Annotated in this window: 114 protein-coding genes, 2 tRNA genes and 1 other RNA gene (2 of these 117 only partly in view); 62 read left to right on the plus strand and 55 right to left on the minus strand. The window is 70.4% G+C overall.

From position 1 onward, the window contains the following. The 6 genes from AB0J64_RS09065 to AB0J64_RS09090 form a co-directional block, all read left to right on the plus strand. A protein-coding gene (locus tag AB0J64_RS09065) for an alpha/beta hydrolase (protein ID WP_364023012.1) crosses the window boundary here: on the plus strand, positions 1-630 show its 3' portion. 171 nt of this gene lie to the left of the window's left edge; only the last 630 of its 801 coding nucleotides appear in the window; its start codon lies beyond the left edge, outside the window; it ends in the stop codon at positions 628-630. A 63-nt stretch (positions 631-693) separates the two neighbouring features. Next, positions 694-1,512 carry a patatin-like phospholipase family protein gene (locus AB0J64_RS09070; protein ID WP_364023015.1) on the plus strand — a complete coding sequence of 273 codons (819 nt, stop codon included), beginning with the start codon at positions 694-696 and terminating at the stop codon, positions 1,510-1,512. A gap of 33 nt (positions 1,513-1,545) precedes the next feature. Then, positions 1,546-2,340: a MerR family transcriptional regulator gene (locus AB0J64_RS09075; protein WP_364023018.1), complete on the plus strand. Its 795-nt coding sequence runs from the start codon at positions 1,546-1,548 to the stop codon at positions 2,338-2,340. Positions 2,341-2,343: 3 nt separating this feature from the next. Continuing rightward, the gene (locus AB0J64_RS09080; RefSeq protein ID WP_364023021.1) at positions 2,344-4,422 is read left to right on the plus strand and encodes a prolyl oligopeptidase family serine peptidase; all 2,079 of its coding nucleotides are present in this window, start codon (positions 2,344-2,346) and stop codon (positions 4,420-4,422) included. Between the two features lie 128 nt (positions 4,423-4,550). Beyond that, positions 4,551-5,054, plus strand: a complete 504-nt coding sequence (locus AB0J64_RS09085) for a sigma-70 family RNA polymerase sigma factor (RefSeq protein ID WP_364023024.1) — start codon at positions 4,551-4,553, stop codon at positions 5,052-5,054. A 10-nt stretch (positions 5,055-5,064) separates the two neighbouring features. Next, positions 5,065-6,219 carry a hypothetical protein gene (locus AB0J64_RS09090; RefSeq protein ID WP_364023027.1) on the plus strand — a complete coding sequence of 385 codons (1,155 nt, stop codon included), beginning with the start codon at positions 5,065-5,067 and terminating at the stop codon, positions 6,217-6,219. An 18-nt stretch (positions 6,220-6,237) separates the two neighbouring features. Here the strand turns inward: AB0J64_RS09090 and AB0J64_RS09095 are convergent, their stop codons facing one another. After that, positions 6,238-8,448: a polysaccharide lyase 8 family protein gene (locus tag AB0J64_RS09095; RefSeq protein ID WP_364023030.1), complete on the minus strand. Its 2,211-nt coding sequence runs from the start codon at positions 8,446-8,448 to the stop codon at positions 6,238-6,240. Positions 8,449-8,496: 48 nt separating this feature from the next. After that, the gene (locus tag AB0J64_RS09100) at positions 8,497-9,318 is read right to left on the minus strand and encodes an Lrp/AsnC family transcriptional regulator (protein ID WP_364023330.1); all 822 of its coding nucleotides are present in this window, start codon (positions 9,316-9,318) and stop codon (positions 8,497-8,499) included. A 63-nt stretch (positions 9,319-9,381) separates the two neighbouring features. Here AB0J64_RS09100 and AB0J64_RS09105 point away from each other — a divergent pair, with 63 nt between their 5' ends. Further along, entirely contained in the window at positions 9,382-10,749 is a 1,368-nt protein-coding gene (locus tag AB0J64_RS09105; RefSeq protein ID WP_364023033.1) for an MFS transporter, read from the plus strand. A 4-nt stretch (positions 10,750-10,753) separates the two neighbouring features. Here AB0J64_RS09105 and AB0J64_RS09110 read toward each other — a convergent pair whose 3' ends face one another. The 3 genes from AB0J64_RS09110 to AB0J64_RS09120 form a co-directional block, all read right to left on the minus strand. Next, positions 10,754-12,226, minus strand: a complete 1,473-nt coding sequence (locus AB0J64_RS09110) for a WGR domain-containing protein (RefSeq protein WP_364023035.1) — start codon at positions 12,224-12,226, stop codon at positions 10,754-10,756. 68 nt (positions 12,227-12,294) lie between these two features. Then, positions 12,295-13,629 carry a hypothetical protein gene (locus AB0J64_RS09115; RefSeq protein ID WP_364023038.1) on the minus strand — a complete coding sequence of 445 codons (1,335 nt, stop codon included), beginning with the start codon at positions 13,627-13,629 and terminating at the stop codon, positions 12,295-12,297. A 122-nt stretch (positions 13,630-13,751) separates the two neighbouring features. After that, the gene (locus AB0J64_RS09120; RefSeq protein WP_364023041.1) at positions 13,752-14,219 is read right to left on the minus strand and encodes an ATP-binding protein; all 468 of its coding nucleotides are present in this window, start codon (positions 14,217-14,219) and stop codon (positions 13,752-13,754) included. Between the two features lie 203 nt (positions 14,220-14,422). Here AB0J64_RS09120 and AB0J64_RS09125 point away from each other — a divergent pair, with 203 nt between their 5' ends. Then, the gene (locus AB0J64_RS09125; protein ID WP_364023044.1) at positions 14,423-14,605 is read left to right on the plus strand and encodes a hypothetical protein; all 183 of its coding nucleotides are present in this window, start codon (positions 14,423-14,425) and stop codon (positions 14,603-14,605) included. On the opposite strand, the gene AB0J64_RS09130 is transcribed toward AB0J64_RS09125, so the two are convergent. The 4 genes from AB0J64_RS09130 to AB0J64_RS09145 form a co-directional block, all read right to left on the minus strand. Beyond that, positions 14,598-16,889, minus strand: coding sequence for a xanthine dehydrogenase family protein molybdopterin-binding subunit (locus AB0J64_RS09130; RefSeq protein ID WP_364023047.1), 2,292 nt, complete (start codon positions 16,887-16,889; stop codon positions 14,598-14,600). The two genes, AB0J64_RS09125 and AB0J64_RS09130, sit on opposite strands and share 8 nt — an antisense overlap. A gap of 61 nt (positions 16,890-16,950) precedes the next feature. After that, entirely contained in the window at positions 16,951-18,399 is a 1,449-nt protein-coding gene (locus AB0J64_RS09135) for a multicopper oxidase family protein (RefSeq protein ID WP_364023050.1), read from the minus strand. Continuing rightward, on the minus strand, positions 18,396-18,785 hold the full coding sequence (locus AB0J64_RS09140) for a hypothetical protein (RefSeq protein ID WP_364023053.1): 390 nt from the start codon (positions 18,783-18,785) through the stop codon (positions 18,396-18,398). Before AB0J64_RS09140 ends, AB0J64_RS09135 begins: the two co-directional genes overlap by 4 nt. Beyond that, a complete protein-coding gene (locus tag AB0J64_RS09145) occupies positions 18,782-19,777 on the minus strand; it encodes a carboxymuconolactone decarboxylase family protein (protein WP_364023056.1) in 996 nt (331 codons plus the stop codon). Before AB0J64_RS09145 ends, AB0J64_RS09140 begins: the two co-directional genes overlap by 4 nt. A 195-nt stretch (positions 19,778-19,972) precedes the next feature. Between AB0J64_RS09145 and AB0J64_RS09150 the strand changes: the two genes are divergently transcribed. From AB0J64_RS09150 to AB0J64_RS09175, 6 genes are all read left to right on the plus strand, one after another. Continuing rightward, the gene (locus tag AB0J64_RS09150) at positions 19,973-21,130 is read left to right on the plus strand and encodes a sensor histidine kinase (RefSeq protein ID WP_364023059.1); all 1,158 of its coding nucleotides are present in this window, start codon (positions 19,973-19,975) and stop codon (positions 21,128-21,130) included. Next, positions 21,127-21,786, plus strand: a complete 660-nt coding sequence (locus AB0J64_RS09155; RefSeq protein ID WP_364023062.1) for a response regulator transcription factor — start codon at positions 21,127-21,129, stop codon at positions 21,784-21,786. The genes AB0J64_RS09150 and AB0J64_RS09155 overlap by 4 nt, the downstream gene beginning before the upstream one ends. A 26-nt stretch (positions 21,787-21,812) precedes the next feature. After that, positions 21,813-22,412, plus strand: coding sequence for a sulfite oxidase-like oxidoreductase (locus AB0J64_RS09160; RefSeq protein WP_364023064.1), 600 nt, complete (start codon positions 21,813-21,815; stop codon positions 22,410-22,412). Position 22,413: 1 nt separating this feature from the next. Beyond that, complete coding sequence (locus AB0J64_RS09165; protein WP_364023067.1) at positions 22,414-23,145, plus strand: ferredoxin reductase; 732 nt, start codon at positions 22,414-22,416, stop codon at positions 23,143-23,145. A gap of 27 nt (positions 23,146-23,172) precedes the next feature. Next, complete coding sequence (locus AB0J64_RS09170; protein WP_364023070.1) at positions 23,173-23,439, plus strand: DUF6510 family protein; 267 nt, start codon at positions 23,173-23,175, stop codon at positions 23,437-23,439. 123 nt (positions 23,440-23,562) lie between these two features. Beyond that, on the plus strand, positions 23,563-24,969 hold the full coding sequence (locus tag AB0J64_RS09175; RefSeq protein WP_364023073.1) for an LCP family protein: 1,407 nt from the start codon (positions 23,563-23,565) through the stop codon (positions 24,967-24,969). A gap of 69 nt (positions 24,970-25,038) precedes the next feature. On the opposite strand, the gene AB0J64_RS09180 is transcribed toward AB0J64_RS09175, so the two are convergent. Further along, on the minus strand, positions 25,039-25,548 hold the full coding sequence (locus AB0J64_RS09180) for a TetR family transcriptional regulator C-terminal domain-containing protein (protein ID WP_364023076.1): 510 nt from the start codon (positions 25,546-25,548) through the stop codon (positions 25,039-25,041). Positions 25,549-25,552: 4 nt separating this feature from the next. On the opposite strand from AB0J64_RS09180, the gene AB0J64_RS09185 reads away from it, so the two are divergent. Continuing rightward, positions 25,553-26,164, plus strand: a complete 612-nt coding sequence (locus tag AB0J64_RS09185; protein WP_364023079.1) for a cytochrome P450 — start codon at positions 25,553-25,555, stop codon at positions 26,162-26,164. Here the strand turns inward: AB0J64_RS09185 and AB0J64_RS09190 are convergent. Beyond that, positions 26,127-26,300 carry a DUF3073 domain-containing protein gene (locus tag AB0J64_RS09190; protein ID WP_364023082.1) on the minus strand — a complete coding sequence of 58 codons (174 nt, stop codon included), beginning with the start codon at positions 26,298-26,300 and terminating at the stop codon, positions 26,127-26,129. The genes AB0J64_RS09185 and AB0J64_RS09190 overlap by 38 nt on opposite strands. An 87-nt stretch (positions 26,301-26,387) precedes the next feature. On the opposite strand from AB0J64_RS09190, the gene AB0J64_RS09195 reads away from it, so the two are divergent. Further along, positions 26,388-26,720 carry a metalloregulator ArsR/SmtB family transcription factor gene (locus AB0J64_RS09195; protein WP_043615149.1) on the plus strand — a complete coding sequence of 111 codons (333 nt, stop codon included), beginning with the start codon at positions 26,388-26,390 and terminating at the stop codon, positions 26,718-26,720. On the opposite strand, the gene AB0J64_RS09200 is transcribed toward AB0J64_RS09195, so the two are convergent. Then, the gene (locus AB0J64_RS09200) at positions 26,713-27,267 is read right to left on the minus strand and encodes a hypothetical protein (protein WP_364023086.1); all 555 of its coding nucleotides are present in this window, start codon (positions 27,265-27,267) and stop codon (positions 26,713-26,715) included. The genes AB0J64_RS09195 and AB0J64_RS09200 overlap by 8 nt on opposite strands. A gap of 76 nt (positions 27,268-27,343) precedes the next feature. Here AB0J64_RS09200 and AB0J64_RS09205 point away from each other — a divergent pair, with 76 nt between their 5' ends. Genes AB0J64_RS09205 through AB0J64_RS09215 form a run of 3 tightly spaced genes read left to right on the plus strand, consistent with a single transcriptional unit; the run spans position 27,344 to position 29,711 of the window. Further along, positions 27,344-27,856, plus strand: a complete 513-nt coding sequence (locus tag AB0J64_RS09205; RefSeq protein WP_364023089.1) for a PadR family transcriptional regulator — start codon at positions 27,344-27,346, stop codon at positions 27,854-27,856. 10 nt (positions 27,857-27,866) lie between these two features. Continuing rightward, positions 27,867-28,745 carry a 1,4-dihydroxy-2-naphthoyl-CoA synthase gene (locus AB0J64_RS09210; protein WP_364023092.1) on the plus strand — a complete coding sequence of 293 codons (879 nt, stop codon included), beginning with the start codon at positions 27,867-27,869 and terminating at the stop codon, positions 28,743-28,745. A gap of 51 nt (positions 28,746-28,796) precedes the next feature. Beyond that, entirely contained in the window at positions 28,797-29,711 is a 915-nt protein-coding gene (locus AB0J64_RS09215) for an aminoglycoside phosphotransferase family protein (protein WP_364023095.1), read from the plus strand. Here the strand turns inward: AB0J64_RS09215 and AB0J64_RS09220 are convergent. Then, a complete protein-coding gene (locus tag AB0J64_RS09220) occupies positions 29,701-30,612 on the minus strand; it encodes an NADP-dependent oxidoreductase (protein WP_364023333.1) in 912 nt (303 codons plus the stop codon). The two genes, AB0J64_RS09215 and AB0J64_RS09220, sit on opposite strands and share 11 nt — an antisense overlap. 207 nt (positions 30,613-30,819) lie before the next feature. Between AB0J64_RS09220 and AB0J64_RS09225 the strand changes: the two genes are divergently transcribed. The 3 genes from AB0J64_RS09225 to AB0J64_RS09235 are packed head-to-tail and all read left to right on the plus strand — an operon-like array spanning position 30,820 to position 38,257. After that, a complete protein-coding gene (locus tag AB0J64_RS09225) occupies positions 30,820-31,311 on the plus strand; it encodes a hypothetical protein (protein WP_364023098.1) in 492 nt (163 codons plus the stop codon). Continuing rightward, a complete protein-coding gene (locus AB0J64_RS09230) occupies positions 31,311-33,404 on the plus strand; it encodes a flotillin family protein (RefSeq protein WP_364023101.1) in 2,094 nt (697 codons plus the stop codon). Before AB0J64_RS09225 ends, AB0J64_RS09230 begins: the two co-directional genes overlap by 1 nt. After that, a complete protein-coding gene (locus AB0J64_RS09235; protein ID WP_364023104.1) occupies positions 33,401-38,257 on the plus strand; it encodes a DNA repair ATPase in 4,857 nt (1,618 codons plus the stop codon). The genes AB0J64_RS09230 and AB0J64_RS09235 overlap by 4 nt, the downstream gene beginning before the upstream one ends. Positions 38,258-38,453: 196 nt before the next feature. On the opposite strand, the gene AB0J64_RS09240 is transcribed toward AB0J64_RS09235, so the two are convergent. Next, positions 38,454-38,873, minus strand: a complete 420-nt coding sequence (locus AB0J64_RS09240; protein WP_364023107.1) for a MarR family transcriptional regulator — start codon at positions 38,871-38,873, stop codon at positions 38,454-38,456. 101 nt (positions 38,874-38,974) lie between these two features. Between AB0J64_RS09240 and AB0J64_RS09245 the strand changes: the two genes are divergently transcribed. Continuing rightward, a complete protein-coding gene (locus AB0J64_RS09245) occupies positions 38,975-40,195 on the plus strand; it encodes an NAD(P)/FAD-dependent oxidoreductase (RefSeq protein WP_364023110.1) in 1,221 nt (406 codons plus the stop codon). Here the strand turns inward: AB0J64_RS09245 and AB0J64_RS09250 are convergent. Further along, on the minus strand, positions 40,157-41,035 hold the full coding sequence (locus tag AB0J64_RS09250) for a 4-hydroxy-tetrahydrodipicolinate synthase (RefSeq protein WP_363979008.1): 879 nt from the start codon (positions 41,033-41,035) through the stop codon (positions 40,157-40,159). The genes AB0J64_RS09245 and AB0J64_RS09250 overlap by 39 nt on opposite strands. A 71-nt stretch (positions 41,036-41,106) precedes the next feature. On the opposite strand from AB0J64_RS09250, the gene AB0J64_RS09255 reads away from it, so the two are divergent. Next, the gene (locus AB0J64_RS09255; protein ID WP_364023113.1) at positions 41,107-41,976 is read left to right on the plus strand and encodes a LysR family transcriptional regulator; all 870 of its coding nucleotides are present in this window, start codon (positions 41,107-41,109) and stop codon (positions 41,974-41,976) included. On the opposite strand, the gene AB0J64_RS09260 is transcribed toward AB0J64_RS09255, so the two are convergent. Further along, the gene (locus tag AB0J64_RS09260) at positions 41,957-42,553 is read right to left on the minus strand and encodes a TetR/AcrR family transcriptional regulator (RefSeq protein ID WP_364023116.1); all 597 of its coding nucleotides are present in this window, start codon (positions 42,551-42,553) and stop codon (positions 41,957-41,959) included. The two genes, AB0J64_RS09255 and AB0J64_RS09260, sit on opposite strands and share 20 nt — an antisense overlap. Positions 42,554-42,634: 81 nt before the next feature. On the opposite strand from AB0J64_RS09260, the gene AB0J64_RS09265 reads away from it, so the two are divergent. Beyond that, a complete protein-coding gene (locus AB0J64_RS09265) occupies positions 42,635-43,588 on the plus strand; it encodes a zinc-binding dehydrogenase (RefSeq protein WP_364023119.1) in 954 nt (317 codons plus the stop codon). A gap of 30 nt (positions 43,589-43,618) precedes the next feature. Here the strand turns inward: AB0J64_RS09265 and AB0J64_RS09270 are convergent, their stop codons facing one another. From AB0J64_RS09270 to AB0J64_RS09285, 4 genes are all read right to left on the minus strand, one after another. Then, positions 43,619-44,563, minus strand: a complete 945-nt coding sequence (locus AB0J64_RS09270; protein WP_364023122.1) for a serine hydrolase — start codon at positions 44,561-44,563, stop codon at positions 43,619-43,621. 61 nt (positions 44,564-44,624) lie between these two features. After that, positions 44,625-45,146: a flavoprotein gene (locus tag AB0J64_RS09275; RefSeq protein WP_364023125.1), complete on the minus strand. Its 522-nt coding sequence runs from the start codon at positions 45,144-45,146 to the stop codon at positions 44,625-44,627. 25 nt (positions 45,147-45,171) lie between these two features. Next, a complete protein-coding gene (locus AB0J64_RS09280; RefSeq protein WP_364023128.1) occupies positions 45,172-46,560 on the minus strand; it encodes an MFS transporter in 1,389 nt (462 codons plus the stop codon). Positions 46,561-46,617: 57 nt separating this feature from the next. Further along, a complete protein-coding gene (locus AB0J64_RS09285; protein WP_364023131.1) occupies positions 46,618-47,349 on the minus strand; it encodes a class I SAM-dependent methyltransferase in 732 nt (243 codons plus the stop codon). Positions 47,350-47,476: 127 nt separating this feature from the next. On the opposite strand from AB0J64_RS09285, the gene AB0J64_RS09290 reads away from it, so the two are divergent. Then, positions 47,477-48,835: an LCP family protein gene (locus AB0J64_RS09290; RefSeq protein ID WP_364023134.1), complete on the plus strand. Its 1,359-nt coding sequence runs from the start codon at positions 47,477-47,479 to the stop codon at positions 48,833-48,835. Here the strand turns inward: AB0J64_RS09290 and AB0J64_RS09295 are convergent. Next, positions 48,832-49,305, minus strand: a complete 474-nt coding sequence (locus tag AB0J64_RS09295; RefSeq protein ID WP_364023136.1) for a tetratricopeptide repeat protein — start codon at positions 49,303-49,305, stop codon at positions 48,832-48,834. The genes AB0J64_RS09290 and AB0J64_RS09295 overlap by 4 nt on opposite strands. A 67-nt stretch (positions 49,306-49,372) precedes the next feature. Here AB0J64_RS09295 and AB0J64_RS09300 point away from each other — a divergent pair, with 67 nt between their 5' ends. Beyond that, complete coding sequence (locus AB0J64_RS09300) at positions 49,373-50,302, plus strand: ATP-binding protein (RefSeq protein WP_364023139.1); 930 nt, start codon at positions 49,373-49,375, stop codon at positions 50,300-50,302. Positions 50,303-50,379: 77 nt separating this feature from the next. After that, positions 50,380-50,766, plus strand: a complete 387-nt coding sequence (locus tag AB0J64_RS09305; RefSeq protein WP_364023142.1) for an SCO5389 family protein — start codon at positions 50,380-50,382, stop codon at positions 50,764-50,766. A gap of 29 nt (positions 50,767-50,795) precedes the next feature. On the opposite strand, the gene AB0J64_RS09310 is transcribed toward AB0J64_RS09305, so the two are convergent. From AB0J64_RS09310 to AB0J64_RS09320, 3 genes are read right to left on the minus strand one after another with little or no spacing between them, the layout of a single operon-like run. Continuing rightward, positions 50,796-51,776, minus strand: coding sequence for an LLM class flavin-dependent oxidoreductase (locus AB0J64_RS09310; RefSeq protein WP_364023145.1), 981 nt, complete (start codon positions 51,774-51,776; stop codon positions 50,796-50,798). A 1-nt stretch (position 51,777) separates the two neighbouring features. Beyond that, the gene (locus AB0J64_RS09315; RefSeq protein WP_364023148.1) at positions 51,778-52,449 is read right to left on the minus strand and encodes a ribonuclease HII; all 672 of its coding nucleotides are present in this window, start codon (positions 52,447-52,449) and stop codon (positions 51,778-51,780) included. Between the two features lie 14 nt (positions 52,450-52,463). Further along, positions 52,464-53,423: a LysR family transcriptional regulator gene (locus AB0J64_RS09320; RefSeq protein WP_364023151.1), complete on the minus strand. Its 960-nt coding sequence runs from the start codon at positions 53,421-53,423 to the stop codon at positions 52,464-52,466. A gap of 79 nt (positions 53,424-53,502) precedes the next feature. Here AB0J64_RS09320 and AB0J64_RS09325 point away from each other — a divergent pair, with 79 nt between their 5' ends. The 3 genes from AB0J64_RS09325 to AB0J64_RS09335 all read left to right on the plus strand — a co-directional run bounded on the left by AB0J64_RS09325 (position 53,503) and on the right by AB0J64_RS09335 (position 58,859). Next, complete coding sequence (locus AB0J64_RS09325) at positions 53,503-54,789, plus strand: pyridoxal phosphate-dependent aminotransferase (RefSeq protein WP_364023154.1); 1,287 nt, start codon at positions 53,503-53,505, stop codon at positions 54,787-54,789. A 141-nt stretch (positions 54,790-54,930) separates the two neighbouring features. Continuing rightward, positions 54,931-55,575 carry a GNAT family protein gene (locus tag AB0J64_RS09330; protein WP_364023157.1) on the plus strand — a complete coding sequence of 215 codons (645 nt, stop codon included), beginning with the start codon at positions 54,931-54,933 and terminating at the stop codon, positions 55,573-55,575. A 254-nt stretch (positions 55,576-55,829) separates the two neighbouring features. After that, positions 55,830-58,859, plus strand: a complete 3,030-nt coding sequence (locus AB0J64_RS09335) for a BTAD domain-containing putative transcriptional regulator (protein ID WP_364023159.1) — start codon at positions 55,830-55,832, stop codon at positions 58,857-58,859. 261 nt (positions 58,860-59,120) lie between these two features. On the opposite strand, the gene AB0J64_RS09340 is transcribed toward AB0J64_RS09335, so the two are convergent. Continuing rightward, on the minus strand, positions 59,121-60,512 hold the full coding sequence (locus tag AB0J64_RS09340; RefSeq protein WP_364023161.1) for a methyltransferase: 1,392 nt from the start codon (positions 60,510-60,512) through the stop codon (positions 59,121-59,123). A gap of 151 nt (positions 60,513-60,663) precedes the next feature. Between AB0J64_RS09340 and AB0J64_RS09345 the strand changes: the two genes are divergently transcribed. Then, positions 60,664-61,023, plus strand: coding sequence for a hypothetical protein (locus AB0J64_RS09345; protein ID WP_364023163.1), 360 nt, complete (start codon positions 60,664-60,666; stop codon positions 61,021-61,023). Here the strand turns inward: AB0J64_RS09345 and AB0J64_RS09350 are convergent. Next, a complete protein-coding gene (locus AB0J64_RS09350) occupies positions 60,977-61,567 on the minus strand; it encodes a TetR/AcrR family transcriptional regulator (RefSeq protein WP_345000153.1) in 591 nt (196 codons plus the stop codon). The genes AB0J64_RS09345 and AB0J64_RS09350 overlap by 47 nt on opposite strands. Then, positions 61,564-62,079, minus strand: a complete 516-nt coding sequence (locus AB0J64_RS09355) for a GNAT family N-acetyltransferase (protein WP_364023166.1) — start codon at positions 62,077-62,079, stop codon at positions 61,564-61,566. Before AB0J64_RS09355 ends, AB0J64_RS09350 begins: the two co-directional genes overlap by 4 nt. A 58-nt stretch (positions 62,080-62,137) precedes the next feature. Here AB0J64_RS09355 and AB0J64_RS09360 point away from each other — a divergent pair, with 58 nt between their 5' ends. The 4 genes from AB0J64_RS09360 (at position 62,138) to AB0J64_RS09375 (ending at position 65,558) form a co-directional block, all read left to right on the plus strand. Next, a complete protein-coding gene (locus AB0J64_RS09360) occupies positions 62,138-62,617 on the plus strand; it encodes a helix-turn-helix domain-containing protein (RefSeq protein WP_364023168.1) in 480 nt (159 codons plus the stop codon). Between the two features lie 42 nt (positions 62,618-62,659). Next, entirely contained in the window at positions 62,660-63,445 is a 786-nt protein-coding gene (locus AB0J64_RS09365; protein ID WP_364023170.1) for an SURF1 family protein, read from the plus strand. 10 nt (positions 63,446-63,455) lie between these two features. Further along, positions 63,456-64,199 (plus strand): tyrosine-protein phosphatase, encoded by a 744-nt coding sequence (locus tag AB0J64_RS09370; protein WP_364023172.1) that lies wholly within the window; start codon positions 63,456-63,458, stop codon positions 64,197-64,199. Between the two features lie 162 nt (positions 64,200-64,361). Beyond that, positions 64,362-65,558, plus strand: coding sequence for an amidohydrolase family protein (locus AB0J64_RS09375; protein ID WP_364023175.1), 1,197 nt, complete (start codon positions 64,362-64,364; stop codon positions 65,556-65,558). On the opposite strand, the gene AB0J64_RS09380 is transcribed toward AB0J64_RS09375, so the two are convergent. From AB0J64_RS09380 to AB0J64_RS09395, 4 genes are all read right to left on the minus strand, one after another. Then, positions 65,555-65,908, minus strand: coding sequence for a YkvA family protein (locus tag AB0J64_RS09380; RefSeq protein ID WP_364023177.1), 354 nt, complete (start codon positions 65,906-65,908; stop codon positions 65,555-65,557). The genes AB0J64_RS09375 and AB0J64_RS09380 overlap by 4 nt on opposite strands. Before the next feature lie 65 nt (positions 65,909-65,973). Beyond that, the gene (locus AB0J64_RS09385; RefSeq protein ID WP_364023180.1) at positions 65,974-67,392 is read right to left on the minus strand and encodes an amidase; all 1,419 of its coding nucleotides are present in this window, start codon (positions 67,390-67,392) and stop codon (positions 65,974-65,976) included. A gap of 9 nt (positions 67,393-67,401) precedes the next feature. After that, positions 67,402-68,361 carry an LLM class F420-dependent oxidoreductase gene (locus tag AB0J64_RS09390; protein ID WP_364023183.1) on the minus strand — a complete coding sequence of 320 codons (960 nt, stop codon included), beginning with the start codon at positions 68,359-68,361 and terminating at the stop codon, positions 67,402-67,404. Positions 68,362-68,394: 33 nt separating this feature from the next. Then, positions 68,395-69,063 (minus strand): TetR family transcriptional regulator, encoded by a 669-nt coding sequence (locus AB0J64_RS09395; RefSeq protein WP_345000134.1) that lies wholly within the window; start codon positions 69,061-69,063, stop codon positions 68,395-68,397. A 360-nt stretch (positions 69,064-69,423) separates the two neighbouring features. On the opposite strand from AB0J64_RS09395, the gene AB0J64_RS09400 reads away from it, so the two are divergent. Further along, entirely contained in the window at positions 69,424-70,167 is a 744-nt protein-coding gene (locus tag AB0J64_RS09400) for a hypothetical protein (protein ID WP_364023186.1), read from the plus strand. Positions 70,168-70,305: 138 nt separating this feature from the next. On the opposite strand, the gene AB0J64_RS09405 is transcribed toward AB0J64_RS09400, so the two are convergent. The 5 genes from AB0J64_RS09405 to AB0J64_RS09425 form a co-directional block, all read right to left on the minus strand. Then, a complete protein-coding gene (locus AB0J64_RS09405) occupies positions 70,306-71,367 on the minus strand; it encodes an aspartate-semialdehyde dehydrogenase (protein ID WP_364023189.1) in 1,062 nt (353 codons plus the stop codon). Continuing rightward, entirely contained in the window at positions 71,364-72,638 is a 1,275-nt protein-coding gene (locus tag AB0J64_RS09410; protein ID WP_364023192.1) for an aspartate kinase, read from the minus strand. The genes AB0J64_RS09405 and AB0J64_RS09410 overlap by 4 nt, the downstream gene beginning before the upstream one ends. 84 nt (positions 72,639-72,722) lie before the next feature. Further along, complete coding sequence (locus AB0J64_RS09415; protein WP_364023195.1) at positions 72,723-73,253, minus strand: DUF5063 domain-containing protein; 531 nt, start codon at positions 73,251-73,253, stop codon at positions 72,723-72,725. Continuing rightward, the gene (gene recR / locus AB0J64_RS09420; protein ID WP_185069491.1) at positions 73,246-73,845 is read right to left on the minus strand and encodes a recombination mediator RecR; all 600 of its coding nucleotides are present in this window, start codon (positions 73,843-73,845) and stop codon (positions 73,246-73,248) included. The genes AB0J64_RS09415 and recR overlap by 8 nt, the downstream gene beginning before the upstream one ends. 2 nt (positions 73,846-73,847) lie before the next feature. Continuing rightward, positions 73,848-74,198: a YbaB/EbfC family nucleoid-associated protein gene (locus AB0J64_RS09425; protein ID WP_080044223.1), complete on the minus strand. Its 351-nt coding sequence runs from the start codon at positions 74,196-74,198 to the stop codon at positions 73,848-73,850. Positions 74,199-74,506: 308 nt separating this feature from the next. Between AB0J64_RS09425 and AB0J64_RS09430 the strand changes: the two genes are divergently transcribed. Continuing rightward, entirely contained in the window at positions 74,507-75,916 is a 1,410-nt protein-coding gene (locus tag AB0J64_RS09430; protein WP_364023198.1) for a GAF domain-containing protein, read from the plus strand. 207 nt (positions 75,917-76,123) lie between these two features. Here the strand turns inward: AB0J64_RS09430 and AB0J64_RS09435 are convergent, their stop codons facing one another. Together AB0J64_RS09435 and ffs are read right to left on the minus strand one after the other, a co-directional pair. Further along, entirely contained in the window at positions 76,124-78,556 is a 2,433-nt protein-coding gene (locus AB0J64_RS09435) for a DNA polymerase III subunit gamma and tau (RefSeq protein WP_364023201.1), read from the minus strand. Between the two features lie 30 nt (positions 78,557-78,586). Next, positions 78,587-78,682: signal recognition particle sRNA small type (gene ffs, locus AB0J64_RS09440), an RNA gene on the minus strand. An 86-nt stretch (positions 78,683-78,768) separates the two neighbouring features. Between ffs and AB0J64_RS09445 the strand changes: the two genes are divergently transcribed. After that, a tRNA-Ser gene (locus AB0J64_RS09445) sits at positions 78,769-78,853 on the plus strand. A 382-nt stretch (positions 78,854-79,235) separates the two neighbouring features. Here AB0J64_RS09445 and AB0J64_RS09450 read toward each other — a convergent pair. Further along, positions 79,236-79,880, minus strand: a complete 645-nt coding sequence (locus tag AB0J64_RS09450; RefSeq protein WP_364023204.1) for a response regulator transcription factor — start codon at positions 79,878-79,880, stop codon at positions 79,236-79,238. A gap of 3 nt (positions 79,881-79,883) precedes the next feature. After that, positions 79,884-81,059 carry a histidine kinase gene (locus AB0J64_RS09455; protein WP_364023207.1) on the minus strand — a complete coding sequence of 392 codons (1,176 nt, stop codon included), beginning with the start codon at positions 81,057-81,059 and terminating at the stop codon, positions 79,884-79,886. A gap of 111 nt (positions 81,060-81,170) precedes the next feature. Here AB0J64_RS09455 and AB0J64_RS09460 point away from each other — a divergent pair, with 111 nt between their 5' ends. From AB0J64_RS09460 to AB0J64_RS09470, 3 genes are read left to right on the plus strand one after another with little or no spacing between them, the layout of a single operon-like run. Next, positions 81,171-81,641, plus strand: coding sequence for a YceI family protein (locus AB0J64_RS09460; RefSeq protein WP_364023210.1), 471 nt, complete (start codon positions 81,171-81,173; stop codon positions 81,639-81,641). Then, positions 81,626-82,450 carry an ABC transporter ATP-binding protein gene (locus AB0J64_RS09465; protein WP_364023214.1) on the plus strand — a complete coding sequence of 275 codons (825 nt, stop codon included), beginning with the start codon at positions 81,626-81,628 and terminating at the stop codon, positions 82,448-82,450. The genes AB0J64_RS09460 and AB0J64_RS09465 overlap by 16 nt, the downstream gene beginning before the upstream one ends. Continuing rightward, positions 82,447-83,181, plus strand: a complete 735-nt coding sequence (locus tag AB0J64_RS09470) for an ABC transporter permease (protein WP_364023217.1) — start codon at positions 82,447-82,449, stop codon at positions 83,179-83,181. The genes AB0J64_RS09465 and AB0J64_RS09470 overlap by 4 nt, the downstream gene beginning before the upstream one ends. 196 nt (positions 83,182-83,377) lie before the next feature. On the opposite strand, the gene AB0J64_RS09475 is transcribed toward AB0J64_RS09470, so the two are convergent. Then, the gene (locus AB0J64_RS09475; protein WP_364023220.1) at positions 83,378-83,959 is read right to left on the minus strand and encodes a dienelactone hydrolase family protein; all 582 of its coding nucleotides are present in this window, start codon (positions 83,957-83,959) and stop codon (positions 83,378-83,380) included. Between the two features lie 58 nt (positions 83,960-84,017). On the opposite strand from AB0J64_RS09475, the gene AB0J64_RS09480 reads away from it, so the two are divergent. Beyond that, positions 84,018-84,599, plus strand: a complete 582-nt coding sequence (locus AB0J64_RS09480) for a winged helix-turn-helix domain-containing protein (protein ID WP_364023223.1) — start codon at positions 84,018-84,020, stop codon at positions 84,597-84,599. 29 nt (positions 84,600-84,628) lie between these two features. On the opposite strand, the gene AB0J64_RS09485 is transcribed toward AB0J64_RS09480, so the two are convergent. Then, positions 84,629-86,128 (minus strand): serine hydrolase domain-containing protein, encoded by a 1,500-nt coding sequence (locus AB0J64_RS09485; RefSeq protein WP_364023226.1) that lies wholly within the window; start codon positions 86,126-86,128, stop codon positions 84,629-84,631. 204 nt (positions 86,129-86,332) lie between these two features. Here AB0J64_RS09485 and AB0J64_RS09490 point away from each other — a divergent pair, with 204 nt between their 5' ends. Beyond that, complete coding sequence (locus AB0J64_RS09490; protein WP_364023229.1) at positions 86,333-87,394, plus strand: hypothetical protein; 1,062 nt, start codon at positions 86,333-86,335, stop codon at positions 87,392-87,394. Between the two features lie 20 nt (positions 87,395-87,414). Here AB0J64_RS09490 and AB0J64_RS09495 read toward each other — a convergent pair whose 3' ends face one another. Next, on the minus strand, positions 87,415-88,626 hold the full coding sequence (locus AB0J64_RS09495; protein ID WP_364023232.1) for a DUF6596 domain-containing protein: 1,212 nt from the start codon (positions 88,624-88,626) through the stop codon (positions 87,415-87,417). Further along, positions 88,623-88,994: a YciI family protein gene (locus AB0J64_RS09500; RefSeq protein ID WP_364023235.1), complete on the minus strand. Its 372-nt coding sequence runs from the start codon at positions 88,992-88,994 to the stop codon at positions 88,623-88,625. Before AB0J64_RS09500 ends, AB0J64_RS09495 begins: the two co-directional genes overlap by 4 nt. Positions 88,995-89,178: 184 nt before the next feature. Here AB0J64_RS09500 and AB0J64_RS09505 point away from each other — a divergent pair, with 184 nt between their 5' ends. Both AB0J64_RS09505 and AB0J64_RS09510 read left to right on the plus strand, forming a co-directional pair. Continuing rightward, complete coding sequence (locus AB0J64_RS09505; protein ID WP_364023238.1) at positions 89,179-90,672, plus strand: MFS transporter; 1,494 nt, start codon at positions 89,179-89,181, stop codon at positions 90,670-90,672. 11 nt (positions 90,673-90,683) lie between these two features. Further along, a complete protein-coding gene (locus AB0J64_RS09510; protein ID WP_364023241.1) occupies positions 90,684-91,322 on the plus strand; it encodes a pyridoxamine 5'-phosphate oxidase family protein in 639 nt (212 codons plus the stop codon). A gap of 14 nt (positions 91,323-91,336) precedes the next feature. Here the strand turns inward: AB0J64_RS09510 and AB0J64_RS09515 are convergent, their stop codons facing one another. Then, entirely contained in the window at positions 91,337-92,056 is a 720-nt protein-coding gene (locus tag AB0J64_RS09515) for a MarR family transcriptional regulator (RefSeq protein ID WP_364023243.1), read from the minus strand. A 236-nt stretch (positions 92,057-92,292) separates the two neighbouring features. Here AB0J64_RS09515 and AB0J64_RS09520 point away from each other — a divergent pair, with 236 nt between their 5' ends. Beyond that, a complete protein-coding gene (locus AB0J64_RS09520) occupies positions 92,293-93,453 on the plus strand; it encodes a serine hydrolase domain-containing protein (protein WP_364023246.1) in 1,161 nt (386 codons plus the stop codon). Positions 93,454-93,502: 49 nt separating this feature from the next. Here AB0J64_RS09520 and AB0J64_RS09525 read toward each other — a convergent pair whose 3' ends face one another. Continuing rightward, positions 93,503-94,144, minus strand: coding sequence for a LysE family translocator (locus tag AB0J64_RS09525; protein WP_364023249.1), 642 nt, complete (start codon positions 94,142-94,144; stop codon positions 93,503-93,505). Positions 94,145-94,233: 89 nt separating this feature from the next. Here AB0J64_RS09525 and AB0J64_RS09530 point away from each other — a divergent pair, with 89 nt between their 5' ends. From AB0J64_RS09530 to AB0J64_RS09540, 3 genes are read left to right on the plus strand one after another with little or no spacing between them, the layout of a single operon-like run. Then, positions 94,234-95,169, plus strand: a complete 936-nt coding sequence (locus AB0J64_RS09530) for a neutral zinc metallopeptidase (RefSeq protein WP_364023252.1) — start codon at positions 94,234-94,236, stop codon at positions 95,167-95,169. Between the two features lie 54 nt (positions 95,170-95,223). Next, on the plus strand, positions 95,224-96,075 hold the full coding sequence (locus AB0J64_RS09535) for a neutral zinc metallopeptidase (protein ID WP_364023255.1): 852 nt from the start codon (positions 95,224-95,226) through the stop codon (positions 96,073-96,075). A 48-nt stretch (positions 96,076-96,123) separates the two neighbouring features. Further along, positions 96,124-96,420, plus strand: a complete 297-nt coding sequence (locus AB0J64_RS09540; protein ID WP_195897211.1) for a type II toxin-antitoxin system VapB family antitoxin — start codon at positions 96,124-96,126, stop codon at positions 96,418-96,420. A 223-nt stretch (positions 96,421-96,643) separates the two neighbouring features. Here AB0J64_RS09540 and AB0J64_RS09545 read toward each other — a convergent pair whose 3' ends face one another. Further along, the gene (locus AB0J64_RS09545) at positions 96,644-96,973 is read right to left on the minus strand and encodes a hypothetical protein (protein WP_364023259.1); all 330 of its coding nucleotides are present in this window, start codon (positions 96,971-96,973) and stop codon (positions 96,644-96,646) included. Here AB0J64_RS09545 and AB0J64_RS09550 point away from each other — a divergent pair. Further along, complete coding sequence (locus AB0J64_RS09550) at positions 96,972-97,598, plus strand: sigma-70 family RNA polymerase sigma factor (protein WP_364023262.1); 627 nt, start codon at positions 96,972-96,974, stop codon at positions 97,596-97,598. The genes AB0J64_RS09545 and AB0J64_RS09550 overlap by 2 nt on opposite strands. A gap of 242 nt (positions 97,599-97,840) precedes the next feature. After that, a complete protein-coding gene (locus AB0J64_RS09555) occupies positions 97,841-98,536 on the plus strand; it encodes a hypothetical protein (protein WP_364023265.1) in 696 nt (231 codons plus the stop codon). Between the two features lie 27 nt (positions 98,537-98,563). On the opposite strand, the gene AB0J64_RS09560 is transcribed toward AB0J64_RS09555, so the two are convergent. Next, on the minus strand, positions 98,564-99,001 hold the full coding sequence (locus AB0J64_RS09560) for a MarR family winged helix-turn-helix transcriptional regulator (RefSeq protein ID WP_364023268.1): 438 nt from the start codon (positions 98,999-99,001) through the stop codon (positions 98,564-98,566). Between the two features lie 89 nt (positions 99,002-99,090). Between AB0J64_RS09560 and AB0J64_RS09565 the strand changes: the two genes are divergently transcribed. Both AB0J64_RS09565 and AB0J64_RS09570 read left to right on the plus strand, forming a co-directional pair. Continuing rightward, positions 99,091-100,017, plus strand: coding sequence for an NADP-dependent oxidoreductase (locus AB0J64_RS09565; protein WP_364023271.1), 927 nt, complete (start codon positions 99,091-99,093; stop codon positions 100,015-100,017). After that, on the plus strand, positions 100,014-100,628 hold the full coding sequence (locus tag AB0J64_RS09570; RefSeq protein WP_364023274.1) for a hypothetical protein: 615 nt from the start codon (positions 100,014-100,016) through the stop codon (positions 100,626-100,628). Before AB0J64_RS09565 ends, AB0J64_RS09570 begins: the two co-directional genes overlap by 4 nt. Positions 100,629-100,717: 89 nt before the next feature. Here the strand turns inward: AB0J64_RS09570 and AB0J64_RS09575 are convergent. The 4 genes from AB0J64_RS09575 to AB0J64_RS09590 all read right to left on the minus strand — a co-directional run bounded on the left by AB0J64_RS09575 (position 100,718) and on the right by AB0J64_RS09590 (position 102,332). Then, a tRNA-Ser gene (locus tag AB0J64_RS09575) sits at positions 100,718-100,807 on the minus strand. Positions 100,808-100,817: 10 nt separating this feature from the next. After that, positions 100,818-101,255, minus strand: a complete 438-nt coding sequence (gene tadA, locus AB0J64_RS09580) for a tRNA adenosine(34) deaminase TadA (protein WP_364023337.1) — start codon at positions 101,253-101,255, stop codon at positions 100,818-100,820. Between the two features lie 72 nt (positions 101,256-101,327). Continuing rightward, positions 101,328-101,804, minus strand: coding sequence for a tRNA adenosine deaminase-associated protein (locus AB0J64_RS09585; protein WP_364023277.1), 477 nt, complete (start codon positions 101,802-101,804; stop codon positions 101,328-101,330). Positions 101,805-101,822: 18 nt separating this feature from the next. After that, positions 101,823-102,332: a tRNA adenosine deaminase-associated protein gene (locus tag AB0J64_RS09590; RefSeq protein ID WP_364023280.1), complete on the minus strand. Its 510-nt coding sequence runs from the start codon at positions 102,330-102,332 to the stop codon at positions 101,823-101,825. Between the two features lie 188 nt (positions 102,333-102,520). Here AB0J64_RS09590 and upp point away from each other — a divergent pair, with 188 nt between their 5' ends. From upp to AB0J64_RS09625, 7 genes are all read left to right on the plus strand, one after another. After that, positions 102,521-103,159, plus strand: a complete 639-nt coding sequence (gene upp, locus AB0J64_RS09595) for a uracil phosphoribosyltransferase (RefSeq protein WP_344999802.1) — start codon at positions 102,521-102,523, stop codon at positions 103,157-103,159. Between the two features lie 121 nt (positions 103,160-103,280). Beyond that, positions 103,281-103,505, plus strand: coding sequence for a hypothetical protein (locus AB0J64_RS09600; RefSeq protein WP_345002236.1), 225 nt, complete (start codon positions 103,281-103,283; stop codon positions 103,503-103,505). Between the two features lie 72 nt (positions 103,506-103,577). Continuing rightward, complete coding sequence (locus tag AB0J64_RS09605; protein WP_344999800.1) at positions 103,578-103,760, plus strand: hypothetical protein; 183 nt, start codon at positions 103,578-103,580, stop codon at positions 103,758-103,760. Then, on the plus strand, positions 103,757-104,290 hold the full coding sequence (locus tag AB0J64_RS09610; RefSeq protein WP_344999798.1) for a PH domain-containing protein: 534 nt from the start codon (positions 103,757-103,759) through the stop codon (positions 104,288-104,290). The genes AB0J64_RS09605 and AB0J64_RS09610 overlap by 4 nt, the downstream gene beginning before the upstream one ends. 95 nt (positions 104,291-104,385) lie before the next feature. After that, a complete protein-coding gene (locus AB0J64_RS09615) occupies positions 104,386-105,729 on the plus strand; it encodes a helix-turn-helix domain-containing protein (RefSeq protein ID WP_364023285.1) in 1,344 nt (447 codons plus the stop codon). A 101-nt stretch (positions 105,730-105,830) separates the two neighbouring features. Next, entirely contained in the window at positions 105,831-106,505 is a 675-nt protein-coding gene (locus tag AB0J64_RS09620) for a FadR/GntR family transcriptional regulator (protein WP_364023288.1), read from the plus strand. A 108-nt stretch (positions 106,506-106,613) separates the two neighbouring features. Beyond that, positions 106,614-107,066 (plus strand): universal stress protein, encoded by a 453-nt coding sequence (locus AB0J64_RS09625; RefSeq protein ID WP_364023291.1) that lies wholly within the window; start codon positions 106,614-106,616, stop codon positions 107,064-107,066. 72 nt (positions 107,067-107,138) lie between these two features. Here the strand turns inward: AB0J64_RS09625 and soxR are convergent, their stop codons facing one another. Continuing rightward, a complete protein-coding gene (gene soxR / locus AB0J64_RS09630; RefSeq protein ID WP_364023294.1) occupies positions 107,139-107,690 on the minus strand; it encodes a redox-sensitive transcriptional activator SoxR in 552 nt (183 codons plus the stop codon). A 9-nt stretch (positions 107,691-107,699) separates the two neighbouring features. After that, positions 107,700-108,131 (minus strand): Lrp/AsnC family transcriptional regulator, encoded by a 432-nt coding sequence (locus tag AB0J64_RS09635; RefSeq protein ID WP_364023297.1) that lies wholly within the window; start codon positions 108,129-108,131, stop codon positions 107,700-107,702. A gap of 55 nt (positions 108,132-108,186) precedes the next feature. Between AB0J64_RS09635 and AB0J64_RS09640 the strand changes: the two genes are divergently transcribed. Continuing rightward, entirely contained in the window at positions 108,187-109,101 is a 915-nt protein-coding gene (locus tag AB0J64_RS09640) for an SMP-30/gluconolactonase/LRE family protein (protein WP_364023300.1), read from the plus strand. 2 nt (positions 109,102-109,103) lie between these two features. Here AB0J64_RS09640 and AB0J64_RS09645 read toward each other — a convergent pair whose 3' ends face one another. Further along, positions 109,104-109,581 carry the 3' portion of an ABC transporter permease gene (locus AB0J64_RS09645; RefSeq protein ID WP_364023303.1) on the minus strand. Its footprint extends 251 nt past the window's final position, so 478 of the gene's 729 nt are visible here — the last part of the coding sequence; its start codon lies off the right edge, out of view; it ends in the stop codon at positions 109,104-109,106.

Here is a 109,581-nt window from a genome sequence, read left to right on the forward strand (position 1 = left end):
GGCATCTCGGGCAGCGTGCTCGACGACCCCACGCAGGACTCCACCCCCGAGCTCCGCGCCGACGACGTGGCCGCGCTCATGGACGCCCTGGGCGCCGGCTCGGCCGACGTGTTCGGCAGCAGCGGCGGCGCGGTGACGGGGCTGGCTCTCGTGGCCCGCCACCCGCAGCGGGTCCGTACGCTCGTCGCGCACGAGCCGCCCCTGCTTGAGCTCCTTCCCGACGCGGCGGAGCAGCGCGCCGCGATCGACGACATCATCGAGACCTTCCACCGGGAGGGCATGGGCGCCGCCTACGCCAGGTTCATGGCCCAGGCCGGGTTCACCGGCGCCACCCAGGGGCCTCCCGTGCAGCCGTCGGAGCAGATGGTGGCCGACAGCAGGCGCTTCTTCGCCCACGAAATGCGCGGCACGACCCGCCACGTGCCCGACATCGCCGCGCTGAAGGCCGCCCCTGGCCGCATCGTGGTGGGCGTCGGCGCCGAGTCGGGCGGGACGACCCCGTACCGGACCTCCGAGGCGCTGGCCGGGCTGCTCGGCACCTCCCCTGCGGAGTTCCCCGGCGACCACGGCGGCTTCATCGGCCACCCGCAGGAGTTCGCGGAGGTCCTGCGGAAGGTGCTGAGCGGCTGAGCCCTCTCGGGAAGAGAGCCCGTGACCCGGGAGTTGGGAAAGACGGATCTCTTGGGAGGGCTGATGAGCAAGCGGGCACTGGTGCTGGGCGGCGGCGGGGTCGCCGGGATCGCGTGGATGACGGGCGTGCTGGCGGCGCTCGCCGACGGCGGTGTGGACGTCACGGGGGCCGACCGCGTCGTCGGCACGTCGGCGGGCTCGGCGGTGGCCGCCCAGGTCACCAGTGGGGTGCCGCTCCCCACGCTGCTCGAGCGGCAGATCGACCCCGCGCGGCAGACGCTTGAGCTGCCCAGCGGGATACGGATCGACGAGCTGTGGGCGAAGCTCCAGGAGATCTACGGGAGCACGTCCGACCCGGCCGAGATGCGACGGAAGATCGGCACGCTGGCGCTCGGCGCCGACACGATCAGCGAGGCCAGGCGGCGAGAGGTGATCGAGGCCCGGCTTCCGGTGCACGAGTGGCCGGACCGCGATCTGGTCATCGTGGCGGTGGAGGCGGCCAGCGGCGAGCCCAGGCTGTTCGGTCCCGGGTCCGAGGTGGGGCTGGTGGACGCGGTGGCGGCCAGCTGCGCGGTGCCCGGCGTATGGCCGTGCGTGACCATCGACGGGGTCCGGTACACGGACGGCGGCGTGCGTACGACCACCAACGCCGACCTCGCGGCCGGGTTCGACCGGGTGCTGGTGCTGGCGCCGATGCCCGACATCGGCGAGCCGGCCTGGGCCGGGCTGGACGGCAGGGTCGAGGTGATCGAGCCGGACGAGGCCTCGCTGGCCGCGTTCGGCACCGACCCGCTCGACCCGGAGGTCCGCACCCCCGGCGGCAAGGCCGGTTACGCCCAGGGCCGAGCCGCCGTCTCCCGCATCGCGGCCCTCTGGGCTTGAACCTCCCGTGGCGGGAGGTCCTACGGTCGGAGCGTGACCGCAGACAAGCGTCGATGGACCATCGGAGAACTGGCCAAGGCCACGGGGGTCACGGTCAGGACGCTCTACCACTACGACGAGATCGGTCTGGTCAGGGCCGGTGAGCGCACGGCCTCGGGGCACCGCCGCTACACCGAGGCCGACCTGCGCAGGCTCTACCGCGTGCGCGCGCTGCGCGGCCTCGGCCTGTCCCTGGACGAGGTCGCCGAGGTCCTGAGCGGGTCGGAGGACGACCTGACGACCCTGCGCGGCCTGCTCGACGCGCAGCTGATCGAGATCGAGACCCAGGCCGCCCGCCTGACCCAGCTCAAGGAGCAGGTCAGCGGCCTCCTGTGGCTGCTGGACAAGTCGGTCATGCCGGACCCAGAGCAGTTCATGGCCACGCTGGAAACGATCTCGGTGTACGAGACGTACTTCGCGCAGGACCTACGCGACCACCTGGCCAGGCGGCGGGCGGAGCTGGGCGAGGAGCGGCTGGAGGGCATCCGGGCCGAATGGCTCGGCCTCGTACGAGAGATCCGCGGGCACATGCTGGCGGGCACGCCCGTCGACGACCCCAGGGTGCAGGCCGTCTCCCTCCGCTGGGAGGCCATGACCGCGCCGCTGCGGCCCGGCGACGAGCAGGTCGACCGGCAGCTGAGCACCGCGGGCATGGCGCTGTGGCGCGACGCCGGCGCGGAGATCAGCGAGGGGATCAGCCGCCAGATCGAGTGGCTGGAGGCGGACGAGCTGCCCGCCGTCATCGACTACCTCCAGCGGGCCATGAAGGCACGCGGGACCGGAGAGTGACGCATGCGTTATCCCGACACACCGGTACGCCCCGAGCGCAACGAGATCGGCGGCCAGGTGTTCGACGACCCGTACCAGTGGCTGGAGGACGGCGGGCAGGACGTCCTCGCCTGGCAGGAAGCCCAGGACGAGCTGGCCAGGTCCCACATCCACGGCTGGCCGGACCACGAGAGGCTCGCGGCCAGGGTCGGCGAGCTGGTCGAGCAGATGGACGCGCGCAACCTGGTCGTCCCCGTGCGGTACGGGCCCCGGTGGTTCAGTGGTCGCATCCCGGAGGGCCGCGAGCTGATGGTCTACGAGGTGAGCGACGCGCCGACCGGCCCGTGGCGTACCGTCATCGACCTGAACGAGCTGTCCGACGGCACGCCGCTGCGGATCGCCCCGCAGCCGTCGCCGGACGGGAGCCTGCTGGCGTACTCGCTGGACGCGGCGGGGCGCGAGCTGCCCGAGCTCAAGGTGATCGAGATCGACACCGGGAAGGTGCTGCTCGACGGCGTGCCCCAGCAGCGGCCCGGCCTGGTGACCTGGCTCCCCGACGGCGACGGCTTCTTCTACCTGGCCGACGACCACAGGACCGGCGACGCGACGGCGGCGGGGCCGCTGCGCCGGCGGCTGTTCTTCCACCGGCTCGGTGAGGCGCCGCCGACCGAGCCGGAGCCGCTGGACATCCCGTACCTGTACGCCGTTCCCAGGATCTCCCGCGACGGGCGCTGGGCGGTGCTCCAGGTCGACCATCTCCGGCCCAGGCCGCACTTCCTGGCCCGCCTGGACGGCTCGGGACAGGAGCCGCGAGGGTGGCGGGAGTTCGTCACCGACGCCGAGCACCTCTACAAGGGCGTGATCGTCGGCGACGCGTACGTGGCCGTCACCACCGCCGGCGCCCCGCGCGGCCGCCTGGTCCGTATCCCCCTGGACCGCCCCGGCGACCGGGACGCCTGGACGGAGCTGGTGCCCGGCGGCGACGCGGTGCTGACCGGCGTGACCCTGGTCGGTGACCGGCTGGTGCTCGGCGAGCTGGTGGACACGGTCTCCCGCGTCAGGATCCTCGACCTGGACGGCAAGGAGCTCGGCGAGGTCCCCCTGCCCGGCCAGGGCTCGGTGAGCTCGATCGCCCAGGGAGTCGTCGCGCTCGGCGTGATGGACCAGGTCGTGGGCTGCGAGGACGCCATCACCTTCGGCTACACCTCCTACACGCAGTCGCCCACCGTCTACCACTACGAGCTGGAGTCGGGGGCGCTGACCGCCCTGCAGGGCGGCAGGCACACCCTTCCCGGCCTGGTCACGTCCCGGGTGTGGGCCACCTCGAAGGACGGCACGCGCGTCCCCTGCACCCTGGTCCACCGGGCAGGCCTGGACCGGGCGGAGCCGCGGCCGACGCTGATCCACGCGTACGGCGGCTTCAACATCGCCGAGCTGGCCTCGTACCTCGGGCCGCTGGCGGCGTTCGTCGAGGCGGGCGGCGTCTACGCGCACGCCCACGTGCGCGGCGGCGGCGAGTTCGGCCTGGAGTGGTGGGAGGCCGGGCGGCTCCACGCCAAGCAGAACACCTTCGACGACCTGTACGCGGTCGCCGAGCGGCTGATCGCCGACGGGGTCACCGCGCCCGACCGGCTGGCCTTCCAGGGCGCGTCGAACGGCGGGATGCTCGCGGGCGTGGCCGCGACCCAGCGCCCGGACCTGTGGCGGGCGGTGGTCTGCGGCGCGCCCAAGCTGGACCTGATGCGGGTGGCCCGCGATCCCGTCGGCGCCGCCGCCACCATCCCCGAGTACGGCAACCCGGCCGACCCCGCCGACGCGTCCGTGCTCATGGCCTACTCGCCGTACCACAACGTGCGATCGGGTACGGCGTACCCGGCGATCCTGCTGGAAGCGGGAGCCAACGATCCCCGCTGCCCGGCCTGGCACTCCCGCAAGTTCGCCGCCAGGACGCAGGCCGCCACCACCGGGTCCCATCCGGTCCTGCTGCGCGTCTGGTCCGACGCCGGGCACGGGGGGACGAGCTGGAGCACGGTCGTCGCGCAGCAGACGGACTGGCTGGCGTTCGTCATGCGGGAGCTGGGCCTTCGCCAAACCGTGTCCTGACATGACCGCCATCAAGGGTCAGCTCCGGGAACTGACCGATCTGGTGGTGCAGGAGTATCGGAGGGCGCGCACGGGAGGAAATCCGGAGTGACGCGGTAATCGGGGGGCGTTCGGAGGGACTACTGGGTGTGGACGATCCCGAAGAACGATTCACCGAGCTCTACGACCGGCATTACCGCAGCGTACTCGGCTATGCCCTGCTGCGGGCCGAGCGTGACACGGCCGAGGACGTCTCCAGCGAGACGTTCCTCGTGGCCTGGCGGCGGCTCGACCAGCTGCCCGAGCCGCCGCTGCCGTGGCTGCTCGGCGTGGCCAGGAACCTGCTGGCCAAGCAGCGCGACTCGCACCATCGGCGCCAGGCGCTGGTCGATCGGATAGCCGCACTCAGCGGGGATCAGGTGGGCGGGGACGTCGCCGAGCACGTCATCGACAGGGAGACGGCCCTGGCCGCGCTGTCGGGCCTGCCGGAGCAGGACGTGGAGGCGATGGTGTTCGCCACCTGGTACGGCCTGCCGCCCGAGCAGGCGGCCGCCGTCATGGGGTGTTCGGTCCGCACGTACAACGTCAGGCTGCACCGCGCCCGCAAACGCCTGAACCAGGCGCTTCGCCTCGAGGTCCGCAGCACCCGATGAGGAGGATGAGATGACCGACCGCATGTTCGCCCACCTCAGGCCGGCGAAGCTCGACGAGCTCACGGAGGACGCCTACCGGCGGCGCCGCTCGGCCGACCTGGCCCGCGCCTTCGCCACGCCCCGGCAACCGCGTCGCTCGCGGCGGCCGTTCCTGCTGGTGGCGGGGACCCTGGCAGCGGGGCTCGCCGCGGCCGTCACCGTGGTGGCCGGCTCCGGTGAGAGCACCGCACCCTTGAAGGCCCCGCAGCCGCCGGTCGCCGCCCAGCCGGTCAGCGCCCGCTCCTTCCTGCTGGCGGCGGCCACGACCGCGATGCGGGAGCCGGCCGGGTCCGGCCGCTACTGGTACGTCCGCGAACGCACCTTCCAGAAGGTGCACAACGTGCCGGGCGAGTACCTGGCCGGGATCAAGGCCCTGGTCGCGGAGCAGGAGAAGGCCGAGCGGGACCTCAAGGGCGATCCCGAACGGCTCGCCGCGGCCAAGAAGGAGTTCGACCGGAAGGTCAAGGAGCTCAAGACGGCCGAGCTCCCGTACGTGGCGTACTCGGCCGACACCCGCGAGACCTGGCGGGCGATGAAGAAGGGCGAGCACGGCCGCTCGATGAGCGACCAGGACGTACGGGTCACGTTCGGCTCGCCCGACGACGAGGCGGCCTGGCGGGCGGCGGGCTCGCCCGAGCTGGTGGACCCCAAGGCCACGGCGCCGGTCCGCATCGCCGACCGGATCCTGTCCATCGACAACCCGAGCCTGACCCTGCAGAACGTGCGCGACCTGCCCACCGGCGAAGCCGGGCTGCGGCGGGAGCTGGACGCCCTCTGGAAGCGCAGCCCGAACATGGTGCACGCCGACAAGCCGACCTACCTCTGGCAGACCGGGGTGGACCTGATGACCGCGCCGATCAGGCCGGGCACCCGGTCCGCGCTCTTCAAGATCCTGGCCGACCAGCCGGGCATCGCATCGCAGGGAGAGTCCTCGGACGCGCTGGGGCGCACCGGGGTCGCCCTGTCCGCGCCCTCGGCCGACGGTTTCGACTTCCGGCTGATCATCGACGGCGACACGGCCGAGCTGCTGCAGTACGAGGTCGTGGAGAAGGGGCAGCCGCTGCTGCGGGTGGCACTGGAGCAGATGGGCTGGAGCGACTCGCCCGACCAGCGGCCGAAGGGGTGACGGCGCCCTCCTGACTGCTCAGCCGAGCCGCACGGTGACGGTCCTCGAGGCGCCCTCCTGACCGCTCAGCCCGCCGAACGTGAGCGTGGAGCCGGTCAGGCGGGCGCCGCCGCCGATCAGCCCGGCCACCGGCCGCGCCCACGTCACGGCCAGCTCGTCGAGGTCGCACCGGGGATCCGACACGGTCACCGTGGCCGTGCCGCCGCCTTCGCGCACCAGCACCGCGCAGGGCGCGGAGGCGGCCAGGCCGCCGGCGGTCCCGGGCTGCCAGAAGTTGGCCGCGATGTTCCCCAGTGAGGGCACGTGGACGGCCTGGACGCGGGCGGTGTTGGCGAGCACGCGCACCCAGCCGGGGTCGGCGGCCCTGCGGCCGGTCTCCTCCTGGCTCGCGCCGGGCAGGAGCAGGTAGACGTATCCGGCCGAACGGGGATCGACGCCGTGCTCGAGCCAGAGCGTCACGTAGTCGCGGGTCGCGCCGCCGCCGGTGCGGCGCTCGCGCAGCGTGCGGAACGGCCGGCGAACGACGTAGCCGCCGTGGCCTTCCAGGTGCGCCCAGCCTTCCTGGACCGTCAGAGCAGCGCTGGTCCTGCGGTTGTCCACGACCGTCTCGACGGGCACGCCGTCCTCCGCGGTGATGCCCGCGCCGAGGCACACGATCGCGTCGTCGAGGAAGAACCAGGACTTGAACGCCTCCAGCGTGCTCTCCAGCCCGTTCAGGTGCTGGCCGACGGTCGCGTATGTGCCGTCGGTGGCCCCGCCGACCCAGCGCCCCGGCGGGCACGTGTCGCCCCATGCCTCGCCCGCGCCGTCGGGCAGCCTGCGCGTGGAGACGGTCGTGCCGGGCAGCCGGTAGGGGTCCACGGTGGGCCAGAAGGAGTCGGAGTACTGGTCGCCGTGGCCCTCGGCCCACCAGTAGAGCATTCCCGAACCGGTGTGCCAGCCGCGCGGGTTCTCGCCGTTGCCGTGCTCGTAGTGGCCGATCCTGGCCGAGGCCATGCTGAGCGCCGCGCACCAGCCCGGCCTGCGGTGCACGGCCCTGGCGCTCATCGGCAGCAGCCGGTGCCCGACGGGCTCCGGCGCCGCGGGCACGGCGTCGTCGTCCATGATCGCGGCCAGCCGGGCGTGGAACGCGGGCTCGGGATGCGCCGGCATCGGCCGGTACGTGTCGCGTGCCGCCCAGCCCTTGACCATGGCCTGCCAGCGGGCCCGCTCGGCGGCCGGGGCGCTCTCACCCAGCAGCAGAACCGCCGCGGCGATCTCCCGCCCCTTCTCGTGGTCGCCGAACGGCCTCCTGCCGACGCCCCTGCCGCGGACCAGGTCCATGCAGGCGCCGTCCAGGACGAAGGGCGCGAACGACCGCTCGACCATGTCGAACACGTTCTGGTCGGAGACCTCCCAGGGCGAGCCCCTGAGCACCGCGAACAGCGTCGCCAGCCCCGACAGCAGCGTCACCCCGTAGGCACCCTGGTAGGGCACGTACGTGTGCTGGATGAACGACCCGTCCCGGTAGAACCCGTCGCCGTCCCGGACGAGCCGGAAGACCGGCGCGAGCGCGGAGACCGCCAGCGCGGCCCTGCCGTGGTCGGACCCGAGCATGGCCCGCAGCAGCATCACCACGCACAGGTCCACGCGGTTGGCCCCGGTGCTGGTGCCGCTGTAGTCGCCGAGCCGGCTTTCGGGGACGAAGTGGTCGACCGCCTCCCGCAGCGCCGCGCTCTGTGGTTCGGGCAGCCCGACCAGTACGGCCGTGTCGAGCAGCGCCTTCGGCACGCCGATCTGCCAGTGCCACCAGTTGCCCACCGCGTCGGCGTCCGCCGCGTACACGTGTCGCCGGTAGTGGTCCACGCCTGCCACGACGGCCGCCGCCAGGCCCGGATCGCCGGTCAGGCCGGTGCCCTCCAGCACGTACGCGTGCGCCATGTCACGCAGCCGCCGCGGCGTCGCCACGAAGGAGGGGAACGCCTGGTCCGGCCAGAGCGAGGCCCGGCCGGGGGCCATGGTGTCGCGACAGCGGGCGGCCCTCCTGCCCAGCTGGGCCAGCCAGGTCCGGTACGGCTCCGCCGCCGGGTCGTACCCGGCCCCCGCCGTCACCTCCCGCCAGCGGCGGCGTAATCGTAGGAACGAGTCGTCGGGCGTGTGCGCCGCCTCGGCGGGCACCAGCGCACCGACCGCCCCGGCCGCGGTCACGCCGCCGAGCCGCAGGAACGAGCGCCTGGTTGGCCGGTGCACGTCTCGATTATCGGGCTGCCCCGGCGCAGGGCCGTGAGCGCCCCGCCGTCAGAGGGGGAGCACGGACCCGAACCGCTTGATGGTCCTGATGATCGGCGCGGTCTCGATGTGCCCGATCGCGGGCAGCGCGCCCAGGCTCTCGGTCAGGTAGCGGTAGAACGCCGTGTCGTCGTCGCACACGACGTTGGCGATCAGGTTGGCGGGGCCCGTCGTCGCGCCCACGAACGCGACCTCCGGATGCCCGGCCAGCGCCCGCCCGGTCGCGTCCAGCTCGGCCGGCGGCACCGACATCCACAGCTGTGCTTCGACCCGCTTGCCCAGCAGCGCGGGGAGCACGTCGAGGTGGAAGAAGATCGAGCCCGCCGCGCAGAGCTGATCCATGCGGCGCCTGACCGTCGACTCCGACCAGCCTGTCGCCGCCGCCAGGTCCGCGTAGCCCGCGCGGCCGTCCCGCGACAGCGCCTCCAGCAGCGCGTCGTCGCCGGGGCCAGGAGTGATCGGCTCCTCACCGCCATGACGGGCGAACCCGCGTCCCGCCTGCAGCGCCGCCTCCTGCTCGGGCGACAGCACGGCCATCCCCGTCCAGCCCACCCAGCCGCCGGCGAACATGTGGATGCTCCTGTGCGCCGTGACCGACAGCACGCGATCCGTCCGCGCCAGCCTGCCCAGCAGCAGCGACTGGCGCTCCTTCGCCGTGCGCTGGATCGTGGTGCAGGAGATCTCGGTGCCGCCGGACAGCAGGTGCACCCAGAACGTGTCGGGGCGCCGGCCGAGCGCCTCGGCGATCGAGACCGCCGCGTCAGGCGTGCACCGCAGCCTTATCGCCCATGACTCGTATCCGACCCGCCGCCCGTCCACGACGCCGACCACCAAAACGCCAAGATCCGCGCATTGACTGGCGAATATCAGCAGGCAGGCTCGACCGTAGTCGCCATGACCCAGACCTCCGAGGCGACGACGACCAGCTGGTGGCCCCTGGTGGCCGCCTGTCTCGGCGCCTTCATGCTTCTCGTCGACGTGACCATCGTCATGGTCGCCCTGCCCCATATCACCGCCGATCTCGGCATGACATTCACCGGCATCCAGTGGTTACTGGACGGCTACGCGCTGGCCCTGGCCGCCCTGCTGCTCGCCGCCGGCTCCTTCGCCGACCACGCCGGACGGCGGAAGGTCTTCCTGGGGGCGCTGGCCGTGTTCGCGCTGGCCTCCCTGGCCTGCGGCCTGGCTCCCAACGGCGGCGTGCTCCTGGCGGCGCGCGTGGTCCAGGGCGCGGGCGGGGCCGCCATGATGGCGACGACCCTGGCCGTCATCAGCGCCACCTACCACGGCAGGCAGCGCGGCATCGCGTTCGGCGTGTGGGGCGGCGTCAACGGCGCCGCCGCGGCCGTCGCACCCGTGCTCGGCGGCCTGCTCACCGAGCACCTGCACTGGCGGGCCATCTTCCTGGTGAACCTGCCCATCAGCCTGGCCGCCGGCTGGCTCACCCTGCGCACGGTCGAGGAGTCGCGCCTGCCCGGGAAGGGCCGGCTCGACTGGCCGGGCATGGTCACGTTCACGGTCGCCGCGGGCGCCCTCACGTACGGGCTCATCGAGGCCGGGCAGCACGGCTGGACGGCGGCGCAGGCGCTCGTGCCGCTGGCCGGGGCGGCGGTGGCGCTCGCGGCCTTCGTCGCCATCGAGACGCGCAGCGCGCACCCCATGCTGGACCTGCGGCTGTTCGCCAACCAGTCGTACAGCGGGATCATGGCAGGGGCCATGCTGCTGATGCCGGCCGCGTTCGCCTGCTTGGCCTTCACCTCGATCTGGCTGCAGGGGGTCCTCAGGCTCGGTCCTGTGGACGCGGGGCTGGCGCTGACGCCGATGGCCGCCACCTCCCTGGTGGTCTCGGTGGCCGTCTCGCGCCTGTTCCCCCGGCTGCCCGCCCGCGCCGCGATCGGCTGCGGGCTGCTGCTGATCGGCGCGGGCGCGTTGCTCCAGGGCATGCTCGACCAGCACTCGACCTCGATCGCGCTGGCACCGGGACTGGTCGTGACGGGCCTCGGCGTGGGACTGGCCCTCCCGCCGCTCAACTCCGCTGTCATGCTGTACGTGCCGCCGCAGCGCGCGGGCATGGCCGCGGGCACGGTCAACACGGTCAGGCAGCTCGGCTACGCGCTCGGCATCGCCGTGCTCGGCATCCTGTACCAGGGCGACCCGGCCCCGTACGCCGCGCTGAACGACGTCTACCGGGCGAGCGCCGCCACGGGCCTGGTCGCGGGCCTGCTGGTGCTGGCGGTGGTCCGTCCAGGCAGACGCGGGTGAGATCTCAGACCAGCCGCCGGATCTCCCCGTACGCGCGGTAGAACCCGCCGCGCCCGGCCGAGCGCAGGCCATCGACGAGGTAGCGGGCTCCCGGCTCACGGATGTCCTTGGGGAACTGCACGTTCCAGGACTCGTAGCCGGGGCTGACCACGCGGACCCGCAGCCGCTGGCCCTCCTGGAAGCACTCCACCACCACGCCTTCGCCCGCGTCGGTGGCGGTCTCCAGCGTGACCGACGGCTCGACCGCCTGCAGCGAGGCCGCCGCCTTGACGTCCAGCGGCTGCGGCACGCTGCCGGCGCGGGCCGCGGTGATGGCCGCCTCACTGGCGTCGATGCAGGCCAGCGAGCCGTCGGTGGTGACGATGTAGAGCCGGTCGTCCAGGAACTGCATGGAGAACGCGGAGCCGCAACCGGTGTCCAGCTTCCACAGCCGCTCGCCCGAGGCGTCGAAGCAGTAGACCGACGACCCGTTGTCGCCCGCGAAGACGTGGCGGCCGCCCGGCGAGGTGGCGCAGGAGTAGACGGCGCCGTCGCACCGGTAGACGGCCTCGATGTGGCCGTCGTCCTTGGCCAGGCGGATCACGCTGCCCACGGAGCCGCGGGCGGTGCCCGCGTAGACGGAGTGGGCCTCCTGCCAGCCGAACAGCACCTGCTCGCGGAGGTCGGTCTGCCAGACGGGCGTGCCGTCCTGCGCGTCGAAGCAGGCGACGCCCTTCGAGTGCCCGTGGTAGACGGAGTCGTCGTCGCACCTGACCATCCAGGCGGAGTCGCCCCTGCCGTTGCGCGACCACTGGGACTCGTCCTCGTAGTCGATCATGGTGACCCCACCGGCGCGGTCGGAGACGCCGAGCATGCCGTCGTGGATGTCGAGCCAGTAGATGTCCACGTCCTCGGCGATCTCGTACGCGGCCCTCGGAGCCTTGCCGCTCAGGTCGTACACGCGGCCGTCGTCGCAGCCCGCGTAGATCCAGAAGTCGTCGGCCACGATGCACTTGACGCCGTCCGGGAGCCTGAAGCGGCCGGTCACGGTGCCGGAGTGGGTGACGGTGTAGACGTCGCCGCGCTGGTTCCCGACCCAGCAGCGCTCGCCGTCCACGAAGATGCCGAACGCCGACGCCCCGCTGTCGAAGCGCCACAGGACGGGGGCCCGCTGGACGGTCGGGCGGGTGCTGGGGGTGGACCTGGAGGTGACGCCGGCGGTGGCGCTGGGGGTGGCCGCGGGGATGATGGCCCTGCGGGTGACGGCCCGGCGCCTGCGCATTCCGCGTACCGCCGGCGCGTACCCCTTGCGGGCCTTCTCGCTGATCTTCTTGGCCGCCGCGGCCTGGGCCTTGGCCTCGGTGGGGAAGTCAGTGACCTTGGTCTGGCCGGCCTCGCCGATGCGCCCGTAGGTGATGGTGACGCTGGTGCCCGCCACGGTCACCTCGTAGAACTTGTGCGATCCGCCGCCGTCCTCCGACAGCTCCAGGTAGGTCATGTCCGTACTTCTCCCGTCTTGATCAACTGATCGGGAGAGTAGAGGACGGCGGCGACAAATCGCAGGTCTTACTTGTCGTACTCGTACGCTCCCGCGTCCACGGCGCCGTCACTGCCGTCGATCGCCCGGCCGGTCACGTCCATGTCGTTGAACTTCTTGATGCCGAGGTCGATGGCCGGGCTGCCGGCACGCAGGCTCAGCGGGTGGTCCGGGTCCGTGAGGTTGAACCGCGGGTCGGCCGTGACGTTGTTCGTGCCGCCCATCTGGTGCTGGCGGGCGCCGAAGAACACGTTGTGGTGGCTGTCGGTGACGTTCGGGCCGTAGGCGGTCTTCCACACGGCCTGGATGATGTTCTGCGACATCGACAGGTGGGCGTTGGTGCAGCCGGCGTCGCAGACCACGCCCTGGGACTCGGCCTGGGTCAGGTACACGGTGTTGTTGCGGAACACGGTGCCGAACACGGGTCCGTTCGGGTCCGGGTCCTGGCCGGGCTCCTGCGGGCCGCGGGTCACCAGGGCCGCGCCGGTCTTGGGGCCGGTGATCACGTTGTACTCGAAGACGTTGCCCGAGGTGCCGTCGGGGTCGGCGGGGCTGCCGTCCGGGAGGACCTCCCTGCTGGTGCCGAGCTCGGTGAAGGTCTCGTTGTCCACCGCGATGTTGTGGTGGATGTAGTTGTCGGAGCCGAGGAAGATCTCCACGGCCGCGCCGTCCATCCCGTAGTCGTAGCTGGACGCGATCGAGCCGCGCATCTCGTTCCAGCCGATGTTGGAGTTGTCGCCCTGGACGAGGATCGCGAACGCGCCCGAGTCGTCATTGCGCGGCTCCTCGGTGTTCTTGCTCATGTGGTTGTTGTCGACGAACTCGTTGGCCGTCACCGCGGTGTTGAGCGCCTTGGGCGCGATGTAGACGCCGGCCGCGGCGCCGGTGATGTAGTTGCGCTCGACGACGTTGTCGTTGCCCGTCACCTTGACCCCGGCCCACTCGCAGCGGCCGTCGTCCTGGGGCAGGCCGATCTGCAGGTTGAGGACCTCGATCTCGGAGCCCGCCAGGTCCACGCAGGCCTCGGTGTGCCCCGCGACGATCGGTCTGGCGCCGCTCGTGCCGTACGCGTCAACGACGATGTTCGATTCGGTGATACTGAGCTGCTGCCCCTTCCACATGCTGCCGCGCTTCAGCAGCAGCTTGGAGCCGGCGGCCAGGTTCGCCGTCGACGCCTTGGTGAGGGTCTTCCACGCGGTGGCCTCCGTGGTGCCGTCGGCGGAGTCCTTGCCGTTGACGGAGTCCACGTAATGGGCGGGGACGGCCGCCGATGCGGTGCCCGTGGCCACGGTCGTGGTGAGCGTGGTTGCGGCGAGCGTGAGTGCCGCCGCCGTCGCGCCGGTCCGCAGGTTCCAGCCTGACATTCAGCCTCCAGAACTGGCCGGGGCTCCGTCCTCGACGAAGATCATCCCCAGCTTGCGGCTGACACCTTAACCGGCTTCTGTCCGAAAGTCCCGATTTTTCCTGACATTTAATCCCGGCTACTTTACGTCCCCGCTCTCAGCGGCACCACGTTCCCGGTCGCCCCGCTCCGCGGCAGCGCGAACCAGGTCGCCTTGCCGACCAGGTCGGGATGCGTGACGTAGCGCTGAGGGTGGCAGCCGTAGAAGCCGTCGGAGAGCCGGGCGATGATCCGCAGCCCGCGCCCGTGCTCGGCCCCCACGTCCGGCGGCGACGGCTGCGGCAACAGCGGACTGCTGTCCACGACCAGGCACATGATCTCCCTGGCGTCGACGTGCAGGGCCAGTTCGTACGGCCCGTCGCCGTACATGAGGGCATTGGTGATCAGTTCGCTCACCATGAGGACGGCGTCGTCAACGAGATCCGAACAAAGGGAGAGTGCCGACAATTCATCGCGGATGATCGCTCTTGCGTGACCAACCGTCCGGGCGTCGTCGTGCAGCGGCCAGGCGTACTGCATCCGGCTCCGACGAGCTGATCGCAGCAAGGTCATGGCATCTCTTTCCTGTGTTTCCCGGGCTTCCCGGACCGAGGGGCAGCGAATACGCGTTTCGCTCAACAAGAGGACCTGCCTATGAGTTGACGTACACGGCTGTCGAAACGTGTACGCACGAAGAAGGCTTTTGGGTCGAATCTTCGGTGAGAAATCGCCATTCTTTTTATCCGCCGCCCGAAACGACGGGTATGGGCAGTGCCATGAGCAGTGCTGAAGAGAACACGCGCAAGGACGACACCCAGCCGGCCCCCGACGCGGCCCCCAACACCGCCCGCCGGCGAGGCCGGCGTGGGGAGCCGCCTCCGAAGCCCAAGCCCGCCGGGATGAAGGCGCTGGAGCAGGCGCTGTCCAAGGCGGGCAAGGAGTTGAAGGACCTCACCTGAGCGCGGCTGCGAGCAGGGACCAGAGGCGGGACGGAGTCAGGGGGACGCCGGTGATCCGGTCGGCGATCTCCGGGAGGGCGGCGGCGACCGCGTTGGCGATGGCGGCCGGTGGGCCGATCGTGCCCGCCTCCCCGACGCCCTTCATGCCGCCGGGGGTTATCGGCGAGGGGGTCTCCAGCATCACGACCTCGATGTCCGGCACCTCGCGCGTCGTCGGCAGCAGGTAGTCGGTGATGGGCTGGCCTTCGGGGGTGTAGACGATCTCCTCGGTCAGCGCCATGCCGATGCTCTGTGCCACTCCGCCGCGGAGCTGGCCCTCCACCACGGCCGGGTTGACCAGCACGCCCGCGTCGTTGACGACCCAGTAACGCTCCACCTCGACGGCCCCGGTCTCCGGGTCCACGGCCACGGCGGCCGCGTGCGCCCCGTAGGCGAACGTGTAGTCGGCCGGGTCGTAGCTGACCCGTTCCTCCAGGCCGGGTGCGGCTCCGTCCGGGAGGTCCCAGCCGCGCCACGCCGACGTGGCGAGCTCCCGCAGGGTGACCGACGCCGCGGGGTCGCCCTTCACCCGTACGGAGCCGTCGGCGATCTCCAGGTCGTCGGGGGCGGCCTCCAGCCGGTGCGCGGCGAGCGCCATGAGCTTGCCGCGCAGTTGGTCGGCGGCCCGGGTGAGCGCCCCGCCGCCGACCGCGAGCGAGCGGCTCGCGATCGCCCCGATCGACGAGTACGGCGTGGTCGCCGTGTCCCCCAGCACCACCCGGACCCGCTCGATCGGCACCCCCACCCGGTCGGCCGCCAGCTGGGCCAGCGCCGTCTCGATGCCCTGCCCCATCGAGACCACCCCGGACGACACGACCACGGACGCGTCCTGCTCCATCCGCAGGACCACCGTCTCGTAGCCGCCCGCCTGGATCGCGGTGGCCTTGAGGTCCATCGAGGGGCCCATGCCGGTGCTCTCCACGTGGCAGGAGTAGCCGATGCCGCGCCTGCGGCCGTCGGCCTTCTCGACGGGCGTGACCAGGTCGCGGAGGGTCCGCAGGGCGAGCGGGTAGTCGCCGGAGTCGTAGCGCTGGTAGACGCGCGTGGTGTACGGCAGCTCGTCGGGCCCCAGCATGTTCCGCAGCCGCAGCTCGATCCGGTCGATCCCCAGCCTGCGTGCTGCCTCGTCGATCAGCCGCTCCCTGGTCAGGGTCGCCTCCGGCTGGCCGAATCCCCGGTAGGAGCCGGTCGGCGTGGTGTTCGTGACGACGCCGCGCACGCGTACCGCCACCCGGTCGAACCGGTACGGCCCGGGCAGCAGCGTGGCCGTCACCGCGAAGGTCGAGATTCCGACGTTGGAGGGATGGGCGCCTACGTCACCGATCACGTCGGCGTGCAGCGCCAGGAACCGCCCGTCCTCGGCGAGCGCCAGCCGCGCCCGGTGCACGGCCGCCCGTGCCGGCAGCGTGGCGAACAGCCGGTCGCCCGGCGACTCCGACCAGCTCACCGGCCGGCCCAGGCGCATCGCGGCCAGGCAGATGAGGGCCTCGTCGGGATAGACGTGCTCCTTGGCGCCGAACCCGCCGCCCGTGTCGCCGCTGATCACGCGTACCCGGTCGTGGGAGAGCCCCAACGCGTCCGCCAGGTGCTCGCGCACGTGGTGGGGCGCCTGCGAGGAGATGTGCACGGTCAGCTCGTCGCCGGCGTACGAGGCCACCACGCCGCGCGGCTCCAAGGGGTACGGCGAGACCCGCCCCATCGTGAACGTCATCTCGACCACGTGCGCGGCCTGCTCGGCGAAGGAGGCCCAGTCCGCGTCGCCCAGCGTGAAGTCGGTGAGCACGTTCGTGCCCCACTCGGGGTACAGCAGCGGCGCCCCCTCCTCCATCGCCCGCTCCGTCCCGACCGCCGCGGGCAGCTCGTCCAGCGAGAGATCGACGAGCTCGGCGGCGTCCCTGGCGGCCTCGGGCGTGCGGGCGACGACGACGGCGAGGGGCTGGCCCACGTACCTGATGGCGTCGTCCAGCACCGGGAAGGACGTCATGCGCTGGCCGGGGGCCAGGCTCACGCAGGGCAGGCTCAGCCCGGCGGCGTCGGCCGGGGTGATGACGTCGAGCACGCCCTCGACCGCCCAGGCCGCCTTGGCGTCGCAGCCGACCAGGCGCCCGTGGGCGATGGGGCTGCGCACCACGTACGCGTGGAGCGTTCCGGGCAGGCGCACCGCACCGACGTACCTGCCTTTTCCGGTCAACAGCCTGGCGTCTTCCCGTCGCGGCGTCCTGGCGCCGACATAAGGCTCACCCATGGTCCCGATACTGAGCGCACCCCGCCGACCTGTCGAGGACCACCACCCCCCGCCGTGGGCGTCACACGACCTCGAAGGCCGCCATCATGGCCATGTCCTCGTGCTCCAGGTTGTGGCAGTGCAGGACGTACCGCCCGCGATAGTCGGTGAAGCGGGTGACGATCTCGACGGTCTGCGCGTCGCGCAGCTCGACGGTGTCCTTCCACTCGGGCGGCCCCTTCGGGCGCTCGCCGTTGACCGTCAGCACCTGGAAGTGGTCGAGGTGCAGGTGGACCGGATGGGCGACGTCGCTGGTCAGCCGCCAGACCTCGATGTCGCCGAGCCGGGGCCTGGCCTCCATCCGCTTGGCATCGAACGGCTTGCCGTTGATCAGCCAGCCCATGCCCCCGTTGCTGAACTCGAAGTCCCGCGTCACCTTCGCCCTGCCGGGGTCGAGCGGCTCGACCGTGGACAGCCGCGCGGGCACCGATGACTCGTCGGTCTCGTCCCGGTCCACGGCGAACCGCATGACCTTGCCCTGCGCCCCCTCCCCCGCCAGGTTCCGCAGCTCGACCTGCTGACCCAGCCGGTACGCGGAGAAGTCGATCACCACGTCGGCCCGCTCGCCCGGGGCCAGCCGGAGCTGCCGCACCGTGCGCGGCTGGGCCAGCAGCCCGCCGTCGGTGCCGATCTGGATCATCGGCCCGCCCGTCGCCAGCTCGTACGCCCGGGCGTTGGAGGCGTTGCACAGCCGCAGCCGGTACCGCGCCCTGGAGACCCGCAGCTCCGGCCACGGCGCCCCGTTGACCAGGATCACGTCCCCGAGCACGCCCCCCATGTACGCCTCCCGCACCCCGGGCCGGCCCTCCAGACCGGGATACAGCATCGTCCCGTCGGCCTCGAACGACCGGTCGCAGATCAGCAGCGGCAGGTCGCGTTCGCCCGCGGGCAGCGGCAGCGCCTCCTCCTCCGCGTCCCGTACCAGGAACATCCCGGCCAGGCCGCGCCAGACCTGCGGACCCGTGTAGTCCATGCGATGGTCGTGGTACCAGAGCGTGGCGGCCCGCTGCTCCAGCGGGAACACGTACTCGCGGGACGCCCCCGGCGCCACCAGGTCGGTGGGGAAGCCGTCGGACTCCGGCGGAGTGTGCCCGCCGTGCAGGTGCAGGACGGTCGGCTCGCTGAGCTGGTTGACCAGCTTCACGACGGTTCGCCGCCCGCTGCGTGCCTCGATGGTCGGGCCGGGGAACGTGCCCCCGTACCCCCACACGCGGGTACGCAGGCCGGGCAGTACCTCCACCTCGGCCGCCCGCTCGGTCAGCTCGTAGAAGTCGGCCCCGCCCGCGCTGCGCACCGGCTTGGCCACCTCGGGGACCGGCAGCGGCACCGCGAACGGTTTGGGGAGCGGCGCCCGGCTGGTCAGGAGCTGCGGCTGCGGGGTCCCGGCGATCAGCGAGCAGCCGGGCACCCCGGCCATCGCCACCGCGCCCAGTCCCAACAGTCGCAGCGCGTCGCGTCGTGTGGGGGTCATGACCGCGACATGACCCGGTTGAGCTGCTCAGCGCCGCCGTGGAACATCAGCACCCCCAAGGGCACGTGCAGGACCTTCAGCCCGGCGACTCCGAGGATCGCCTGCACCACCGTGGCCACCAGGAGGATCACCGCCGGAAGGATGAACGTGCTCTTCCCACCGCCGGGCCAGCGGACGAGGACCGCCACGACGACATGGACGACCCCTATGACGAGCAGGGCGACGGCCGTGGCCATGTGCAGCGCCCGGCCGCCGGGCGTGGAGAGCAGCAGGCCCGCCGCCACCGCCTGGAACAGCAGCGCGACGACGTGCAGCAGCGCCACGGCCTTGAGCACCCACATGGGCCAGGTCGCCGGCCGGACGGCAAGGGTCTGTTGTGCGGTCATGATCGATCTCCTGTGAATGCCGAGGCGGTGATGAGGGTCTCCATGCGTTCCATGGCCGAGGCGGCGGCGAACGCGCAGAGCCGTACCAGGTCCTCGTCCGTCCTGGAGCCGCGCCAGGCGGCCACGTCGGCGTCGGTCACCCGGTACGGCGCGAGCGCGACGAGCAGGGCCAGCCGGGTCCCGGGCCGCTCCCCGGCGGGCACGTCCGCGAGCGGTCCGTCCAGCCAGGCGCCGCCCATCGGCGGGTGCTCCCCGTCCCAGGCCGCGACCGCGTCGGTCACGGCGGCACGGGCGGACTCCCCGAGCAGTTCGCCGCCCGTCCTCGCCACGGCCCGGAGCGCGGCGTAGGCGGCGCCCACGGCCGTGCCCGCGCCCCAGGCGGGCTCCGGCAGCGCGGGCAGGTCCGCGACCAGCGGCAGGCTCGCGCCCGACGGCAGGCGCGTGCGCACGGCGCGCGACATCGCCCGGCCGCCCACGCTCCTGACCAGGCGCGACTTCTGGAGGTTCGCGGGGAGCAGGTTCTCGGTGAGCAGCGCCGAGGCGATGCGGTTGACGAAGTGGAAGGTCAGCGCCGTGCCGACGATCTCCGGCCCGGTCTCCGGCGTCCGCCGCCGCGACCTGGCCCAGGCCAGCAGTTCGGCGTGCCGGGGATCGTCGGGCGTGCCACCGGCGGCGATGGTCTCGGCGAGCCGGTGGTCGCCGGTCGCGTGCAGCAGCGTCGTGTGGGCGGCCACGCAGAACGGGCAGCGGTTGGCCATCGACACGCCCAGCGCCACGACCTCCCTTGCGGTTCTGGACTCGCCACCGGCCAGCAGCGACTCGCGCAGCATGGCCCAGGTCGCGGCGAGCACCTCCGGGGCGGGCGACAGGGTCAGGAAGACAGGCATACGCGCCATGCGGAAGTCGTCCGCGAGCTGCGCGTAGACCCGGGCCACCCGCCCGGTCGCGGCCTGCGGCTCGACCGGGGTGACGTAACGGAACTGGCCGGCCATTACCGGTCCTTCTCTTGGATCGTCTCCATAGCCGGACATCGTGGTCTTCTTCCGGCGCCAGGTCGTCGTGCCCGAGGAGGCTCCTCCGCCTACCGCCCCGGGCGCAGGATCGTGCGACGTACTTCGCCGGGAGTAGTGCCGAATTACGACCGGACGCCGAGGACCATGTCCGGACAGAGGCTCTAATGTGCAGGAATGACTGTTCTGAGCGAACGGCGGCCGCTCGCCCTGGACGGCGCGCTCGCCGCCGTCGTGGCCGTCATGCTCTCGGCGACCGTGCTGGTCACCCCGAAGGCGGGCGGCCTCGACCTGGCCGCCGTACTCGTCGGCTCGCTCGCCGTGGTCGCCTGGCGGCGGGCGCCTCTGGTCGCGCTGCTGGTCAGCACCGTCTGCATGCTCGTCTACTCGGTGCACGCCCAGCCGGGCCCGCCCGCCATGTTCCCCGTCCTGGTGGCGATCTTCGGGTCGGTACGTGCCGGCCACCGGCTCGCGCCGGCGCTGGCGGCAGCGGCGTTCCTGGGCGCCGGCCTGACGGTGAACCTGGCCAACGCCGGGGGGCAGGACCTCAAGGACGTCGTGCAGCAGACGGTGTTGCTGGTCGGCTGGTTCCTGACCGCGGGCGTGACGGCGACGGTCGCGCGGCACCGGCAGGCGTACGTGGAGCAGGCCGAGCAGCGGGCCGTCGAGGCCGAGCGCACCCGCGAGGAGGTCGCGCGCCGCCGCGCGGGCGAGGAGCGGCTCAGGATCGCCAGGGAGCTGCACGACTCGCTCACCCACAGCATCTCGATCATCAAGGTGCAGGCGGGCGTGGCCGTCCACCTGGCACGCAAGCGCGGCGAGGAGGTGCCCGGCGCGCTGCTGGCCATCCAGGAGGCCAGCGGCGACGCCATGCGCGAACTACGCGCCACGCTGGAGGTGCTGCGCGACTCCGACGCTCAGGAGGGCGAGGGCGACGAGACGCGGGCCAGCGGCCTCGACCGGCTCGACGACCTGGTGGAGCGGGCCCGCTCGACCGGCCTGCCCGCCACGGTGACGATCTCGGGGGTACGCCGGGAGCTGCCGCCCGACGTGGACCGGGCCGCGTACCGGATCGTGCAGGAGGCCCTCACCAACGTCTCCAGGCACTCGGGCGGGGCGGCGGCGTCGGTGCGTATCGACTACGGCGGTGAGGAGCTGGTCGTGCAGGTGGACGACGACGGTCAGGCGCGCAGGGACGCGCCGCCCGTGCCAGGCGTGGGCCTGCTCGGCATGCGCGAGCGCGTCACGGCGCTCGGCGGGCGGCTGCTGACCGAGCCCCGCCCGGAGGGCGGCTTCACCGTACGCGCGGAGCTGCCATTGGGGGAACCGGCGTGATCCGCGTACTGCTCGTGGACGACCAGGCACTCATCCGCGGCGGCTTCCGCGCGCTGCTGGAGGCCGAGGACGACATCGAGGTCGTGGCCGAGGCCGCGAACGGCGAGCAGGCCGTCGCCCTCGCCCTCGAGCACCTGCCGGACGTGGCGCTCGTCGACGTGCAGATGCCGGTGATGGACGGCATCGAGGCGACCAGGCGCATCGCGGCCGACGAGCGGCTGAGCGCGGTCCACGTCGTGATCCTCACCAACTACGGCCTCGACGAGTACGTCTTCAACGCGCTCAGGGCGGGCGCGGGCGGGTTCCTGGTCAAGGACACCGAGCCCGCCGACCTGCTGCAGGGCGTCAGGGTCGCGGCCCGCGGCGACGCGCTGCTCTCGCCCGCCATCACGCGCCGCCTGATCGGCGAGTACGTGGCCCGCCGCCCGTCGCCGGAACCGCAGGGCCTCGACGTGCTCACCAACCGCGAACGCGAGGTGGCCGCCCTGGTCGCCCGCGGCATGTCCAACGACGAGATCGCCGCCCACATGGTCATCAGCCCGACCACCGCGAAGACACACGTCAGCAGGGCGATGACCAAGCTGGGGGCACGTGACCGCGCGCAGCTGGTGGTCTTCGCGTACGAATCGGGCCTGGTCACTCCGCGTAAGGGCTGACGGGAGGCGTGTGGTGAAATGAGCGCGTGAGCATCATTTCGCGCGGCTTCCACGGGCGGCGCAGACCCGACAGCGACCGGCTGCCGCCCGGGCAGTACCTGGTGGACGACTTCCCCGTGCTGTCCGCGGGACCGACGCCGCGGGTGCCGCTCGACCGGTGGGAGTTCGCCATCGACACGGAGGCGGAGCAGACGCACCGGTGGTCGTGGGAGGAGTTCCAGGCGCTGCCCATGGAGACGCCCACGGCCGACATCCACTGCGTGACCAAGTGGTCCAAGCTGGACACCACCTGGGAGGGTGTCTCGCTGGACGTGCTCTTCGAGGACGTCGAGACCGCCGCCGAATACGCGCTGATCCACTCGTACGGCGGCTACACCACCAACCTGCCGCTGGAGGACCTGCTCGACGGCAAGGCGTGGCTCGTGCACCGCTTCGACGGCGAGGACCTGGAGCCCCGGCACGGCGGCCCGGCCCGGCTGATCGTGCCGCACCTGTACTTCTGGAAGTCGGCCAAGTGGGTACGCGGCATCCGCCTGCTCAACGAGGACTGGCCCGGCTTCTGGGAGACGGCCGGCTACCACAACTACGGCGACCCGTGGCGCGAGCAGCGCTACGAGGGCGACTGACGTGCCGCCGCGCCTGGCCTGGCGGGCGGCCGAGCTCGTCGAGATCGCCGGGGAGAGCGCGACCGCGCGCACGCTGTGCTTCCGGGTGCCCGGCTGGCCGGGACACCTGCCCGGGCAGCACGTAGACGTGCGGCTGACGGCCGACGACGGTTACACCGCGCAGCGCAGCTACTCGCTGGCCGCGCCCGCCGACGGCGACTTCATCGAGCTGACCGTGGAGGCCTTCCCCGACGGCGAGGTGTCGCCGTACCTGACCGAGGTGATCGCGGTCGGCGACCAGGTCGAGGTCCGCGGCCCGGTGGGCGGCTGGTTCGTCTGGCGGCCGGAGAGCAAGGCGCCGGTGCTGCTGGTGGCCGGCGGGTCCGGCATCGTGCCGCTGATGGCGATGATCAGGGCGCGCAGGCAGGCGGGCAGCCGGGTGCCGTTCCGGCTGATCTACTCGCTGCGCGACCAGGACCGCCGCTTCTACGCCGAGGAGCTGCGCCGCCCCGATCCCGGGCTCGACGTCACCTACCTCTACACGAGGTCCGCGCCTGCAGGGGCGTCCCGTCCGGCGGGGCGGCTCCTGCTGGACGACCTGGCTGAAGGCGGCTGGCCCGCGACCTTCGAGCCCGACTGCTACGTGTGCGGGCCGACGGGGTTCGTGGAGGCGGCGGCCGACCTGCTGGTCGCGCTGGGCCATGCCCCCGAGCGCATCAGAACCGAACGTTTCGGCCCCACCGGGGGCGGCTGACAATGTGGGGACATCGTGGGAGCTGACATGACCGCAGAGCACCTCGACGGCAACGCGCTGGGCGGCCCGCTCGGCGAGATCTTCGCCGTGGACGTCACCGCCGCCACCGGCCGCTGCGCCGGCTGCGGCCTGACGGGCCCGGTCGCCTCGCTCCGCGTGTACGGCCCGGAGCCCGGCCTGGTGGCCCGCTGCCCCGGCTGCGACGAGGTGATCCTGAGGCTGGTACGCGGCCCCGGCACGGCCTGGCTCGACCTGCGCGGCACGGTGTCGCTCCGCGTTAACCTTCCCGACTGACCAGGTTTCTCCGTACGGGTGTGCCCGGGTGGGTACACTCGGGCACGTTCAACCGGCCGAGATCTGTACGGCGAGGCTCTTGGCCATGGGCGGCGGCCCTCGGCCCTGTCCCTCTGGAGTCACGTGAGCAGCGGGCTTGTCGACGCGCCGCCTTCCGAGCCGAGCGCGCCACCCCGGCGTCGCCGCCGCTGGCTGCGCTGGGTGATCGCGGTCACCGTGACCGTCGTCCTCCTGGTCGCGGGCGTCGCCGTGGGCGTGCTGGCGAAGCTGAACGGCAACGTCAAGCACATCGACGTCACCGACGACGACCTCGGCGCGACCCGGCCGCCCAAGGTCGCGGGCACCGCCATGAACGTCCTGGTCGTCGGCTCCGACCAGCGCGACGGCAAGAACGCCAAGTACGGCCGCCACATCGCGGGCGAGCGCACCGACACGATCATGCTGGTCCACGTGTCGTCCAAGCGTGACGGCGCCATGGTCGTCAGCTTCCCGCGCGACTCGCTCGTCCAGCTGCCCGCCTGCCGCGCCACCGGTGCCCTGCCGGGCCAGCGGCCGCACCTCGGCATGATCAACGAGTCGTTCAACTCCGGCGGCATCGCCTGCACCTGGAAGACGATCGAGTCGCTCACCCACATCCGCATCGACCACTTCGTGAAAGTCGACTTCACCGGCTTCAAGAGCATGGTGAACGCCGTCGGCGGCGTCGAGGTCTGCCTGCCCGAGCCGGTGAACGACAAGAAGGCCCTGCTGCACCTGCCCGCCGGGCGGCAGACGCTCAACGGCGAGCAGGCGCTCGGCTACGTACGCGCCCGCTACAGCATGGGCGACGGCTCGGACATCGGGCGCATCCAGCGGCAGCAGATGTTCATCGCGTCGATGGTCAAGAAGGCGATGAGCGGCGAGACGCTCACCGACCCGGCCAAGCTGCTCGGCATCCTGGACGCGGGCACCAAGGCGGTGACCACCGACCGCGGCCTGACCTTCGGCGTCATGAAGGACCTCGCGACCAGCCTCCAGGGTCTCGACGCCGGGCACATCCGTTTCATCACCACGCCGTGGCACTACTCGCTCACCCAGCCGGGCCGGGTCGAGTGGGTGCAGCCGCAGGCGGGTCGGCTGTTCCAGATCGTGGCCAAGGACGAGAGCGTCCAGGGCGTCAAGGGCGGACAGGCCAAGGTGGGCCGTACGAAGATCCAGATCGAGCTGCGCAACGGCACCTGGCGCAGCGGCCTCGGCACCCAGGTGGCGGCCTTCCTGGAGCAGCGCGGCTACCACATCTCCAAGATCGGTGACTCGGCCCGCAAGCCGCAGCCCAAGACCACCGTCCTGTACGGGCCCAACGGCGAGACCCGCGTGCCCACGCTCACCGACGACCTGCTCTCGGCTGTCACGCGCAAGGTCGAGGGGGCGCAGACCAACCGGCTGGTGCTGGTGATCGGCGACGACTGGAAGGGCCTGAAGCCCCTGCGCGCGGACGACACGGAAGCCCTCAAGGGCTTCGACGCCACCCACGACACCTGCGCCACCTGACCCCGTCGCCCCGCGCGCGCCGCACGACAGGCCACGTGCGCCCGCACGACCGCCCAGCGCGGCATGAAACTACGCGAAGAGCACCGAGAGGGCGGCGAGGGCGTCCACGACCTGGTGGGCGTCCGGTGTGGCGGCCGGGTCGAGCAGCCACTGCAGCAGCAGCCCGTCCGAGATGGCCACCAGCACCGACACGATGACCTCAGGCGCCATCGGCAGCTCGACGCCCAGCTGAGCGACCGCCCGGCGCACCATGTCGGCGCCCACTTCGCGGCAGCGCGCGTAGGAGTCGGCCAGTCTCTCCCGCAGCGCGGCCTCGCGCAGCGCCGCCGGATAGGACTCGACGTAGAGCACGAGCTGCGGCCGCAGCTCCCCGAACACGTCGACCAGCTCCGTCATGGCCCGCTCCAGCATCTCCCTGGGGCTGCTCGGCCCCGCGGAGAACATCGACCGCTCCACCCGGGCGATCCACTGGTCGAAGAACCCGGCGATGGCCTCGTGGAGCAGCGCCTCCTTGCTGCCGAAGTGGTAGCTGATCCTGTTCGACGAGATCCGCCGCCGCCGGGCCGCGCCTGGAGGCACCGACGTGCTCGGCCGCCTGCTGGACACCGACCTGGCCGACCAGGAGATCCGCGACGAGCTGATCACCATGCTCGTCGCCGGGCACGAGACCACCGCCACCGGACTGGCCTGGGCGTTCGAGCGCCTCCTGCGCATGCCCGAGGTCCTCGAACGGCTGCCGGACGACGAGGCCTACCTCGACGCGGTGGTCAAGGAGGTGCTGCGGGTCAGGCCCGTCGTCTATGAGGCGCCGAGACTGCTCGACGCCCCGCTCGAACTGGGTGGGTACAAGATCCCGGCGGGATGGTACGCCGGACCGTACATCCCGCTCGTGCACCGCGACCCGGCCGCCTTCCCCGAGCCCGACGAGTTTCGCCCTGAGCGCTTCCTGGACGGCCCCCAGAACAGGGCCCAGAACAGGGCATGGATGCCGTTCGGCGGCGGCCGGCGCTTCTGCGTCGGCGCGCAGCTGGCCCTGCTGGAGATGCGCGTCATCATCCGCGAGGTGCTGCACCGCCTGGAGCTCACGGCGCCCGATCAGGCGCCGGAGGCCAGGCGGCTGAAGAACGTCACTCTCGCACCCGCGAAGCTGACCCGCGTCACTGCGCGCGCTCGGACTCCTGCTCGGACGAGGTAGGCGGGTAGATCTCCTCAGCCCCCCGCGTGTCGACGCCGAGCTCCTCGCGAAGCCGGTCGTAGTCGATGTTGTGATTGGTGTACTTCAGCTGGCGAGCGACCTTCGTCTGCTTCGCCTTGGCTCTTCCTCGGCCCATGGCTACTCCCTAGTCCCCGCTGTCATGCTATCCAACAACGTTACGACTTGAAGAATTATGCAACTGCGCTGGATTAGTCTGGGCTATATGCACGTGGAGGTCTACCAGGCCAAGGCCGACTTCTTCCGAACGCTCGGCCACCCCGCTCGCATCCGAGTGTTGGAGCTACTCCAGGAAGGGCCGCTCCCCGTCAGGGATCTGCTGGCCCAGATCGACATCGAGGCCTCGAGCCTCTCCCAGCAGCTCGCGGTCCTGCGCAGGGCCGGGATCGTGAGCGCGATCCGCGAGGGCAGCACCGTCGTCTACACGCTGGCCACCCCCGAGCTGGCCGATCTGCTCGGGGCTGCCCGCCGCATCCTCACCGACATGCTCGCCGATCAGGGCGAGCTGCTCGCGGAGCTGCGAGCGGAGGTCACTTAGCGAGCGCCCGCCGCACATACTTGGGGTACCAGGCGGTGAAGACGGCGGGCACGGCGAACGTGAGCACCTTGATGGCGATGACCAGCGTCGTCGCGTGAGGTGCGGCGTTGAGCACGAGCGCCAGGGAGACCGCGGCGACGGTGAAGGCCGCCGCCCAGACCGTGGTGATGATCGCGTTCACGCGGTAGAACTGCGGGCTCTCCCAGACCTCCTGCGACGTCATCGTGCGCGCGATGCCCAGCGTGAACGGCTTGCGGATGGCCAGCGAGCCCCACGCGGTACCGGCCAGCCAGACGTTGACCAGCGCGGGCCCGTACGGCGTGAGCGGTGAGTGCGGGTCCACCAGCGAGAGCACCGTGAGGCAGGCGAAGAACACCGCCGCGCTGCTCTCGATCACCATCTCGTCCCAGGCCTTGCCCGCCCAGCGGTCGCGGACCACGAGGACGAGGGCGATGACCAGGCCGGTGATGGCGCCCGAGCGCCACTCGTCGCTGGTGGCGATGATCGCGTAGACGATCCAGGGGAGGAAGCCAATCAGACCAGGCATGGCGGGTGTCCCTTCACGTTCCATTTGTGACATGTCGAAGGTAGAACTTCCTCTGGCGATATGTCAACATAGGAATATGAGCCTTCGACACGCCGTACTGGGACTGCTCTCCGAGGGGCCCGCGAGCGGATACGACCTGCTGAAGATGTTCGACCTCTCGCTGTCGAACGTGTGGCCCGCCACGCAGAGCCAGCTCTATGCGGAGCTGGGCAAACTGGCCGACGCGGGCCTCGTGGACGTGTCGGCGGAGGGCCCGCGCGGCCGCAAGGAGTACGCGATCACCGAGGAGGGCCTGGCCGAGCTCCGCCGTTGGATCACCGAGGTGGAGCCGACCAGGGTCCTGCGCAGCGACATGCTGCTCCGCGTGTTCTTCCTGGCCCAGGTCTCGCCCGAGCAGGCCCGCGCGTACCTCGGTCACCAGGCCGACCGGGTCCGCAAGCAGCTGGAGCGCCTGGAGGGCATCCGCGAGTTCCTCGAGAACCGCCACGACAACCTCTCGGAGTACGGGCGGATGACCCTCGAATACGGCCTTCGCCTGGGCAAAGCGCAAGTGGAGTGGGCCGAATGGGCCGAAGGTCAGATCCGTTAGGCTCTGGCCCATGGTCTCCGAGCTGTTCGATCCCAAGGCGTGGCAGGCGGTCGAGGGATTCGACTTCACCGACATCACCTACCACCGGGCGGTCGACCAGGGCACGGTGCGGATCGCGTTCAACCGGCCGGAGGTCCGCAACGCGTTCCGCCCGCAGACCGTCGACGAGCTCTACCGCGCGCTCGACCACGCCCGGCAGACGACGGACGTCGGCTGCGTGCTGCTCACCGGCAACGGCCCCTCGCCCAAGGACGGCGGCTGGGCCTTCTGCTCGGGCGGCGACCAGCGCATCAGGGGCAAGGACGGCTACCAGTACGCCGACGGCACGGCCGCGACCGGCCGCCTGCACATCCTGGAGGTGCAGCGGCTCATCCGGTTCATGCCCAAGATCGTGATCTGCGTGGTCCCCGGCTGGGCCGCGGGCGGCGGCCACAGCCTGCACGTCGTGGCGGATCTCACACTGGCCAGCGCCGAGCACGCCCGCTTCAAGCAGACCGACGCCGACGTGGCCAGCTTCGACGGCGGCTTCGGCTCGGCCTATCTGGCGCGGCAGGTCGGGCAGAAGTTCGCCCGCGAGATCTTCTTCCTCGGCGAGACCTACACGGCGGCCGACGCCCACCGCATGGGCATGGTCAACGCCGTGGTCCCGCACGAGGAGCTGGAGCGGACCGCCCTGGACTGGGCCCGCAAGATCAACGGCAAGTCTCCGACGGCGCAGCGGATGCTCAAGTTCGCCTTCAACGCGATCGACGACGGGCTGGTCGGGCAGCAGGTGTTCGCGGGAGAGGCGACGCGGCTGGCGTACATGACGGAGGAGGCGGCCGAGGGGCGCGACTCGTTCCTGGAGAAGCGCGAGCCCGACTGGTCGCCGTTCCCCTGGCACTTCTGACGGCCGGATAACGGGCGGCGCCTGGCCCGCGGTCCCGGGCAGACTGGGGGCATGAGGATCAAGGTGCCGGCGGCGTTGACCGAGTCGCATGTGAAGTACGACGGGGAGGCCGGGCGCGCGTGGTCCGCCGGACTGCCCGCGCTGGGCGAGCGTTACCTGGAGGAGTGGGGGCTGCGGCTCGACGGGGAGCCCAGGCACGGGGTGGTGTCCCTGGTGCTGCCCGTCGTACGCGAGGACGGGACGAAGGCCGCGCTCAAGCTCCAGCCCGTCAATGACGAGAACGCCACCGAGGTCCACGGGCTGCGGACCTGGGCGGGCGACGGCTCGGTGCGCCTGCTCGACTCCGACCCCGACACCGGCACCCTGCTGCTCGAGCGGCTGGAGGCGGACCGGTCGCTGTCGAGCGTGCCGGACGACATGGAGGCGCTGGGCGTCCTCACCGAGCTGCTGGCCCGCCTGGTCTCCTATCCGGCGCCGGAGGGGCTGCGCCGGTTGGGCGACATCACACAGGCCATGCTGGACGACGTGGAGCAGGCGCTGAAGAGCCTGCCGCGGGAGCGGGACCGCCACTGGATGAGGCGGTGCGCCTCGGCGGTCGCCGAGCTCGTCTCCGAGCCCGGCGACCGGCTGCTGCACTGGGACCTGCACTACGACAACGTGCTGGCCGCCGACCGCGAGCCGTGGCTCAGCATCGACCCCAAGCCGCTGGCGGGCGACCCCTGCTTCGACCTCTGGCCCGCCCTGCACAACCGCTGGGAGGCCGTTCTCGCGACCGGCGACGTGACGCGTGGGGTGCTGCGCCGCTTCGACTTCATGGTGGACCGGCTCGGCCTCGACCCCCAGCGGGCCGCCGGATGGACGCTCGGCCGCATCCTGCAGAACGCCCTGTGGGACGTCGAGGACGGCGAGAGCGAGCTCAAGGAGATCGACCTCGCCATCGCCGAGGCCGTGAGCGTCAGATCGTAAGGACGATCTTCCCTCGGCCGTGGCCGGCCTCGATCTCCCTGTGCGCCTCCGCGGCCTCCTCCAGCCGGTACGTCCTGCGCACCGCGAACCTGAAGGCCCCCTCCGCGATCAGGGCGGCGTAGCGCCCGAGCCGCTCGGCGGAGCGCTCACCCTGGACGAGCCGGACGCCCAGCTCGGCCGCCTTACCGTGCTCGACCAGCGTGACGATCCGGTCCCGGTCCTCGACCAGCTCGAGCGAGACCTCCAGCGCGTGGCCCCCGGCCCCGTCCAGCGCCGCGTCCACGCCGCCGGGCGCGAGCGCGCGTACCCGGTCCGCCAGCCCTTCGCCGTAGGCCACCGGTACGGCGCCGAGGTCGCGCAGGTAGTCGTGGTTGGCCTCGCGGGCCGTGCCGATCACGGTGGCCCCGCGCCGCCGGGCGATCTGCACCGCGGCCGTGCCCACGGACCCGGCCGCGCCGTGCACGAGCAGCGTCTCGCCCTCCGCCAGGCCGAGGCCATCGATCGCCAGCTCGGCGGTCTGCACGCCCGAGGTCAGCCCGCCGGCCACCTCCCAGGGAACCTCGGGGGGCTTGGGCGCCACGTTCGTCCCCGGGACCACGACGTACTCGGCGTAGGAGTGCAGGAAGGAGAAGCCGAGCACCTCGTCCCCCACCGACACCCCGGTGACCCCCTCGCCCACCTGGTCCACCACGCCCGCGAACTCGTTGCCGGGAATGCGCGGGAAGGGCATCGAGGAGATGTACGCCGGCAGCCACCCCGCCCGTACGGACGCGTCGAACGGCTGCACGCCGGCCGCCCGCACCCGCACGCGCACCTCTCCCGGACCCGCCTGCGGCGCGGGCAGCTCCATCACCTTCAGCACTTCCGGGCCGCCCGGCTCGGCGACGGCGGCAGCTCTCATCACTTCAGTCATGAGCGCCAGCATGCAACCTCAACCGAAGTTGAGGTCAACTAGCCAGACTTATCGGGAACTTTCCTCTTTAGTCGCGCTTTATCTGTATAGAGTCCGTCAGGACGTCAACGGGGGATCGCAAACCGAGGCGGGATGACCGAGTTCTTAGAGACCGTACTGAGCTTTCCGACTGTCATTTTCACTTTCCTTCTCGTGGTGGTCGTCGGTTATTGGCTGACCGTGATCACCGGGCTGTTCGAGCTGGAGGACGACGCCGCCTGGCTGGGCCTCGGGGGAGTCCCCGCCGGGATCGCGCTCTCGCTGTTGATCGCACTGGCCTGGCTGCTCTGCCTGATCGGCAGCGTGGTGGTGGCGAGTGGCGGCCTGCTGTTCGCCGTCCCTTTCGTCGCACTGGCCGTTGCCTGGGGCACCACCCGTGGCCTGCTGGTTCCGCTGCGCCGGCTGTTCCCTGACGGGGATCGGCACTCGCGCGGCGACTTCGTCGGCCAGATGTGCGTGATCCGCACCGGCGCGGCCACGCCCGACTTCGGCCAGGCCGAGGTCACCGCCGCCGACGGCTCGTCCGCGGTCGTGCAGGTACGTACGACCGGCCGGGACCGGCTGGCCCGCGGCGACAACGCCCTCGTCTTCGAATACGACAAAGACGGCGAATTCTTCTGGGTCATGCCCTACGAAAGTGAGCACTGATGGACATCATCTCCGCCGGCTTCGGCGTATTTCTCGCCGTCATCCTGGTCATCGTGATTGGCCTGCTCGCCGTCATCGGCCGCCTTTTCCGCAAGGTGGAGCAAGGTAAGGCGCTGATCGTCTCCAAAGTCAACAAGGTGGACGTGACGTTCACCGGCGCCGTGGTCCTGCCCGTCGTCCACAAGGCCGAGATCATGGACATCTCGGTCAAGACCATCGAGATCGAGCGGACCGGCCGTGAGGGCCTGATCTGCCGGGACAACATCAGGGCCGACATCAAGATCACGTTCTTCGTCCGCGTGAACAAGACCGCCGAGGACGTCATCAAGGTCGCCCAGGCCATCGGCACCGCCAGGGCCAGCGACGAGGCGACGCTGCAGGAGCTGTTCAACGCGAAGTTCTCCGAGGCGCTCAAGACCGCCGGCAAGCAGCTCGACTTCGTGGACCTCTACACCAAGCGCGACGAGTTCAGGGACGAGATCGTCCGGCTCATCGGCACCGACCTGAACGGCTACAGCCTCGAGGACGCCGCCATCGACTACCTCGAGCAGACCTCGCTGCTGCAGCTCGACAAGAGCAACATCCTCGACGCCCAGGGCATCCGCAAGATCACCGAGCTGACGGCGATCGAGCACGTGCGGACGAACGAGTTCCAGCGCAACGAGGAGAAGGAGATCACCCGCCAGAACGTCGACGCCCGCGAGGCCATCCTGGAGCTGCAGCGCCGCCAGGCCGACGCCGAGCTCAAGCAGCGGCGGGAGATCGAGACCGTCAAGGCCCGCGAGGAGGCGGAGATCGCCCGCGTGCAGGCCGAGGAGCGGCTGCGCGCCCAGAGCGCGAACATCAAGGCGGACGAGCAGCTCGGCGTGCAGAACGAGAACCGCGCCCGCGAGGTGGCGGTCGCCGAGAAGAACCGCGAGCGCGTGATCGCGATCGAGTCCGAGCGGATCGAGAAGGACCGCCTGCTGGAGGTCATCGCCCGCGAGCGGGAGACCGAGCTGTCGCGCATCGCCAAGGACAAGGAGGTCGAGACCGAGAAGCGCTCGATCGCCGAGGTCATCCGCGAGCGCATCGCGGTCGACAAGACCGTGGCCGAGCAGGAGGAGAGCATCAAGCGGCTGCGCGTGGTCGAGGAGGCCGAGCGCACCCGCCAGACCGTGATCATCGCCGCCGAGGCCGAGGCCCAGGAGAACCTGGTCAAGGACATCAAGGCGGCCGAGGCCGCGGAGGCCGCGTCCAAGTTCAAGGCGCGCGAGGAGCTGGTGCTCGCCGAGGCCAGGCAGCAGGCCGCCGAACTGGAGGCCCGAGCCAAGATCCGGATGGCCGAGGGCGTCCAGGCCGAGTCGGCCGCGGCAGGGCTGGCGCAGGTGCAGGTCAAGGAGCGCGACGCCGAGGCCATCGAGAAGGTGGGCCGCGCGGAGGCGCTGGTGTTGAAGGAGAAGCTGGCCGCCGAGGCCGAGGGCGCCAAGGCCATGGCCCTGGTCGAGGGCGACCGGCTCAAGGCGCAGGCCGCGGGTGAGCAGGCGATGGCGCTGGCGGGCGCGGCCGCGGTGGGCGAGAAGCTCAAGGCCGAGGCCGAGGGCCTCACGGCGAAGGCGGCCGCGATGGCGGCGCTGGACGAGGCCAGCAGGGAGCACGAGGAGTACCGCCTGCGCCTGGAGGCCGACAAGGAGATCAGGCTCAAGCACATCGACGTGTCGCGGCAGGTGGCGGAGTCGCAGGCGAGCGTGCTGGCCGCGGGGCTGGCCAAGGCGAACATCGACATCGTCGGCGGCGACACGATGTTCTTCGACAAGGTGGTCGGGTCCATCACCGCGGGCAAGGTGGTCGACGGCTTCGTGGACCACTCCGAGGTCGCCGGGGCGCTGGTCTCGCCGTACGTCAACGGCTCGGCGAGCCTGGCGGCCGACCTGGCGAACGTGATCGGCGGCGTGCGTACCGAGGACATCAAGAACCTGACCGTCTCCGCCCTGCTCCTGCGGCTCATCCAGGACGGCGGCCCGCAGGCGACGGCGCTCGGCGAGCTGCTGGAGACGGCCCGCAGGCTGGGCGTGGCCGACTCCCCGGTGGCCGCGCTGGCCGGGGCCAAGTGACCGGCCTCGAGGCGGGGACCTACGAGGTCCTCAGGAACCGGCTCCAGGCCCAGGCCAAGGCCCTGACGGCGGCGGCCGAAAGGCTCAACGGCGAGCGGCTGGAGGTCTTCGGCGGCGCGGAGCTGCGCCTGCTGGGCACCGAGCGGATCCGTACGGAGAACAACTGCGTCCCCAGGGACATCGTCTCCCTGGGCGACGTGATGCTCTTCGGCTACAACGTGTTCATCGGGCTCAAGCCGGAGACGGCGGTGGCGGACGTGTTCGCCGTGCACCGGTTCTCCAGGGAGGGCGACGCCTTCAGGTTCGACGCCGGCAAGCTGGAGACGCTGGACGATCCGGCGTTCAAGAAGGACTTCGCCGAGCTGTACCGGTACTACAAGGAGACCCGGCTGCAGCAGCTCAGGCGGGTCGAGGGCAAGCTGCTGGCGGTGTTCCAGACGGGTCCGGCGGACCTGCGGGTGCTGCGGTGGGCGGTCAGCAACGGCGGGGTCCCGAAATATCTGGACAACAGGGGGGAGCGGGATCACGTCTTCCCCCCGTCCCACGACTTCGAGTGGACGCCGACCACGCGCGACGACCACGTCCTCGGCCGGCACCCGCACATCTCGATCGAGGACGAGGTGTTCGTCGAGACGGTCGGCGGCGACCTCACCATCAAGATCGAGAACAACACGGAGACCGGCGCCGGCATCTACGCCGAGCCGGTCGCCGAGCCGCTGCAGAGCCTGGCCGACGCCGACGTCGAGTACGCCAGGGTGGGGCCGCTCATCCTCATGCGGATCAGGCCGTACAAGGAGACCGACCGGCGCCACCTGGTCTTCAACCTCCGCACCAAGGCCGTGATCAGGCTCGACGGCATCGGCCAGGCCTGTCAGCGCCTGCCCGAGGACCAGGGGCTGATCTTCCCCGGCGGCTACTACCTGGCGACCGGGGTCAGCAAGACGTTCGACACGGACGTGACGGACCTGGAGTTCGAGCGGGTGGTCCGCTCGCCCAACGGCGAGGACGTCCTGTACGTCTTCCACGCCAGGGGCGACGGGCGCTCGCTGCTGCTGCCGTACAACGTGATCAGGAAGGAGGTCGCCAATCCCATCGTCTGCCACGGCTACTCGCTGTTCGACGACGGCACGATGGTGGTCTTCCGCGCGACCTCCGACGAGCCGACCCGGGTCCACCCGATGCAGGTCTGGCAGACGCCGTACGTCTCCGACACCTATGCCGCCGCCCAGCCCGCCGGGACCGGGCCGCTGGAGCGCATCGGCAACGCGGAGCTGGTGCGCGGCATCTCCGACTGCCTGTCCGTGTCCCGGATGATCGAGGAGATGGCGCCTTCGACGGGGACGTTCGAAGGGCTGATCGCCGCCTGCACGCGGGCGTTCGACTCCTACCACTGGCTCGGGGAGCACGGCCTGCGCGAGCCGCTCGCCGACGTGCGGGCCACGGCCGAGCAGGTGCTGGACGAGTACGAGAACGTCGAGCAGCTCACCCGCCAGGCCGCCGGCGCGCTCGCCGCAGCCGCCGAGGAGACCACCCATCTGGTACGCCAGGCGCGGGCCGACAATCCGGTCACCGCGGACGCCTGGGTCACCATGCTGGCCACGCTCCGCCGGGCCCAGGGCCGCCTGGTGACGTTGCGCGAGGCCCGCTACATCGACCTGGCCGCCCTGGACGCGCTGTCCTCGTCCGTGACGGAGGAGCTCGCGTCGGTCGGGAAGCGGGCGGTCGACTTCCTGCAGGGCGTGGACGCGTTCACCGCCTATCACGCGGCCGTCGAGGAGCTCGCCGCCTCCGCCTCCGCGATCGCGACGGTCGCCGAGGCCGCCCCCGTCGCGGACCGGCTGGCCGCGCAGGCGGAGGGGCTGGAGGTGGTGACGGAGGTCGTCGGCTCCCTGGACATCGCCGACGCCACCGTACGCACGTCCATCCTGAGCCGGATCGCCGAGGTCCTCGGCGGGGTGAACCGGGCGCGCGCCCTCCTGGACGGGCGCCGGCGTGAGCTGCTCGGGGCGGAGGGACGGGCCGCGTTCGCGGCCGAGTTCGCGCTGCTCGGCCAGGCCGTCACGGGCGCCCTGGCCATGGCGGACACCCCGGCCGCCTGCGACGAGCAGCTCGGGCGGCTGATGCTGCAGCTGGAGACCCTGGAGTCGCGCTTCGGCGAGTTCGACGACTTCGCGGCGCAGCTGTCGGCCAAGCGGGAGGACGTCTACGAGGCCTTCTCGGCGCGCAAGCAGACCCAGCTCGACCACCTCGCCCGGCGTGCCGACCGCGTCTTCGCCTCCGCCGAACGCATCCTGGGGAGCATCACGCGCCGCCTCGGCTCCCTCGCCTCCTTGGACGAGGTCAACACCTACTTCGCCACCGACCCCATGGTGGCCAAGGTCCGCTCGGCCGCCGCCGAGCTGCGCTCGCTCGGGGACGCCGTACGGGCGGAGGAGCTGGACGGGCGCGTCAAGTCCGCCCAGCAGGAGGCAGGCCGGGCCCTCCGGGATCGCCTCGACCTCTTCTCCGACGGCGGGGAGACACTCCGGCTCGGCCGCCACCGCTTCGCCGTCAACACCCAGCCCATCGACCTGACGCTGGTGCCGCATGACAGGTCCATGTACTTCGCGATCACAGGGACCGACTACCGGTCGCCCGTGCCCGCCTCCTTCGCCGACACTCAGCCCTTCTGGGACCAGCTGCTGGTGTCGGAGACGCCCGAGGTCTACCGGGCCGAGCACCTGGCGGCATCCCTCCTGGACTCCCTGCCGCCCGGAGCTGCCCTGCCGGACGTGGTGCGGCAGGCCCTGGAATCCCGCTACGACGAGGGATACGAGCGGGGCGTCCATGACCATGACGCCGTGGCCATCCTGGACGTGCTGGTGCGGCTGCGGTCGGGAGCGGGGCTGCTGCGGTATCCGGCCGAGGTCCGGGCGGCGGCCCAGCTGTTCTGGGCGTTCGGGATCGACGACGTTTCACGTAAAACATTCGCCACGCGGGCCGTGTCGCTGCTGCGTGCCCGCGCTGTCTTCGGGTCCACGCCTGCTCTGGACTCGCTGGCCGCCGAGCTGGGGATGCTGATCGCGCGCTTCGTGGCGGGCCTCCGTACGAGTGCGCCGGGCCCCGCCGCCCCACACCCCGCTGACGCGCCCATCAGCGCCGGCACGGCAGAGGGGACGGGGGCTGAGCTCGCCGGTGAGTACCTCGTCGAGGAGCTCGGCAGCAGCCCGTTCGGGTTCGTGACGAGCAAGGCGGCACGCGACCTCCTCGACGGGTTCCGGCAGACCCTGGGCCCGGCCAAGCTGCGGGAGTTCGAGGAGGAGCTCAAGAGCGTGCCGCTCCCCGAGCGGTTGCAGCTGGCCCACGCCTGGATGTCCGCCTACCACCAGGGTCCCGAGGCGGCGGAGGCCATCGCCGTGCAGCTGTGCGACGTCCCGCGCCACGACTCCAGCGCCGCCGTCCGGGAGAGCGTGGAAGGGCTCCTGGGCGCGCATCCCCGCATCAAGGACCGGCGGCTGGACATCAGGCTGGACGAGATCCTCACGAGGACGCGCCGGTTCAGGCAGGAGCGCGTCCCCGCGTACCGGGCCTACCAGCGGCGCAGGAGTGAGCTGGTCGAGGCCGAACGCCACCGCCTGCGCCTGGACGAGTACCGGCCCAAGGTCATGAGCGCGTTCGTGCGCAACCGGCTCCTCGACGAGGTGTACCTGCCCCTGATCGGCGACAACCTGGCCAAGCAGCTCGGCGCGGCGGGCGCGGGCAAGCGCACCGACCAGATGGGCCTCCTCCTGCTCATCTCGCCGCCCGGCTACGGCAAGACGACCCTGATGGAGTACGTGGCCAGCCGCCTGGGCCTGGTGTTCGTCAAGGTGAACGGCCCGGCCCTGGGCCACGAGGTGACCTCACTCGACCCGGCGGACGCGCCCGACGCGACGGCCAGGCAGGAGGTGGAGAAGATCTCGTTCGCGCTGGAGGCGGGCAACAACACACTGCTCTACCTCGACGACATCCAGCACACCTCGCCGGAGCTGCTGCAGAAGTTCATCTCGCTCTGTGACGCCCAGCGGCGCATCGAGGGCGTGTGGAACGGCCGCACCCGCACGTACGACCTGCGCGGGAAGCGGTTCGCGGTGTGCATGGCGGGCAACCCGTACACCGAGTCCGGGCGGCGTTTCCGCATCCCCGACATGCTGGCCAACCGCGCCGACGTCTGGAACCTGGGCGACGTCCTGTCGGGCAAGGACGACCTGTTCGCGCTGAGCTACGTGGACAACGCGCTGACCTCCAACCCGGTGCTCGCGCCGCTCTCCGGCCGCGACCGCGCGGACGTCGAGCTCCTCGTACGGCTCGCCAAGGGCGACACGACCGTCCAGCCCGACCAGCTCCGCCACCCGTACAGCAAGCCCGAGCTGGACCAGATCCTCAGCGTGCTGGCCAAGCTCGTACGCGTCCAGGAGGTCGTGCTGGCCAACAACCAGGCCTACATCGCCTCGGCCGCCCAGTCCGACGCCGCCCGCACCGAGCCTCCGTACCGGCTGCAGGGGTCGTACCGGAACATGAACAAGCTGGCCGAGCACATCGTCCCCGCCATGAACGACGCCGAGCTGGAGGCGGTGATCGACGACCACTACCTGGGGGAGGCCCAGACCCTGACCACGGACGCCGAGGCCAACCTGCTCAAGCTGGCCGAGCTCCGCGGCCGCCTCACCCCGGCCCAGGCCGAGCGCTGGGCGGAGATCAAGGCGGCGTATCTCAAGGCCAAGGCCCTGGGCGGCGCCGACGACGACCCGATGGCCCGGGCCGTGGGCGCCCTCGGCCTGCTGGCCGACCGCGTCAGCGAGGTCGGCACCGCCATCCGCGAGGCCGACCGCTAGAGCTCGCCCGCCCTGGTCGCGGCGCCCGCGAACCCACCCACCGGCCGCCGCACCAGGCCACCGCACACCACCCACCGACCACCGCACCAGGCGCCGCACATCGCCACCCGCCATCCCGCCGACCCCGGTGCGCCAGGTGATGGCGCGATGAGCGGCGCAAAGGGGTGGGTTGTGCCTACCCCCGAGGACAGCGGGGCTATGTCGTCAGGTCGCGGGTGGCCGCGCGTTGGAGGGCTGTGGCGCGGGTGACGTAGTCGAGGATCAGCTCCAGCTCGTCATCCGTGTACCGCGCGTACAGCTCCCCCAACGCCGCCACGAACGGCTCGAACAGCTCGCTGAACCCGGCCAGCCGCTCGGAGTTGATCTCCACGATGACCCGCCGCCGGTCCCGGGTGTCACGCACCCGCCGCACCAGCCACTTCGACTCCAGCCGGTCGATCAGCCCGCTGACGGTGGCCGGCGCCAGCCCCGCGTGCTGACCGATCTCCCCCGCCGTCAGCGGCCCCATGCGCTGCAGCAGGTCGAGCGTCTTCTCCTCGGTCATGCCGAGCCCCAGCCGCTCGCCCATGGCGGTGTGGTACATCACGGCGGCGTTGCTGTTGTCCCGCCCCGCCATGCTGAGGGCCTCCAGCAAATTCTTTCGCCGCTCCGAAATATCTCTGGACACAGGTAAAGCCTCCGCATATATTTCGTTCGACCGAACGAAAGGTTATCACTATGAAGGCTCTGATCATAGGCTGCGGCATCGCCGGACCCGTCACGGCGATGGCCCTGCGCGAGGTGGGCGTGGACGCCGAGATCTTCGAGGCGTACGGGCGGGGCGCGGAGGACGTGGGCTCGTTCCTGAACGTCGCCTCCAACGGCCTGGCCGCGCTCCGCGTGCTGGGCGCGCACCACAAGGTCCTGTCGCAGGCCATCCCCACCCCGCGCATGGTCATGTGGAGCGGCTCGGGCAAGCGGCTGGGCGAGGTGGCCAACGGGCTGCGGCTCGACGACGGCACGGTGAGCCACACCGTCCTGCGGTCCGACCTCTACCGGAGCATGCGCGACGAGGCGACCCGGCGCGGCATCGAGGTCACGTACGGCAAGCGCCTGGTCTCGTACGACGAAAGCGGAAGACAGGTGACGGCCAGGTTCGCGGACGGCACGGAGGCGACAGGCGACCTGCTGATCGCGTGCGACGGCGTGCACTCGAGCACCCGCACGATCCTCGACCCGCAGGCCCCCGCCGCCCGCTACAGCGGCCTCTACAGCTTCGGCGGAATCGTCAGGGACGCCGGTTTCGCCGGCGAGCCGGGCGTCTACAACATGGTGTTCGGCAAGCGCGCCTTCTTCGGCTACACGGAGCGGCGAGCCTGGGGCGGAGAGCGGCAGCTTGCGTCACCAGCGGAGCCCCGTGCGAGCGCGATCATAGGCGCGGTGCCCGAGTCGGGCGAGACCTGGTGGTTCGCGAACCTGCCCAGGCGGCTCGGCGACGTTCCGGAGGACTGGAAGCCGGTGCTGGTCAGGGCGTTCGAGGACGACGCGAACTTCTCCGCCGAGCTCATCCGGCGCAGCGACGTCGAGCCGGGGTCGCCGATCTATGACCTGCCGCCGGTGCCCGTGTGGCACCGCGGCCGGGTCCTGCTGATCGGGGACGCCGCGCACGCCACCTCGCCCAGCTCCGGCCAGGGCGCCTCGCTGGCCATCGAGGACGCGGTCGTGCTGGCCAGGTGCCTGCGCGACAGCGGGAGCCACACGAAGGCGTTCGAGCGCTTCGAGGCCGAACGGCGGCCCAGGGCGGAGCGGGTGGTGGCGTACTCGAGGACGATCAGCAACAGCAAGGCCGCGGGCCCGGTCGCCCGGGTCTTCCGCGACCTGATGCTGCCGCTCTTCCTGAAGAAGAGCGCGAGCCAGGAGTCACTCGCCTGGATGTACCGCTACCAGGCGAGCCTGTGAGACCGCCGCCTCCCCGGCCGGGACCAGCGGCAACCGCACGTCCGGGGTCGGGATCAGGCCCTGGGCGTGCAGCACACCCTTGATCACGGTGGGGTTCGGCTCGGCGAAGAGCGCGGCGGAGAGCCTGGCCAGCCGGTGCCCGAGCGCCCTCGCCCTGGCCGCGTCGCCCGCGTTCCAGGCGTCCACCAGCTCGACGTAGCCGCGGGTCTGCAGATGCGCCGAGGCGAGGATCCCGCCGACGGCGCCCAGCGCGAGCAGCGGCGAGATGAACGCGTCGTCGCCGCCCACCACCTCGAACCCCTCGGGCAGGTCCCCCAGCAGGTCCACCGCGTCCTGGTCGATCCCGCCCGCCGCGTACTTCATGCCCGCGATCATCGGGTGCGCGCCCAGGTGCCGGAACGTCGCGGCGCCGACCGCCTGCCCCGTCCGGTACGGGATGTGGTAGATCACCAACGGCACCGGCGTCGCCTCCGCCAGCGCCTCGAAGTGCGCGATCACGCCGCGCTCGCCGGGCCGCAGGAAGTACGGCACAGTCACCAGCGCGGCGCCGACCCCCGAGGGCAGCCCCTGCAGGGCCCGGGCCGTCGAACGCGTGTCGTTCCCCGTCACCCCCACCGTCAGCAGCGCCTGCCGCTCCGCGCACACCCGTGCGCACGCCTCGATCACCAGCTCCCGCTCGCCGGGCTCGAGCGCGGCCACCTCGCCCGTCGTGCCCAGCGCGACCAGCCCGGCGGCGCCCTGGTCGAGGTAGTCCGAGGCGAGCTTCTCGATCGCGTCCACGGCCACCTCTCCCGACGAGGTGAACGGGGTGACCAGCGGTACGTGTAGTCCTCTCAGCATGCTTCGAGCCTGTCCTGTCCGGACCCGTTAGGTCCAGCGCGGATTTCTTCGTTCGAGATTAAGCTGAGCTTATGCTCGACCCGCGCAAGCTCCATCTCCTCCGCGAACTCGCCCGGCGCGGCACCATCGCCGCGGTCGCGGAGGCGGTCACGTTCACGCCCTCGGCCGTCTCCCAGCAGCTCAGCGCTCTGGAGCGGGAGGCGGGCGTGCCGCTGCTCGAGCGCACGGGCCGTACGGTGACGCTTACGCCCGCGGGCCACCTCCTGGTCGAGCACGCGCACGCCGTGCTGGAGCAGCTCGAACGCGCGTCGGCGGCACTCGCCGCCGCACGCGGCGGACCCTCGGGGCCGCTGCGGATCGGCGCTTTCCCCACGGCGACCCGCGTGCTCCTGCCCCCGGCCCTCGTCGGCCTGACCGGCGCGCATCCCGGGCTGGTGCCGATGGTCTCCGAGATCGACCCCGCCCACGTCTCGGCCGCGCTGCGGGCGGGAGAGCTGGACGTGGCGCTCGTGCACGAGTACGACTTCGTGCCGCCGGTGACCGACGCGTCCATCGAGACGGAGCCGCTGTTCAGCGAGCCGATGTACCTCACCGACCGGGCCTCGGTCGCCGACGCCCGCGCCGACGCGTGGATCACCGACAGACCGGGCACCCTCTGCCACACCATGGCGATCAGGGCATGCCAGGCGGCCGGGTTCGAGCCACTCGTACGGCACCACATCGACGACTTCGACACCGTGCTCGCCTTCGTCGCCGCCGGTCAGGGGGTCGCGCTCGTACCCCATCTGGCGGGGATCGCCCCGCCCGAGGGGGTCACGCTCACGCGCCTGCCCTTGAGCCGCCGCACGCTGGCGGCGTTCAGGCGGGGGAACGGCGAGCACCCGGCGATCAGGGCGGCCATCGCCGCCTTCCACGCGGCGATCACCCACCTCCCCCTCTGAGCAGCCCGTCGACCAGGTCGGCGAAGGCGGCGGCCAGCCGCTCGTGCTCCCCGGCCCGCAACTGGGTCGCGATCGGCTCCATGTGCAGGGTGCCGAGCAGCATGTGGGCGATCTGCTCGGCGTCCACGTCGGGCCGTCCTTCGGCGATCAGCCCGGACACGTGCCGGTGCCAGGCCAGGTAGACCGGGTTTTCCTCCCTGGGCTGCTCGCCATGGCTCTTCCTGGTGACCATGGCGTGCTCGATGGCGCTCAGGAGGTTTCCGTTGCGCGCCGCCAGCTCCGCCACCGACGCGAAGAACGCGACCAGCCGCACGGCCGGCTCCGCGCCTGGCCCCAGCGGCGGCGGTCCCTCGGTGAAGGCCTGCTCGAAGTCGCGCGCCCGCTCGCTCATCAGCTCGAGCATGAGCCCCGTACGGCTCCCGAACCGGTGGAAGACCGTCCCCTTGCCCACGCCGGCGGCGGCCGCGACCCGCTCGACGGAAACCTGCTCGGGCGGGTGCCGCCGCAGCAGCTCCTCGGCCGCCCGCAGGATGGCCTGCCTGTTGCGCGCGGCGTCGGCCCGCTCTCGACGTTCCATCCGGGCATTCTTTCCCATGGACAAACTTGACCAGTGGTCCATATATTAACTGGACCATCGGTTCAGATTTTGGGGAGAGACATGCGCGCGATCGTCCTGTCCGAGAAGGGCGGCCCCGAGCGGCTCGAAGTGGCCGACGTGCCGCGCCCGACGCCCGGCGAAGGCCAGGTCCTCGTCCGTACGCAGGCCGTCGGCGTCAGCTACGCCGAGACGCAGATCCGGGCGGGCACGCTGCCGTTCCCGCTGCCGCTGCCCGCCGTGATCGGCGCGGAGGCGGCCGGCGAGGTGGTCGAGGTGGGAGAGGGGGTGGACGCCAAGCTGCTCGGCAGCACGGTCGTGGGGGTGACCGGCGGGCTCGGGTCGTACGCCGAGTACGCCCTGCTCCCGGCCGCCATGACGGTCGCGGTGCCGGACGGCCTGAGCCCGGTGGACGCGCTCGCCGCCGCGGCGCCCGGCGCGATAGCCCTCGCCCTGCTGCACAAGGCGCGCCTCGAGGGCGGCGAGACCGTGCTGGTGGAGGCGGGTGCCAGCTCGGTGGGGACCTACCTCGTGGAGCACGCCAAGGAGTTCGGGGCCGGCCGGGTGATCGCCACCGCCGGCTCGGCCGCCAAGCGGGAGCGGGCCGCTCGCATGGGCGCGGACCTGGTGATCGACCACGGCTCGCCCGACTGGCCCGGCGAGCTGCCGGACGTGGACGTGGTCTTCGAGTCCGTCGGCGGCACGGTGGCCAGGCGGGTGCTCGACCACCTCACCCCGGGCACCGGCCGGATGCTCTACTACGGGCTGCTGAGCGGGGAACCCGCCGCCATCTCGGCCGCCGACCTGATGGAACGCGGGGTGACGGTGACCGCCTGCAGCGGGCCCGGGTGGGCCGGGGAGGTGTTCACGACGCATCTCCCGGCGATCCTCGCCCGGCTCGTCGCCGGGACGAGCAGGGCCTATGTCGACCGTACGCTGCCGCTGGAGGAGGCGGCGGAGGCCCACCGCCTCCTGGAGAGCCGCGCGATCACTGGGCGGATCCTGCTCGTCCCCTGAGCGTCAGGCGTCAGGCGTCTCTCCTGAACGTCAGGCGTCGAGAACCGCTTCGAGCACGGCCACGGCACTGGCCTGGCCCTGGTCGTACTCGCCGGCCGTCACCGCCACGACGAGCTCGTCCTCCGCCCGGACGAGCAGGCGCTGCCCCCCGTTCCCGATGGCCCCGGCCCAGCGGCTCTCCCCGGTGCTCACGTACCACTGGTAGCCGTACTCGAAGCCCTGGTCGATCACCACCCGCGGCCGCAGCAGCTCCTGGAGCCACGTACCGGGCACGATGTCCCGGCCGCCGTCGAGCACCAACTGCCCGATGGCGGCCAGGTCGGCGGGCCGCAGCCGCAGCCCGGCCGCCGCGCTCGCCGTCCCGTCCGTGCCCTTGGTCCACTCGAACCCGGTGATCCCGAGGGGCTCGAAGAGCGCGGTCGCGGCGTACTCCTCCAGCGGCCTGCCCGCCCCGCGCGCGATGATCCCGCCGAGCAGAGCGCTCGCCCCACCGCAGTAGAGCCAGCGCTTGCCCGCCTCCTCGATGACGGGGCGCTCCAGCACGTAGCGGTACCTGTCGGGCGCCTGCTCCATCGCGATCTCGCTGTTGGCGGGGCTGGTGTAGGGGGCGTCCTCGTTCCATTCGAGGCCGAGCGTCATGGTCAGCGCGTGCTCGATGGTGAGATGCGCCCGCGCGGGATCCGCCACCAGGTCCTGATATTCCGGGAACTGGGCCACCAGCCCCGCCCCCGGCTCAGGCACCAGGCCCTCGCCGAGCGCGATGCCGTACAGCAGCGCCACCACGCTCTTGGACACGGACCTGAGGTCGTGCAGCGTGTCCCGGTCGAACTCGACGTGCCCCAGCGAGTCGCCCAGCCGGTAGTCCGGGCCGGAGCCGTACCGTTCAAGGACCACCTTCCCGCCACGCATCACCACGAGGCCGTGGAAGTACGGAGCCTTGCCCGCACGCAGGATCTCGTCCACCTGTTCCGTCATTGCCACGATGTTCCTCCCGAAGTAGCTGCATCCCGGCATACAGCCTCACACGGTGTCAGGCTCAACCACCGAGCTCGGCCAGCGCACGCTCCCACGGGAAGCGATCAGCGTCGGCCTCGTCCGAGGCGAACTGCCCCGGCCCCAGCACGACGTTGACGCCCTCGGCGCGCAGCAGGTCGATGCTGCGCAGGAACGGCCGGCGGGCGGCCAGGGCGTTGTTGACGAAGGGGAGCACGACGACGGGGATGCCGAGCCCGGGAGCCTCGGCCAGCAGGCCCAGGGCATAGGTGTCGGCGATGCCCTGGGCGAACTTGTTGACCGTGTTGTAGGTGGCGGGCGCGACGACGATCGCGCCCGCCCGGGGCGGTTTCGGCTCGTGCGGCTTGCGATACCGGCTGCGGACCGGGCGGCCGGTCTGTCGTTCCAGCGCGGGCACGTCGATGAAGTCGAGGGCGGACGGGGTGGCGACGACCTGGACGGCCCACCCTCGATCCTGAGCCATGGCGACGAGCCGGCCGGCCTCCGAAGCCGGTCCCGCGGCGCACGCGATGATGTAGAGCTCCTTGCTCGGCGATTCCGTCACGCGGCCCAAAGCTACACGTCGACGCTCATGTCGCCGCGGTGAGCGGCGTCGCGATGGACTCCAGGCTCTTCCGTTCGGCCTTGACCCCGAACAGCAGCTCGACCAGCCCGCCCGCGATCATCACGAAGCCGCCGATGGCGAACGCGAGCGCCGTGTCCCCGGGCACCCCGCTCTCCACCAGGGAGGCGAAGACGAGCGGCCCGGCGATGCCGCCGGCGGCCGTGCCGATCGCGAAGAAGAACGCGATGGCGAGGGCCCTGGTCTCCATGGGGAAGATCTCGCTGACGGTCAGGTACGCCGAACTGGCCCCCGCCGAGGCCACGAAGAGCACCACGGACCAGCACGCGGTCAGCGTGACAGCGGTCAGCATGCCCTGGTTGAACATCCAGGCGGTGCCCAGCAGGAGCAGCCCGGACCCGATGTACGTGGCCGAGATCATCGGGACCCGGCCCACGGTGTCGAAGAGGTGGCCGAGCAGCAGCGGGCCGAGGAAGTTGCCGACCGCGATCACGGCGAAGTAGTAGCCGGTGTGCGTGTCGATCTTGTAGAAGGTGGTCAGGATCTGCGCGTACCCGAAGGTGATCGCGTTGTAGAGGAACGCCTGACCGATGAAGAGCGACAGGCCCAGGACCGTACGCTTGGGGTAGAGCGCGACCATGGTGTGCGCGATCCGGACGAACCCGATGGACTTGCGCTGGTGCACGGTGATCGACTCCGACGGCTCCGGCATGTCCACGCCGATCTGCCGCTCGATGTCGCCGACGATCTCCTCGGCCTTCTCCTCCTTGCCGTGGATGAACAGCCAGCGCGGGCTCTCCGGCACGTTCCGCCGTACCAGCAGGATCGCCAGGCCCAGCACCACGCCCAGGCCGAACGCGATGCGCCAGCCGATGTTCACGGGCAGGTCGTTCAGCAGCGGCACGGTCAGCAGCGCCCCACCGGCGGCGCCGAGCCAGTAGCTGCCGTTGATGATGATGTCGATGCGCCCCCGATGGCGGCTCGGGATGAGCTCGTCGATGGCGGAGTTGATGGCCGCGTACTCGCCGCCGATCCCGAACCCCGTCATGAACCTGAACAGGAAGAACCACCACGCGTGGAAGGAGAAGGCGGTCATCAGGGTCGCCGCCAGGTAGACGATCAACGTGATGAGGAACAGCTTCTTCCTGCCGAACCTGTCGGTCAGCCAGCCGAAGAACAGCGCCCCCGCGCAGGCCCCCGCGACGTAGAGCGCGGCGGCCAGGCCCGCGACCTGCGCCTGGGTGATCTCAATGCCGCTGCCCGGCTTGGCGAGCTGGGCGGAGAGGTTGCCGACGATGGTCACCTCGAGCCCGTCGAGTATCCAGACGGTGCCGAGCCCTATGACGATCATCCAGTGCCAGCGGGACCAGGGCAGTCGATCAAGACGTGCTGGCACTTTTGTGGTTATGGTACCGGTTTCCACGTCGCTCATAAGCTCCTGTGGCTACCCGGCTCATCGCTGGATAGGCTTCCTGGCTTCCAGGATGCGCGTGCCGAACCACGGCCCTCCGTACCAGAATCGCCAGCCCGCGTCGCGTCGCCGCACGTCAACCACGTCGAGCGAGCGCAGCGTGTCCTCGTACGCGTCCGTGTGCTGGAAGTCGGCGATCAGCATCAGCCCGCCGGGCCGCAGCACTCGGTGCGCCTCGCGCACGGCCTGCGCGCGCCCCTCGGCGTCGGGGATGTTGTGGATGGCCAGGCTCGACACGATCACGTCGAACGCGTCGTCGCCGAACGGCAGCTCGCGCATGTCGCCCGTCACCAGCTCGACCCGCTCGGAGACGCCCTCGGCCTCGGCGTTCGCCCTGGCCGTCGACTCGGCGTTGCCTGACTGGTCCTTGGAGCGCCAGAGGTCGATGCCGGTCGCCCTGCCGTGCTCGAGCCGTTCCGCCGCCATCAGCAGCACCGCGCCACGGCCGCACCCGAGGTCGAGCAGCCGCTCATCGCCCTTCAGCAGCTTGAGCTCCTCGGCCCAGACCACGAACTTGCCCCGCCGCGTCGTGTAGAGGTAGCTGACCGCGCTGGCCAGCGTGTAGAGCCCGCCGAGCAGGAACGCGATCCCGGCCACGGGGATGTCGAGCAGGAAGGAGATCACCGCGAGGGCCAGCAGCACGATCGCGCCTAAGAACAGACCGACCAGCGGCCAGGGCGCGTCAAATCCATAACTACCGTGTCGCTTGCGCATAGACACGTTATATCTCAAGGTGGTCTTGACGGGGAATTGACCTAACCCGTCGCCTTCCTACCGTCTTTCCCGCACAGCGCATTACTACGGTGACCTGGATGAGCGCACGATGGGGGTTTGACCAGGCATGACAGAGAACCGGCGGGGATTCGGCCTGGGGGCGAGCATGGCACTGACGCTCGCCTCGGCTCTGCTGTGGGGCGTGGCGCACCTCGCCGCCGAGCGCCTCAAGACAGGCCTGGCGCTCATGTTCGGATATGTGGTGATGCTCGCCGGCATCCTCACCATGTTCACCGCGTACAGCGCCAACCTGCTGTCGCTCGCGGTGCAGCCCCGCTGGCTCGTCGGGCTCACCGTGGCGCTGGTGGTGGTCGCGCTCGCCTGGACCGGCGTGATCGTCTGGTCCTTCCTCCTGGTACGCCCGCCGAGCGCGGACACCGTGGGCCGCTTCCTGACCACGACGCTGACCGCCGCCCTGTGCGCGCTGGTCCTGGCCCCGACCGTGTACGCCGCCCGGCTCACGTACCTGTCGCGAGACGTCGTGAACACCCTGTTCGCCCCCGCCGCCAGCACGCCGGTCATGGCCCACGACCCGTGGAACGGCGCCCGCCGGGTCAACTTCCTGCTCCTGGGCGGGGACGCGGCGCCGAGCCGGCCCGGCGTGCGTACCGACAGCATGACCGTGGCCAGCGTGGACACCGAGACCGGCGCCACCGTCCTGTTCGGCCTGCCGCGCAACCTCCAGCGCATCGAGTTCCCCGACGGGCCGGCCAGGGCGCGCTTCCCCTTCGGCTTCACCGGCAGCGGCCCGGAAACCCCCGGCCTGCTCAACGAGGTCTACCAGTTCGCCGAGGACAACCCGGACATGGTGCCGGGCGTGCCCAAGGGCAAGCGCGGCTCGACCCTGCTCAAGCAGACGATCGGCAACATCCTCGGCATCGACGTGGACTACTACGCCCTCGTGGACATGAAGGGGTTCGCGGAGATCATCGACGCCATGGGCGGCGTGAAGGTCACCATCAAGGAGCCCATCGTGTACGGCAAGTATCGCGAGGGCCTGCTGCCGACCGGCACCCGCAGGCTGTCCGGCGAGGAGGCCCTCTGGTACGGCCGCTCGCGTACCGACAGCGACGACTACGTCCGCATGGGCCGCCAGAAGTGCCTGCTCAACGCGGTCGCCAAGCAGGCCGAGCCGATGACCGTGCTCAACAGCTTCGAGCGGCTGGCCGTGGCCACCAAGCGGGCCATCTCCACCGATCTCCCGCAGGAGGTGCTGCCGGCCGTCGTGGACCTGTCACAGAAGGTCAAGGATGCGAAGGTCCGCAGCCTCAGCTTCGTGCCGCCGCTGATCAACACCGCGTATCCCGACTGGTCCCTGATCCGCCGCAAGGTCGCCGACGCCCTGGAGGAGCACCCCTCGGCCGGTCACTCGGCACGGACCCAAGACCTGGACAGCCCGGTCAACCTCGACGCGACCTGCGCCTAGAACGTCTCATCCAGGTGGTCCGCGTAGTACTCGACGGCCCGCCGGTAACCGCCGACCTGGCCCGACTCGGCGACCACCTTGAGCAATGCCGAGACCGCGTCGCGGGAGCGGCCGAGGTTGTAGAGCGTCATCGCCATGAACGTACGCAGCGCCGCGTCGCCGGGGAACTCCTCCAGCGCCCTGACGAACGTCTCCAACGCCTGGTCATACCGCCCGAGCCCGCGCAACGTGCTGCCGTAGCCGGTGTATGCCCCCAGCCGGTCACTCAGCTCCTTGCCCGCCAGTGCCTTCTCGTAGTACGGCACCGCCTCGGTCTCCAGGCCGAGCACGTCGTGCACCCACGCCGCCTGGTAGGCCACCTCGGCGTCGTCCGGATGCCGGCGCGCCAGCTCGACCAGCACCTCCCTGGCCTCCTCCGGCTTGCCCTCCTCCCGTAGACGCACTCCCCGGGCCAATTCGTCATCGCGCATGCGCACAGTGTGGCATGATGGTGCCGACTTGAAATGGAAACGGTTTTCATACTCGCATGGAGGGGCCGTGAGAGTGGCGTTCGTCGGAAAGGGCGGCAGCGGCAAGACGACGATGTCCGCGCTGTTCGCCCGGCACGTGGCGCGGCAGGGCGGGCCGGTGGTGGCCATCGACGCCGACATCAACCAGCACCTGGCCATGGTGCTCGGCCTCGACCGGCAGCCCGAGCCGCTCGGGGCCCACCTCACCGAGATCAAGGAGCGGCTGCGCGGCGACAACCCGCTCATCCCCTCCGCCGACGCCATGCTCAAGACGACCCCGCCCGGCCGCGGCTCCCGGCTGCTGAGCTTCGACGACCTGGCCGCCGACCCGTACGCGCTGACCACCCCCGAGGGCCTGCGCCTGCTGGCGACGGGCCCGTTCGGCGAGGACGACCTGGGCGTGGCCTGCTACCACTCGAAGGTGGGCGCGGTGGAGCTGCTGCTCAACCACCTGGTCGACGGTCCTGGCGAGTACGTCGTGGTCGACATGACCGCGGGCGCCGACTCCTTCGCCTCCGGGCTCTTCACCCGGTTCGACCTGACGTTCCTCGTCGCCGAGCCGACCAGGCAGGGCGTGGGCGTCTACCGGCAGTACCGCGACCACGCCGCCTCGTACGGCGTCGCGCTCGCCGTGGTCGGCAACAAGGTGCACAGCCAGTCCGACGTCGACTTCCTGCGCGGGCACGCGGGCGACGACCTGATCACCTGGATGGAGCACTCGGCCGCCGTGCGCGCCATGGAGCAGGGCCGCCACTTCACCCTCGACGACCTGGAGCCGGTCAACGCCGACGCGCTGGCCGTGCTGCACAAGGCCCTCGACGAGCAGGAGAAGGACTGGGAGCGCTTCGGCCGGCAGACCGTGGAGTTCCACCTGCGCAACGCCCGCGCGTGGGGCAACGAGCGGACCGGCCTCGACCTGGCCTCGCAGATAGACCCGGATTTCGTGTACGGCCCCTGAGTGCCCCCTCAAGGCATCTGGAGCAAGAACGTGTCCCCGCATAGCGTCACATTTGATCCCTTTCGAGAGGAGACAGCATGTCGCTGACCGTTCCGAACGATCTGCTCGACCAGGCCAGAGCCGGTGACGTGGACGACGCGGCATTCCTCGCGTGCGTCCGCGACTCGCTCCCGTACGCGTGGTCGCTGATCAGCGAGCTGGTCGAGCAGCGCGAGCAGACCGGAGCAGAGTTCGCCGACAACCAGGTGCCACCGCCGTCGGAGGAGGCCCGCGGCCAGCTCCTGCGCTGCCTGGCCAGCGACGCGATGCGCGGCGCGCTGGAGCGCCACTACGGGGTCCGCCTGGCCTTCCAGAACTGCCACCGGGTCGCCGTCTTCGACCTGGCGGCCACAAAGGCCCTGGGCGACTTCGTCACCGCGCGGGCTCAGATCCTCAACCAGCAGCCGGAGCTGGTGGACTGCTGACCCACGCGCGCCGGTGACCCCGATCGGGGTCACCGGCGCAGCATCGGCAGCACCTCGGCCCCGAACCGCCGCACGTTCTCCAACGTCCGCCGGTGCTCCCCCAGCCCCTCGACCAGCAGGATGAACCGGTCGATCCCGGTGACCTCCGCGGTACGCAGGATCGACTCGGCACAGTGCTCGGCCGACCCGACGGGATGAATCCTGGTCAGCAAGTCCACATATTCCGGGGTATGGCGTGAAGGTCTGGGCCGGCCGTCCACCGGCACGTACCCGGCCAGCCCCGGTTCCAGCCACCGAGGCAACGACTCCTTGATCTCGCGTACCGCCTCCGCCGTGGAGTCGGCCACGTACGCGACCCCGGCGGCGAGGTGGTCGCGGGCCGTACCGCCACGCGCCTCGTACTCCGCGACCAGCGCGGCCTTCTCCGCGTCCCCGATGTGCATCCCCAGCAGCATCGGCAGCCCCCGCTCGGCCGCGATCCCCACGGTCGACTCGGAGGTGCACGCGACCACGGGCCGCATCCGCGCGCCGGGCACCACCTGGACCTCCCTGAAGCGGAAGAACTCCCCGTCGGCGGCCACGGGATCTCCCGAGAGCGCGCCGAGCAGCAGGTCGAGCGACTCCCCTAACCCCCGCTCGAACCGCTCCAGCCCGGTCCCGAACACTTCCAGGTCCACCCACGGCCCGCCCCTGCCGACCCCCAGCGTGAACCGCCCGCCGGACAGGTGATGCAGCATGGCCGCCTGTTCGGCCAGCGCCACGGGATGCTGCGTGGACAGCACGCTGACGGCCGTGCCGAGCCCGATCCGCGAGGTCCTGCCGAGCGCGACCGCCGCCAGGGTGGCGGCGGAGGGGCACACGCCGTAGGACATGAAATGGTGCTCGGCGATCCACGCGTCGTCGAACCCCGCGACTTCCGCCGCCGCGATCAGCTCGACGGCGTTCGCCAGCACGTGACCTGGCTCCTGGCCGGGAAATCGCGCCGCGACGACGAAGACGCCGATGCGCATGTCAGCCGAACAGCGTTTCCTGGCCCTCGCACACCAGCGGGTCCCGATGGTGCTTGAGGTGCCGCCACTGGGGAAGATCGTCCAGGTATGACCACGAGAGCCGATGATGGGCGGTCGGCCCCAGCCGGGCGAGGGCCTCCTGGTGCAGGGGTGACGGGTAGCCGGCGTTCTCGGCGAAGCCGTACTCGTCGCAGCCGATCGTCCCCATGTACGTGTCGCGGCGGACCTTCGCCAGGACGGACGCGGCCGCGACCGAGATGCTCGCGGCGTCCCCCTTGATCTCCAGGCGCACCGGCCAGGGCGCGCCGATGTAGTCGTGCTTGCCGTCGAGGATCACCGCGTCCGGGCGTACCGGCAGCGCCTCCAGCGCCCTGCGGGCCGCCCTGCGCAGGGCCTCGGTCATGCCCAGCGCGTCGATCTCCGTGTGGGGGGCCTCGCCGAAGCCGATGCCGACCGCCCAGGCCGCCAGCTCGCCGGCGAGCGGCCCACGCCTGGCGGCCGAGAGCTGCTTGGAGTCCGTCAGCCCCGCCGGCGGCTCCGACAGGTCGGTGACCACCGCGCACACCGTGACGGGCCCCGCCCAGGCGCCGCGGCCCACCTCGTCGATGCCCGCGACCGTCCGGATGCTCGGCTGGGAGAGCAGGAGGTGCTCGATGTCGTACGTCGGCGCCATAAGCGCAAACGCTACTAGTCCAGGGCATCCTCCGGTGGGCGGCGTTCCGCGGCGCGTACCGGATCCAGGTCGGCCGCGATGTAGCGGGCGGCCACGTGGATGGCTCGGAGCGTCACCGACACCGACGGCCGGTGGACGCTGGACCGGCGGGCGACCGCGTGCACGTCGCGTCCCACCGGGTTGCCGGGGAGCCGGCGTACGGCCAGGCCCCGCACCCCGGCCGCCAGCGCGAGAGCCGGCACGGCCGCGATGCCGATCCCCTTGGCCACGAGCGAGAGGATCGTCCCCAGGCCCTCGAACTCCCACGGCGTGCGCCGGGCGCCGCCCACGTCCACGAAGAGCCGGTCCACCGCCAGCCGCGACGGCTCACCGTCGGGCGTCGCCATCCACGGCTCGTCCCGCAACTCCCGCAGGTCCAACGGCACGTCGGGGTCGGCGAGGCGGTGCTTGCGCGGCACCACGAGCACCATCGGGTCGTGCAGCAGCGGGAACACGCGCAGGCTCTCGCTGTCGCGCACGTGCCCGTACCAGTCGTCCACGAGCGCGATGTCCACCTCCCCCGACTGCACCTCGCGCATGCCCCGCCCCGACCTGCTCTGCCCCAGCCGGAGCGTCAGCTCCGTGTGGCGGCGCAGCGAGCGCGCCAGCGCCGGCGCGAACGCCACCGCCGCCGTCGGGAAGGCGGTCACCACCACCCGCCCCGCGGGCGTGCCCGCGTGGGCGGACAGGTCCGACTCGGCCTCCTCGACCATGGACAGGATGCGCTCCGCGTGCGCGACCAGCCGCCGCCCCGCGTCGGTGAGCTCGGCGCTGCGCGCGGTCCTGTCGATGAGGGCCGTGCCGGTCTCGCGTTCGAGCGCCACGAGTTGCTGGGAAACCGCTGACGGACTGTAGCCGAGCGAGGCCGCGGCCGCAGCGATACTGCCACGACGAGCAAATTCGCAGATCAGCACCAAACGCCGCAATTCGAGCATCAGTCTTCCTTATGCCTACCCACGAAAAGCCTCGCTTGTCGTGATGCCTTCATCCAACCACCCTGGGAACGTGACAAACATGAGCGTTACCCTCTCCGCCACCTTGGCGGCAAACGAAGACATCGACCGAAGACGGCGCGCCGGGGAACGCGTGCTCCATCTCGCCTTCGGCGAGGCAGGGCTGCCCGTCCACCCGGCGCTGCGCGACAGGCTGGCCGCCGCATCAGAACGCAACGGCTACGGGCCGGTCGCGGGGGCGTCCGAGCTCAGGACGGCGGCGGCGGGCTACTGGACACGACGGGGGCTCACCACCGACCCCGAACTGGTCGTCTGCGGGCCCGGCAGCAAGTCGCTGCTGTACGGCCTGCTCCTGGCGATCGGCGGGGACGTCGTCCTGCCCATGCCCAGCTGGGTCAGCTACGCCGCGCAGGCCGATCTGGTGGGCTCGCGCCCCATCCTGGTGCCCGCACCGCCAGGAGAGGGCGGAGCGCCCGACCCCGACCTCGTGGCCGCCGAGGTGCGCCGCGCCAGGGCCCAGGGCAGGACCGTGAGCTCGCTGCTGGTCACGCTGCCCGACAACCCGACGGGCCGCCTGGCCAGGCCGGAGACCATCGGCCGCCTGGTGGAGATCGCCCGCGAGCTCGACCTGATGATCATCTCCGACGAGATCTACCGCGACATCATCCACGACCCGGACGTGCCGTACACCTCGCCTGCCGATCTCGCGCCGGAGCGCACGGTCATCACCACCGGGCTGAGCAAGAGCCTGGCGCTGGGCGGCTGGCGGATCGGCGTGGCCAGGCTGCCCGCGGGCGCCCACACGCTGCGCAGGAGCCTGCTCGCGGTGGCCAGCGAGATCTGGTCCGCCCCTGCGGCTCCCGTGCAGGAGGCGGCGGCGTACGCCTTCGGTGAGCCGCCGGAGCTGGCCGACCGCATCACGCGCAGCCGCAGGCTGCACGGCGCGGTCGCGAAGGCCGTGCACGAGAGGTTCGCCGAGATCGGGGCCGTCGCGCCCCCGCCTCAAGGCGGCTTCTACCTCTACCCCGACCTGAGCCACCTGGGGCTCGGCGGCTCCGCCGAGATCACCAAGCTCCTGCTGGAGGAGCACGGCATCGGCGTCCTGCCGGGACACGCCTTCGGAGACGACCCGGCGGCGGCCAGAGTGCGGGTCGCGGTGAGCCTGCTCTACGGCGACACCCCCGAAGAGCGATTGACCGCGCTGAACAGCGCAGATCCCCTCAAACTCCCCTGGATCGCCGACAATCTGGACTATCTGTCGAGGGGGCTGAAGGGGCTGGCCCCCATGCGGCACGGCGCCGTGCGTGAACGCCATCCCGCGTTCGTGCCGACGCCATGTCACAGTTAGGCGAATCTTTCCCCAAGAGCGGGTTGACCATCCCCCAAAAGGGGCCTGTGACCTGCAGAAACACCCTATCTGCAGAAACCTGCAAAAGATCTTCCTGAGAGCATGGTTACGTGCACGCCTTGTTCCCCTCATCATGTGCACATGCCCGCTCTTGTCACCTTGTCCGGGCGCTCCGTGCGCCTGGAACCTCTCAGCCTCGCGGTGATCGACGATCTCGTCGCCGCGGCGAGTGAAGACCGCTCCACTTACGCCTTCACTCGTGTCCCGGATGGCCGGGACGAGATGGTCTCCTATGTGGAGGCCGCCATGGCTGAGCAGGCGGAGGGCCGCTGTTTGCCCTTCGCCGTCCGGTGGCTGAACACCGACCGCGTGGTCGGTGCCACCCGTCTCATGCACCTGGAGTACTGGCAGGGCCCGATGCCCTGGCCACCGGGTACACGCGGTGCGGTGGGCGACATCCCGTCCGTGGCGGACATCGGTTACACCTGGCTGGGCGCGAGCTCCCAGGGCACGGGTGTCAACCGCGAGAGCAAGTTCCTGATGCTCTCGCACGCCTTCGAGACGTGGAACGTCCACCGCATCACTCTCAAAGCAGACGTACGCAACACCAGGTCCCGGGCCGCCATCGAGGCCCTCGGCGCACACTTCGACGGGGTGCGACGAGCGGATAGCCGAGGCGCCGACAACACGGTCCGAGATACCGCGTTCTACTCGATCCTGAGCTCCGAATGGCCGCTCGTGCGCGAGCGGCTGGCCCTGCGCCTCGGACTGGTCGAGGCAGCCTGAGAACCCGTCCACCCCGGCCCCGCCCCAGAAACTTTGGGCGGGGCCGTATTTTTTCCTGCCTGCAGCTGCTCTACATGACACGCCCCCGCGGTGTGAGTCATGCCTAGCCGACCCTCAGCATCCAGGGGCGCGTTCAACACCAGATCAAAGACGGATCAACGGAACATTTGTGGTCAGTTCGGAATCTAGGTGGGCAAACGAGTTGGATCTATCATTTGGTCACAAAACGATCCATTGGCTGGGAGACAGACGGCATGGCTGGTCAGAGCGTTGAGGGCGGGCTGAGGTTCGCCGTGCTCGGTCCTGTCCGCGCGTGGCGTGACGGCCAGGAGCTCGATCTGGGCACCCCGCTGCAGCGTTCCATTCTCGGCATGCTGCTCCTGCGTGAGGGCCATGCGGTCACCCCCAACGAGATGATCGACGCCGTATGGGGCGAGGAAGCGCCGCCGCGGGCCCTCGGCGCGCTGCGCACCTACGTCTCCAGGCTCCGCACGGTGCTCGAGCCCGACAGGCCCGCCCGTTCCCGCCCGGAGCTGCTCACGTCCATCGGCAGGGGCTACGCGCTGCGGCTGCCCGACGGCTCGCTCGACCTGGTCCGCTTCGAACGCGGCGTCCGGGAGGCCGAGAGCGCGCGCAAGGCCGGCCGGCTGTCCGAGGCCGCCCAGGCTCTGCGGGCCGCGCTGTCGCTGTTCGAGGGCGAGCCGCTGGCCGGGACCGTCGGCCCGTACGCCGAGCACCAGCGCGACCGGCTGATCGAGCGCCGCATCAGCGTCGTCGAGACGCTCATGGACGTGGACCTCGAGCTGGGCAACCACGCCAAGATCGTGTCGGAGCTGATCGCGCTGACCGCCGACCACCCGCTGCGCGAGAAGCTGCGCGCCCAGCTCATGCTGGCCTACTACCGGTGCGGGCGGCAGGGCGACGCCCTCAACGTCTTCACGGAGACGCGCGAGGCCCTGATCGACGAGCTGGGCATCGAGCCGGGCCCCGAGCTGGCCGCGCTGCACCAGCGCATCCTGGCTGCCGATCCCACGCTGGCCGCCCCCACGCCGACCGGCTCCGAGGCGGCCGAGGAGGAGCCCGCCGATGCCGAGGAGCCGCGGCCGGCGCCCCAGCTGCCGCGACCCGCGCAGCTCCCCGCCGCGGTCAACGACTTCACCGGCCGCCAGGAGCTCGCCGTACGGCTGCGCAGGCTGCTGTCCGGGGAGCCCGCGTCGCAGTCGTCACCCGAGGGCGTGCCCCTGGTGGCGATCTCCGGCATCGGCGGCGTCGGCAAGACCGCGCTCGCCGTGCACGTCGCCCACCTGGCCGGTGACCTGTACCCCGACGGGCAGCTCTACGCCGACCTGCGCGGCTACACCGACGAGCCGACCGCGCCCGAGTCGGCGCTCGGCGGGTTCCTGCGCGCGCTCGGCATCCCGCCTGACGTCATCCCCGCGGGGCTGCAGGAGCGTTCCGCCCTCTACCGGTCGATCCTGGCCGAGCGCCGCATCCTCGTCCTGCTGGACAACGCCCGCGACGCCGAACAGGTCAGCCCGCTGCTGCCCGGCTCGCCCGGGTGCGCGACGATCGTGACGAGCCGCGGCAAGCTGGCCGATCTGCCGTCCGCCAGGCTGATCGATCTCGACGTGATGGAGCCGGGTGAGGCGCTGTCGCTGTTCGCGTCGGTCGCCGGGGCAGAGCGCGTGTCGGCCGAGCACGGCGCGGCCATGGACGTGGTGGCGGCCTGCGGGTTCCTGCCGCTGGCGGTGCGCATCGTGGCCTCCAGGCTGGCCGCCCGCCCCTACTGGACGATCTCCTCGCTGGTGCCCAGGCTGGCCGACGAGCAGCGCCGCCTCGACGAGCTCCGCGTGGGCCACCTGGCCGTCGAGGCCACTTTCGCGCTCGGCTACGGGCATCTGGCCCCCGCGCAGGCACGCGCGTTCCGCCTGCTCTCGCTGCCCAACGGACCCGACGTCTCCACGGGCGCGGCGGCCGCCGTGCTGGCGGTAAGCGAGTTCGAGGCGGAGTCCGTACTGGAGTCCCTGGTGGACGCCAGCCTGCTGGAGGCCCCCGCGCCCGGCCGCTACCGCTTCCACGACCTGCTCAGGCTGTTCGCCAGGCGCGAGCTGGACAAGACCGAGCGGCCCCAGGCCAGGACGCTGGCGCTGCGCCGGCTGCTCGGCTTCTACCTGGCCTCGGCCCGCTCCGCGCACCGGCTGGCCTACGAGGGCAGCATGATCCCCGGCAATCTCGTGGTGATCGGCAGCGGGCGCGCCTTCGGCTCCGCCGAAGAGGCCGTGGCCTGGCTGATCTCCGAGGGCGACTCGCTGTTCGCCACCATCAACCAGGCCGCCGCCGCGGCCCGCACCGCCGAGCAGCTCCTGCCCGCCGCCGACCTCCTGCTGGCGATGGAGCCGCTGCTGGAGTCGGGCACGCACACGCGCGAGTTCGGCCACGCCACCCGTGCCGTGCTGGCCGCCGCGCAGGAGCTCGGCGACGCGGCGAGCGAGCTGCGCGTCCGGTACGTGCTGGGCCGGGTCCTGTTCGCCGGCAACCGGCTGAAGGAGGCCGAGGAGCACTTCAGGATCGTGTACGAGCTGTCCGCGGACCGCGGCGAGAAGATCGTCACCGGCGAGGTGCTCAACGCCCTGGCCGTCGTCGTCGGCAGGCAGCGCCGCCACACGGAGGCGCTCGAGCTGTTCGAGTCCGCGAAGCGGTTCTACCGGGAGAACGCCGTGCCGGCCGGCGAGGCCCTCGTGCTCAGCTACTCCGCGCGCGACCACCTGGGCCTGGGCCGTCCCGAGGACGCGATCGCCGCGGCGGAGAAGGGCCTGGCCATCTTCACCGAGATCGGCAGCGGCGCCGGCACCGCTCGCGCCCGCTACCACCTCGGCATCGTGCTGTCCCGGGTGGGCCGGCTCACCGAGGCCGTCCACCACCACGCCGAGTGCCTGGCCTTCTTCCGGGCCGGCAAGCAGCGGGTCTGGGAGCAGCGGGTCTGCTCCAGGCTGGCGGAGACGTTCATCGCCGCCGAGCGCTACCCCGACGCCGTGCGCCACGCCGAGCAGGCCCTGGTGGTCTCCCGCGAGATCGGCCATCCCTATGGCGAGGCGCTCTCGCTCACCGTGCTCGGCAAGGCGCTGCACGGTCTGGGCAGCGCCACGAGGAGCCTGGACTGCCTACGCCAGGCGTACGACATCTTCTCCCGGCTCGGCGCTCCCGAAGCCGGGGATCTCAAGGTCCTGATCGACGCCATCCCCGTTGCCGACACCGTCGCCGAACCCGCCGTCGTCGAGTCCTGAGTACAGCTCGTCGTCCAGTCGTGTCATCCACACATGGTTGATCAAGGCTGTCCTTCGCTGAATGCGTAGGTGCTGCAGCCCGGCCGGTCATCTTGACCGCCACACGTCGCTAGGGGGCCCGGTCATCCGGATGCTCCGCGTAGCGGTCAGCCGCCTCACATCAGACGACCGGCCGGACCTGACACGGCCCTCGAACCCCCCGGGGGTCCGTGTCTGGTCCTGAGCCTCCACCCCCGGCGTCAACGTCGAATCAACGGCGGATCAAAGCAGAAAATAACCCTCGGCTATGAGGGGCCTGACCGCGTCGGCGTCGGGAATCTCGCCGTCGCCGACCAGCTCGGCGATCACGTTGAGCAACGGGCCGAGCGCCAGCTCGCCGTCGCACACGCCGGCCAGCGCGGCCTCCACCGTGCCGACCTCCCGGCTGCGGCGCAGCCCCTGCGTCTGGCGCAGCACGATGCGCATGGGGTCCTCCGCGCCGGGCAGTCCGATGCGCTCGTCCAGCAGGCCGTCGGCAGTGCGCAGGTGCGCCTTCCCCAGCTCCTTGGTCCGGTGGGCGGCGGTGATGGCGTCGATCACGGAGTCCACGTAGTCGCCGACCGGGAGCGCGACCTGGTGGTCCAGGTGCTCGACGCGTACGACCGGGTCGAGCGTGCCGGAGTTGCGCATGGTGATCCAGCCGAACCCGACGCCTTCGACCTTGCGCTCGTCGAACCAGGCCAGCCAGCGGTCATAGTGCTCGGCGTAACCCTTGGTGCCCTGCTCGGCGGCGTCCCTGAGCCAGAGCTCGACGTACTCGGCCGGGTCCTGCACGTCGCGCTGGACCACCCACGCGTCGCAGCCGCTCTCGCGCAGCCAGCCGCCCACGCGGTCGCGCCAGTCCTCGCCCTCGACATGCAGCCAGTTGGCCAGGAAGTGGGCCTGGCCGCCGGGGGTGAGGTGACGGGGCGTGCGGCGTACGAGGTCGCGGCAGAAGCCGTCGCCGCCCGCCTCGCGATAGGTCAGCTCGCCCGTGGGCCCGATGACGAACGGCGGGTTGCTCACGACCAGGTCGAACAGCTCGTCCCCGACCGGCTCGAACATGGACCCCGTACGCGCGTCCACGCCGGAGACGCCGGACAGCTCCCAGCTCAGCCTGGCCAGCTCCACGGCCCGCGGGTTGACGTCGGTGGCCACGATCTGCTCGGCCCGTCCCGCCAGGTGCAGCACCTGCACCCCGCACCCGGTGCCCAGGTCGAGCGCGCGGCCCACCGGGCGGCGGGTGACGAGCTGGGCCAGGTTGGCCGAGGCGCCGCCCGCGCCGACGACGTGGTCGGGCCGCAGCGCCGGGTCGCCGGGGCGCACCTTGCGGTCGGAGACCACGTAGCCGCCGGTCTCCCAGGGCTGGAGGTGCACGGTCGCGCTCACCTGGTCGCCGTCGCCGCTGACCAGCCCGGAGTCCAGGACCTCCGGCGCGACGGACCTGGCCGGGACGGGAACGCCGAGCCACCACAACCTGATCAGGGTGGCCAAGGGGTCGCCGTCAGCGGTCGCCCGCAGGGCCGGGACCAGCTCCTCCCGGGCCAGCGCCGAGGCGGCCACGCCGCCCAGCCGATCGCGTACGCCCTCGATGGTGTAACCGGTCTCCAACAGGTGATGGCGTAGTCGTTCCACAGGTCCATCTTTTCACTGCGGGCCCGTACGCATGATCTTGTCACCCAACGTGCTCATACTGTTACGCAAATGACCAAGCGTTCTGCAAGCGGCGGACAAGCGGATAGCGGTATCTCTAGGGAAGTAACCACGTCGTCCCGAGGAGCGGACCATGATGATCCCCTGCTTGGCTTGTGAGTCCCAGTTCGGGCCCGACGAATACTTCAGCGCCTGCTCCGACTACAACCGCGGCCTGGACCTCGTGTCCTGGACGTGCCCGCGCTGCGGCAACCGCGACGACCTCCGCGTGCTTCCTGACGAGCTCGGGTTCGGCTGTCCGCACCGGGGCCGGTTCGACGTGCACGCCCGGGTGCGCGTGCCCGGCCTGCGCCGGCACCGCGGCGACCTGCGGCTGGACATCTCGCTCGACCGGGCGAGCTGGCACGTCTCCACCCCGCTCCGGCCGGCCGGCGTGCCGGTGCGCCTCACTGCTGGCGGAGGCTCTGCCAGGCGGCGGCGCCCAGCCCTTTGATCTCCTCTTCCGTGGGCGTGTGCGCGCCCGCGAACCACAGGCGGCACATCTCCTGCGCCGGCCCCAGCCACAGCACGTAGCACATGGTCGGGTGGACGGGCTGGAGCAGGCCGTTCTTCATGTGCGGCCGCCACCAGTCGGACACCTGGCGGAAGAACGCGCGCCTGGCCTCGGCCACCTCCGCGCCGCCCGGCTCCTGCTTGCGCGGCGGCCGCTCGCTGACCAGCAGCCGGGCCCTCTCCGGGTGCTCACCGGCCCAGCGCATGTGGAAGGCCACGACGGCCTCGATGCCGTCGCGGGCCTCCTTGTGGCCGACGAGCTCGGCGAGGAAGGCGTCCTGGTACGCGGTGAGGATCTCGGCGTAGAGCACGCCGAAGACGTGCTCTTTGCTGGCGAAGTGGTGGTAGAAGCTGCCGACGCTGACGCCGCTCTCCTCGCGGAGGCTGGCCAGCGTGGTGGCCGACACCCCGTCCTGGCTGAAGCGGCGGAGGGCGCCCTCGATGATGCGGGTCCGGCCGTCGCGTCCGTTCTTGGCACTCTTCACGCTGTCAATGGTGTGCCACCAGAACGTTGTTCCGCAAATAGACCGGCTGTATCGATCATAGCGGTCACCTCCACCGTTCCCGAGCAGACCGTCATCCGGGCATCCGGCCAGAGCCTGCGGACGAGCCTGAGCACGCGCCGGTTCTCGCCCAGCACGTCCATGCCCACGCTCCTCGCGCCGCGCACGGAGGCCCGCAGCAGCAGCGTGTCGATCAGCCGGGGCCCGATCCCCTGCCCCTGCCACCGGTCCGCCACGACCACGGCGATCTCGACGTCGGCGCAGTCGCCCTTGAAGCTCATCGCGTGGCCGACGATCTCACCGTCCCCCAGGGTGGCGACGAGCGCGTCGCGGCGCTCGTCCATCGTGAGCAGCGCGCGCACCAGTGCGGGGGCCGGGGTGCTGATGCCCGTGAAGAACCGGAGCGTCTGCGTGTGCAGCGACAGCCCGGCCAGGAAGCGCCTGATCCGCTCCTCGTCGCCGGCGCGTGCGGGGCGGATCTGAGTTCCCTGCATAGACCCAGAGTCCCAGTCGCATCTGAGTCTGTCAATTGAACTCAGGTATAATACAAAGATGAACGTTCCCTTCCGGATGGACTTCCAGGTGAACAACTGCTCGATCGAGCGCACCCTGGACATCGTCGGGGAGAAGTGGACCTTCCTGGTGCTGCGTGAGGCGTTCAGCGGCGTACGGAGGTTCGCCGACATGCAGGCGATCACCGGTGCCCCCCGCCAGGTGCTCAGTGCCCGGCTGGCCCGGCTGGTCGACGAGGGCCTGCTGCGCAAGGAGCCCTACCGCGAGCCGGGTCAGCGCCAGCGCGACGAATACCGGCTCACCGAGAAGGGCCGCGACCTCTATCCGCTGCTGGTCGCGCTCATGCACTGGGGCGACAAATACCTGGCAGGCGAGGAGGGAGCGCCGGTGGTGCTCACCCATCGCGACTGCGGCGCCCCCATCGAGCAGTACTTCCGGTGCGCCGACGGCCACGAGGTGGGCGGACCGCGCGAGGTGACCCCGGTGCCGGGGTCAGGAGCCGAGCTCAGCAGCGCATAGGCGCGTGCGGGGGCACCCCACCCGATGCCTAGTCTTGAGAGCGTGTACCGGTTCCTGCTGACGCCCAGATGGCTCGCGCTCCATGTGGTGGTGCTGCTGGTCATCCCCGCCTTCGTGTTCCTCGGGCGGTGGCAGTTCGGGCGCTTCGAGGAGCGATCGGCCAACAGCGAGCTGGTCACCGCCAACATCGAGGCCGCGCCCGTGCCGCTGGAGAAGCTGGCGCTCCCCGGCCGGCGCGTCCGCGAGGCCGACCGGTTCAGGAAGGTCCAGGTCACCGGCACGTACGACCCGACCCACGCCCTGCTCGTACGCCGCCGCCCCCAGGAGGGGCTGAACGGCTTCTACGTCCTGACGCCCCTCGTCACCGGCAACGGCACGGCGGTGATCGTGAACCGGGGCTGGGTCAAGGCAGGCGCCACCGCCGACGCCGCCCCCGAGGTGCCCCCTCCCTCCACCGGGCAGGTAACTGTCACCGGACGGCTACGGCTCAGCGAGACCGAGGAATCCAGCGGCATCAGGGAGCGCTCCGGGCTGCCGCCCGGCCAGGTGCTGCTGATCAACGCCGACAAGATCGGGCAGGGGCTGCCGTACCGGCTCGTGGGCGGCTACGTGGAGCTGACCGAACAGTCGCCCGAGCCCGCCACGGCGCCGGCGCCGGTGCCCGAGCCGGACGTGGGCGCCGGAGGCGGACTCAACCTGGCGTACGGGATCCAGTGGTGGCTGTTCATCGGCATCGCCGTGGCCGGCTGGATCCTGCTGATCCGGCGCGAGGTGGCCGAGCGGAAGGCCGGGGAGCAGTCCAAGGAGTCGGTGACCGCCGCCAATTAAGGTATTGAGGGTGATCCGCCACATTGAGTTCGCCAGTATCCGGAATTTTCGCGACGTAGGTGGATATGCCACCCAGGACGGGCGCACCGTCAGGTGGCAACGGCTCTACCGGGCCGACTCGCTCGGCTGGCTGGCCGGGGACGACCTCACGACCTTCCGCGGGCTACGCGTCCGCATGGTCATCGACCTGCGCCATCCGTACGAGATCGAGAAGGCGGGACGAGCCCCGGAGTACGAGGGGCAGGTCTACCAGAACCTCCCCATCGAGGGACGCCGCTGGGACAGGTCGGTGTACAGCGAGGAGATCGGCGTGGCGAGATATCTCGCCGACCGCTATCTGGAGATGAGCGAGGACCGCCTCGACAACCTCAGGACCGCGCTGGAGGCGATCGCGCGGGCCGAGAACGCCCCTACGGTGATCCACTGCGCCGCGGGCAAGGACCGCACCGGCGTGCTCACCGCTCTGGTCCTCTCGCTGGCGGGCGTCAGCGATGACGACATCGTGGCGGACTATGCGCTCACCGGACTGGCCACCGAGGCTTTCATCGCCGATTGGCGCAGCAGGCATCCCGACGCGCCGATGTGGCCGGGGTTCGGGCTGGCGCCCGCCGAGGCCATGCGGTTCTTCCTCACCGATCTGACGGCCCGGCACGGCTCGATCGAGAGGTACGTCACACAGGTCCTGAACGTCTCCCCCGCCACCATCGCCGAATTGCGCGCCCACCTGCTGACTGAAGCGGACTCGGACGGGTAGTGGCAGCCCGGGTCCCGCCTGCTGCGTCCAGGCGAGCGGCCCAACCCGGGCCTGGGACCGCCCGCCATCCCCCTCCCGGCGGTCCCGGGTCAACAATCTTGGAGACCCAACGGATACGTCGCAGCTTGTTCGACGTTATCCGCTCGTCGTACGGTTACCTGCGTGACTACGCCGCTGCTCCCCGACCCTGACCCGAGGCGGCGCGACTACGTGATCATCTCCGCCGACGATCATCTGATCGAGCCTCCCGACCTGTTCGAAGGCCGGTTGCCGGAGAAGTATGCCGAGGTCGCGCCCAAGGTCGTGGAGACGGAGGCGGGGCACCAGGTCTGGCGCTACGGCGGGGCCACCTACCCGTGCGCCGGCATCGACGTGGGCGCCGGGCTCCCCCGCGAGCAGCGCACGCTCGAGCCGATCAGGTTCGAGCACATGCGTCCCGGCTGCCACGACATCGAGGCCCGCATCCAGGACATGGACATCGCGGGCATCTGGGCCGCGCTGTGCTTCCCCGGCATGCTGGCCGGGCAGTCCGGCATGCCGTTCGCCAGGACCCGCGACCAGGAGCTCGGGCTCGCCCTGGTCAAGGCGTGGAACGACTGGCACATCGACGTCTGGGCGGGCACCTATCCCGAGCGCATCATCGGCCTGCAGCTCCCCTGGCTGCCCGATCCCGACGTGGCCGCCAAGGAGATCCGCGCCAACGCCGCCCGCGGCTTCAAGGCCGTCGTCTTCCCCGAGTTCCCGACCCGGCTCCGGCTGCCGTCGATCCACACCGGCCACTGGGACCCGTTCTTCGCCGCCTGCGAGGAGACCGGCACGGTCGTCGCCCTGCACGCGGGCGACTCGTCGTGGTCGCCCGTGCCCTCGCCGGACACGCCCATCGAGGCCATCACCACGCTGATGCCGACCACCGCCATGTTCGCCTGCGCCGACTGGCTCTGGTCCGGGGTGCCGCTGCGCTTCCCCTCGCTGCGCATCCTCATCGTCGAGGGCGGCGTGGGCTGGCTGCCGATGCTGGCCGAGCGCGCCGACTACGCCCTCGACCACCCGGTCGCCGGTGAGGCGTCGTGGGAGGGCGGGCTCAAGCCGAGCGAGGTGCTGCGCCGCAACTTCTTCTTCGGCACGCTCGACGACCACGCGCTGTCGGGCGTGCGGCTCGCGGTCGGCCTCGACCACGTGCTGCAGGAGAGCGGCTACCCGCACTCCGACTCGACCTGGCCGGACACGCAGAAGTCCGTGGCCCGCAATCTGGGCTCGCTCCCGCCCGCCGACATCGCCAGGGTCGCCTACGGCAACGCGGCCCGCCTCTTCGGCCATCCGCTGCCCTCACGTGCCTGGCTGCGGATGGAGGAGATCTAGGCCTCCTCTTCCAGGAGCCGCGCCTGGATGACGCGCCTCTCGTGCTCGACGTACCGCCCGCTCTCGCCGAGCAGCGCGGCGGCGAGCCACAGGAACACGCCGAAGTCGTCGGCCACGCCGATCAGCATCAGGAAGTCGGGCACCAGGTCGACGGGCGACAGGATGTAGACCACCCCTAGCCCGAGCAGGGCGAGCCTGCCCTTGCCCATGCCGTCGTACTGCCCGCGCATGACCGCGCCGACCATCCGTGGAATCGCCCTGACCCTGGTCATCAAGCTGGGCGAGCCTGGCTTGGTCACCTCGCGGTACGTCCGCCACGCCGCCGCTGCCCGTGCTGCCTTCGCCATCATGAGAACCCCCCTACCCCCGACCTCTCACGACATAACGCGTCAGCACGGCCACGAGTTCCTGACGGTCAGCGCATCGCCCCGTGCTCGAACGGCCTGACCAGCTCGATCTGCGCGGCCACCCTGATCAGCAGGTCCTCCCTCCCCGCCGCCGCCACGAGCTGCACGCCCACCGGCAGACCCACCTCAGTCGTGTGCAGGGGCAGCGAGATGGCCGGCTGCCCGGTCGCGTTGATCGGCGAGGTGTACGCCACGGCGTGCCCCGTCCTGCCGAACGCGGTGCTGAGGTCGTCCGGCGGGATCCAGCCCACCGGGAACGGCGCGACGCCCAGCGAGGGCATCAGCAGCAGGTCGTAGCCCTCGCCCCACCACGCGGCCATGCGGCGGCGGAAGCCGTCCATCCACTGGGTGGCCAGGATGTGGTCTGCCGCGTTGTGCTTGTGCGCCGCGGCGAGCATGGCGGCGTTGCGCGGCTCCAGCTCCTCCGGCTGGACGGGCTTGCCGCGCAGCTCGCCCAGGCTCGCCACGTGCGCGGCCAGGTTGTCGGCCACGACGGCGCCGAACCGCTGGGCGAAGCCGGGCTCCCCGAGCGCCCTGGGGCCGTCGGGCGCGACGTCGTGACCGAGCGACTCCAGCAGCGCGGCCGCCCTGGTGACGGCCTCGGTCAGCTCGGGCGACTCGGGCACGGCCCCGTTGGGATGCCTGGTGACGAACCCGATCCGGAGCCGCCCCGGCTCCCTGCCCACCTCGGCGGCCAGCGGCCCCGGCAGCGCGGGGGCGTCGTACGGGTCGCCCGGGTACAGGCCGGACACGACGTCCAGCGCCGCCGCCGTGTCACGCACGCTCCTGCTGACGAACCCCGCGCACGAGAACCCGCTCCACCCCTCGCCCATGGCCGGCCCGGCGCTCACCCGCCCGCGCGTCGGCTTGAGCCCCACCAGGCCGCACAGGGACGCCGGGATGCGGATCGAGCCGCCCCCGTCGCTCGCCGTGGCCAGCGCCACCATCCCGGCCGCCACCGCCGCCGCCGACCCCCCGCTCGAACCGCCCGGCGAGTACGCGGGGTCGTACGGATTGCGCGTGGGCCCGAACGCCACCGGCTCCGTGGTGATCGTGCTGCCGAACTCGGGGGTGTTCGTCCGCCCGAGCATGACGAACCCGGCCTCGCGCAGCCGCACGACGCCGTACCCGTCCACGCCGGGCTCGATGCCGTCGCGCACGTTCGAGCCCGCGCTGTACGGCTCGCCCGCCTGCCGCCAGCCGAGGTCCTTGAGCAGGATCGGCACGCCGCGGAAGGGCGCGTACTCCGGGATGGCGTCGATCTCGGCCAGCGCCCGGTCGAACCGGCGGTGGATGACCGCGTTCAGCGCGCCGTCGTGGGCCTCGATGTGCGCGATGGCGGCCTCGGCCAGCTCCCGCGCCGACACCTGCCCGTCCCTGACCGCCTGGGCCTGACCGACCGCGTCCAGCCTGAGTACGTCGTCCATGCCACGCTCCTACGCCTTCGGGGCCAGCTCCCGCACGGCCTGCTCGATGGAGACCTCCCCGGCCGGGATGGGCGCGAGAGCAGGGGTGTCGAGCCCGCTGTCCATGTACTGCCGGATCCGAGCGCGGCAGGTGGCCGCGTCGCCGTGCACGATCAGGGCGTCGACCACCTCGTCGGGGATGGCCTTGAGCGCCGCCTGCCGGTCGCCTGCCCGCCACGCCTCGTGCATGGGACGCAGCACCTCGCCGCGGCCCAGCCAGTCGTGGAAGGCGGCGTACACCGGGACGGTCAGGTAACTGGCCAGCATCCACCTGGCCATCTCGCGCACCCGGTCGGCGTCCTCGCTCACGCAGACGAACAGGCGGGCGATCAGCTCCGTGCCCTCGCCGATCTCGGCGCGCACCTTGCGTACGTCGTCGGGCGAGAGCCAGTTCGTGATCGCGCCGTCGGCCTCCTCGGCGGCCAGCCGGAGCATCCTGGGCCGGAGCGCGGCCAGCACGATCTTGGGCGGGATCTCCGGGGCCCGCTCCAGCTTGAACCCCTTGACCTCGAACGTCTCGTACGCCTCCGAGACCTTCTCCCCTGCCAGGGCCTTCTTCAGGAAGCGCAGCGTGTCACGCGTGCGCGCGTACGGACGCTCGAACCGCCCCGCGTTCCACCGCTCCACGATCGCCGGCGAGGACGCGCCGATGCCCAGCACGAACCGCCCGGGCGCCAGGTCGGCCAGGGTGGCGGCGGACATGGCCAGCAGCCCAGGACCGCGCGTCGAGACGGGCACGATGGCGCTGCCCAGCCTGAGCCCCGGCGCCCATTGCGCGGCCATGGCCAGCGGGACGAACCCGTCGGCCCCGTTGACCTCGGCGGACCACGCGTCGGTGTAACCGAGCCCGGGCAGCTCCGCGATCAGCTCCCGCGACCTGGACAGCGGGCGATCGGAGAACGGGATGGTCATGCCCCAGTTCTGACTCATCCACGCACCGTACCAACCGACCGGTATGTGGTTCTAGGCGCGCAACTCGTGGACCGCCGCGATGAAGTCCTTGGTGATTCCCCTCAAACCAGGCAGATGTGACAGCCCGACCAGCCGGTCCACGAGCGGCACCGTCACCTCGATCAGGCGGTACGTACGCGCGCACCCCGGCGAGGTGTCGTGCACCCAGAACAGCACCATGCCCATGGACAGCAGCCAGAGCAGCTCGGGCAGCTCCTCGCGGAGCTCGGCGTTCATGCGGTCGCGCGACCCCTCGACGACCTGGCGGTAGATCGCGATGGAGGCCTCGCGGGCGGGCGACGACTGCTTGCTGAACGGGCTCAGCGGGTTGGTCGGCTCCGCCGCGTGCTTGTAGAACTTGACGGCGAACTCATGGTAGGGCTCGGACACGCGTACCCACTCGCGTAGCACGCCGCTCAGCCTGGCCGCGAACGATCTCTCGGTGGCCAGGAACTCCTTGCAGGCCGCCTCGTGCTCGGCCTGGGCGCGGTCGTAGTACGCCTGGATCAACGCCTCCTTGCTCTCGAAGTAGTAGTAGGCGTTGCCCACGGACACCCCGGCCTCGGCGGCGATGGCACGCATTGTGGTCGCGTCGAAGCCGCGCTCCCTGAACAACCGCAATGCCGTCTCGACGATGACCTCTCGGGTGCTCTCCGATCCTCGGTTTCGGGCTTCGGACACGTTCGTCACTTTACGTCGTGATGGGGCACCGAGCAGAAAACCTGCTCATCTGCCTGCCGCCCCTCCGTGTGTCGGGCCAGGGCCATAGCGGCAGCCCAATTTAGCAGGTTTCCCGGTCCAAGGTCATGGAGCCGCACGGTGATCGCCGCCACAAGGCAAAGTTGCGACCGCGGCATGAGTTATCTCCTGTGAATGGTGGGATTGTCGTTTGTGGCGGAAGGGCTATTTCCGCGAAAAGGCATCGACATGTGGATACGTGGAACAGTGCGTCTCACAGCAGTCGCACTCCTCGGCGTTGAGATCTCCATAATCGCCCTGGCCTCGGCCGCTTCAGCCGCTACCCACCCCGGAGGGTCGCCGGTGCCGAGCAGCCACGACAGGGCCGAACCCACCGACTGGGACTACGACCTCGGGCCCGACTGGGATTACGAGGTCGGGCCCCGTCCTGACAGCTCGTGGGCCCGCGAATGGCTCATGATGGGCCGCAACGACGTTGTGGACCTGCTGGACCGGCCGATGAGCGAATCGGCCGACACGCAGGACCGGATCGTGGAGCCCAAGGTCGGGCAGCGGCCGCCGCGTCCTCCGGCCGCCAAGCCCGCCCAAGGGCGCGTACGCGTCCGGATGGCTCGAATATCCAAGGCGCGTCCGCGCCTGCCCCGCAAGAACGCTCGCGTCGACCTGACGCGCGTCCTGCCCCGGCAAGGGGCCATGCAGATGACCCACGCCATCGCCAGCGGCTGGCTGAAGAGCGGGGGCGTGCGGACGAAGTCGACCGGCAACTGTACGAGCAAGCACATAAACCGCTGCACCTCGCTCGACTCGGTGCGGACCGGGACGATCGCCGGAATCATGGAGCTGAGGCGCGAGAGCAAGTGCCCGATCATGGTGACGGGCGGCACGGAAGCAGGCCACGCTCCCGGCGTCTACAGCCACGGGAACGGCTACAAGCTCGACATTTCCCACAACAGCTGCGTAGACCCGTACATCACGAAAAATTATGACAAGGCCGGAGTACGCAGCGACGGCGCGCCGCTGTACCGCTCGGACTCAGGCACGGTCTTCGCCGACGAGAGCAGCCACTGGGACATCCTCTTCCGGTGAAGACCGCTCGTTCACAGTACCGGTTCGGACTCCCGCCGGCGGGACGCCACGCCTGCGAGACGGCCGGCCGGTTGCCGCGGCCGTAAGACGGCGGACGCCGCGCACGAAGCACGGCGTCACACCATCTGACGGACTGGACTACAGCTCGGCCGCGACCAGCTCGGCGATCTCCGCCGCGTTGAGCGCCGCGCCCTTGCGCAGGTTGTCCCCGCACACGAACAGGTCGAGCGTGTTGGGGAAGTCGATCGCCTGCCGGATGCGGCCCACGTAGGTCGGGTCGTTGCCCACGACGTCGAGCGGCGTCGGGAACACGCCGTTGGCCGGGTCGTCCATGAGCACCACCGTCGGCGCCGCCTCAAGGACGCGGTGCGCGTCGGCGACCGTGATCTCGCGCTCGAACCGCGCGTGCACGGCCAGCGAGTGGGTCGTGATCACGGGCACGCGCACGCAGGTCGCGGAGACCTTCAGGTCGGGGATGCCGAGGATCTTGCGCGACTCGTTGCGGAGCTTGAGCTCCTCCGAGGCCCAGCCGCCGTCCTTGTAGGAGCCCGCCCACGGCACCACGTTGAACGCGATGGGCGCGGGGAACGGCGACTCCTCGGGCAGCTTGTTGGCCAGCACCTTGCGTACGTCGCCGGCCGCCTGCCCGACCGTGCGGTCGCCGGCCAGCGCCTCGACCTCGTCGTAGAGCCGCGCGGAGCCCGCCACACCGGCGCCCGACACCGCCTGGTAGGAGGCGACGACCAGCTCGGTGAGCGTGTACTCGGCGTGCAGCGCCCCCATGGCCGCCATCATCGACAGCGTCGTGCAGTTGGGGGTCGAGATGATGTTGCGCGGCCGGTCGCGGGCGTCGAGCGGGTTGACCTCGGGCACGACCAGCGGCACGTCCGGCTCCATGCGGAACGTGCCCGACTTGTCGATCGCGATCGCGCCACGCTCGGCCGCGATCGGCACCCACACCGCCGACACCTCGTCGGGCACGTCGAAGATGGCCACGTCGATGCCGTCGAAGACCTCGGGCGCGAGGGCCTGGACCACGACGTCCTCACCGCGTACCTGGAGCACCTTGCCCGCCGAGCGCGGCGAGGCGACGAGACGGATCTCGCCCCAGATGTCCTCACGGGTCGACACGATGTCGCGCATGACGGTGCCGACGGCACCGGTCGCGCCGATCAGGGCGAGATTGGGCCTCTTGCTCATCGTCCGGAACCTCCATACACCACGGCTTCGACCTGGTCGGCGTCGAGCGAGAACGCGCGGTGGGCGGCCGTCACGGCCGCGTCGACGCCGTCCTGGCCGACGACCACTGAGATGCGGATCTCCGAGGTGGAGATCATCTCGATGTTGACCCCCACGTCGGCGAGGGCCGCGAAGAACGTCGCCGTGACGCCGGGGTGCGAGCGCATGCCCGCGCCGATCAGCGACACCTTCCCGATCTGGTCGTCGAAGAGCAGCGACTCGTAGCCGATCTGGGCCTGGATCTTCTTCAGCGACGTCAGCGCCGTCTGGGCGTCGGCCGTGGGCAGCGTGAAGGAGATGTCCGTGCGGCCCGTGGCCGCGGCCGAGACGTTCTGCACGATCATGTCAATGTTGATCTCGGCGTCTGCCAGCGTTTTGAAGATCGAGGCAGCCTCTCCGACCTTGTCGGGGACCCCGACAACAGTGATCTTGGCCTCGCTCCGGTCGTGCGCGACGCCGGAGATGATCGGCTGCTCCATCTCGGTTCCTTCGGTGTAAGGGTCGGAGACGACCCACGTGCCTTCCTTGGTGCTGAAAGAGCTGCGTACGTGAATCGGCAGGTCGAACCGGCGCGCGTATTCGACGCAGCGCAGGTGCAGGATCTTCGAGCCGCAGGCGGCCATCTCCATCATCTCGTCGTAGGAGATCCTGGGGATCTGCCGCGCCGCCGACACGATGCGCGGGTCGGCGGTGAACACGCCGTCAACGTCGGTGTAGATCTCGCACACGTCGGCCTGCAGAGCCGCCGCCAGCGCCACCGCCGTGGTGTCGGACCCACCGCGGCCCAGCGTGGTGATGTCCTTGGTGTCCTGCGAGACGCCCTGGAACCCGGCCACGATCGCGATGCGGCCCTGGTCGATCGCCTCACGGATACGGCTGGGCGTCACGTCGATGATGCGCGCCTTGCCGTGGGTGGAGTCGGTGATCACACCTGCCTGCGAGCCGGTGAACGAACGGGCCTCGTGACCGAGGTTGGCGATCGCCATCGCCAGCAGGGCCATCGAGATGCGCTCTCCCGAGGTCAGCAGCATGTCGAGCTCGCGGCCCGGAGGCAGCGGCGACACCTGCTCGGCCAGGTCGAGCAGCTCGTCCGTCGTGTCGCCCATGGCGGAGACGATCACGACCACGTCGTTGCCGGCTTTTTTCGTCGCGACGATCCGCTGCGCGACCCGCTTGATGCAGGACGCGTCGGCGACGGACGAACCACCGTACTTTTGCACAACGAGCGCCACGAGAGTCTCCCGGTCTGGACTGTGAGCTGCCAGTCTACTGGGGCCATCTCATGCGGCCGATGGGCCGTTCCACAATATGGATGATCAGACCGCGGTGGTCTCCTCGGCCACGTCGAGGCGCGAGTGCGCGGCCAGGGCCTGCAGCGCGCGCATCGCGGCGCCCGCGTGGTTGCCCCAGGTGTTGAAGTAGGAGTACTGCCACCACCAGAGCGCCTCGTGGGGACGCCCCGCGTGGTAGTGGCGCAGCCCGTGGATGAGATCGGCGGCGACCGCGGTCAGGTCGTCGGAGAGCCGGTACGGGGTGACGCCGGTGTCCTTGTACGGGTCGAACACCTCGGCGTAGTCGTCGACCGCCTCCAGCCGCTCGGCCAGCGCGGTGCGCACCCCGTCGATGTCGGGGTCCTCGCTCATCGGCGGCTCGTTGTTGCCCGAGAGGATCACGTCGCGGTTGGCGCCCAGCTTGGCGCCCGCCAGGCTCACCTGCGCGACCTCCACCAGCAGCAGCGACCAGATGGCGTCTCCACCCTCACCGCTCGCGACCCTGGTCAGACCGTCGACGTAGTCCTGCACGTGCACGGAGATCTCTTCCGCAAGGGCGCTCCACTGGTCAGACATCCAGCAGCCTCCGTCCTTCGAACGCGCGGCCCAAGGTCACCTCGTCGGCGTACTCGAGGTCACCGCCCACAGGCAGACCGCTGGCCAGTCGTGTCACTTTGATGCCCATCGGCTTGACCAGACGGGCCAGATAGGTAGCAGTCGCCTCACCCTCGAGATTGGGGTCGGTGGCGAGAATGAGCTCGGTGACCCGGCCGTCGGCCAGGCGCGTCATGAGCTCGCGTATGCGCAGGTCGTCGGGGCCGATGCCGTCGATCGGGCTGATCGCGCCGCCGAGCACGTGGTAGGTGCCGCGGAACTCGCGCGTCTTCTCGATCGCCACGACGTCCTTCGACTCCTCGACCACGCAGATCACGTGCGTGTCGCGGCGCGGGTCGCGGCAGATACGGCACTCTTCCTCCGAGGCCACGTTGCCGCAGACCCGGCAGAAGCGGACCTTCTCCTTGACCTCCAGCAACGCGTGCGCCAGCCGCTTGACGTCGGCAGGATCGGCCGCCAGCAGGTGGAACGCGATCCGCTGCGCGCTCTTGGGACCGACGCCGGGCAGCAGGCCGAGCTCGTCGATCAGGTTTTGGACGACCCCTTCGTACATGCCTAGAACCCTGGCAACTGTCCGAGGCCGCCGCCGCCCAGCCCCTGGGCCAGCGGGCCGAGCTTCTCCTGCTGCAGGTCTGCGGCGGCGCGGACGGCATCGCGGACGGCCGCGATCACCAGGTCGGCGATCGTGTCGGCGGTGTCCTGCGGGTCGCCGGCGTCGATGACGCTCGGGTCGATCTTGAGCTCGAGCAGCTCGCCCGAACCGTTGACGACGGCCGTGACCATGCCGCCGCCCGACGAGCCCTCGATCTGCGCGTCGTTGAGCTCCTGCTGGGCGCTCACAAGCTGCTGCTGCATGAGCTGGGCCTGCTCCAGCAGCTGCTGCAGGTTGACATCCCCTGGGTTCACCGTGGTGCGCTCCTCGTGGCTCCGCATTCTTGACTCCACGAGCCTACGGGGTTTGGGCGGCGTCATGTACTGGGGTGCCCCCGCCTATGGGATGTTTTTGGCCGGATCTCGGCCCCCCTCCAGCGTCCGAGACCCGGCCACCACGTCGGCGGAGCGGCCGCACCACGCCGACGCGTTGATCCAGGACCCTAACGAGCCCAACGTTGCACACAGGTTGCGTACGTTCAACCACTCTCCGCAATCCCCCCGAACGGGTTGCGCGGATCGCCCGCAAGACGGATGCTCTGAGTGACTACTTGGAGTGACCGATGAGTTACGCCGATCTCAACGCGTACTCCCGTCTTCTGCGCGGAGCACACGAAGCGGCGGTGACCGGCCGCGCCCTGCCGGAGCTGCCCCGCCGCCTGATCACCGCATCTTGGGAACGTTCCCTGCAGGCCGGGATCGATCCGGAGAGCAAGATCGCGCCGCTGGTTTACGACCTTCCCCGCATAAAGGACGCTCGTCAGGCCCATCCGCTGCGCCCGTTGCTGCCCATGATCGCCGAGACGCTCAGCGGCCTGGCCGACGAGGTGTTGATCCTTACCGATGGTGACGGGCGAGTGCTCTGGCGTGACGGCAGCCACTCGGTCATGAGCCGCGCCGACCAGATCGGCCTGGCCGACGGGCACCAATGGACCGAGGACAGCGTCGGCACCAACGGCATCGGCACCGCCCTCGCGGCCGGCCGGCCCGTGCACGTCTACTCCGAGGAGCACATCATGCGAGTGCTGCACATCTGGTCGTGCAGCGCCGCGCCCATCACCGATCCGGACTCCGGCACGATCATCGGGTGCGTCGACGTCAGCGGCACCGCGCGCAGCCTGCACCCGGCCACCGTCGCCCTGGTCACCGCCACGGCCAAGCTCGCTGAGACCCAGCTCGCGCTGCGCATGCACGAGCGCGACGAACGCCTGCGCCGCCGCTACGAGTCCCTGCGCGGGCGGCCCGGGGTGCTGCTGTCGTCCACCGGCCGTGTCCTGCTGGGCGACCCGGCGGGCGACCTGGGCGAGCGCCTGCGCCTCACCGGCCGCCGGGTGATACTCGGCGACGGGTCCGTCGGGCTGCTGGAGCCGTTCTCCGAGGGATTCCTCCTGCGTCCCGCGCCGTCCGACACGCCTCCTTCCCTCGCCCTGACGTTCCTCGGCGAGAGGCCGCCCCGTGCCACGTTCGGCGAGCTCGACCGGCCGCTGTCGCTGCGGCACGCGGAGATCCTGGCCCTGCTGGCGCTGCATCCGCACGGGCTGACGGCCGAACAGCTCTCGTTCCACCTGTACGGGGACGACGGCAATCCGGTGACGATCAGGGCGGAGATCCACCGGCTGCGGACCCAGCTGGGCGAGGCCATCGCGGCCAAGCCGTACCGGCTGACGTGCCCGCTGGAGGCCGACTTCCTGGAGGTGCGACGCCACCTGTCGGTGAACGACGCCCGTGCGCTGGCCCGCGCGTACACGGGTCCGCTGCTGCTGCGCTCGGAGTCGCCGGAGATCCGCCGCGAACGCGACGAACTGGAGGCGCAGGTACGTGCGTGCCTGCTACGGCACGGGTCGCCGGACGAGCTGTGGGCGTACGCGCAGACCTCCAACGGCCATGACGACTACGAGGTCCTGGAGCGCCTCGCCTCCCTTCCCCACACCGACCCGCGCTCCGCCGCCGCGCGCTCCCGTCTTTGCGTGTGAGCCTTTTGGAGCGCTCCCACCACCGACTTTCATTCAACGCTCCAGGCCGCGGCCGCCGACGTCCCGTCCATCGAGCATGCGACCCTGCCTCCGCCGATCGCCGATCGCCGATCGCCGATCGCCCATCGCCCATCGCCCATCGAGCAAGAGGGTCAACCCGTGCCGAACGTCGGCCATCGAGCAACCGAGAGCCGAGGCGCCTGTGGATCAGCTGTGGTCGATTTCGCCGATCACCTGGGCGCCCAGCTCACGTTCCAGCAGAGCCATGCCCGAAATTGCGTCCACGTCGGCGTCCGCGTCGTTCAAGGGGTCTACGTCGTCCGAGACCGGGGCCTTGGTGCGGCTGGGGACCGTCTCCGGCCAGGCCGCGGCGGCGCCACGGGCGGTGGGGGCGCGGGGGCCCGCCTGGGCGGCGGCCCTCGCCGCCGACTTCGCGGCGGCCATGCCAGTACCGCCTCCAGCCGGGGGGGCGCCCACGGACGGAGCCGCCACCGCAGCGGCGGCCTGTGCGACGGGCATGGTGCGAGTCGGGTCCGGGGTGGGCGGAGATCCGGGGCCGAAGTCGTCGGGAGCCTCGGGCCAGGACTCGTCCGTGGTCTGGCGTCCAGGAGACGCGGCCGGAGGTTGGTCGGAGCCGGACTCCTGGGCGTCGTGGGCGCCGCCGTGCGACGCCGTACGCCCCTGGGGCTGGGACGAGACATGCGCGCCTGCCGCCCCTTGAGACCCGGCCGACCCCGTCGGGCCCGCCACCGCGCCGTTGTTCACAGCCGGCCCACCATGACCCGCGGCCGGCCCGGCGTGACCTCCGGCCGGGCCACCGTGCGACGGAGGGCGGGAGGAGCCTCGCGGAGGGGGCGGGGAGCCACCGACGACCGCTTCGACGCGCCACGTGCCGCCGAGGACGTCGCCGAGCGCGCCGGCCACCACGGCGTCCTTGCCGCCGCCCGTGAAGTTCTTCATCGCGCCGACCTGGGTGAAGCCCAGCGTGACGATATTGCCTTCCACGCCCACCACCTGGGCGTTGGTGCTCACGTTCGCCCAGACCACGATGCTGCGCTGCTTGAGCGAGGCGAGCACGGCGGCCCACTGCGCCTGTACAGCGCCGACCCCGCTCCCCGTGGGAGCGCCGCCGGCCGGACCCCCGCTTTCCGCCTGAGACGTCTGCGGCGCGCTGCCCACCGCCGCCGCCTGCGTACCGCCTGACGCCCCCGCGGAGGGGGAGCCGGGACGTACGGGCTCGGGCCAGTCGTCAGCCCCCGCAGCCGCTGCCGGCTCAGCACCGGCGACATGCGGCTGCGCAGCCGGAACGGCCGGTGCCTGGGCACTCTCGCCGGCCTGATCATCCCCCGCCGCCGCGGAGACCCGGACGCCGGCGTGGCCCGACGAGGTGCCGGGTCGCGGGATGGGCACGGCGGCCGGGGCGGGCGCCGCGGCCGAGGAGGCGGGTGCGCCGGAAGCGGCCCGTACGGCCATCTGGGCGACCGCGCCGCCGCGTTCGAGGCGTTCGAGGCGGGCGAGCAGGGCCTCCTCGCCCTGCGCGGCGCCGGGAAGCAGCACGCGCGCGCACATCAGCTCGAGCAGCAGCCGCGGCGACGTGGCGCCGCGCATCTCGGTGAGACCCGCGTTGAAGACCTCCGCCGCGCGGGTCAGCTCGGCCGGGCCCATCGAGGCGGCCTGCTGGACGAGGCGTTCGAGCTCGTCGGCGGGGCGGTCGAGCAGGCCGCTCGAGGCCGCCTCAGGAACGTTCGCCAGGATCACCAGGTCACGGAAGCGTTCGAGCAGGTCGGAGGCAAAGCGACGGGGGTCGTGGCCGCCCTCGATCACCCGGTTGACCGCGTGGAACACCTGACCGCCGTCACGTGCCGCGAACGCGTTGACGACCTCGTCGAGCAGGTCGCCGTCGGTGTAGCCGAGCAGGGAGACGGCCTTGGCGTACGTGATGCCGTCCTCCTCGGCCCCGGCGAGGAGCTGGTCGAGGATCGAGAGCGAGTCACGCGCGGAGCCCGCGCCCGCACGTACGACGAGGGGCAGCGCGGCGGGCTCGAAGGGCACGTTCTCGGAGGTGAGGATCTCCTCCAGCAGTCCGCGGAGCGTCGCGGGCGGCATCAGCCGGAACGGGTAGTGGTGCGTACGCGACTTGATCGTCCCGATGACCTTTTCCGGCTCGGTCGTCGCGAAGATGAACTTCAGGTGCGGCGGGGGCTCCTCGACGAGCTTGAGCAGCGCGTTGAAACCCTCGCGGGTCACCATGTGCGCCTCGTCGATGATGTAGATCTTGTAACGCGCGGAGACGGGGGCGAAGAACGCCCGTTCGCGCAGGTCGCGCGCGTCGTCCACGCCACCGTGCGAGGCGGCGTCGATCTCGATGACGTCGAGGTGACCCGGCCCGGTCGGGGCGAGCGCGACGCACGACTCGCAGACACCGCACGGGTCGGGCGTCGGCCCCTGCTCGCAGTTGAGAGAGCGCGCCAGGATGCGGGCGCTGGAGGTCTTGCCACATCCGCGGGGACCACTGAACAGGTAGGCGTGGTTGATCCGCCTCGTGCGCAACGCCTGCCGCAACGGATCTGTGACGTGCTCCTGACCCTTGACCTCGGCGAACGTCCCGGGCCGGTACTTGCGATAAAGCGCAAGGCTCATGCGACCATCCCGCCTGCGAGGGGCTCCCAACGAAGAGACCCCTCGCACACCCGCCAGAGCCCGCTTATCCTTGCTGCCTTCCGGCCCTGGGGAGGTTCACAGGATGACGCCGCGCGAGGGGTCCCTGAACAGTCTAGCGGGATGCCGCAGTGCTTGCTCCACCCTGGAAAAGGTGGTCTGCGCACGCCCAGAAGTCCGGTAAGCTCGTCGGCGGAGGATTCGCCTAGTGGCCGAGGGCGCACGCTTGGAAAGCGTGTATAGGGCAACCTATCAGGGGTTCAAATCCCCTATCCTCCGCGCCTGGTTGAGGCAGTAAACGCGAAGGGGCCGACCCCATCCAAGTCGGCCCCTTTCGCTATTCGGGTCTCAGTTTTAGTCTCAGTTGGCCTCTTCGGAGGGTTCCTCTCCGTCCTCGCCCATCTCCCAGAGCAGGCTGTCAACCGGCGTGCCATGCCGCTACTGGACCACCCCATGATGGCCATCACGGTTCGCTCGGGAACTCCAAGGATCAGCAGGACGATCGCGGCGGTGTGCACGTTGGCCGGACACCCCGTACGCGCCTTCCACGGAGTGTCCCTCCTGTCCCTCAACCTGTTCGGACCAGCGCAAGCACAGGTGACAATGAGGGACACGGCACCCAGGGCAAGTCCCCACTGTCCCTGAACACGCGAAGAGCCAGCTAGACCAGCCCCGCGTCGTGGGCGATCAGCCCCGCCTGGGTGCGGTTGGCGCAGCCCAGTTTGTCCAGCATGCGTGACACGTATCCCTTGATCGTGGCCTCCGCCAGGTAGAGCCTGCCGGCGATCTGCGCGTTCGACAGGCCCTCCCCCAGCAGCGCCAGGACCTCGACCTCGCGTTCGGTCAGCGATCCGACCAGCTCCCTGGCCCGGTCGCGGGCCGAGTGCGTGTCGGCGGAGGCCGCGATGAGGCGGCGGGCGGCGGCAGGCGACAGCACGGTGTGGCCCTCGGCCGCCACCTTGACCAGCCCGATCAGCTCCTCCGGCGGGGTGGACTTGATCAGGAACCCCGACGCGCCGGCCCGCAGCGCGCGCAGCACGTACTGGTCGGCGTCGAACGTGGTCAGCACCACGATCGGCGGCGGGTCGGGGAGCTTTCCGAGCCGTTCGATCGCGGTGATGCCGTCCACGCCCGGCATGCGCAGGTCCATGAGCACCACGTCGGGCCGCTGCCGGACGACCTCCTCGACCCCGGCCGCGCCGTCGTGCGCCTGGCCGACCACCTCGATGTCGCCCGAGGCGCCCAGGATCGTGCTCAGGAACCGGCACACCATCGGCTCGTCGTCGACCACCACCACGCGGACCACGGGTCACACCCCAGTCGGGACGTAGGCGGGCAGCGTGGCCTCCAGCCGGAAGCCGCCGTCGGGCTCGCGCCCGGCGCGCAGCGTGCCGTGCACGACCTCGATGCGCTGGCGCAGGCCCGCGATGCCGAGCCCCGACCCGGTGCCGGCCAGCTCACCGGGCGCCCGGGTCGGCGGGGTGTTGCGGATCGACAGGCGTACCTGCGCGTCGCCGTACTCGACGCGGACGGTCACGCGCGCGCCCGGGGCGTGCTTGCGCACGTTGGTCAGCCCCTCCCTGACGATGCGGTAGGCGGTGCGCCCGACGACGGGCGAGGCCAGCGCCGGGTCGCCCTCCTCGACGAGCTCGGCCGGGTTGCCGACGGCCGTGGACTCGGCCATGAGCGCGGCGAAGCCGGCCACCGACGGCGTCTCCTCGCCCTCGGGCGCCGTGCGCAGGATGCCGACCAGGTCGCGCAGCTCGTCCAGTGCCTGGACGCCCGCCACCCGCAGCTCCTCGGCCTGTCTTCGGGTCTCCTCGTCGGTGGCGGTCATGCGCAGCGCGCCCGCCTGCAGCACCATCAGGCTGACCCGGTGGGTGACCACGTCGTGCATCTCGCCGGCCAGGCGGGCCCGCTCCTCGGTGCGGGCCTGCTCGGCCAGCAGGTGGCGTTCGCGTTCCGCGCGCTCGGCGCGTTCGGTCAGCGCCTGGACCAGGCGCCTGCGGGCGTCGAAGTAGAGCGCGAGCAGCGGGCCGAGGGCGACGCGGAGGACGCCGAGCGTGAGGAGCAGCACGGAGGGCTGCCAGGGGCGCACGACGATCAGCGTGAAGACGGCGAGCGCGATGATCGCCCTGCGGCGGTTCTGGCGGCAGTGGTAGAGCGGGCCGTAGGCGGCCAGCGACGCGGCCAACCCCGGCGCCCACACGTTGTCGGGGTTGGCGGGGGTGATCGCACCGAGCGGCCAGATCAGCAGCGTCACGACCAGAGTGAACGCGCCGATCACGGCCAATACGGCGAGCGGGGCCCTGCGCCGCGCCGCCAGCGACAGGCAGGCCAGCGCCTGCGCGCCGAGCAGGACCCAGGCCAGCGTGCCGGGCCGCTCCGGCCACCAGGAACCCTGCGCCAGCGTCAGGACCGTGTCCAGGACCGCTAAGGCGACGGCGATCGCCACGTCCACGGCGAGCCGGTGCCTGCGCATCATGCCGCCAACGCTATGACATCGGGCGAAGAGCCAGGTACCTACGAAAGTCGCATCCCAGTCCCTACGGCCTGCCCTGCCGGAGGCCGGGCGCCGGATCGTGCAATGGATCGCATGACACCTCACCTGGGACGCTACAAGATCGATTCGGGGTCCGTCACCTTCAGGACCAGGCACCTGTTCGGGCTCGCCCCGGTACGCGGCACGTTCGCCATCCGGTCAGGGGTCGTCGACGTGGCCGAGCCGCTCGCCGACTCGCGCGTCGAGGTGGAGATCGACACCGGGAGCTTCCACACCGGCAACGACCAGCGCGACGCCGGCGTTCGTTCGGCCCGCCTGCTCGATACCGGCCGCTTCCCCGTCATGACCTTCCGGGCGAACGGCTCGCTGGAGGGGACGCTGACCGTGCGGGACGTCACCCGGCCGCTGGCGCTGACCGTCGAGCGGACGGAGGTGGAGCCGGGCTCGTTCACCGTCGTGGCGACCACGCGCGTCGACAGGACCGAGTTCGGCGTGACCGCCTACCGCGGCCTGGCCGCGCGCCACCTCGACGTCCGGGTGGAGGTCACGTGCGTGCGCTCGTAGTGGAGGAACTGGCCAAACGCTACGGCGCGGTGCGGGCCGTACGGGAGGTGAGTTTCAGCGTCGAGCACGGGGAGATCTTCGCACTGCTCGGCCCGAACGGCGCGGGCAAGACCACCACGTTGGAGATCATCGAGGGCTTCCGCGTCAAGGACGCCGGGGTGGTCGAGGTGCTCGGCATGGACCCGCGCGACCCGGCGCTGCGCGCGCGGATCGGGCTGGTGCTGCAGGACATCGCGGTCGAGCCGTACCTGACCGTGCGCGAGACCATCGCGCGCAACGCCGGCTACTACCCGGCGCCACGCGACGTGGACGAGGTCATCGACCTGGTCGACCTGCGCGAGCAGGCGCGGCGCAAGGTCAAGGTGCTGTCCGGTGGCCAAAAGCGCCGCCTGGACCTGGCGCTCGGCGTGATCGGCAACCCGAGCCTGCTCTTCCTCGACGAGCCGACCACCGGCTTCGACCCGAACGCCCGCCGCGGCGCCTGGGAACTGGTCAGGAACCTGCGCGACTCGGGCACCACGATCGTGCTCACCACGCACTACATGGACGAGGCGCAGGAACTGGCTGACCGGGTCGCGGTGATGTCCGCCGGCCGCGTCGTCGCCACGGGCACGCCGGCCACGCTGGGCGGGCGCGACTCGGCCAAGACCCGCATCCGCTACCTGACCCCCGAGGGCCCCATCGTCCTCGAGACCACCGACCCCACCGGCACGCTCAGGGAGCTGATCTGGAGCGGGGTCGTGCTGGACGGGCTGACCGTGGACCGGCCCAGCCTGGAGGACGTCTACCTGGAGCTGACAGGATCATGAGACTCATCTGGCACCAGATCCGCTACGAGCAGCTGTCGTTCTGGCGCAACCCGCAGAGCGCGTTCTTCACGTTCATCTTCCCCGTCGTGGTCATCACGATCTTCGGCGCGCTGTTCAACGGCATGGAGACAGGCGACTACTTCTACGGGGTGTCGGCGCTGGAGTACTACGTGCCCACGATCGCCGCGGTGTCGGTGCTCGGCTCCTGCTTCAGCCAGCTGGCGATCGTGCTGGCCGCCCGGCGCCAGAACGGCATCCTCAAGCGCGTCCGCGCCACCCCGCTGCCGGCCCACGTCTACTTCGCCGGCCTGCTGGCCCACTGCGTGCTGGTCAGCATCGTCGACGTGCTGCTCGTCTCGCTCGTCGGCAGGCTGTACGGCGTGCCGTTCCCCGACCCGGCGCGGCTGCCGGGCCTGGTGGCCACGCTCGTGCTGGGCGCGGCCGCGTTCTGCGCGCTCGGCGTGGCCGTGGCCTCCCTGATCCGCAACGCCGAGGCCGCGCCCGCGGTGGTGCAGCTGGTGCAGTTCCCGCTGGTGTTCATCGCGGGCACCTACCTGCCGATCCACTCCGACGTGCTGAACGCGGTCTCGGACGTGCTGCCGGTCCGGCCGTTCAACCAGGCCCTGTTCACCGGCCCCACCTGGCACAGCCTCGCCGTGCTGGCCGTCTGGGGGCTGGCGGGGGCGCTGGTGGCCATCCGCCGGTTCCGATGGGATCCACAGCCGGAATGACCGGGTTAATTCGGTTGCTCGAGGGCCATCAGGCTCACCAGGTCGTAGGCCACGTGCGAGGCGGCCACGGAGGTGATCTCGGCGTGGTCGTAGGCGGGACGTCACCTCCACGACCGCCTTCGCCGAGGTGTGGCCGGCCCTGCGCGCCGCCGACCAGCTCGGCATGGTCCAGCTAGATGGTGCTTCGCACGCCCTCCTATCGCGCTACGCGCGGAAGGAAGTCGAGCGTGCGTTGCAGGAGGAGCTTGGCAGCAGGCTCGTCGTAGCCCGGTAGGGACGAGTCGGCGAAGAGGTGCTCCTTGCCGGGGTAGAGGAACAGCTCCACGGTGTCGACGGCGGCGGCCAGGGCGCGGGCAGCGTCCAGGTCGCCGCCTTCCTCGGTGAAGAACGGGTCCTGGTCCATCCCGTGCACCTGCGCCGGTACGCCGTCCGGCCAGCTGCCGAACTCCTCGACCGGGAGGCAAGCGTCGTAGAACAGCCCGCCCACCGCACCCGTCCGGGTCTGCGTCAGCCGCTGCGCGGGCATGACGCCGAGCGAGAACCCGGCGTACACGACCTGTTCCGGCAGGCGCTGCGCAGCCTCGACGCCGCGCTCCATGATCGTGCCGAAGCCGGTGTCCCGGGCGTAGCCGATGCCCTCCTCGAGGGTCGCGTACGTGTGTCCCTCGTAGAGATCCGGCGTGTGGACGGTGTGGCCCGCGCGCCGGAGCTCCTCGGCGAACGCCTTCATCCCGCCGGTCAGCCCCTGCGCGTGGTGGTACAGCACGACCTCGGCCATGATCCACTCCAATGATCCAAATATCTCGAACAATCCGCGATGCTAGTCTATTAGGACCATGCCGATCAATAAGCCAGTGCCGGACTACGAGCTTGCGGACACCGTCGAGCTGACGACCGCGGAGCAGGTGCGGGCGATCAGCGACCCGCTGCGGACGACGATCCTCGGACTGCTGCACGAGCGGGCCGCGACGGTGACCGAGCTGGCCACCGCGGTCGGCCGGCCGAAGAGCACGGTCGCGCACCACGTGAAGGTGCTGACGGACGCGGGCATCCTGCGGGTGGTGCGGACGCGCCGGGTGCGGGCGATCGAGGAGCGGTTCTACGGGCGCGCGGCGCGGATGTTCTACGTCGGGCTCGGCCGGCAGGGCAAGGACGGACAGCTCCCGCACGACTTCAACGACTTCGAGGTCGCGGCCGAGGAGTCCAAGCCGGCGTACGACGCCGGGCAAATGCGCTCGTTCATCCGGCACGCGCGGATCCCCGAGGAGCGCGCGGCCGAGTTCTGGCAGCAGGTGGACCAGCTGATCCACACCTTCGACCAGCTCCCGCGCTCGGGCGACACGACGTACGGGTTCACCGTTGGTCTCTACCCGATCGTCGACTACCCGACGCTGCCACCGGCCGAAGGCGAGACCTGAGCCTCCACGGCGTATCCTCCGGCGGGGTCTCATTCAGGGTCTCGGTTCACCCCCATGCAGGGGTGTTCACTGGGGTCCCCGCCTGGCCTTCGTCCCAGGTGAAGACCGTTGTGACCAGCGGTGAACGAAGATCCGCAGACTTGGAGAAGCCCAGCCCAGCACAGCCGCGCCACCACCACCGCCGTGCCCGCGATCGCGGCCACCACCAGCCAGATCATGAATGCCGGGTAGAGGTAGACCACCTGGATCCACATGATGTCGCTGCCGCGGGCCAGCACGCGGAAGATCGGGGCAGCCGACAGGCACAGCGCGAGCGGCACCAGGTAGGGCACCAGCCTCAACCGCTGCCATCCGGTACGGCGGGCCGCCCAGCGCCGGGAACCGGCCGCCCCGCGCACCGCCAGACCGATGGTCACCAGGGTCAGCAGCAGGAACAGGATGTCGGTGGGGAGGTACTGGGGCGCAGAGGGGACCTTCGGGGTGTCCCCCTCGATCAGGGCGACCAAGCCTTCCATGAGGGCTCCGGCGTCGGCGTAGGTCATCCCGGTGTTCGCCATGACGGCGACGCCGTACCCGGATCCCGGCATCAGCAGTTGGTCGGCCGTGGAGGTGAACAGGTCGCCGCCGTGCTCGATGAAGGGGGTGCCGTGCGGGGTTCTGCCGAGGGTCCAGCCGAGGGCGTACTCCCGGTTCGCCTGGGAGGGGGTGCGCAGTTGTTGCGTGCTCGCGGGGGTCAGGATGCCGTTGCTCTGCGCGATCAGCCATCGGGCCATGTCGCCGGCGGTGGAAAGGACGCCGCCGGAGCCGTTGCCGAAACCGGGTGGCTCCGGCAGGGCGATGGCCTGGCCGAGGACGACCAGGTGGCCGCGGGCGCTGGCGGGCAGGTCGCGCTCGGTGTCGACGGTCGTGCTGGAGCGCATGCCGAGCGGCGTGAACACATGCGCGCGCAGGTAGGCCGCGAACGGCTCGCCGCTCACCACTTCGACCAGGCGCGCGGCGACCTGGTAGTTGGTGTTGTGGTAGCTGAAGACGGTTCCCGGTTCGGTGGCGAGTTTCGCCGTCTTGAGCCGTGCCACGGAGCCTTGCAGCGTGGTCGGCTGGGGCAGGCTCTTCTCGTGGAAGGCCGAGTCGGCCATGCCGGAGGTCTGGTTGAGCAACTCTCGTACGGTGATCTTGGCTGCTCGGGGGTCTGCCATGGTGAACTCCGGCAGGTAGCCGTACACGGGCTGGTCGAGGTCGACCTGCCCCTTCTCGACCAGTTGCATGACGGCCAGGGACGTGAAGGACTTGCTGACCGACGCGACGGCCATGGGTGTGTCCGCCGTCACCCGTTCGCCGGTGGAGGTCCGGCCGTAGCCCGCGGCGTGGATGACCTTCGTCCCCTTGGTGATCGCAACCGCGACCCCGGGCAATCCGGTCGCCTCGCGGTACTGCTCGACGAACGCGTCCACAGACGCGGGAGTGACGCCGGCCGGCGGGGCGGAAGGGAGCAGGGCAAGACAGATCGCAGCGAGAGTGTTTCTGATCACCCGCCGAAGCTAGTCCCGCCCTGAGCCCGCGACCATTGCGGGACACCTCCGCCTTCCTTACGGAAACCCGCCATCGAAGCCGGAGGTTCGCCGTCACGGCGGCCGTCACGGCGGCCGCCTGCCGTTTACCCCTGGGGCCTTACGCCCACCCGGCTGAGTACGAATACTCATGCGTCGTTCTGGCGGCCTTCATACTGTTCGATCATGTGTCTGAAGCTCGCCGTCGGCGGCGGCCTGCTGCTCGGGTGGGCAGCCGCCGGCCTCTGGCTCCCGTGGACCGCCCCTTGGGACGACGGCAACGACCGCTGGAAACTGGTGGCCGCCCAGTCGTCGGTCACCTACGGACGGGTCATCGCCACCGGCGAGCACGACGCGTGGGCCTTCGGCTGGGACATCGTCGGAATCGGCGCCTGGCTGCCGATGGCCGACGGTCCGCACCGCCCCACGGCCTTCCACTGGGATGGCGACCGCTGGTCGAAAAGCGACTTCCCGATAGAACGCGGCAACGTCGGCTCGGTCGCCGCGTCCGCACCCACCAACGTGTGGGCCCTGGCCGGCGACGAGGGCGACACCATCGTCCTACGCTGGGACGGACGCGCCTGGAGGATCGTCAGGAAGCTGCCCGTCACAGCCGGGAGCCTCGCCGTCACCGCTGACGACGACGTGTGGGTCTTCGGCGACCACAAGGCCTGGCACCACGACGGCGCCACCTGGTCGGAACAGAGTGTCGCCTTCCGCGCCTGCCAGGTCAGCGTCCGCTCCGCCTCGGACATCTGGGCCCTCGACGGCGACGCCCCCTGGGTACACCACTTCGACGGCGAGGTCTGGACCCGAGTCGACCTCACCGCGGCGCTGCCCAAGGCCCCACCACCATCCGACGACTTCCCGCCCGACCCGACCGGCCCTCGGCTGACCGCCATCACCGCCGACCCGTCCGGCATCTGGATCACGGGAGAGATCGGCGCGTCGTCGTTCCTGCTCTCCCAGACCGGTTCCGGCTGGCGCGGCGAGGACACCTCCGCGAAGGCCGGACGCATGGTCCGTGACCTCCCGCCCGTCCCCGACGGCAGGGGCGGCCACTGGTTCATCGGCTCCACCGACAGCAACGGGTACGACTCCGCCCTCGCCCACCGTGACCCCTCCGGCCACTGGACCACCGTTCCGTCGGGCGGCGAGCTGACCTCGCTGTCGGCCGTCCCGGGCGGCCCGCTCCTGGCCACCGGAGCGATCGGCAGAGCTTCAGGCGTCTTCCGCAAGCTGCCCTGAGGAGGACCGCGGCTCCGGATCTATGTCCTCACCCGGCCGGCCCGGGACTCCAGATAGCGCTGCTCGGCGATGCTGGCGGTCGACTTCGCGGCTCGCCGGTAGTGCTCGTACGCCCCCGCCATGTCGCCGGTCTTCTCCAGCAGATGCGCCCGTACGGACAGCAGCCGGTGATGTCCGGCCATCCGCTCGTCACCGTCCAATGTGGCCAGCAGAGCCAGCCCGGCCAGGGGACCCTCGGTCTCGGCGAGTGCGATCGCCCGGTTGAGGGTGACCATCGGGTTGGGTGCGATCCGTTCCAGGATCAGGTAGAGGGCGTGCACCTGTGCCCAGTTGGTCTCCTCGGCCGTGGCCGCGTCGGCGTGCGTGGCGGCGATGGCGGCCTGCAGTTGGTAAGGGCCCAGCTCCGGGCCGGCCAGCGACGTCTTGACCAGCTCGATGCCCTCGTCGATCAGTACGCGGTCCCACTTCGTACGGTCCTGCTCGTCCAGCGGCACCAGGTCGCCGGCCGCCGTCGTGCGGGTATCCCGGCGGGCGTGGGTCAGCAGCATCAGTGCGAGCAGCCCGGTCACCTCGCCGTCCTCAGGCAGTTGCGCGTGCACCATCCTGGTCAGCCGGATCGCCTCCCGTGCGAGGTCGGCGCGGTGCAACTCGCTGCCCGATGAGGCGGTGTAGCCCTCGTTGAAGATCAGGTAGAGGACGTGCAGGACGACCCGTAGCCGCTCCTCGCGCTCCGCGCCGTCCGGCAGGCTGAACGAGCTGCCGGCGGCCTTGATGCGCTGCTTGGCCCGGCTGATCCTGGCCGCCATCGTGGCCTCCGGCACCAGGAACGCGCGGGCGATCTCGGCAGTGGTCAGGCCGCCGACCGCCCGCAGCGTCAGGGCGGTCTGGGAGGCCGCGGTCAGCGTCGGATGGCAGCACAGGAAGAGCAGGACGAGCGAGTCGTCGGTGTCCGGTACGTCCTCGGGCACCACGTCGGTGGCCGTCACCGACTCCCGCTCGCGGCGCGCGTGGTCACTGCGCATCTGGTCGATGAGCCGCCGGGACGCGACAGTCATCAGCCAGCCGCGCGGACTGTCCGGCACCCCCTCGGCCGGCCACTGGACGGTGGCGGCGAGGACGGCCTCCTGTACGGCGTCCTCACACCCTTCGAACTGGCCGTGCCGGCGTACCAACGCGCCGAGGACCTGCGGCGTGAGCTCACGCAGCAGGTCCTCGATGGCTGATGCTGTCATGCCTCCAATTGTCCGTCAGCGAACATCACCTGCCGCACCTCCACCCCCAGGCCCTCGATCGCGGTGTCCGGGATCTGCGCTGCCAGCTCGATCGCCCGCTCCTTGTTCTCGCAGTCGATCAGGTAGAAGCCGCCCAGGTACTCCTTCGCCTCCAGGAAAGGGCCGTCGGTCACCACCGGCTGGCCGTTGCGTACGGACACCACGGCGGCCTGCGACGGGTCGACCAGCGCCTGCGTGGTGATCATCTCGCCGGACCTCTTCAGCGCCTCGATGAACGTGGCGTGGCCGTCGCCGATCGCCGCCTTCTCCTCGTCGGTCAGCGCGTCCAGCACGGCCGGGTTGATGTGCAGGCTGATCAGGAACTTCATCTCGTGCTCCTCGTGCTTCGCGAGCCCCGGGTGGGCCCTTCGACCGGTTGGTCGGAGCCACCGACGTCGTCTTGACATGCCCCGCCAGAACTTTCGCGAGAAATTTCCGCCCGTACCGATGTCAAGAAGCTCTCGACCGCTCCGACCAACGGGCGAAACGTCGAGAGAACAGGGAGTTCAGGATATGCGAGCCAATCGGGCATGGCTGGGACTGGTCGTCCTCATGCTGCCGACGTTGCTGGTCGCGATGGACATGACGGCGTTGCTCCTCGCGCTCCCACAGCTGAACGCCGACCTGGGTGCCACCAACGTCCAGCAGCTGTGGATCAGTGACAGCTACGGGCTCATGGTGGCCGGCCTGGTCATCACGATGGGTACGCTCGGCGACCGGATCGGTCGCCGACGGCTGCTGATGATCGGCGGAGGGGCGTTCGCGGTGCTGTCGGTGGTGGCCGCCTTCGCGGTCAGCCCGCTGATGCTGATCGTCGCGCGTGCGCTCCTGGGCATCGCCGGCGCGACCCTGGCGCCGTCCACACTCGCCTTGATCACCAACATGTTCCGCGACGAACGACAGCGCGGGCAGGCCATCGCGATCTGGGCGACCTGCCAGTTCACCGGCGGCGCGCTCGGACCCGTACTCGCCGGATTCCTGCTCCAGCACTTCTGGTGGGGGTCGGTGTTCCTGGTCGCCGTGCCGGCGATGGCGCTGCTGCTGCTCGCCGGGCCGGTCCTGCTGCCGGAGTTCCGCAGCGACCAGGCCGGCCGGCTGGACCTGACCAGCGTCGGGCTGTCGCTCGTGGCGGTGCTTCTGATGGTCTACGGCATCAAGCAGCTGGCCGTCGAGAGCGTGCCGGTCGTGCCGGCGGCGGCCCTCGTCGTCGGCGCGGCCATCGGATTCCTGTTCGTACGCCGGCAGCTGCGGCTGGAGACTCCCCTGCTGGACCTGCGGCTGTTCCGCAACCGCCCGTTCACGGCCGTACTCGTCGGGCTGGTCCTCGCCGGCGTCGCCATGGCCGGTACGGGCCTGCTGGTGACCCAGTACCTGCAGAGCGTGCTGGGCTTCTCGCCGGTCGCGTCGGCGCTGCTGTTCGCACCGATGGGGCTGGGCGTGGCGGTCGGCACCATGGCCGCACCGGCGCTGACCCGGCGGATGAAGCAGACGACCGCGATCGCCGGCGGGCTGGCGGCATCGGCGCTGGGCAGCCTGCTGCTGGTCGGCGTCGACGGTGCGCTTGCCCTGCCGCTGGTGATGATCGGCATCGCCGTACTGGCGCTGGGCACCGGCCCGCTGTTCGCGCTGGGCACCGGGCTGGTCGTCGGGTCCGTACCGCCGGAGCGCGCCGGCTCGGCGGCGTCGATGTCGGAGACCGGCAACTACTTCGGCGGTTCGCTCGGCTTCGCGCTGCTCGGTGTGGTGGCCGCGGTGGTCTACCGCAGCCGGACGGACGGCACGTCCGACTCGCTGGCCGGCGCGGTCGCCGCCAGCCGGCGCCTTCCCGCAGGCCAGGGCGCGGAACTGCTGCACACCGCGCGGGAGGCGTTCACCGCCAGCCTGCACGTCACCGGTCTCGTGGCCGCGGTCATCTTCACCGGGCTGGCCGTACTGATCCTGGCCATGCGGCCGGCAAGCCGGACCGCCCCGGTCGCCCGCCTCGACTATGAGGCGACTCGCTCTTAGGAGGCCGTGGGGTGGTCGAGGGGCCGGCAAAACGGCCACCCCGTCATAATCGGGCCATGGGAAAGAGCTACGAGCGGATAGACGGCAGGCTGCGTGCCTTCATCGAGGCGCAGCACATCTTCTTCACCGCGACCGCGCCGCTCGGCGGCGACGGCACCATCAACCTCTCCCCCAAGGGCCTGAACGGCTCGTTCGCCGTGCTCGACGAACTCACCGTGGCCTACCTCGATTTCGCCGGCAGCAACGCCGAGACGATCGCCCATCTGCGCGAGAACGGCCGCATCACCCTGATGTGGTGCGCCTTCGACGGGCCTCCCAACATCGTGCGTGTGCACGGCCGCGGAGAGCCGGTCTTCCGCGATGATCCGCGTTGGGACGAGCTGATGGGTTACTTCCCGGACATCGACCCGAGCCTGCACGGCCTGCGCGCGATCATCGTCGTGACCGCGGAGAAGATCCGCGATACCTGCGGGTATGCCGTCCCGTTCATGACCTATGAGGAGGACCGGCCGCTGCACGCCTCGCGCTTCGCCCGCGAGACCGACGAGTCACTCGACGCGTACTTCCGGAAGAAGGAGCACGTCGCGACCAGCATCGACGGCCTGCCCGGGCTCCCCCTGCCGCTGCCGCCACTTCCGCACACCACCTGAAACACCGTCGTTCCTCATTGATCACCGCAAGCGTCAGACCGACGGTCGGCTGTCCGTCTGGCGGCGTAGGCCCGGCGCCACTGCTCGGCCGCTTGCAACATGGCGTGGCCGACGTGGTCAAAAAAGTCGCCGATGTCCTGCAGCCGGAGCCCGGCCGGTGAGGTGGTCCCGAGGGTTTCCGCTCCGTGGCGGGCGAAATCGGCCAGCAAGGTGTTCTGGCGAGCGCTGGCCATCCAACCGCGGAACAAGGCATCGGCGTCGATGACATAGCGGTCGCGCCGCCGCCGGGGGTCGCGTTCGCGGCGGATCAGCTCCTGCTGTTCGAGTTCGCCGACGGCCTTGGAGATGGAGGCGGGGCTGACCCGGAGGTGCCGGGCGAGGTCGGCCGCGGTGAGGCTGCCGCTGTCGGTGAGGTAGAGGCCGGCGAGCACGCGAGCGGTCATGCGCGACAGCCCAGTGCTGATCATGATTTCGGCGAACTGTTCCTCCAGGTCGCTGACCGCTTTGACGTCGCGTTCCGCAGGTGCCGGTTGGCGTCTGCGGGCGCGTTCCCGGGTGGCCTGGTGCGCCTGGTCGGCCTGGTATCCGTCGGGACCGCCGTTGCGGGCCACCTCGCGCGTGATGGTGGACAACGGCCGGTTCAGGCGAGCGGAGATCTCCGTGTAGGTGAGCCCTTCGGCCAGCCCGTCGGCGATCTGCCGTCGGTCTTCGTGGGTGAGCCTGCCTCCGGGCATCGGTGACGCCTTCCTGTTCGTACGAGCGCGGGTAGGGGGCAGTCTTGCATTCGCCGCCACCTCATTGCAAGTCAGCCTGCTTGCATTCGCCCTCATTGTCATTTCAAGTTCGGCGATCCACCTGGACGTAGCCTCATATTTTTGATGTTGACGAAATAATGAATGCAAGTTAGCTTTTCGTCTGTCGCGAACGCTAGGTGCGCGCCCTATGACAACAACCCCTGAGAGGAACCGACATGATCGCATCGACGTCCGCCAAGGCAGCCCTGCTCATCGCCGCGACCCTGGTCGCGACCGCTCTGCCCGCCTCCGCGTCGCCGGCTCCCGGAAACCCCGGGGTGCAGCGCGTGCTCGACCAGGCCGTGGCCTCCAAGATCGCCCCCGGCATCGTCACCGAGATCCGCGACGGTCACCGCTCGTGGTTCGGCTCGGCGGGCGTGTCCGACACCAGCACCGGGCGAAAGCGCCGGCAGCAGGAGAGGTTCCGCATCGGCAGCGCCTCCAAGGCCTTCACCGCCACCGTGGTACTCAAGCTCGGGGCCGAGGGCAAGCTGAGCCTGGACGACACCGTGGCCAGGTGGCTGCCCGGCCTGTTCGACGGCAGCGCGTACGACGCCGACAAGATCACCATCAGGCAGCTGCTCAACCAGACCAGCGGCATCTACGCCTACACCAACGACGAGGAGTTCTTCGCCAAGGGCGTGGGCGAGGAGTGGTTCAAGCACCGTTACGACACCTACACCCCCGAACAGCTGGTGAAAGTCGCCCTGGCGCACCCGCCCACCGGCACGCCGGGGCAGCGCTTCACGTACTCCAACACCAACTACATCCTCGCCGCCATGATCGTCGAAAAGGCGACAGGCCGGACCTTCACCCAGGAACTCGACAGGACTGTCATCCGCCCCCTGGGCCTGAGCGGCACCTCTCTGCCCGGCGCCGACCCCAAGATCCGCGGCCCGCACCCGGTGCACTACTCCATCCTGTTCTCCCGGGACCCCCAGCCCACGATCTACGACGCCACCAAGATGAACCAGTCCTTCGCCTGGGCAGCCGGCGGCATCATCTCCACCACGACAGACCTCAACCGGTTCTTCGGCGCCCTGTTCGGCGGGCGCGTCCTGCCCGCCGCACAACTGCGGGAGATGCTCACGACCGTTCCCACCGAGGGATCGAACTGGATCCCCAACACCAGGTACGGCCTGGGCGTCTTCGAACAGGAGCTGCCGTGCGGGGTGACCGTCTGGGGCAACGCCGGCGCCACGTACGGCTCCTGGAGCTACTCCATGGGGACCCGCGACGGCAAGCACCGCGTCACGAGCCAGCTCAACGGGGACTGGGCGCCGCTGAGCGTCTTCAACGACGTGCTCTCCGCGGAGTTCTGCCCGGCCACGTCCTGATGGCCCGCGCTCGGCCTGAGGGCGGTACGGAGCCCGCCGACGGTGGCCGCTAGGCGGCGACCAGTGCCTTCGAGCGGTCCGTGGCCATGTGTACGGCGAAGACGCCGAGCACCGTGCCCGTGACGTAGCGCTGGACGCGGAGCCAGAGCGGGCGGCGGGCCAGGAAGGCGGCCAGGGCGCCGGCCGAGATGGCGATCAGGGCGTTGACCGTGGTCGCGACGGCGATCTGGACCGAGCCGAGCGCCAGGCTCTGCAGCAGCACATGTCCCATGGCCGGGTCGATGAACTGCGGGAGCAGCGACAGGTACAGAATGGCGATCTTGGGGTTGAGCAGGCAGGTGAGCAGGCCCATGCCGAACAGCTTGCGCGGGGGCTCGGGCTCGAGGTCGCGCGGCTGGAAGGCCGAGGTGCCGCCCGGCTTGAGTGCGTTCCAGGCGAGCCAGAGCAGGTACGCGGCGCCGGCCAGCTTGAGCACCGTGTACGCGACCGGCACGTACGCGAAGATGGCCGTCAGCCCCAGGCACGTCGCGGTCAGGTAGAGGGTGAAGCCGAGGACGACGCCGGTGAGGGAGATCAGGCCGGCCCGGCGGCCCTGGGTGATCGATCGCGAGACCAGATAGACCATGTTCGGCCCAGGCGTGAGAACCATGCCCAGGGACACCAGCGCGATCCCGATCAATCCAGACGTCATATCGGCAGATTAGCGGACATATAGCGAATTCCGCATTACCTTACTCATCGCTCCGCGTAATCAGAGTGTTACGGGGGATGAGGGGAGGCATGCAGTTCGACGACGATGCGCAGCTTGATCCGTCGCAGGTCGAGGACGTGCGGCCCTCCGGTCCGCGGCCGGGCGGAGGCGGCTGCATGGTGCCCATCGGCGGCCGGGGCGGCGGCTGCCTCCTCCTGATCCTGGCGGTGGTCGGGATGTTCCTGTTCGGGGTCTTCCCGTCGCCGTTCAGCGGCAACGAGAGCGGCCGGCAGGGCGGCGGACAGGGTGCGGGGCGGCAGCCGAGCGCCCCGGGCGCGCCCGGCAACCTGGCCGCCCGCTGCCGTACCGGGGCCGACGCCCAGCAGTCCGAGGACTGCCGCGTCGTCGGGACGGTCAACAGCATCCAGTCGTACTGGCGGCAGGCGTTCGACGAGCGCGGGCGCAGGACGTACACGCCCGCCAAGACCGTGCTGTTCACGCAGGCGGTCAACACCGGCTGCGGCACGGCCGACTACGCCGTGGGCCCCTTCTACTGTCCCGCCGATCGCAAGGTCTACCTCGACCTGACGTTCTTCGACACGCTCCAGCGGGACTTCGGCGCGGAGGGCGGCCCGTTCGCGCAGGCGTACGTGATCGCCCACGAGTACGGCCACCACGTCCAGAACCTGCTCGGCACCATGAGCAGGGTCGGCCCCGACAGCAGGCCGGGTGCCGGCGGCACATCGGTGCGACTGGAGCTACAGGCCGACTGCTACGCGGGCGTCTGGGCGCAGAACGCGGTCAAGACCGGCTTCTTCCGCGAGCCGTTCTCCAAGAAGGACATCGACCAGGCGCTCAGCGCGGCCGCGGCGGTGGGGGACGACAGCATCCAGCGGCGCACGCAGGGCCGCGTGACCCCCGACGCCTTCACGCACGGCACGTCGCTGCAGCGGGAGAAGTGGTTCACTGTCGGGTACGAAAGCGGGGACCCGAAGCGGTGCGACACGTTCTCCGGAGGTATTTAGACGGACCGTCGGGGAAGCTGTCAGTCGGGTGGCACCCCCAGAAGGGACGTCAGAATGGACTTCAGAGACGACGTCGAACTCGACCCCTCGCAGGTGGAGGACGCCGGCGGATATTCGGGCGGAGGCGGCGGAGGCGGCGGTTTCCCCGGTGGCATGATCGTCGGCGGCGGTGGCATCGTCAGCCTGATCGTGCTCGTGCTGGTCTTCGTGCTCAACAATGTGGGCGGCGGCGGCGGGAGCAGCGAGCCGGCCCAGCAACGGCCTGCATCCAACCTGGCCGAACAGTGCCATACGGGCAAGGATGCCGACCAATCGGAGAAGTGCCGCGTGGTGGGCGTGGTCAACAGCATCCAGGACTACTGGAAGAAGGAAATTTCCGGATATCGGCCGGCCAAGACCGTCCTGTACTCAGGCCAGTTGAAGACGAGCTGCGGCACTGCCAGCTCGGCCGTCGGCCCGTTCTACTGCCCCGGCGACCAGCGCGTCTACCTCGACCTGAGCTTCTTCGAACAGCTCCACAGCCAGTTCGGCGCCAAGGGCGGCCCGTTCGCGCAGGCGTACGTGATCGCCCACGAGTACGGCCACCACGCACAGGACCTGCTCGGCGCGCTCGGCTCCAGCGGGTCGTCGGTCGCCATCGAGCTCCAGGCCGACTGCTACGCCGGCGTCTGGGCGCACAACGCGGTCCAGACCGGCTTCTACGACAAGCCGTTCACCACGGCGGAGATCTCCGAAGCCCTGGACGCAGCCGCGGCGGTCGGCGACGACAGAATCCAGCAGCGCACCACCGGCAGAGTCGATCCCGAATCGTTCACGCACGGCAGCTCCAAGCAACGCGTCGCCGCCTTCCAACGTGGCTACGAAAACGGCAGACCCGGCGACTGTGGGCTGGATGAACTGCGCTGACGCTTCATGACAGCGCAAGGATTCGAATTCTCTCCTAAAATCGGGGGGGTGATCTTCAAGCTTGTCGGCGACGGACGCCCTTATCCCGAACACGGTCTGACGCACCGCGAGTGGGCGCAGATCCCTCCACGGCAGGTCCGGCTCGACTCGTTGATCACCACGAAGGCCATGCTGGACCTGCACTCGTTGCTCGCCGCCGACTCCACCTTCTACGGGGATCTTTTCCCGCATGTGGTGCAGTGGCAGGGCGAGCTCTATCTGGAGGACGGCCTGCATCGCGCGTTGCGCGCGGCCCTGCACCAACGATCGATCCTGCACGCCAGGGTCCTGGAGCTGCCCAACTGACAATCCAAAAAAGGGAGCCGCGATTCGCGGCTCCCTTTTTTCATGCCCGGCCCGGAGTACGCGCCTTTCCAACCTCGTTCGTCGATCATCCCTAATCGCCCCGGTCTCCGGCTTCTGGCTGATCGCGATCATCGGAGCGCTCACCCTCTACGCCGCCAGAAGCAACGCCCTCCCGTGACCACGCCGCGATCGAGCAACTCAGGGCGTCCGGACCGCGAAGCCTTCATGCGTCCGGCTGCACCGGCTTGCCCGGTCCCGGCCTGGGGCGGTGATGCGTGCGGATCCAGGTGAGCCGGCCGACCGCGATGTTCTGCGTTTCCGCCAAGCTGAGGTTGCTGTGACTGACATCGACGGTGGCGGTGATGCTCTTGTGCGTGGTGTCGATCACCACCACCGCGTCCTGCTTGCCGGTGGTCGTCGTGACGTACGCGCCCTTGCCGCCTGCTGGGCGACGGCGCGTCGGGCAGCCGCCAGGTACAGGGAAATACTTCGGATCACGGGAACCTGTGCTCATCCGCCGACACAGTCTTGATGTGATGGACAGCCTTCCCATGGACGCCGAGCTGTGGACGCGAGCGGCGAACGGGGACACCGAGGCCTTCGGCGTCATCTTCGACCGGCACGCGCGCGCCGTCTACAACCACTGCTTCCGCCGTACGGCTGACTGGTCGGAGGCTGAAGACATCACCTCGGTGGTGTTCTTGGAGGCATGGCGGCGGCACAGGGAACTGAGTCCCGAGCGCGACACGGTGCTGCCCTGGCTCCTCGGCGTGGCCAACAACGTCCTGCGCAACCGATACCGCGCCAAACGCAGTTATCGAGATGCCCTCGGCCGAATGCCCGCCATGTCCGCAGAGCCGGACCCGGCCGATGACATCGCCGGACGGATCGACGATGAGCGCCAGATGCGCCGTGTGCTCACCGCGGTCAACCGGCTCCCGCTCACCGACCAGGAGGTCCTGTCCCTGTGCGTGTGGGCGGGACTCAGCTACGACGATGCCGCGATCGCGCTCGGCTTACCGGTGGGAACGGTGCGCTCGCGCCTGTCGCGGGCTCGCTCCCGGCTCAGGAAGCTGACGGCCTCATTCTCTGGCAATGCGCAGGAACTGCCGGGCGACACGGCACACAGACAGGGTGAGCGTCACACAGCGCTCCGGCCTTCAGTGGAGGACTCATGACTGATCCGCTCATCCCCAACGAGCGTGACCTTCCGGGCGGCCGCCATGCGCAACGAAGGGCCCACCTCATGGCCGAGATGACCAGACATTCCCAGGACGCACATGGCGCGTCACCGCACCCTCTGACGTTGCCCCAGGAGCCAGGGTCTCCCCGGCGGTCCCGGCTGCGGCCACGACTTGTGGGCCGCCTGACCATCGGAGCTGTCGCCGCCGCAGTGACCGTGACCGCGGTGGTGGGAACCGTGGCGATCGGACAGAAGGCGTCCACGGCTCAGGCCGCGGTCATCTGCTCCAAGGAACATGACTATGTGGTCGCCCGCATCATGGACCCGCTCGCCGATCAGCAGCGGCTCAGGAACGACTTCCGGGCGTGCGGCTTCGACATCGACCTGGAGTTGGTCCCCGTCTCGCCCAGCGTGGTGGGAAGCATCGTGATGATGGAGGGGAACCAGAAGATCCACACGATTGACGACCCTTCCTGCAGGACGGCGAGCGGCGGACCGTGCCCGATCGGCCTGCGCATCGAGGCGGGGTTCACCGGCGAGGCCGCGGTGGTCCTTGGGCGCGCCGCCCGCCCCGGCGAGCGCTACAGCTCCACCAACGCCTCGACGGCGAAGGGCGAAGCGCTGGAAGGCATCTCCGTCAAGGGGCGCACCGTCGCGGAGGTGGAGGCGCTGATCGCCCAGAAGCATATGACGATCGCGCACTACAACGTCCAATGGTCTCTTCCGGACGGGCGAGGCTACGGCGATCTCGCACCTCGGTCGAAGGTCGACCCGACGTGGCGGGTCACAAGCGTCGACCCGTACGCGTCTGGGCAGGTCATGCTGATGATCAAACCTGATGGACCCGTGCCGTCGGACATCATGAAGAAGATCGAGGACGCCGGCGCACCTCCGTCGGCCGTACCGGAGCCGACACCCACGTCGGGGTCCTGAGCCGGCCGGCGGGCACCGGCCTCCCGCTCAGCGTGCTTGGCCCTGGAGGCTGCGGGCGAGGTCGGTGAGGGCCTTGATGAGCTGGTCGACGGAGGTGTCGGTCAGCCCGGCGACGGTCTCTTCCGCGAGATCTCGCCACAGCTCCTTCACACGCAGGACGACTTCGCGGCCTTCGTCGGTCAGGCGTACGACGTTCGCGCGGGCGTCCTGGGCTGCGGGGATGCGGCTGACCAGCCCTGCCGCCTCCAGTTTGCGCACCATGAGGGTGATGCTGGGCGGTTCGCAATCCGCTCCGGCGGCCAGTTGCCGCTGGGTCTGCGGGCCTTTGGCGCTGAGCAGCAGCAGTACGGCCTCATGTCCCGGGTGCAGCCCCAACTCCGCGAGTTTGGCGGCAGCCCGGGCGCGATGCTTGAGGGCGATTGTCCGGATCGCTCCGTTCAGCGCATCGGCCCGTTCGAAGTCCATCAGGCCCCCTTGCCCAAGAGATCATTATCTGCATAATAGTTAGGTAGATAACGTTATTCCCCTAACTAATTCTAGCAAGGGAGATCACCATGCGTGCGGTGGGCTTCACCTCCTTCGGCGACCCCGGCGTGCTGGCCGTCGCCGATACGCCCCTGCCCCAGCCCGAGGAAGGGCAGGTGCGCATCCGCGTCCAAGCCACGACCGTCAACCCCGCTGACGTCGCCGCCCGTTCCGGCGCCTTCGGCCCGATGCTGCCCACCGGGCCCCGCTACGTCCTCGGCTGGGACGTGGCCGGCACGGTCGACGCCGTCGGACCGGCCGCCTCCGGCTTCGCGCCAGGGGACCGGATCGTCGGCATGTCCGACTGGTTGACGACCAAGCGCGGCACGTACGCCGAGTTCGTCGTCCTGGACACCGCCGCGATCGCGCCCGCTCCAGCCGGGGTCGATCCGGTCGAAGCGGCGACGCTCCCCGTCAACGCCCTGACCGCCGACCAGGCTCTGGATCTGCTCGGCCTGACCCAGGGCCAGACCTTGGCCGTCACCGGAGCCGCCGGCGCGGTGGGCGGCTACGCCGTCGAGCTGGCCCGCCATCGCGGCCTCGACGTCATCGGTATCGGCTCCGCCCAGGACGAGGCCTTCATCAGCGGACTCGGAGCGACCTTCCTTCCCCGCTCGGACGATCCGGTCAGCGCCCTGCGCGCGATCGCGCCCGAAGGCGTCAACGGGCTGCTGGACGCGGCGGTCATCGGCCCTCAGGTGCTGGCCGCGGTCAGGGACGGTGGCGCGTTCGTGAGCGTGATGCCGCCCGCAACGCCACCGGCCGAGCGTGGCATCAGAGTCGAGACCGTCTTCGTGCACAGCGACGGCGCGCGCCTCCGCGACCTGGTCGCCCTCGTCGAGCAGGGCCTGCTCACCCTCCGGGCGGCCGGGACCTTCACCTTCGACCAAGCCGCGGAGGCCCACGAACTGTTCGCCAAGGGCGGCGTCCGCGGCCGACTCATCCTGGTGCCATGAAGCACGAAGACGAATTCGCCCGGGCATGGGCCGATCCGCGTCACACCCGTTTCGAACCCCCGCCGATCGACGTCAACCGCTTGCTCGCCGAGCGGTACAGGACGGGTGAGCCGCTCACCTTCACCCGCGCCATGCTCTGGGACCTCGAGGTCCGCAAGGCCTGGCGTCCCGACATCTACATCCCCTACGTCGTACGAGAGGGGAGCGCCGTCACCTGGAACGCCACGGACGACCTCATAACGTTCGACCGCTCCTCGGAGCAGCGGCGCTGGATGGAGCAGGACGACTTCGGTCTGGTCCTCGAGAGGGTCCACCTGAACCCGGCGGAGCAACGTGTCACCTTCATCGGCGCGGCAGAACTGCCCGGACCGGACGGAACCACGCTGCGGGCAGGAACCAGGCAGCCGCTCTTCCACATAGAGCACGCCGTCGGCGGCGACGAGCAGGAGCCGCTGAATCTGTGGCGGATCGTCCATCTCACCGAGGAGCCGGACGAACGCCTCGGCCAGGCGCTCAGCAGACGCACCTACGAGGGATGGCTTCCGGGCTTCATCGAGATCTACATCCGTTCAGCACTGAACATCGAGCTGACCAGGCTTGACACTGCCTGACCCTGATCACGGCCGCGGCTGATGCCCCCATGATCTCGGTAAACAGAAGGGCCTCCGACCTGCTGGTGCAGATCGGAGGCCCTACTTGATGGCGGTGGTGGTGGGATTTGAACCCACGGATGAGTTGCCCCATCACACGCTTTCGAGGCGTGCGCCCTCGGCCACTAGGCGACACCACCGCGCACGAGCTTACCGGATCCGCCGAGTAGCGAAGAACCGCTTTAGTACGGAGGAGCACTCATCGGCGAGCACCCCCATGACGACCTCGGGCCGATGGTTGAGCCGGCGATCGCGTACGACGTCCCAGAGCGAGCCCACGGCCCCGCCTTTCTCGTCCACGGCGCCGTACACGATCCGGTCCACCCTGGCCTGCACAGCGGCGCCCGCGCACATCGTGCAGGGCTCCAGCGTCACGACGAGCGTGCAGCCGCTCAGCCGCCACTGCCCGCGCCCCATGGCCGCCTGCCTGAGCGCGAGCACCTCGGCGTGGGCCGTCGGGTCGGCCGAGGACTCGCGGTCGTTGCCCGCCATGGACAGGACCTCGCCGAGCGGGTCGAGCACGACCGCGCCCACCGGGATCTCCCCTCTGGCGCCCGCCGTGACGGCCTCCGCCAGCGCCAGGCGCATGGCCTCCTCGTACGTCACGGCGAAAGCCAGATCACCGCAGCGGCCTCCTCGTACGTCACGGCGAGAGCCAGATCACCGCAGCCGGTCGAGCTCGTCGGCGAAGGAGAGCCGCTCGGCGATCACCGACAGGATGTCGGCCGGCAGCACGCCCTCCTCCATGCTCAGCTCGATCAGCTCCTCCGAGCTGACTCCGAGGTCGCTGAGCAGCTCGAAGTCGCCTGCAGGGCGCACGCCGAGGCCGTTGCCCTCCTTGTCGGGCACCACGCCGGCGAACTCGGCGAACAGCTCACCCAGGCTGTCGGAGAGCACCGCGTGCACGTCGGACAGGAACACGCGCGGCTCGTCCTCGTCCCGGTACCGGACGATGGCGAACCACTCGTCCTCGACCTCGACGCAGAGCAGGGCCAGCTCGTCGCCGGCGAGTCCGAGCGCCTCCGTGACCGCGTCACCGAGGTCGTCGACGATCTCGGCGTCGCTCAGATCGACCTCGGCACCGCTCCAGCCGTCGGAGGTCCTGACGAAAGCCGCAGAGAAGGTGTTGGACGCCATGTCCGCGCTCCAGGGGGGTCAGCCGAAGACCGATTCGATGGCACGCTCGAACGGCTCGGAGAAGCCGAGCCGCGCGGCGATGCTGGACAGTACATCTTCGGGCAGCAGGTCAATGTCGCCGGAGAGGATGCCCAGCTCCATCTCGTCCAACCCGAGATCGGCGAAGATCGACAGATCCCCGGCGGGGAGCACGGTCTCCTCGTCCTGGAGGATCTCGTCGAGCTCCTCCTCGTCCGGCACCGGCACGTCGAGATAGTCGAGAACCTCGCGCGCCAGCGGGAAGTCCCAGGAGGCGGCGATGTCGGACAGGAAGACGTCCACCCGCTCGCCGAGGACCCGCAGCGCCACGAAGAACTCATCCCCCACGGCGACCAGGCCGATCGTGCCGCTCTCGCTCGGCTGCTGACGCAGGGCGTGGATGAGCCCCTTCAGGTCGGACGTGAGCGCGACCGGCAGGAGCTCGGCATCCCAGCGATCGTCCTCGCGGTAGACCACAATGGCGAAGTCAAGAGCGTCTTCGTCTGTCATCGCCATCTCCACCCGACCTCTGACCCGAAATATCACCAGCACCCAATCGTTCCAGAACCGACCACTGGGCGTGTGCCTCTCCGACCAAATTGTGATCAAAACCAATGACCTCAGGCCGCCGCAGTCAGTGATCGCCCACGGTTGTCAGGGGTCGGCAGCATTGTCCACCACCAGATACGTTGTCCTTTATGGAAACCCTCGTCGTAGATCATCCGCTCGTGGCGCACAAGCTGACCACGCTGCGTGATGTGCGCACCGACTCGCCGACCTTCCGCAGGCTCGCGGATGAGCTGGTGACGCTGCTCGCGTACGAGGCCACCCGCGACGTGCGGGTCACCGACGTCACCGTCGAAACGCCGGTCTCCCCGGCCCACGGCGTGCGCCTGGCCAAGCCCCAGCCGCTCGTGGTGCCCATCCTGCGCGCGGGGCTCGGCATGCTCGACGGCATGACCAGGCTGCTGCCCACGGCCGAGGTCGGGTTCCTCGGCATGATCAGGAACGAGTCCACGCTCAAGGCGGAGACGTACGCCACGCGACTGCCCGACGACCTCTCGGGACGGCAGTGCTTCGTCGTCGACCCCATGCTGGCGACCGGGGGCACGCTGGCGGCGGCCGTGCAGTTCCTGTTCGACAGGGGCGCCGTGGACGTCACCGCCATCTGCCTGCTGGCCGCCCCTGAAGGGCTGGCCTACATGGACAAGGTGTTCGCGAACTCGGGCAAGCCCATCCGCGTCGTGACCGCCGCACTCGACGAGCGGCTCAACGAGAACGGCTACATCGTGCCCGGCCTCGGTGACGCGGGAGACCGCCTCTACGGCGTCGTCTGATCCTGCGGCGTGTCCTGAAAACCCCCTCCCTGTTACGCGCAGTCATCTCTTCGTTACATACTGTTGTCAGGTGGGTACGAAGAGGCAGGAAGGCAACTTCCGCATGCTCGTGGGGAGCACGATGAGCGATCACACCGAGGCGGATCCGACTCCGTACGCGGAGGTGGAGACGGTGCTGTGCGACGAGTTCGCCGGCATCCACTCCGCGACCACCGTAACGCGGTGCGTCGAGGCGGCGCACTACGGCGCGCTGGAGGTCACCGGTTACGCCCACCCGAGCCTTGTGGAGCGCATCGCGCGCAAGCACCTTCACGTCCTGGCTCTGGTGGCCAGCGAACGAGGCTAAGCAAGATCAAAACTATCCCGTCAAGTCACCTTTACCCGGGCACTCGGGTGGGTAATGTAGAGGGCGGGTGGAGTGGGTAAGGGCACGGAGGCGACGGTGCAGGTCAAAAAAGTCCTCACATACGGTGGCATCGCATTTGTGGCGTACTACCTGTTCGCGCGGCCATCTGACGCCGCGGACTCGGTGAAGGGGGCGTTCGACACGGTGTTCAACGCGGCCGACTCGCTGGCGCAATTTGTGAACAGCCTGTCATGAGACTTGTGACCCACGGGGACTCCGCTCCGTCGTCGGTCAACCGATACCTCCTCCCCCAAGAACAACAGTTCATCATGGTGCGACGGCACCCTGCCATCCTGCTGCGTCCGGTCGCCGAGGTCCTCGGCGGCCTGATCCTCGCCGGACTGCTCAGCAAGTTCTTCGGCGGCAGCGAGCAGGGCGGCACGGCGCTGGTCGTCGTGTGGTGGCTGTGGCTCCTGCTACTTGTCCGTTTCGTATGGAAAGTCGCGGAGTGGTCGGTCGATTACTTTGTGGTGACTTCCAAGCGCATGTTGCTGACCACCGGGCTCATCACCCGCAAGGTCGCGATGATGCCATTGGGCAAGGTCACCGACATGAGCTTCCAAAGATCTCTGCTTGGGCGCATGCTCGGTTACGGTGAGTTCATCCTTGAGTCGGCCGGTCAGGATCAAGCACTGTCCACGGTTGAGTACATTCCGTATCCGGAGACCCTCTACCTCGAGGTCTGCGGCATGCTTTTTCCGAGCAAGGACGAGAGTGACGATTAATCTCCCGGCGGGGAATTCTTCAGCAGGGATACCCGATTCGGCTACTTCATGCAATCATTGCGTGTTGTTGACCCTTCCCCGCCTTGAGAGATGAGATGCCGAGTCAGGGAACCATCGGTGACCGCGTCCGCGGATTGCGGCTGAACAGGCGGATGTCCCAGGCCCAACTGGCCGGACCCGACCTGTCTGACAGTTATGTCTCGCTCATTGAGTCGGGTAAGCGCACGCCGACTCCTGTCGTGGCTCGGCTGCTCGCCGAGCGGCTGGGGTGCACGACCGAGTTCCTCCTTCACGGGATCGAGCCTCGGCAGCGCATCGACACCGAGCTCGGGCTGCGCCACGCCGAGCTGGAGCTGCAGCACGGCGACCCGGCCGTCGCCGCGGACCGTTTCACGGAGATCGTGAAGGCCGCCGACGAGGAGAACGCCATGCTGACCGCGCACGCGCGGTTCGGCAGGGCACGCGCGCTCGAGGCCCAGGGACGCCTCGGCCAGGCGGTGGAGGCGTTCGAGCGCCTGCGCAAGGAGGCCGCGGCCCACCCCGAGCGCCTGGCGGACCTCCCGCTCACGATCGCGCTGAGCCGCTGCTACCAGCGGGCGGGCGACCGGCTGCGGGCCCGTGACCTGGCCTCCGCCGCGCTCAAGCAGGCCGAGCGGCTGTCCATCACGCAGGGCGAGATCGCCATCGACCTGGCCGCCGCGCTGGTCGAGGCGCGCAGCGAGCGCGAGGGCGGCTCCCCTGAGCTCGAATACGTCAAGCGGGTGCTGGGCCTGACCGGCGTTCCTGAAGTTGTGGACCGTTCCGGAGAGATTCACGCGCTGTGGCACGCGAGCGCCGCCGCCGCGGCGGGCGAGGACTCCGCGCTGGCCGTGCGCCTGGCCGATGACGCGATCATGGCGGGCCGCCAGGTCCGGCTGTCGCTGCAGCTCGCCAGGACCGCCATGCACTGGTCCAGGCTGGCCACGGCGCCGCTCGACGAGGCCGAGCGGCTCATCTCGGCCGCGTCCAAGGCGTTCGCCGCCTCTCCCGCGACCAAGAGCGAGCACGGCGAGAGCCTCATCGTGCACGCGCGGGTCAACCTGCGCGCCGGCAAGCCGGCACGCGCGGGCGAGTTGGCCGCCGCGGCTCTCTCGCCGGCGGACGACCACACGGGCACGACGGTCGCCGAGGCCCACCTCGTGCTGGCCACCGTGGCGATCGACCTGGGCGGCGACGCTTCGGCACACCTGGGCGACGCCCACCGGGTGCTCGACACGCTCGACCGGCCGGTGTTCGGCTCGGACCGGCAGGCCGCCCGTTGCTGGCGTGAGCTCGGCGATCTGTACGGCGTGGTCGGATCCAGAGCACAGCAGACCGCCGCATATCGTAAGGCGCTCGAAGCCGCCGGAGTCCGCTCTGCCCTGGCAGGGGTGACGGTCGACGCCACAGTTTCTCGCTGAAGCCTCCCGGAGCTCCAGATTTGGCGTTTTGAGTCTGGAATAATTAGGGTCTACCAGTCATTGACTCATAGGATGATTGGTTTCCCCGGAGGAGGCGGACTGTGAGTCTGCGTACGGCGCAGCGGGCTTCGCTCGTCGATCAGGTGATCGATCAGCTCAAGGAGCAGATCACCTCAGGATCGTGGCCGATGAACGGCAAGATCCCGACCGAGACGGTGCTCGCGGAGCAGCTCGGAGTGGGTCGCAACACCGTTCGAGAGGCCGTACGCGCTCTCACACACGCCGGGCTGCTCGAGTGCCGTCAGGGGGACGGCACTTACGTCCGCGCGACCAGCGAGCTGTCCGGCGCCATGCTGCGCCGGCTGAAGCAGGCCGAGCAGCTGGAGATCCTCGAGGTACGGCGCGCGCTCGAGGTCGAGTCGGCCCGCCTGGCGGCGACCCGGCGCACCGACGACGACATCAAGCGCATCGAGGCGGCGCTGGCCGAGCGGGACCGGGCCTGGGAGCTGGACGACCCCGACTTCTTCGTGGAGGCCGACCTGGCCTTCCACATGGCCGTGGCGCACGCGACGCACAACCTGGTCCTGATCGACCTGTACGAGGACTTCTCGGCGGCTCTGCGGGCCAGCATCACGGCGGCGGGCACCTCGCTCAACAAGAGCTACATCCCGCATGACGCCATCGCGCGTGCCATCGCGTCAGGTGACGCGGCAGCGGCCGAGCGGGCCGGCCACGCCTGCATGGAGCACATTCTCATCGCCCTCACCGAGTCCTGACTGCCTGCCGCCTGCAAAGGGTGTGACAAAGCAGACAACTCGCCCAGGAATGGCGCCTGATCGCTTCAGTGCTCTAACGAAAGAGTGAATAGCGAAGGGGAAAACGCCATGACCATTCTTGTCGCCTACGACGGCTCCGCTGATTCGCGTACCGCCATCGAGTTCGCGGCCAAGCACCTCGCCGCCGAGCCCACCGTCGTCATCACGGTGTGGGAGCCGCTGCTCGTCCAGCTCAAGAAGTATCCGCTGGCCGCGGGCGCCATCGATCCGGCCACCGAGGACGAGGCGCACGCCCTGGCCGAGCAGCATGCCAAGGAGGGGGCGGAGCTGGCGATCGCCTCCGGGCTCGCCGACGTCACTTTCCGGGCGGTGGCCGACAACGAGTCGATCTGGAAGACGATTGTGGACGTGGCGGACGAGATCGACGCCTCGTTGATCGTCACGGGCTCGCGCGGACTGGCCGGGGTCCGATCGGTGCTGCTCGGCAGCGTGTCCAACCACGTGCTGCACCACGCGCACCGGCCGACCCTCATCGTGCCGCCCGCCAAGACTCCGCGCTGATCCCTCCGTACTCGGCCGCCTTTCAAGGGGTTGGCACGAGATTTGGAGCGGCGAGGCGTCGGGGGCCGGGCACTATGACGCTGCGGGAAACGTGGCGCCGTCCGGCGAAGAGACGCAGCCGGTCTCGGGTGCGCAACCGGCGGGGACACCCGAGGTGTGCGGCGGGCACAGCTGGGTGTCGATGCGGCGCGCGCCCGGCCCCTCGTCGCCCAGCCGGTCCTGCGGGTTGGCCACCGGGCACCGGTCCAGTGACAGGCAGCCGCATCCGATGCAGTCGGTGAGGTCGTCACGTAGCCGCTGGAGCTGCTCGATCCGGTCGTCCAGCTCACCGCGCCAGGCCGCCGACAGCCGGGCCCAGTCCGCGCGGGTGGGGGTGCGCTCGTCCGGCAGCTCGGACAGGGCGTCCTTGATGGTCTTGAGGGGGATGCCGATGCGCTGGGCCAGCCTGATGAACGCGACTCTGCGCAGGGTGTCGCGGTGGTACCGGCGCTGGTTGCCCGCCGTACGACGGCTCTTGATCAGGCCCTTGGCCTCGTAGAAGTGCAGAGCGGACACGGCCACCCCGCTGCGCTCGGCGAGCTGGCCGACCGAGAGTTCCTTGGTGTTCCAGGCGACCTTCGTCATACCTGGAGATTACTTGAGAGTTCGCTCGAAGAACGTCTCCAGGACCACGACCGTCTGCGTCCCCGTGACGCCGTCCACGCCGAACACCCGGCGCAGCACGTCCTGCAACTCGGCCGTCCCGGACGTACGGACCTTGAGCAGCACCGACGCGGGGCCCGCGATGACGTGCGCCTCCTCGACCTCCGGTATCGCCGCCAGCCGGTCCGCGCTGTCGCCCATCCACGTGCTCCCGTCCACGAGCACGTACGCCGTGACCGTGCGTCCGAGCGCCGCCTGATCCACCTCGATCGTCGTGCGCCTGATCACGCCGCGCTCGCGCAGCTTGCGCACCCGCTCGTGCGCGGCCCCGCTCGACAGCCCCACCGCCTTGCCGAGCACCGCGTACGACTGCGTCGCGTCCTCCAGCAGCAGCCCGATCAACTTCCTGTCGATATCATCCACAGCAAGATGGTATCCGGTGATATGCCCACTAAGCCGAACAGCGTATGGTGGCGGCATGACGGACATGATTGCCACTGAGTTCGAGGTGCTGGACGAGCGGTTCGCCGCGATCGGCGGGGACGACCAGGTCGAACGGCTCCACACCGGCACCCGCTGGGCGGAGGGCCCTGTCTACTTCGCCGCCGGCAGGTTCCTGGTCTGGAGCGACATCCCCAACGAGCGGATGCTGCGCTGGGACGAGATGACCGGTGCGGTGGGCCCGTTCCGCCAGCCGTCCGGCTACACCAACGGCAACACCCTCGACCGCGAGGGCCGCCTGATCTCCTGTGAGCACGGCCACCGCCGCGTCACCCGCACCGAGCACGACGGCTCGATCACGGTGATCGCCGACCGTTGGCAGGGCAAGCGGCTCAACAGCCCCAACGACGTCGTGGTCCGCTCCGACGGGTCGATCTGGTTCACCGACCCGCCGTACGGGATCATCAGCAACTACGAGGGCTGGGCCGCCGAGCAGGAGATCGACGGCTGTCACGTCTACCGCGTCGACCCGGCGACGGGCGAGGTCCGGATCGTGGCCGACGATTTCGTCCGCCCCAACGGCCTGGCGTTCTCGCTCGACGAGAGCCGCCTCTATGTCGCCGACACGAGGATGAAGCACCTGCGCGTGTTCGACGTGCGGGAGGACGGCACGCTGGCGGGTGGCAAGGTGTTCGCCGAGGGCACGGAGCAGGACAACTTCGACGGCCTGCGGCTCGACGACACCGGCCGCGTCTGGGCCGCGGCGGGCAAGGCGGTGCTCTGCTACGACCCCGACGGCACGCTGATCGGCCGGCTGAAGCTGCCGGAGTCCACGTCCAACCTGGTGTTCGGCGGGCTCAAGCGCAACCGGATGTTCATCACGGCCTCGTCCTCGCTCTACTCCCTGATGACCAACGTCACCGGCGCGCCCCCCGTCTGGGCCAGGCGCTAGCCTCACTCCCACCTGAACAGCCGCGCGGCCAGCCCGCCGAAGAGCAGGAGACCGGCGCCCACGACCGCCAGGTGCGCGGTCTCCGGCGGGTGACCCGCCCAGGTGTCCCTGAGCGCCTCGGCGAACGGTCCCGCGACGGAGTAGTCGCTGACCGCCCGCAGCGCGTCGGGCATGATGTCGCGCGGCACCCACATGCCCGCCAGGAACATCAGCGGGAACATCACCACCGACCCGACCCCGGACGCGACCTTCGGGTTGGGCGCCAGCGCGGCGATCACCAGCCCGATGGCCTGCAACGCCGCGCTGCCGAGCAGGAAGACCAGCACGAACCCCACCCACTGCCGCGGCGCGGCCGAGCCGAAGACCAGCGAGCCCGTCACGATCAGCACGGCCGTGGAGACCGCTCCGACTCCCAGGTGGATCAGGAGCTGCGCGGCCAGCAGCCGTCCCGGGTGCACGGGCGTGGTGGACATCCGCCTG

Source organism: Nonomuraea sp. NPDC049695 (genome assembly GCF_040674955.1).
Classification (GTDB): domain Bacteria; phylum Actinomycetota; class Actinomycetes; order Streptosporangiales; family Streptosporangiaceae; genus Nonomuraea; species Nonomuraea helvata.

Excerpts from the sequence above, each read along its gene's own strand:
- AB0J64_RS09070 (WP_364023015.1), top strand. The coding sequence starts at position 694 with ATGAGCAAGCGGGCACTGGTGCTGGGCGGCGGCGGGGTCGCCGGGATC.
- AB0J64_RS09080 (WP_364023021.1), top strand. The coding sequence starts at position 2,344 with ATGCGTTATCCCGACACACCGGTACGCCCCGAGCGCAACGAGATCGGC.
- AB0J64_RS09090 (WP_364023027.1), top strand. The coding sequence starts at position 5,065 with ATGACCGACCGCATGTTCGCCCACCTCAGGCCGGCGAAGCTCGACGAG.
- AB0J64_RS09105 (WP_364023033.1), top strand. The coding sequence starts at position 9,382 with ATGACCCAGACCTCCGAGGCGACGACGACCAGCTGGTGGCCCCTGGTG.
- AB0J64_RS09110 (WP_364023035.1), bottom strand. The coding sequence starts at position 12,226 with ATGACCTACCTGGAGCTGTCGGAGGACGGCGGCGGATCGCACAAGTTC.
- AB0J64_RS09115 (WP_364023038.1), bottom strand. The coding sequence starts at position 13,629 with ATGTCAGGCTGGAACCTGCGGACCGGCGCGACGGCGGCGGCACTCACG.
- AB0J64_RS09120 (WP_364023041.1), bottom strand. The coding sequence starts at position 14,219 with ATGACCTTGCTGCGATCAGCTCGTCGGAGCCGGATGCAGTACGCCTGG.
- AB0J64_RS09125 (WP_364023044.1), top strand. The coding sequence starts at position 14,423 with ATGAGCAGTGCTGAAGAGAACACGCGCAAGGACGACACCCAGCCGGCC.
- AB0J64_RS09130 (WP_364023047.1), bottom strand. The coding sequence starts at position 16,889 with ATGGGTGAGCCTTATGTCGGCGCCAGGACGCCGCGACGGGAAGACGCC.
- AB0J64_RS09135 (WP_364023050.1), bottom strand. The coding sequence starts at position 18,399 with ATGACCCCCACACGACGCGACGCGCTGCGACTGTTGGGACTGGGCGCG.
- AB0J64_RS09140 (WP_364023053.1), bottom strand. The coding sequence starts at position 18,785 with ATGACCGCACAACAGACCCTTGCCGTCCGGCCGGCGACCTGGCCCATG.
- AB0J64_RS09145 (WP_364023056.1), bottom strand. The coding sequence starts at position 19,777 with ATGGCCGGCCAGTTCCGTTACGTCACCCCGGTCGAGCCGCAGGCCGCG.
- AB0J64_RS09150 (WP_364023059.1), top strand. The coding sequence starts at position 19,973 with ATGACTGTTCTGAGCGAACGGCGGCCGCTCGCCCTGGACGGCGCGCTC.
- AB0J64_RS09170 (WP_364023070.1), top strand. The coding sequence starts at position 23,173 with ATGACCGCAGAGCACCTCGACGGCAACGCGCTGGGCGGCCCGCTCGGC.
- AB0J64_RS09190 (WP_364023082.1), bottom strand. The coding sequence starts at position 26,300 with ATGGGCCGAGGAAGAGCCAAGGCGAAGCAGACGAAGGTCGCTCGCCAG.
- AB0J64_RS09195 (WP_043615149.1), top strand. The coding sequence starts at position 26,388 with ATGCACGTGGAGGTCTACCAGGCCAAGGCCGACTTCTTCCGAACGCTC.
- AB0J64_RS09200 (WP_364023086.1), bottom strand. The coding sequence starts at position 27,267 with ATGCCTGGTCTGATTGGCTTCCTCCCCTGGATCGTCTACGCGATCATC.
- AB0J64_RS09205 (WP_364023089.1), top strand. The coding sequence starts at position 27,344 with ATGAGCCTTCGACACGCCGTACTGGGACTGCTCTCCGAGGGGCCCGCG.
- AB0J64_RS09210 (WP_364023092.1), top strand. The coding sequence starts at position 27,867 with ATGGTCTCCGAGCTGTTCGATCCCAAGGCGTGGCAGGCGGTCGAGGGA.
- AB0J64_RS09215 (WP_364023095.1), top strand. The coding sequence starts at position 28,797 with ATGAGGATCAAGGTGCCGGCGGCGTTGACCGAGTCGCATGTGAAGTAC.
- AB0J64_RS09220 (WP_364023333.1), bottom strand. The coding sequence starts at position 30,612 with ATGAGAGCTGCCGCCGTCGCCGAGCCGGGCGGCCCGGAAGTGCTGAAG.
- AB0J64_RS09230 (WP_364023101.1), top strand. The coding sequence starts at position 31,311 with ATGGACATCATCTCCGCCGGCTTCGGCGTATTTCTCGCCGTCATCCTG.
- AB0J64_RS09240 (WP_364023107.1), bottom strand. The coding sequence starts at position 38,873 with ATGGCGGGGCGGGACAACAGCAACGCCGCCGTGATGTACCACACCGCC.
- AB0J64_RS09245 (WP_364023110.1), top strand. The coding sequence starts at position 38,975 with ATGAAGGCTCTGATCATAGGCTGCGGCATCGCCGGACCCGTCACGGCG.
- AB0J64_RS09250 (WP_363979008.1), bottom strand. The coding sequence starts at position 41,035 with ATGCTGAGAGGACTACACGTACCGCTGGTCACCCCGTTCACCTCGTCG.
- AB0J64_RS09255 (WP_364023113.1), top strand. The coding sequence starts at position 41,107 with ATGCTCGACCCGCGCAAGCTCCATCTCCTCCGCGAACTCGCCCGGCGC.
- AB0J64_RS09260 (WP_364023116.1), bottom strand. The coding sequence starts at position 42,553 with ATGGAACGTCGAGAGCGGGCCGACGCCGCGCGCAACAGGCAGGCCATC.
- AB0J64_RS09265 (WP_364023119.1), top strand. The coding sequence starts at position 42,635 with ATGCGCGCGATCGTCCTGTCCGAGAAGGGCGGCCCCGAGCGGCTCGAA.
- AB0J64_RS09270 (WP_364023122.1), bottom strand. The coding sequence starts at position 44,563 with ATGACGGAACAGGTGGACGAGATCCTGCGTGCGGGCAAGGCTCCGTAC.
- AB0J64_RS09285 (WP_364023131.1), bottom strand. The coding sequence starts at position 47,349 with ATGCGCAAGCGACACGGTAGTTATGGATTTGACGCGCCCTGGCCGCTG.
- AB0J64_RS09290 (WP_364023134.1), top strand. The coding sequence starts at position 47,477 with ATGACAGAGAACCGGCGGGGATTCGGCCTGGGGGCGAGCATGGCACTG.
- AB0J64_RS09295 (WP_364023136.1), bottom strand. The coding sequence starts at position 49,305 with ATGCGCGATGACGAATTGGCCCGGGGAGTGCGTCTACGGGAGGAGGGC.
- AB0J64_RS09305 (WP_364023142.1), top strand. The coding sequence starts at position 50,380 with ATGTCGCTGACCGTTCCGAACGATCTGCTCGACCAGGCCAGAGCCGGT.
- AB0J64_RS09310 (WP_364023145.1), bottom strand. The coding sequence starts at position 51,776 with ATGCGCATCGGCGTCTTCGTCGTCGCGGCGCGATTTCCCGGCCAGGAG.
- AB0J64_RS09315 (WP_364023148.1), bottom strand. The coding sequence starts at position 52,449 with ATGGCGCCGACGTACGACATCGAGCACCTCCTGCTCTCCCAGCCGAGC.
- AB0J64_RS09320 (WP_364023151.1), bottom strand. The coding sequence starts at position 53,423 with ATGCTCGAATTGCGGCGTTTGGTGCTGATCTGCGAATTTGCTCGTCGT.
- AB0J64_RS09325 (WP_364023154.1), top strand. The coding sequence starts at position 53,503 with ATGAGCGTTACCCTCTCCGCCACCTTGGCGGCAAACGAAGACATCGAC.
- AB0J64_RS09330 (WP_364023157.1), top strand. The coding sequence starts at position 54,931 with ATGCCCGCTCTTGTCACCTTGTCCGGGCGCTCCGTGCGCCTGGAACCT.
- AB0J64_RS09335 (WP_364023159.1), top strand. The coding sequence starts at position 55,830 with ATGGCTGGTCAGAGCGTTGAGGGCGGGCTGAGGTTCGCCGTGCTCGGT.
- AB0J64_RS09345 (WP_364023163.1), top strand. The coding sequence starts at position 60,664 with ATGATGATCCCCTGCTTGGCTTGTGAGTCCCAGTTCGGGCCCGACGAA.
- AB0J64_RS09355 (WP_364023166.1), bottom strand. The coding sequence starts at position 62,079 with ATGCAGGGAACTCAGATCCGCCCCGCACGCGCCGGCGACGAGGAGCGG.
- AB0J64_RS09360 (WP_364023168.1), top strand. The coding sequence starts at position 62,138 with ATGAACGTTCCCTTCCGGATGGACTTCCAGGTGAACAACTGCTCGATC.
- AB0J64_RS09380 (WP_364023177.1), bottom strand. The coding sequence starts at position 65,908 with ATGATGGCGAAGGCAGCACGGGCAGCGGCGGCGTGGCGGACGTACCGC.
- AB0J64_RS09385 (WP_364023180.1), bottom strand. The coding sequence starts at position 67,392 with ATGGACGACGTACTCAGGCTGGACGCGGTCGGTCAGGCCCAGGCGGTC.
- AB0J64_RS09390 (WP_364023183.1), bottom strand. The coding sequence starts at position 68,361 with ATGAGTCAGAACTGGGGCATGACCATCCCGTTCTCCGATCGCCCGCTG.
- AB0J64_RS09405 (WP_364023189.1), bottom strand. The coding sequence starts at position 71,367 with ATGAGCAAGAGGCCCAATCTCGCCCTGATCGGCGCGACCGGTGCCGTC.
- AB0J64_RS09415 (WP_364023195.1), bottom strand. The coding sequence starts at position 73,253 with ATGTCTGACCAGTGGAGCGCCCTTGCGGAAGAGATCTCCGTGCACGTG.
- recR (WP_185069491.1), bottom strand. The coding sequence starts at position 73,845 with ATGTACGAAGGGGTCGTCCAAAACCTGATCGACGAGCTCGGCCTGCTG.
- AB0J64_RS09430 (WP_364023198.1), top strand. The coding sequence starts at position 74,507 with ATGAGTTACGCCGATCTCAACGCGTACTCCCGTCTTCTGCGCGGAGCA.
- AB0J64_RS09435 (WP_364023201.1), bottom strand. The coding sequence starts at position 78,556 with ATGAGCCTTGCGCTTTATCGCAAGTACCGGCCCGGGACGTTCGCCGAG.
- AB0J64_RS09455 (WP_364023207.1), bottom strand. The coding sequence starts at position 81,059 with ATGATGCGCAGGCACCGGCTCGCCGTGGACGTGGCGATCGCCGTCGCC.
- AB0J64_RS09460 (WP_364023210.1), top strand. The coding sequence starts at position 81,171 with ATGACACCTCACCTGGGACGCTACAAGATCGATTCGGGGTCCGTCACC.
- AB0J64_RS09470 (WP_364023217.1), top strand. The coding sequence starts at position 82,447 with ATGAGACTCATCTGGCACCAGATCCGCTACGAGCAGCTGTCGTTCTGG.
- AB0J64_RS09475 (WP_364023220.1), bottom strand. The coding sequence starts at position 83,959 with ATGGCCGAGGTCGTGCTGTACCACCACGCGCAGGGGCTGACCGGCGGG.
- AB0J64_RS09480 (WP_364023223.1), top strand. The coding sequence starts at position 84,018 with ATGCCGATCAATAAGCCAGTGCCGGACTACGAGCTTGCGGACACCGTC.
- AB0J64_RS09490 (WP_364023229.1), top strand. The coding sequence starts at position 86,333 with ATGTGTCTGAAGCTCGCCGTCGGCGGCGGCCTGCTGCTCGGGTGGGCA.
- AB0J64_RS09495 (WP_364023232.1), bottom strand. The coding sequence starts at position 88,626 with ATGACAGCATCAGCCATCGAGGACCTGCTGCGTGAGCTCACGCCGCAG.
- AB0J64_RS09500 (WP_364023235.1), bottom strand. The coding sequence starts at position 88,994 with ATGAAGTTCCTGATCAGCCTGCACATCAACCCGGCCGTGCTGGACGCG.
- AB0J64_RS09505 (WP_364023238.1), top strand. The coding sequence starts at position 89,179 with ATGCGAGCCAATCGGGCATGGCTGGGACTGGTCGTCCTCATGCTGCCG.
- AB0J64_RS09515 (WP_364023243.1), bottom strand. The coding sequence starts at position 92,056 with ATGCCCGGAGGCAGGCTCACCCACGAAGACCGACGGCAGATCGCCGAC.
- AB0J64_RS09520 (WP_364023246.1), top strand. The coding sequence starts at position 92,293 with ATGATCGCATCGACGTCCGCCAAGGCAGCCCTGCTCATCGCCGCGACC.
- AB0J64_RS09525 (WP_364023249.1), bottom strand. The coding sequence starts at position 94,144 with ATGACGTCTGGATTGATCGGGATCGCGCTGGTGTCCCTGGGCATGGTT.
- AB0J64_RS09530 (WP_364023252.1), top strand. The coding sequence starts at position 94,234 with ATGCAGTTCGACGACGATGCGCAGCTTGATCCGTCGCAGGTCGAGGAC.
- AB0J64_RS09535 (WP_364023255.1), top strand. The coding sequence starts at position 95,224 with ATGGACTTCAGAGACGACGTCGAACTCGACCCCTCGCAGGTGGAGGAC.
- AB0J64_RS09550 (WP_364023262.1), top strand. The coding sequence starts at position 96,972 with ATGGACGCCGAGCTGTGGACGCGAGCGGCGAACGGGGACACCGAGGCC.
- AB0J64_RS09545 (WP_364023259.1), bottom strand. The coding sequence starts at position 96,973 with ATGGGAAGGCTGTCCATCACATCAAGACTGTGTCGGCGGATGAGCACA.
- AB0J64_RS09560 (WP_364023268.1), bottom strand. The coding sequence starts at position 99,001 with ATGGACTTCGAACGGGCCGATGCGCTGAACGGAGCGATCCGGACAATC.
- AB0J64_RS09565 (WP_364023271.1), top strand. The coding sequence starts at position 99,091 with ATGCGTGCGGTGGGCTTCACCTCCTTCGGCGACCCCGGCGTGCTGGCC.
- AB0J64_RS09570 (WP_364023274.1), top strand. The coding sequence starts at position 100,014 with ATGAAGCACGAAGACGAATTCGCCCGGGCATGGGCCGATCCGCGTCAC.
- tadA (WP_364023337.1), bottom strand. The coding sequence starts at position 101,255 with ATGCGCCTGGCGCTGGCGGAGGCCGTCACGGCGGGCGCCAGAGGGGAG.
- AB0J64_RS09585 (WP_364023277.1), bottom strand. The coding sequence starts at position 101,804 with ATGGCGTCCAACACCTTCTCTGCGGCTTTCGTCAGGACCTCCGACGGC.
- AB0J64_RS09590 (WP_364023280.1), bottom strand. The coding sequence starts at position 102,332 with ATGACAGACGAAGACGCTCTTGACTTCGCCATTGTGGTCTACCGCGAG.
- upp (WP_344999802.1), top strand. The coding sequence starts at position 102,521 with ATGGAAACCCTCGTCGTAGATCATCCGCTCGTGGCGCACAAGCTGACC.
- AB0J64_RS09600 (WP_345002236.1), top strand. The coding sequence starts at position 103,281 with ATGAGCGATCACACCGAGGCGGATCCGACTCCGTACGCGGAGGTGGAG.
- AB0J64_RS09610 (WP_344999798.1), top strand. The coding sequence starts at position 103,757 with ATGAGACTTGTGACCCACGGGGACTCCGCTCCGTCGTCGGTCAACCGA.
- AB0J64_RS09615 (WP_364023285.1), top strand. The coding sequence starts at position 104,386 with ATGCCGAGTCAGGGAACCATCGGTGACCGCGTCCGCGGATTGCGGCTG.
- AB0J64_RS09625 (WP_364023291.1), top strand. The coding sequence starts at position 106,614 with ATGACCATTCTTGTCGCCTACGACGGCTCCGCTGATTCGCGTACCGCC.
- soxR (WP_364023294.1), bottom strand. The coding sequence starts at position 107,690 with ATGACGAAGGTCGCCTGGAACACCAAGGAACTCTCGGTCGGCCAGCTC.
- AB0J64_RS09640 (WP_364023300.1), top strand. The coding sequence starts at position 108,187 with ATGACGGACATGATTGCCACTGAGTTCGAGGTGCTGGACGAGCGGTTC.